General features: G+C 61.5%; 100 protein-coding genes and 1 riboswitch (2 of these 101 only partly in view). Of the genes, 31 read left to right on the plus strand and 69 right to left on the minus strand.

The window, feature by feature from the left end:
• From can to KY496_RS16160, 9 genes are all read right to left on the minus strand, one after another.
• Positions 1-218, minus strand: the start of a protein-coding gene (gene can / locus KY496_RS16120) for a carbonate dehydratase (RefSeq protein WP_184236592.1). Its footprint begins 481 nt before the window's first position; 218 of the gene's 699 nt are visible here — the first part of the coding sequence; it begins with the start codon at positions 216-218; its stop codon lies off the left edge, out of view.
• A 223-nt stretch (positions 219-441) separates the two neighbouring features.
• On the minus strand, positions 442-1,572 hold the full coding sequence (dnaJ, locus tag KY496_RS16125; RefSeq protein ID WP_005664920.1) for a molecular chaperone DnaJ: 1,131 nt from the start codon (positions 1,570-1,572) through the stop codon (positions 442-444).
• A gap of 115 nt (positions 1,573-1,687) precedes the next feature.
• Entirely contained in the window at positions 1,688-3,637 is a 1,950-nt protein-coding gene (dnaK, locus tag KY496_RS16130; RefSeq protein ID WP_005664918.1) for a molecular chaperone DnaK, read from the minus strand.
• A 121-nt stretch (positions 3,638-3,758) separates the two neighbouring features.
• Entirely contained in the window at positions 3,759-4,334 is a 576-nt protein-coding gene (grpE, locus tag KY496_RS16135; protein ID WP_005664916.1) for a nucleotide exchange factor GrpE, read from the minus strand.
• Between the two features lie 237 nt (positions 4,335-4,571).
• Positions 4,572-5,675: a ferrochelatase gene (gene hemH / locus KY496_RS16140; protein ID WP_219861512.1), complete on the minus strand. Its 1,104-nt coding sequence runs from the start codon at positions 5,673-5,675 to the stop codon at positions 4,572-4,574.
• Between the two features lie 136 nt (positions 5,676-5,811).
• Entirely contained in the window at positions 5,812-6,240 is a 429-nt protein-coding gene (locus KY496_RS16145; RefSeq protein ID WP_005664912.1) for an organic hydroperoxide resistance protein, read from the minus strand.
• Between the two features lie 489 nt (positions 6,241-6,729).
• On the minus strand, positions 6,730-8,394 hold the full coding sequence (gene recN, locus KY496_RS16150; protein ID WP_184236589.1) for a DNA repair protein RecN: 1,665 nt from the start codon (positions 8,392-8,394) through the stop codon (positions 6,730-6,732).
• 66 nt (positions 8,395-8,460) lie between these two features.
• Positions 8,461-9,363, minus strand: a complete 903-nt coding sequence (locus tag KY496_RS16155; protein ID WP_219861514.1) for an NAD kinase — start codon at positions 9,361-9,363, stop codon at positions 8,461-8,463.
• 131 nt (positions 9,364-9,494) lie between these two features.
• Positions 9,495-10,403, minus strand: a complete 909-nt coding sequence (locus KY496_RS16160) for a DUF3667 domain-containing protein (RefSeq protein ID WP_219861516.1) — start codon at positions 10,401-10,403, stop codon at positions 9,495-9,497.
• A gap of 145 nt (positions 10,404-10,548) precedes the next feature.
• Between KY496_RS16160 and KY496_RS16165 the strand changes: the two genes are divergently transcribed.
• From KY496_RS16165 to ribB, 8 genes are all read left to right on the plus strand, one after another.
• Positions 10,549-10,869, plus strand: a complete 321-nt coding sequence (locus tag KY496_RS16165; RefSeq protein WP_005664905.1) for a hypothetical protein — start codon at positions 10,549-10,551, stop codon at positions 10,867-10,869.
• 3 nt (positions 10,870-10,872) lie between these two features.
• Positions 10,873-11,304: an OsmC family protein gene (locus KY496_RS16170; protein ID WP_005664904.1), complete on the plus strand. Its 432-nt coding sequence runs from the start codon at positions 10,873-10,875 to the stop codon at positions 11,302-11,304.
• A 99-nt stretch (positions 11,305-11,403) separates the two neighbouring features.
• Entirely contained in the window at positions 11,404-11,817 is a 414-nt protein-coding gene (gene gloA, locus KY496_RS16175; RefSeq protein ID WP_005664902.1) for a lactoylglutathione lyase, read from the plus strand.
• Between the two features lie 207 nt (positions 11,818-12,024).
• Complete coding sequence (locus KY496_RS16180; RefSeq protein WP_219861518.1) at positions 12,025-14,850, plus strand: type VI secretion system Vgr family protein; 2,826 nt, start codon at positions 12,025-12,027, stop codon at positions 14,848-14,850.
• 38 nt (positions 14,851-14,888) lie between these two features.
• On the plus strand, positions 14,889-16,451 hold the full coding sequence (locus KY496_RS16185) for a hypothetical protein (RefSeq protein ID WP_219861520.1): 1,563 nt from the start codon (positions 14,889-14,891) through the stop codon (positions 16,449-16,451).
• 22 nt (positions 16,452-16,473) lie between these two features.
• Positions 16,474-17,583, plus strand: a complete 1,110-nt coding sequence (locus KY496_RS16190; RefSeq protein WP_219861522.1) for a hypothetical protein — start codon at positions 16,474-16,476, stop codon at positions 17,581-17,583.
• Between the two features lie 194 nt (positions 17,584-17,777).
• Positions 17,778-18,254 (plus strand): hypothetical protein, encoded by a 477-nt coding sequence (locus KY496_RS16195; RefSeq protein ID WP_219861524.1) that lies wholly within the window; start codon positions 17,778-17,780, stop codon positions 18,252-18,254.
• A 309-nt stretch (positions 18,255-18,563) separates the two neighbouring features.
• Positions 18,564-18,715, plus strand: a riboswitch (FMN riboswitch).
• 102 nt (positions 18,716-18,817) lie between these two features.
• Positions 18,818-19,465, plus strand: coding sequence for a 3,4-dihydroxy-2-butanone-4-phosphate synthase (gene ribB / locus KY496_RS16200; protein ID WP_071361223.1), 648 nt, complete (start codon positions 18,818-18,820; stop codon positions 19,463-19,465).
• 85 nt (positions 19,466-19,550) lie between these two features.
• Here ribB and KY496_RS16205 read toward each other — a convergent pair whose 3' ends face one another.
• From KY496_RS16205 to KY496_RS16220, 4 genes are all read right to left on the minus strand, one after another.
• Positions 19,551-20,909 (minus strand): TolC family outer membrane protein, encoded by a 1,359-nt coding sequence (locus tag KY496_RS16205; RefSeq protein ID WP_219861526.1) that lies wholly within the window; start codon positions 20,907-20,909, stop codon positions 19,551-19,553.
• Between the two features lie 37 nt (positions 20,910-20,946).
• On the minus strand, positions 20,947-21,270 hold the full coding sequence (locus tag KY496_RS16210; RefSeq protein ID WP_005664887.1) for a rhodanese-like domain-containing protein: 324 nt from the start codon (positions 21,268-21,270) through the stop codon (positions 20,947-20,949).
• Positions 21,271-21,279: 9 nt separating this feature from the next.
• Positions 21,280-21,933 carry a protein-L-isoaspartate O-methyltransferase gene (locus KY496_RS16215; RefSeq protein ID WP_184239904.1) on the minus strand — a complete coding sequence of 218 codons (654 nt, stop codon included), beginning with the start codon at positions 21,931-21,933 and terminating at the stop codon, positions 21,280-21,282.
• Between the two features lie 160 nt (positions 21,934-22,093).
• Complete coding sequence (locus KY496_RS16220; RefSeq protein WP_219861528.1) at positions 22,094-22,735, minus strand: TetR/AcrR family transcriptional regulator; 642 nt, start codon at positions 22,733-22,735, stop codon at positions 22,094-22,096.
• A gap of 198 nt (positions 22,736-22,933) precedes the next feature.
• On the opposite strand from KY496_RS16220, the gene KY496_RS16225 reads away from it, so the two are divergent.
• On the plus strand, positions 22,934-23,206 hold the full coding sequence (locus tag KY496_RS16225; RefSeq protein WP_219861529.1) for a YkgJ family cysteine cluster protein: 273 nt from the start codon (positions 22,934-22,936) through the stop codon (positions 23,204-23,206).
• A 22-nt stretch (positions 23,207-23,228) separates the two neighbouring features.
• Here KY496_RS16225 and KY496_RS16230 read toward each other — a convergent pair whose 3' ends face one another.
• Entirely contained in the window at positions 23,229-23,636 is a 408-nt protein-coding gene (locus KY496_RS16230; RefSeq protein ID WP_219861530.1) for a hypothetical protein, read from the minus strand.
• A 238-nt stretch (positions 23,637-23,874) separates the two neighbouring features.
• On the opposite strand from KY496_RS16230, the gene KY496_RS16235 reads away from it, so the two are divergent.
• Positions 23,875-24,708, plus strand: a complete 834-nt coding sequence (locus KY496_RS16235) for an undecaprenyl-diphosphate phosphatase (RefSeq protein WP_005664880.1) — start codon at positions 23,875-23,877, stop codon at positions 24,706-24,708.
• 42 nt (positions 24,709-24,750) lie between these two features.
• Positions 24,751-26,583, plus strand: a complete 1,833-nt coding sequence (gene recQ, locus KY496_RS16240) for a DNA helicase RecQ (RefSeq protein ID WP_219861531.1) — start codon at positions 24,751-24,753, stop codon at positions 26,581-26,583.
• Between the two features lie 5 nt (positions 26,584-26,588).
• Here the strand turns inward: recQ and KY496_RS16245 are convergent, their stop codons facing one another.
• The 3 genes from KY496_RS16245 to trmB form a co-directional block, all read right to left on the minus strand.
• Entirely contained in the window at positions 26,589-27,338 is a 750-nt protein-coding gene (locus KY496_RS16245; RefSeq protein ID WP_219861533.1) for a LytTR family DNA-binding domain-containing protein, read from the minus strand.
• On the minus strand, positions 27,335-28,549 hold the full coding sequence (locus KY496_RS16250) for a sensor histidine kinase (protein ID WP_219861535.1): 1,215 nt from the start codon (positions 28,547-28,549) through the stop codon (positions 27,335-27,337). The genes KY496_RS16245 and KY496_RS16250 overlap by 4 nt, the downstream gene beginning before the upstream one ends.
• Positions 28,550-28,680: 131 nt before the next feature.
• Positions 28,681-29,361, minus strand: coding sequence for a tRNA (guanosine(46)-N7)-methyltransferase TrmB (trmB, locus tag KY496_RS16255; protein ID WP_219861537.1), 681 nt, complete (start codon positions 29,359-29,361; stop codon positions 28,681-28,683).
• A gap of 172 nt (positions 29,362-29,533) precedes the next feature.
• On the opposite strand from trmB, the gene KY496_RS16260 reads away from it, so the two are divergent.
• A complete protein-coding gene (locus KY496_RS16260) occupies positions 29,534-30,649 on the plus strand; it encodes a succinylglutamate desuccinylase/aspartoacylase family protein (RefSeq protein ID WP_219861538.1) in 1,116 nt (371 codons plus the stop codon).
• 166 nt (positions 30,650-30,815) lie between these two features.
• A complete protein-coding gene (locus KY496_RS16265) occupies positions 30,816-31,346 on the plus strand; it encodes a DUF3828 domain-containing protein (protein ID WP_219861540.1) in 531 nt (176 codons plus the stop codon).
• A gap of 8 nt (positions 31,347-31,354) precedes the next feature.
• On the opposite strand, the gene KY496_RS16270 is transcribed toward KY496_RS16265, so the two are convergent.
• Positions 31,355-31,984, minus strand: coding sequence for a DUF6064 family protein (locus tag KY496_RS16270; protein ID WP_229520290.1), 630 nt, complete (start codon positions 31,982-31,984; stop codon positions 31,355-31,357).
• 35 nt (positions 31,985-32,019) lie between these two features.
• The gene (locus KY496_RS16275; RefSeq protein WP_229520291.1) at positions 32,020-32,907 is read right to left on the minus strand and encodes an aldo/keto reductase; all 888 of its coding nucleotides are present in this window, start codon (positions 32,905-32,907) and stop codon (positions 32,020-32,022) included.
• A 509-nt stretch (positions 32,908-33,416) separates the two neighbouring features.
• On the opposite strand from KY496_RS16275, the gene KY496_RS16280 reads away from it, so the two are divergent.
• The 3 genes from KY496_RS16280 (at position 33,417) to KY496_RS16290 (ending at position 37,037) form a co-directional block, all read left to right on the plus strand.
• On the plus strand, positions 33,417-34,667 hold the full coding sequence (locus KY496_RS16280) for an IS256 family transposase (protein WP_157225494.1): 1,251 nt from the start codon (positions 33,417-33,419) through the stop codon (positions 34,665-34,667).
• A 900-nt stretch (positions 34,668-35,567) separates the two neighbouring features.
• Positions 35,568-36,278 carry a methyltransferase domain-containing protein gene (locus KY496_RS16285; RefSeq protein ID WP_219861545.1) on the plus strand — a complete coding sequence of 237 codons (711 nt, stop codon included), beginning with the start codon at positions 35,568-35,570 and terminating at the stop codon, positions 36,276-36,278.
• Between the two features lie 39 nt (positions 36,279-36,317).
• The gene (locus KY496_RS16290; RefSeq protein WP_219861547.1) at positions 36,318-37,037 is read left to right on the plus strand and encodes an isoprenylcysteine carboxylmethyltransferase family protein; all 720 of its coding nucleotides are present in this window, start codon (positions 36,318-36,320) and stop codon (positions 37,035-37,037) included.
• A 64-nt stretch (positions 37,038-37,101) separates the two neighbouring features.
• On the opposite strand, the gene KY496_RS16295 is transcribed toward KY496_RS16290, so the two are convergent.
• From KY496_RS16295 to KY496_RS16320, 7 genes are all read right to left on the minus strand, one after another.
• Complete coding sequence (locus KY496_RS16295) at positions 37,102-38,367, minus strand: HAMP domain-containing sensor histidine kinase (RefSeq protein ID WP_219861549.1); 1,266 nt, start codon at positions 38,365-38,367, stop codon at positions 37,102-37,104.
• The gene (locus KY496_RS16300) at positions 38,360-39,043 is read right to left on the minus strand and encodes a response regulator transcription factor (RefSeq protein WP_219861550.1); all 684 of its coding nucleotides are present in this window, start codon (positions 39,041-39,043) and stop codon (positions 38,360-38,362) included. The genes KY496_RS16295 and KY496_RS16300 overlap by 8 nt, the downstream gene beginning before the upstream one ends.
• 63 nt (positions 39,044-39,106) lie before the next feature.
• Positions 39,107-39,691 (minus strand): SIS domain-containing protein, encoded by a 585-nt coding sequence (locus KY496_RS16305; protein WP_219861553.1) that lies wholly within the window; start codon positions 39,689-39,691, stop codon positions 39,107-39,109.
• Between the two features lie 60 nt (positions 39,692-39,751).
• Positions 39,752-40,339 (minus strand): hypothetical protein, encoded by a 588-nt coding sequence (locus tag KY496_RS16310; RefSeq protein WP_219861555.1) that lies wholly within the window; start codon positions 40,337-40,339, stop codon positions 39,752-39,754.
• A 310-nt stretch (positions 40,340-40,649) separates the two neighbouring features.
• Positions 40,650-41,018 carry a DUF2946 family protein gene (locus tag KY496_RS27460; protein WP_349680680.1) on the minus strand — a complete coding sequence of 123 codons (369 nt, stop codon included), beginning with the start codon at positions 41,016-41,018 and terminating at the stop codon, positions 40,650-40,652.
• 152 nt (positions 41,019-41,170) lie between these two features.
• The gene (locus KY496_RS16315; RefSeq protein WP_219861557.1) at positions 41,171-42,838 is read right to left on the minus strand and encodes a phosphoethanolamine transferase; all 1,668 of its coding nucleotides are present in this window, start codon (positions 42,836-42,838) and stop codon (positions 41,171-41,173) included.
• Between the two features lie 194 nt (positions 42,839-43,032).
• Positions 43,033-43,440, minus strand: coding sequence for a diacylglycerol kinase (locus KY496_RS16320; RefSeq protein ID WP_219861559.1), 408 nt, complete (start codon positions 43,438-43,440; stop codon positions 43,033-43,035).
• 200 nt (positions 43,441-43,640) lie between these two features.
• Here KY496_RS16320 and KY496_RS16325 point away from each other — a divergent pair, with 200 nt between their 5' ends.
• Positions 43,641-45,488, plus strand: coding sequence for a phosphoethanolamine transferase (locus KY496_RS16325; protein ID WP_219861561.1), 1,848 nt, complete (start codon positions 43,641-43,643; stop codon positions 45,486-45,488).
• A 119-nt stretch (positions 45,489-45,607) separates the two neighbouring features.
• Here KY496_RS16325 and KY496_RS16330 read toward each other — a convergent pair whose 3' ends face one another.
• The 5 genes from KY496_RS16330 to KY496_RS16350 all read right to left on the minus strand — a co-directional run bounded on the left by KY496_RS16330 (position 45,608) and on the right by KY496_RS16350 (position 54,191).
• Positions 45,608-48,820, minus strand: a complete 3,213-nt coding sequence (locus tag KY496_RS16330; protein WP_219861563.1) for a CusA/CzcA family heavy metal efflux RND transporter — start codon at positions 48,818-48,820, stop codon at positions 45,608-45,610.
• A gap of 13 nt (positions 48,821-48,833) precedes the next feature.
• The gene (locus tag KY496_RS16335; RefSeq protein ID WP_219861565.1) at positions 48,834-50,081 is read right to left on the minus strand and encodes an efflux RND transporter periplasmic adaptor subunit; all 1,248 of its coding nucleotides are present in this window, start codon (positions 50,079-50,081) and stop codon (positions 48,834-48,836) included.
• Positions 50,078-51,256, minus strand: coding sequence for a TolC family protein (locus KY496_RS16340; RefSeq protein ID WP_229520293.1), 1,179 nt, complete (start codon positions 51,254-51,256; stop codon positions 50,078-50,080). The genes KY496_RS16335 and KY496_RS16340 overlap by 4 nt, the downstream gene beginning before the upstream one ends.
• 272 nt (positions 51,257-51,528) lie before the next feature.
• Positions 51,529-51,903 carry a hypothetical protein gene (locus KY496_RS16345; RefSeq protein WP_219861569.1) on the minus strand — a complete coding sequence of 125 codons (375 nt, stop codon included), beginning with the start codon at positions 51,901-51,903 and terminating at the stop codon, positions 51,529-51,531.
• 26 nt (positions 51,904-51,929) lie between these two features.
• Positions 51,930-54,191 carry a heavy metal translocating P-type ATPase gene (locus tag KY496_RS16350; protein ID WP_219861570.1) on the minus strand — a complete coding sequence of 754 codons (2,262 nt, stop codon included), beginning with the start codon at positions 54,189-54,191 and terminating at the stop codon, positions 51,930-51,932.
• Between the two features lie 91 nt (positions 54,192-54,282).
• Here KY496_RS16350 and cadR point away from each other — a divergent pair, with 91 nt between their 5' ends.
• Positions 54,283-54,675, plus strand: coding sequence for a Cd(II)/Pb(II)-responsive transcriptional regulator (gene cadR, locus KY496_RS16355; RefSeq protein WP_219861572.1), 393 nt, complete (start codon positions 54,283-54,285; stop codon positions 54,673-54,675).
• 35 nt (positions 54,676-54,710) lie between these two features.
• Here cadR and KY496_RS16360 read toward each other — a convergent pair whose 3' ends face one another.
• The 3 genes from KY496_RS16360 to fliE form a co-directional block, all read right to left on the minus strand.
• Positions 54,711-55,343: a cation transporter gene (locus KY496_RS16360; RefSeq protein ID WP_219861574.1), complete on the minus strand. Its 633-nt coding sequence runs from the start codon at positions 55,341-55,343 to the stop codon at positions 54,711-54,713.
• Positions 55,340-57,865 carry a heavy metal translocating P-type ATPase gene (locus KY496_RS16365; RefSeq protein ID WP_219861576.1) on the minus strand — a complete coding sequence of 842 codons (2,526 nt, stop codon included), beginning with the start codon at positions 57,863-57,865 and terminating at the stop codon, positions 55,340-55,342. Before KY496_RS16365 ends, KY496_RS16360 begins: the two co-directional genes overlap by 4 nt.
• Before the next feature lie 977 nt (positions 57,866-58,842).
• Complete coding sequence (gene fliE, locus KY496_RS16370) at positions 58,843-59,199, minus strand: flagellar hook-basal body complex protein FliE (RefSeq protein ID WP_219861578.1); 357 nt, start codon at positions 59,197-59,199, stop codon at positions 58,843-58,845.
• Positions 59,200-60,143: 944 nt separating this feature from the next.
• On the opposite strand from fliE, the gene KY496_RS16375 reads away from it, so the two are divergent.
• Entirely contained in the window at positions 60,144-61,457 is a 1,314-nt protein-coding gene (locus KY496_RS16375) for a Fic family protein (RefSeq protein WP_229520294.1), read from the plus strand.
• Between the two features lie 44 nt (positions 61,458-61,501).
• On the plus strand, positions 61,502-62,440 hold the full coding sequence (locus tag KY496_RS16380; RefSeq protein WP_219861580.1) for an IS5 family transposase: 939 nt from the start codon (positions 61,502-61,504) through the stop codon (positions 62,438-62,440).
• Here KY496_RS16380 and KY496_RS16385 read toward each other — a convergent pair.
• The 17 genes from KY496_RS16385 to KY496_RS16465 all read right to left on the minus strand — a co-directional run bounded on the left by KY496_RS16385 (position 62,418) and on the right by KY496_RS16465 (position 84,841).
• Positions 62,418-63,683 (minus strand): tyrosine-type recombinase/integrase, encoded by a 1,266-nt coding sequence (locus tag KY496_RS16385; RefSeq protein WP_219861582.1) that lies wholly within the window; start codon positions 63,681-63,683, stop codon positions 62,418-62,420. The two genes, KY496_RS16380 and KY496_RS16385, sit on opposite strands and share 23 nt — an antisense overlap.
• Before the next feature lie 312 nt (positions 63,684-63,995).
• Positions 63,996-64,991 carry a TraB/GumN family protein gene (locus KY496_RS16390; protein ID WP_229520295.1) on the minus strand — a complete coding sequence of 332 codons (996 nt, stop codon included), beginning with the start codon at positions 64,989-64,991 and terminating at the stop codon, positions 63,996-63,998.
• Between the two features lie 145 nt (positions 64,992-65,136).
• Positions 65,137-66,699 (minus strand): UdgX family uracil-DNA binding protein, encoded by a 1,563-nt coding sequence (locus KY496_RS16395; RefSeq protein WP_219865128.1) that lies wholly within the window; start codon positions 66,697-66,699, stop codon positions 65,137-65,139.
• Positions 66,696-67,925, minus strand: a complete 1,230-nt coding sequence (locus KY496_RS16400) for a putative DNA modification/repair radical SAM protein (protein ID WP_005664860.1) — start codon at positions 67,923-67,925, stop codon at positions 66,696-66,698. The genes KY496_RS16395 and KY496_RS16400 overlap by 4 nt, the downstream gene beginning before the upstream one ends.
• Positions 67,926-68,029: 104 nt before the next feature.
• Complete coding sequence (locus KY496_RS16405; protein WP_184239887.1) at positions 68,030-69,613, minus strand: tetratricopeptide repeat protein; 1,584 nt, start codon at positions 69,611-69,613, stop codon at positions 68,030-68,032.
• A gap of 6 nt (positions 69,614-69,619) precedes the next feature.
• Positions 69,620-71,812, minus strand: coding sequence for an EAL domain-containing protein (locus KY496_RS16410; RefSeq protein ID WP_071363730.1), 2,193 nt, complete (start codon positions 71,810-71,812; stop codon positions 69,620-69,622).
• Positions 71,813-71,847: 35 nt separating this feature from the next.
• Positions 71,848-74,019, minus strand: a complete 2,172-nt coding sequence (locus tag KY496_RS16415; protein WP_219861586.1) for an HDOD domain-containing protein — start codon at positions 74,017-74,019, stop codon at positions 71,848-71,850.
• A 316-nt stretch (positions 74,020-74,335) separates the two neighbouring features.
• Positions 74,336-75,625 carry a multidrug effflux MFS transporter gene (locus KY496_RS16420; RefSeq protein WP_005664847.1) on the minus strand — a complete coding sequence of 430 codons (1,290 nt, stop codon included), beginning with the start codon at positions 75,623-75,625 and terminating at the stop codon, positions 74,336-74,338.
• A 12-nt stretch (positions 75,626-75,637) separates the two neighbouring features.
• Positions 75,638-76,855, minus strand: a complete 1,218-nt coding sequence (locus tag KY496_RS16425; RefSeq protein WP_005664845.1) for a class I SAM-dependent RNA methyltransferase — start codon at positions 76,853-76,855, stop codon at positions 75,638-75,640.
• A gap of 135 nt (positions 76,856-76,990) precedes the next feature.
• On the minus strand, positions 76,991-77,404 hold the full coding sequence (locus tag KY496_RS16430) for a CopD family protein (protein WP_071361206.1): 414 nt from the start codon (positions 77,402-77,404) through the stop codon (positions 76,991-76,993).
• Between the two features lie 21 nt (positions 77,405-77,425).
• On the minus strand, positions 77,426-78,691 hold the full coding sequence (locus KY496_RS16435) for a glutamate-5-semialdehyde dehydrogenase (RefSeq protein WP_005664842.1): 1,266 nt from the start codon (positions 78,689-78,691) through the stop codon (positions 77,426-77,428).
• 66 nt (positions 78,692-78,757) lie between these two features.
• On the minus strand, positions 78,758-79,771 hold the full coding sequence (holA, locus tag KY496_RS16440; protein ID WP_005664841.1) for a DNA polymerase III subunit delta: 1,014 nt from the start codon (positions 79,769-79,771) through the stop codon (positions 78,758-78,760).
• A gap of 14 nt (positions 79,772-79,785) precedes the next feature.
• Entirely contained in the window at positions 79,786-80,295 is a 510-nt protein-coding gene (gene lptE / locus KY496_RS16445; protein ID WP_071361203.1) for an LPS assembly lipoprotein LptE, read from the minus strand.
• A gap of 8 nt (positions 80,296-80,303) precedes the next feature.
• Positions 80,304-82,946, minus strand: a complete 2,643-nt coding sequence (leuS, locus tag KY496_RS16450) for a leucine--tRNA ligase (RefSeq protein ID WP_005664837.1) — start codon at positions 82,944-82,946, stop codon at positions 80,304-80,306.
• A gap of 130 nt (positions 82,947-83,076) precedes the next feature.
• Positions 83,077-83,403 carry a barstar family protein gene (locus KY496_RS16455; RefSeq protein ID WP_219861588.1) on the minus strand — a complete coding sequence of 109 codons (327 nt, stop codon included), beginning with the start codon at positions 83,401-83,403 and terminating at the stop codon, positions 83,077-83,079.
• The gene (gene dapB / locus KY496_RS16460) at positions 83,403-84,215 is read right to left on the minus strand and encodes a 4-hydroxy-tetrahydrodipicolinate reductase (protein WP_005664834.1); all 813 of its coding nucleotides are present in this window, start codon (positions 84,213-84,215) and stop codon (positions 83,403-83,405) included. The genes KY496_RS16455 and dapB overlap by 1 nt, the downstream gene beginning before the upstream one ends.
• Positions 84,215-84,841, minus strand: a complete 627-nt coding sequence (locus tag KY496_RS16465) for an outer membrane protein assembly factor BamE (RefSeq protein WP_005664831.1) — start codon at positions 84,839-84,841, stop codon at positions 84,215-84,217. The genes dapB and KY496_RS16465 overlap by 1 nt, the downstream gene beginning before the upstream one ends.
• A 79-nt stretch (positions 84,842-84,920) precedes the next feature.
• Between KY496_RS16465 and fur the strand changes: the two genes are divergently transcribed.
• A complete protein-coding gene (gene fur / locus KY496_RS16470; protein WP_005664829.1) occupies positions 84,921-85,352 on the plus strand; it encodes a ferric iron uptake transcriptional regulator in 432 nt (143 codons plus the stop codon).
• Positions 85,353-85,450: 98 nt separating this feature from the next.
• On the opposite strand, the gene KY496_RS16475 is transcribed toward fur, so the two are convergent.
• The 3 genes from KY496_RS16475 to KY496_RS16485 form a co-directional block, all read right to left on the minus strand.
• Entirely contained in the window at positions 85,451-87,652 is a 2,202-nt protein-coding gene (locus tag KY496_RS16475) for a FepA family TonB-dependent siderophore receptor (protein ID WP_219861590.1), read from the minus strand.
• Positions 87,653-87,802: 150 nt separating this feature from the next.
• Entirely contained in the window at positions 87,803-88,831 is a 1,029-nt protein-coding gene (gene hrcA / locus KY496_RS16480; protein WP_005664825.1) for a heat-inducible transcriptional repressor HrcA, read from the minus strand.
• A gap of 119 nt (positions 88,832-88,950) precedes the next feature.
• The gene (locus tag KY496_RS16485) at positions 88,951-89,652 is read right to left on the minus strand and encodes an HAD family hydrolase (protein WP_219861592.1); all 702 of its coding nucleotides are present in this window, start codon (positions 89,650-89,652) and stop codon (positions 88,951-88,953) included.
• Positions 89,653-89,892: 240 nt separating this feature from the next.
• Between KY496_RS16485 and KY496_RS16490 the strand changes: the two genes are divergently transcribed.
• Positions 89,893-90,477, plus strand: a complete 585-nt coding sequence (locus KY496_RS16490) for a hypothetical protein (protein ID WP_005664821.1) — start codon at positions 89,893-89,895, stop codon at positions 90,475-90,477.
• A gap of 20 nt (positions 90,478-90,497) precedes the next feature.
• Positions 90,498-91,133: a hypothetical protein gene (locus KY496_RS16495; RefSeq protein WP_005664819.1), complete on the plus strand. Its 636-nt coding sequence runs from the start codon at positions 90,498-90,500 to the stop codon at positions 91,131-91,133.
• A 183-nt stretch (positions 91,134-91,316) separates the two neighbouring features.
• Here KY496_RS16495 and KY496_RS16500 read toward each other — a convergent pair whose 3' ends face one another.
• The 5 genes from KY496_RS16500 to KY496_RS16520 form a co-directional block, all read right to left on the minus strand.
• Positions 91,317-91,484: a hypothetical protein gene (locus tag KY496_RS16500; protein WP_219861593.1), complete on the minus strand. Its 168-nt coding sequence runs from the start codon at positions 91,482-91,484 to the stop codon at positions 91,317-91,319.
• A gap of 250 nt (positions 91,485-91,734) precedes the next feature.
• Positions 91,735-92,508 carry a 16S rRNA (adenine(1518)-N(6)/adenine(1519)-N(6))-dimethyltransferase RsmA gene (gene rsmA, locus KY496_RS16505; RefSeq protein WP_005664813.1) on the minus strand — a complete coding sequence of 258 codons (774 nt, stop codon included), beginning with the start codon at positions 92,506-92,508 and terminating at the stop codon, positions 91,735-91,737.
• 14 nt (positions 92,509-92,522) lie between these two features.
• Positions 92,523-93,614, minus strand: coding sequence for a 4-hydroxythreonine-4-phosphate dehydrogenase PdxA (pdxA, locus tag KY496_RS16510; RefSeq protein ID WP_005664811.1), 1,092 nt, complete (start codon positions 93,612-93,614; stop codon positions 92,523-92,525).
• A gap of 4 nt (positions 93,615-93,618) precedes the next feature.
• Positions 93,619-94,980, minus strand: coding sequence for a peptidylprolyl isomerase (locus KY496_RS16515; RefSeq protein ID WP_229520296.1), 1,362 nt, complete (start codon positions 94,978-94,980; stop codon positions 93,619-93,621).
• A 102-nt stretch (positions 94,981-95,082) separates the two neighbouring features.
• The gene (locus KY496_RS16520) at positions 95,083-97,335 is read right to left on the minus strand and encodes an LPS-assembly protein LptD (protein ID WP_005664807.1); all 2,253 of its coding nucleotides are present in this window, start codon (positions 97,333-97,335) and stop codon (positions 95,083-95,085) included.
• A 114-nt stretch (positions 97,336-97,449) separates the two neighbouring features.
• On the opposite strand from KY496_RS16520, the gene KY496_RS16525 reads away from it, so the two are divergent.
• From KY496_RS16525 to KY496_RS16540, 4 genes are read left to right on the plus strand one after another with little or no spacing between them, the layout of a single operon-like run.
• Positions 97,450-98,520, plus strand: a complete 1,071-nt coding sequence (locus tag KY496_RS16525; RefSeq protein ID WP_219861597.1) for an aminoglycoside phosphotransferase family protein — start codon at positions 97,450-97,452, stop codon at positions 98,518-98,520.
• An 8-nt stretch (positions 98,521-98,528) separates the two neighbouring features.
• Complete coding sequence (gene murU, locus KY496_RS16530) at positions 98,529-99,251, plus strand: N-acetylmuramate alpha-1-phosphate uridylyltransferase MurU (RefSeq protein ID WP_219861599.1); 723 nt, start codon at positions 98,529-98,531, stop codon at positions 99,249-99,251.
• Positions 99,248-100,591: an aminopeptidase P N-terminal domain-containing protein gene (locus KY496_RS16535; RefSeq protein ID WP_219861601.1), complete on the plus strand. Its 1,344-nt coding sequence runs from the start codon at positions 99,248-99,250 to the stop codon at positions 100,589-100,591. Before murU ends, KY496_RS16535 begins: the two co-directional genes overlap by 4 nt.
• A gap of 13 nt (positions 100,592-100,604) precedes the next feature.
• Positions 100,605-101,753: an FAD-dependent monooxygenase gene (locus tag KY496_RS16540; RefSeq protein ID WP_219861603.1), complete on the plus strand. Its 1,149-nt coding sequence runs from the start codon at positions 100,605-100,607 to the stop codon at positions 101,751-101,753.
• Between the two features lie 30 nt (positions 101,754-101,783).
• On the opposite strand, the gene KY496_RS16545 is transcribed toward KY496_RS16540, so the two are convergent.
• The 6 genes from KY496_RS16545 to KY496_RS16570 form a co-directional block, all read right to left on the minus strand.
• The gene (locus KY496_RS16545) at positions 101,784-102,683 is read right to left on the minus strand and encodes an RES family NAD+ phosphorylase (RefSeq protein ID WP_229520297.1); all 900 of its coding nucleotides are present in this window, start codon (positions 102,681-102,683) and stop codon (positions 101,784-101,786) included.
• A gap of 118 nt (positions 102,684-102,801) precedes the next feature.
• On the minus strand, positions 102,802-103,737 hold the full coding sequence (locus KY496_RS16550; RefSeq protein WP_219861606.1) for a sce7725 family protein: 936 nt from the start codon (positions 103,735-103,737) through the stop codon (positions 102,802-102,804).
• A gap of 7 nt (positions 103,738-103,744) precedes the next feature.
• The gene (locus KY496_RS16555) at positions 103,745-104,635 is read right to left on the minus strand and encodes a sce7726 family protein (RefSeq protein WP_219861608.1); all 891 of its coding nucleotides are present in this window, start codon (positions 104,633-104,635) and stop codon (positions 103,745-103,747) included.
• Positions 104,636-104,771: 136 nt separating this feature from the next.
• Positions 104,772-106,229, minus strand: coding sequence for an NAD(P)(+) transhydrogenase (Re/Si-specific) subunit beta (locus KY496_RS16560; RefSeq protein ID WP_219861610.1), 1,458 nt, complete (start codon positions 106,227-106,229; stop codon positions 104,772-104,774).
• Positions 106,226-106,576 carry an NAD(P) transhydrogenase subunit alpha gene (locus KY496_RS16565; protein ID WP_005664787.1) on the minus strand — a complete coding sequence of 117 codons (351 nt, stop codon included), beginning with the start codon at positions 106,574-106,576 and terminating at the stop codon, positions 106,226-106,228. The genes KY496_RS16560 and KY496_RS16565 overlap by 4 nt, the downstream gene beginning before the upstream one ends.
• Positions 106,577-106,616: 40 nt before the next feature.
• Positions 106,617-107,729: a Re/Si-specific NAD(P)(+) transhydrogenase subunit alpha gene (locus tag KY496_RS16570; RefSeq protein ID WP_005664786.1), complete on the minus strand. Its 1,113-nt coding sequence runs from the start codon at positions 107,727-107,729 to the stop codon at positions 106,617-106,619.
• A gap of 246 nt (positions 107,730-107,975) precedes the next feature.
• Between KY496_RS16570 and KY496_RS16575 the strand changes: the two genes are divergently transcribed.
• Together KY496_RS16575 and mnmA are read left to right on the plus strand one after the other, a co-directional pair.
• Entirely contained in the window at positions 107,976-108,458 is a 483-nt protein-coding gene (locus tag KY496_RS16575; protein ID WP_005664785.1) for an NUDIX hydrolase, read from the plus strand.
• 18 nt (positions 108,459-108,476) lie between these two features.
• Positions 108,477-109,589 (plus strand): tRNA 2-thiouridine(34) synthase MnmA, encoded by a 1,113-nt coding sequence (gene mnmA, locus KY496_RS16580; protein WP_219861612.1) that lies wholly within the window; start codon positions 108,477-108,479, stop codon positions 109,587-109,589.
• A 3-nt stretch (positions 109,590-109,592) separates the two neighbouring features.
• Here mnmA and KY496_RS16585 read toward each other — a convergent pair whose 3' ends face one another.
• Positions 109,593-111,371 carry a bifunctional diguanylate cyclase/phosphodiesterase gene (locus KY496_RS16585; RefSeq protein ID WP_219861613.1) on the minus strand — a complete coding sequence of 593 codons (1,779 nt, stop codon included), beginning with the start codon at positions 111,369-111,371 and terminating at the stop codon, positions 109,593-109,595.
• Between the two features lie 170 nt (positions 111,372-111,541).
• Here KY496_RS16585 and KY496_RS16590 point away from each other — a divergent pair, with 170 nt between their 5' ends.
• Positions 111,542-112,273, plus strand: a complete 732-nt coding sequence (locus KY496_RS16590) for a GAF domain-containing protein (RefSeq protein ID WP_219861615.1) — start codon at positions 111,542-111,544, stop codon at positions 112,271-112,273.
• 6 nt (positions 112,274-112,279) lie between these two features.
• On the opposite strand, the gene KY496_RS16595 is transcribed toward KY496_RS16590, so the two are convergent.
• The 3 genes from KY496_RS16595 to KY496_RS16605 are packed head-to-tail and all read right to left on the minus strand — an operon-like array spanning position 112,280 to position 114,157.
• A complete protein-coding gene (locus KY496_RS16595; RefSeq protein ID WP_219861617.1) occupies positions 112,280-112,678 on the minus strand; it encodes a response regulator in 399 nt (132 codons plus the stop codon).
• A gap of 15 nt (positions 112,679-112,693) precedes the next feature.
• Positions 112,694-113,470 (minus strand): 5'-3' exonuclease H3TH domain-containing protein, encoded by a 777-nt coding sequence (locus tag KY496_RS16600; RefSeq protein ID WP_005664780.1) that lies wholly within the window; start codon positions 113,468-113,470, stop codon positions 112,694-112,696.
• Positions 113,471-113,482: 12 nt separating this feature from the next.
• Positions 113,483-114,157: a glutathione S-transferase gene (locus KY496_RS16605; RefSeq protein ID WP_005664779.1), complete on the minus strand. Its 675-nt coding sequence runs from the start codon at positions 114,155-114,157 to the stop codon at positions 113,483-113,485.
• Between the two features lie 143 nt (positions 114,158-114,300).
• Here KY496_RS16605 and KY496_RS16610 point away from each other — a divergent pair, with 143 nt between their 5' ends.
• A protein-coding gene (locus tag KY496_RS16610) for a DUF72 domain-containing protein (protein ID WP_219861619.1) crosses the window boundary here: on the plus strand, positions 114,301-114,819 show its 5' portion. The gene runs 354 nt beyond the window's last position; the window shows 519 of its 873 coding nt (coding positions 1-519); its start codon is at positions 114,301-114,303; the stop codon falls past the right edge of the window.

The raw sequence follows: 114,819 nt of genomic DNA on the forward strand, positions 1-114,819 counted from the left end.
ATGTTGCGGTGGACGAACAGTTCGCCCGGCGCCATGCCCAGCAGTTCGTTGGCGGGCACGCGGCTGTCCGAGCAGCCGATCCACAGGTATTCGGGCGCCTGCTGGTCTTGCAGCGCCTTGAAGAAGTTCGGGTCTTCGGCCACCATCGAGGCGGCCCAGGTACGGTTCCGTTCGAACAGCTCCGCCGCGGTCAGTCCCTTGGTCTTGTACTTGTCCATTGTGATTCCTTATGCTGTGTGTTGCCGTCCCGCGCGGGACGTTGCCAGGCCCGTTCTGCGCAGGCGCTTGGCGAGGCACTCCTCAAAATACACGAAGTGTAACAGTGTTGATGGGCGCGGTCTCGGCACGCGGTCCGCGGCCCCGGCGCGACCGGTTGGCATATTGCCAAGCCGGCAGGCAAAAAAAACCGCCGATGCTTGCGCTGTCGGCGGTAAGGGATGCTTATTCGAAGAAGTCCTTGACCTTGTCCATCCAGCCCTTGCTTTGCGGGCTGTGCTTGGAACCGCCTTCGCTGGTGAGGCGGTCGAACTCGCGCAGCAGTTCCTTCTGCTTGTCGGTCAGCTTGACCGGGGTCTCTACCGCCACGTGGCAGAACAGGTCGCCGGTATAACCCGAGCGCACGTTCTTGATGCCCTTGCCCTTCAGGCGGAAGGTCTTGCCGGTCTGGGTGCCTTCGGGCACCGTGAACGACACCTTGCCGGTGAGCGTCGGCACCTCGATCTCGCCGCCCAGGGCCGCCTTGGAAAACGAGATCGGCATTTCGCAATGCAGATCGTCGCCTTCGCGCTGGAACACCGCGTGCTGCTTGATGTGGATCTCCACATACAGGTCGCCCGGCGGCCCGCCGTTGGTGCCCGGCTCGCCATTGCCCGACGAGCGGATGCGCATGCCGTTGTCGATACCGGCCGGGATCTTCACTTCCAGCGTCTTGTTGCGCTTGATGCGTCCGGCGCCGCCGCAGGCCGCGCACGGCTCGGGGATGATCTTGCCGCTGCCATGGCATTTCGGGCAGGTCTGCTGGATGCTGAAGAAGCCCTGCTGCATGCGCACCTGGCCGTGGCCGGCGCAGGTGGTGCAGGTCACGGGCTGGGTGCCCGGCTTGGCGCCGCTGCCGTGGCAGGTGTCGCACTTGTCCCAGCTCGGCACGCGGATGGTGGTGTCGAAGCCGTGGGCCGCCTGTTCCAGCGTGATCTCGAGGTTGTAGCGCAGGTCGGCGCCGCGGTACACCTGCGGACCGCCGCCGCGGCCGCCACGGCCGCCGCCGAAGATGTCGCCGAAGATGTCGCCGAAGGCATCGCCGAAACCGCCGGCGCCGCCGCCGAAGCCGCCGCCCATGCCGCTGTTCGGGTCGACGCCGGCGTGACCGTAGCGGTCATACGCTTCGCGCTTCTCCGGATTGGTCAGCATCTCGTAGGCCTCTTTGACCTCCTTGAACTTCTCTTCCGCTTCCTTGTTGTCCGGGTTGCGGTCAGGGTGGTACTTCATCGCAAGCTTGCGATACGACTTCTTGATCTCGTCTTCCGACGCACCCTTTGCGACCCCGAGGATCTCGTAAAAATCACGCTTCGCCATGGTCGGCACCTAAAGTTATCTGCTGTATCTCTGACAAAAAAACCGAGCCGATGACCAGTGAAGGTGTCGGCTCGGCCTGTGCGCGGGAAGCTGTTCGTTCCCGCGCCAAAGACGCTTACTTGGCGTCCTTCACTTCCTTGAAGTCGGCGTCGACCACGTCGTCGTCCTGCTTGGCCGACTGTTCGCCACCGGCCGCGCCGGCGCCCGCGCCCGCGGCGCCCGCGCCGCCAGCTTGCTGCGCCTGCATGTCGGCGTACATCTTCTCGCCCAGCGATTGCGCTGCGCTCGACAGGGCCGCGGTCTTGGCGTCGATGTCCGCCTTGTCGCCGCTCTTGATCGCGCCTTCCAGGTCGGTGATCGCCGCTTCGATCTTCTCTTTCTCGGCCGCGTCCAGCTTGTCGCCGTATTCGGTCAGCGACTTGCGGGTCGAGTGGACCAGCGCGTCGCCCTGGTTACGGGCTTCGGCCAGTTCCTTGACCTTCTTGTCTTCTTCGGCGTTCAGCTCGGCGTCCTTCACCATCTTCTGGATTTCTTCTTCCGACAGGCCCGAGTTGGCCTTGATGGTGATCTTGTTTTCCTTGCCGGTGGCCTTGTCTTTCGCGCCGACGTGCAGGATGCCGTTGGCGTCGATGTCGAAGGTCACTTCGATCTGCGGGGTGCCGCGTGCTGCCGGCGGGATGCCTTCCAGGTTGAACTCGCCCAGGCTCTTGTTGCCTTGCGCGATTTCGCGCTCGCCCTGATAAACCTTGATGGTCACGGCCGGCTGGTTGTCGTCGGCGGTCGAGAACACCTGCGAGAACTTGGTCGGGATCGTGGTGTTCTTGTGGATCATCTTGGTCATCACGCCGCCCAGGGTCTCGATGCCCAGCGACAGCGGGGTCACGTCCAGCAGCAGCAGGTCCTTGCGCTCGCCCGACAGGACCGAGCCCTGGATGGCGGCGCCGACGGCGACGGCTTCGTCCGGGTTCACGTCCTTGCGTGCATCCTTGCCGAAGAACTCCTTCACTTTCTCTTGCACCTTCGGCATGCGGGTCATGCCGCCGACCAGGATGATGTCGTCGATGTCCGAGACCTTGACGCCGGCATCCTTGATCGCGATGCGGCATGGCTCGATGGTCTTGGCGATCAGTTCCTCGACCAGCGATTCCAGCTTGGCGCGGGTGATCTTCAGGTTCAGGTGGACCGGCGCGCCGTTCGCCATGGCGATGTACGGCTCGTTGATCTCGGTCTGCTGCGACGACGACAGTTCGATCTTGGCGCGCTCGGCCGACGCCTTGATGCGCTGCAGGGCGATCGGGTCTTTCGACAGGTCGAGGCCGTTGATCTTCTTGAATTCGTCGATGATGTAGTCGATCACGCGCTGGTCGAAGTCTTCGCCGCCCAGGAAGGTGTCGCCGTTGGTCGACAGCACTTCGAACTGCTTCTCGCCGTCCACGTCGGCGATCTCGATGATCGAGACGTCGAAGGTGCCGCCGCCCAGGTCATACACGGCGATCTTGCGGTCGCCCTTGTCGGTCTTGTCCAGGCCGAATGCCAGTGCGGCCGCGGTCGGCTCGTTGATGATGCGCTTGACGTCCAGGCCGGCGATGCGGCCGGCGTCCTTGGTCGCCTGGCGCTGCGAGTCGTTGAAGTAGGCCGGCACGGTGATGACGGCTTCGGTGACTTCTTCGCCCAGGTAGTCCTCGGCGGTCTTCTTCATCTTGCGCAGGACTTCAGCCGAGATCTGCTGGGCTGCCAGTTTCTTGTCGCGCACGCCGACCCAGGCGTCGCCGTTGTCGGCCTTGACGATCTGGTATGGCATCAGCGAGATGTCTTTCTGCACTTCCTTCTCGTCGAACTTGCGGCCGATGAGGCGCTTGACGGCGAACAGGGTGTTCTTCGGGTTGGTGACGGCCTGGCGCTTGGCCGGCGCGCCGACGAGGATCTCGCCGTCTTCCTGGTAGGCGATGATCGACGGCGTGGTACGCGCGCCTTCGGCGTTCTCGATCACCTTCGGGGTACCGTTTTCCATGATGGCGACGCAGGAGTTGGTGGTGCCCAGGTCGATACCGATGATTTTGCCCATGATGTGTTCCTTTAGTATTTGTGAATTTCTGATGGATTCAATATTGGGAAGGGGCAGCGTGCTTTCAAGTGGCTCAGTTGACAGCGTCAGTTAGAACACACACAGATGCCGCTGCGGCTCCTTATTTCGGCGCTGCGGCGGTCACGATGGCCGGACGCAGCAGGCGGTCGGCGATCATATAGCCCTTCTGCAGCACGGTGACCACGGTATTGGCTTCCTGTTCCGACGGCACGACGGCCACGGCCTGGTGCTTGTTCGGGTCCAGCTTGTCGCCCGCCTGCGGCATCACTTCGACCAGGCGGTTCTTCTCGAACGCGGCGGTGAGCTGCTTGAGGGTCATTTCGACGCCTTCCTTGATCGACTCGACCGTCGGGGCTTCGACCTTGACGGCCATTTCCAGGCTGTCGCGCACCGGCACCATGGCCTCGGCGAAGCTTTCGATAGCGAATTTGTGGGCCTTGCTCACGTCTTCCTGGGCGCGGCGGCGGATATTGTCCGCTTCGGCCTTGGCGCGCATGAAGGCGTCATGCATCTCGGCCAGCTTGGCTTCGGTCGCGCTCAGTTGTTCTTCGAGGCCCGGTTCGGCCGATGGCGCGGCCGGAGCGGCGGTTTGTGCGGTCGCACCCTCAGTGGCGTCAGCGGCAGGCGCTTCGCCAGCTTGCTGGTCGAGCACCTCTTTGTTTTCTTGGTCTTGCATCGGAAAAACTCCTAGAATCAAGGACTTGGCTGAGTTAGAAACGTATCCGGATCGATACACAGCGCCCCAGATGGGGCGATCTCCTACAATTTCAAGGGGAATTGCAGAGATGGCATCTGAAAAACGGATAAATACGGCACCCAGCACCAACAACCTGGCATTTTAGCAGGTTGTCAATAAGCAAGCGCTTGCGGACGTCCGTAAAAACATGCCGGCGTGGCGCCGGCATGTGGAGGGTCAGGCGCCCAGGCGGGCCGCGTTCTGCGCGCCGCGCTCGGCGTCGAGGCGGCGTGCCTCGCGCTGGGCCGGGGTCTGGATCGTGGACCAGCCGATCAGGTGCTGCTCGGCGATCTCGGCCATGCCGTGGATCCAGGACGGCGAGGCGTTCAGGCAGGGGATGTAGTGGAATTGCTTGCCGCCATTGGCTTCGAAATCGTGCCGCACTTCCATCGAGATCTCTTCCAGCGTCTCGAGGCAGTCGCTGGTGAAGCCCGGGCACAGCACGTCGATGCGCTCGACGCCGTCACGCGCCAGCTGCTGCACGGTCGGCGCGGTGTACGGCTGCAGCCATTCGGCCTTGCCGAAGCGCGACTGGAAGGTGACCAGGTAGTCGTCCGGCCCGAGCCCGAGCGCGTCGGCCAGCAGGCGCCCGGTCTTCTGGCATTCGCAGAAGTACGGGTCGCCCAGCTCCAGGGTGCGCTTGGGCGTGCCGTGGAAGCTCATCACCAGCTTCTGGCCGCGGCCGTGGGCGTCCCAGTGGGCCTGGACGCTGTCGCGCAGCGCGTTGATATAGCCTTCATGGTCGTGGTAGTGCTTCACCAGGCGCAGCTCGGGCACATTGCGCACCTGGCCGTAATGCTTGAACACCGCGTCCCAGATCGAGGCGGTGGTGGTGCCGGAATATTGCGGGTAGGCGGGCAGCACGACGATGCGGTCGCACCCATCGGCCTTCAGTTGATCGAGCACGTCGGGCAGCGACGGCGTGCCGTAGCGCATGGCCATCGCCACCTTGACGTCTTCGTGGCCGCGTTCGGCCAGCAACGCCTGCAGTTTTGCGGCCTGCTGGGCGGTGTGGATGCGCAGGGGCGAGCCTTCGCGGGTCCAGATGGTGCGGTATTTGGCGGCCGACTGGCCGGAGCGGAACGGCAGGATGAACAGGTTCAGGATGAACCACCAGATGCGGCTGGGGATCTCGACCACGCGCGGATCGGACAGGAACTGCTTCAGGTAGCGGCGCACGCTGGAACGGGTGGGCTCGTCCGGCGTGCCGAGGTTGACCAGGACGATCGCGCTGCGCGACACGCTGCCGTGGATGTGAGGCGGTTCTTTACGGAATGGCATACATGAGGGATGTTGACAGGACCTGCCTATTATAAGTGCAGCCTGCCGACCCGGCAGGCGGCGCCCTCTTTTTGCGAGGGCGCCGCCACCGCCTTGCGTGGCGCTTGCGCCACGGACACGTCTTATGCCGCCAGAATCAAGTGTTCACGTGCAGGCGCACGTCGATATTGCCGCGGGTGGCGTTCGAGTACGGGCACACGATATGGGCCTTGTCGACCAGCTCTTGCAGCTGGGCCTGGTCCATGCCCGGGGCCTTGATGGTGAGGTCGACTTCGATGCCGAAGCCGGTCGGGATCTGGCCGATGCCGACGTCGCCGGTGATGGTCAGGTCTTGCGGCAGCGCGACCTTGGCCTGGCCGGCCACGAATTTGAGGGCACCCAGGAAGCAGGCCGAATAGCCGGCCGCGAACAGCTGCTCCGGATTCGTGCCCGGGCCGCCGCCACCGCCGAGTTCCTTCGGCGTGCTCAGTTTCAGGTCAAGAACGCCATCGGAACTTTTCGAGGTGCCTTCACGGCCGCCTTGCGAGGTGGCTTGGGCGCGGTACAGGACTTTTTCGATGCTCATGCGAATTCCTTCCATGGTTGGGGGTGGCGGACGATGCTGCGGCGCGAAGGCCGCAGGTCGAACGTCACTCTGCCACAGAATGAAGAAAGCGGCATGACATCGGAATGAAGAGCTGCTATCAAAGACGTGAGCAAATGTACTCAGCGTCCTCTTCCTGCCCCGAACCGTCCTGTTGACCGTGTTCGTATCTGACAGGCGTGACTTTCCCGCCTCCCGCCGATTAAATATCGGCAGCAGTGTCTGACGTCACCGCCAGACTCGCCACGGGTAGCGCCGTTCTCGCTGCAACAGCGATGGTGGCGGACCGTGCTTCATATGCCACAACTCGCTACTGACCGCACGCCATGCACATCCAACGTATTCAATCTCTATCGCTTGGTTTTCGCGACAAAGATGCGTCATGCGATGATGTGCTTCCTTGCCAGTATACGTAGCATCAGACACCGGTGATGGAGCTAGAGTTCTACTCCGTAGCCGAACCGCAGTGGTTCAGGAAGCGAGCAACTCCCGCGCATGCTTGCGCGTGGTTTCGGTGATCTCGATCCCGCCCAGCATGCGCGCCACCTCTTCCACCCGCGCGCGGCTGTCGAGCACGTCGATGCGCGACACGGTGCGGCCCTCGCCCGTCGTGCCCTTGGCCACCTGGAAATGCTGGTTGGCCTGGCTTGCCACCTGCGGCAAGTGGGTCACGCACAGCACTTGCCGCTGCTGGCCCAGGCGCTTCAGCAGGCGCCCCACCACTTCGGCCACGCCGCCGCCGATGCCGGTGTCGACCTCGTCGAAGATCAGGGTCGGCACCGTGGTCGCGTTCGAGGTGATCACCGAGATCGCCAGCGAGATGCGCGCCAGTTCGCCGCCCGAGGCCACCTTGGCCAGCGGACGCGGCGCCACGCCGGCGTGGCCGGCGACCAGGAATTCCACCTGTTCGAGGCCATGCGCGCCCGGCTCGCCGCTGTTCAGGCCGATGGCGAAGCTGCCGCCGCTCATGCTGAGCTCCTGCATCGCGGCCGTCACTTGCGCGCCCAGTTCGGCGGCGGCCTTGACGCGGCGCGCCGACAGGCGCCCGGCCACGTCCATGTAGACGGCCCTGGCCTTGTCTTCCTGCTTGCGCAAGCCCTCGATATCGGTGGCGTCGGCCAGCTGGCGCAGCTTGGCGCCGAGCGCCGCGTGTTCCTCGGGCAGTTCTTCGGGCGTCACGCGGTACTTGCGCGCGGCGCTGTGCAGGGCGTCCATGCGGGCATCGACGTCGCGCAGGCGCTCAGGGTCGAGCTCGACCTTGTCGATATAGTTGTTCAGCTCCGATACGGCCTCTTGCAGCTGGATGCGGGCCGGCTCCATGCAGTCGAGCACCGCCTGCAGCTGGGCGTCGACGTCGACCAGCTTGCCGAGCTTGGCATTGAGCGAGGACAGCTGCGACAGGATCGGATGCTCCGATTCCGAGATCGCGGCCAAGGCTTCCTGGGCGCCTTCGAGCAGGCTGGCGGCGTGCGACAGGCGGCTGTGCTCATTGCTGATCTCGACCCATTCGCCGGCCTTCGGCGCCAGCTTGTCGAGCTCGCTGACCTGCCACTCGAGGCGCTCGCGCTCGATCAGCACGTTCTTGGCATTGGCCTCGTATTCTTCGCGCTGGCGCACCAGCGCGCGCCAGGCGCGCCAGGCTTGCGACACCTCTTGCGCCTCGATGCGCGCCTGCGGATCGCGCACCGCGATCTGGTTGTCGAGCAGCGCGCGCTGGGCGTCCGGCTTGAGCAGCGATTGGTGGGCATGCTGGCCGTGGATGTCGACCAGCAGCTCGCCCAGGTCGCGCAGCTGGGCCGCGGTTGCCGCCACGCCATTGATATAGGCCTTGGAGCGGCCGGCGTTGTCGATCACGCGGCGCAGCAGCGCCCCGCCCTCCTCGACGCTGAATTCATGCTGCTCGAGCCAGCGCGACGCCGCCGCGGTCGGCGAAAAATCGGCCGTGATGTCGGCCTTGGCGGCGCCTTCGCGCACCATGCTGGCGTCGCCGCGTCCGCCCAGCGCCAGCTGCAGCGCATCGATCAGGATCGACTTGCCGGCGCCGGTCTCGCCGGTGAACACCGAAAAGCCGTTCGAGAACTCCAGTTCGATCGCGTCGACGATGACGAAGTCGCGGATGGTCAGTGTGCGCAGCATGAAAAATCGGGTCTCCGGTGATTGGCGATTCTGTGGCGAACAAGTCGGGCGGACAATTCCGGCGTCTTACTTGAGCCTGCCGTCGTTGGTGGGGTATTCGTTCCAGTGCAGCTTCTGGCGCAGCGTGTGGTAATAGCTCCAGTCGAGCGGATGCAGGAAGGTGATCGTGTGCGGTGAGCGCGAAATGACGATGCAGTCACCCAGTTGCAGGCTGGTGAAGGTCTGCATGTCGAAGTTCACGCTGATGTCGCGTCCGCTGACCAGTTCGACCACGATCTCGCTGGTATCCGGCACCACGATCGGCCGGTTCGACAGCGCATGCGGCGCGATCGGCACCAGCACCGTGCCGCCAAGGCTCGGATGCAGCAGCGGCCCGCCCGCCGACAGCGCGTAGGCCGTGGAGCCGGTGGGCGTGGACACGATCAGGCCATCCGAACGCTGGTTGTACATGAATTGACCGTCGACGGTCAGCTTGAGTTCGACCATGCCGGCGCCGGTGCCGCGCGCCACGACCACGTCGTTGACGGCCACGCTGCAGAAGATCTGCTCGCCGCCGCGCATGACGCGCGCCTCGAGCAGGGTGCGTTTCTCGGCGCGCGAGCGGCCTTGCAGGATCGCGCCGAGCGCCGGCAGCATGTCGTCGAGCGGAATGTCGGTGATGAAGCCGAGCCGGCCCAGGTTGATGCCGACCAGGGGAATGTCGTACTCGGCCAGCTGGCGCGCGATGCCGAGCATGGTGCCGTCGCCGCCGACCACGATCCCGATCTTCGCCTGCGCGCCGATCTCGGCCACGGTCATCGAATCGATGTTATCCAGTTGCAGGTGCGCCGCGGTATCGGCCTCGAACACCACGCGGTAGCCCGCCTCTTGCAGGAAATCGCGGATGCGGCCGACCGGCTCTTCGACGCCCGCCGTATTGTGCCGCACCACGAGCGCGATGATCTGTTGCGGTTGGGGCGAAGCGGGCATGACGGTCTCTGTGGTTAAGGTACGCTGGAGATTAACCGATAATCCCTGCGGCTGCCATACGGCGCTCGGCAATGACTGTATAGATGAACAGTATAGCTGGCGCCGCCCCTGCCCGGCAAGAGCATCCGGATTCAGCCCATCATTGCCATGACCATGACGGTCAATACGGCCGAGACCAGGGTCACGATGTGGGCGAAGATCAGTACGATCCAGCGCAGTATGGTGCCCACCCAGCCGCTCTCGTAGACGCGACGCATCGCCGCCGGAAGGTAGAACACCAGCCACAGTAGCAGCGCGAAGGTAATGAATTTCCAGGTTTCCGGCACCAGGATCATGACCGACAGCATCAGGAAGGCAAAAGCATTCACGTGGAGGGCGAACAGGAAATGCTCGCCGTAGCGGCGCCCGCTGCCAAGGTACAGGATCTTCAGATAGAGCGCGAACAGCGGCATCATGGCGAAGATCGCATAAGGCGTGTAGCTGAAAAACGCCTGTTTGATCACCGTCTTCTGCCCGGCCGGCGTCATCGCCAGAAAGCGCGCGATGCGATCGCGCAGCACGGGATGCAGGCCGCTGGCCCGCTTATTGAGCTGGCCCAGGACTCTTTCATATTCGGCGGCGTCTATCCCCACGACCGGGCCCAGCACAGTCTCCTTGGCACGTCCCTCCGCCACTGCGGCGGACAGGGCCGGCGGGGGTTCGTCGATGTTCGCCACCTCGACGCCACTGAACTTGAACACCGTAAAGAAAATGATGCTGAAGGTGAGGTAGAGGCGCAGCGGCTCCAGGTAGCGCACGCGGCGGCCCTCGATGTATTCGCAGGTCAGCAAACCCGGCTTGGCGATCAGCAGGGCCAGCGACTTCCACAGCTTGCCCTCCAGCGCCAGGTAGTGGGCGATGAACTCGTGCAGGAATTCGCGCGCGCTCGGCACGTGCAGGTGGGTGGCTTGCCCGCACTGCTGGCAGTAATTGCCTTGCGTAGTCGTACCGCAGTTCTTGCAGGCGATGCCGGCGTCGTGGATCAGGGTGTCGGTGCTCAAGGCGCGCCTTCCGTCAGTACGTTCACCTTCCCATCTTAGCCGTGTAATTGCAAAAAAGCATCATCAAATTACGAGGTTCAATTGCGCGACTCATTCACCGACAGGCAGTTACGATGATGATGACGAAAATGCAAAGGAGAGCACCATGGTGACCGAAACCAAGGACCGGTTCGTCAATACCAAGGAACCGATGAGCAACGATGGCGTCAAACGCCAGCCGCATGAACGCGACGAGACGCCGGACGGGCAAGACCAGGAACCGCGCGGCGTCATGAAGCAGGCGGCCAAGGACCTCGAGCAGGGCCTGGTCGATACCGATTCGCGCAACACGCCCGGCATTTCGGAGGCGGTCGATCCGGCCCCCGGCGCGACCGGCCAGGCCGCGCCGCAGCCCGACCGCCACCGCGACATGCGCGACCATGACGCCGAACCGGCGCCCGAAGACAACGACACGGAAAGGAAATAACAGATGACGATCAAACGCGATGGCAGCGCCGTCTGGAGCGGCGGCCTCAAGGACGGCAAGGGCCAGGTCTCGACCGGCAGCGGCGCGCTCAAGGACCAGCCCTACGGCTTCAATACCCGCTTCGAAGACGCGCCGGGCACCAATCCCGAAGAGCTGATCGGCGCGGCGCACGCGGGCTGCTTCACGATGGCGCTGTCGGGCCAGCTGGGCCAGGCCGGCTTGACCGCCGACGAGCTGCGCACCAAGGCGACGGTGTCGATGGAAAAGGTCGAGGGCGGCTTCTCGATCACGGCCGTGCACCTCGACCTGGTGGCCAAGATCCCGGGAGCCAGCCAGGAAGCCTTCGACAAGGCGGCCACCACGGCCAAGGAAAACTGCCCGGTGTCGAAGCTGCTGAATGCCAAGATCACGCTCGACGCCAGGCTCGAGAACTGATCCGGCGCGCCGCGGGCCGTCCTGCCTGCGGCGCCTCCGGCAAGGATGCCGTCGAACGCATAGAATGGCGGTTCTTCGAAACACATAGGGCAAGCCAAAATGCGCATCCTGCATACCATGTTGAGGGTCGGCGACCTGCAACGCTCCATCGACTTCTACACCAAGGTGCTGGGCATGAAACTGCTGCGCACCAGCGACAATCCTGAATACAAGTACAGCCTGGCCTTCCTCGGCTACGGCAGCAACCCGGACCACGCCGAGCTCGAACTGACCTATAACTGGGGCACCGACAGCTACGACATGGGCACGGCCTACGGCCACATCGCGATCTCGGCCGAAGACATCTACGCCACCTGCGACCAGGTGCGCGCAGCCGGCGGCAACATCACCCGCGAACCGGGCCCGGTCAAGGGCGGCACCACCGTGATCGCCTTCATCACCGATCCGGACGGCTACAAGGTCGAGCTGATCGAGCGCGCCGACAATGCCGGCGGTGGTGGGCTGAGCAACTAAGCGCTGACTGGATTTTCAGCAAGGATGGCGCGGCGCTTCCAGGCACCGCGCCATTTTTTTATCCCGATCTACCCGCTGCGCATATCCCACTTGCGGCTTGACGACCGTCATGCCTGCAGGCATCACCTGAAAGACCCGCTCTCTTAAGATCGACATTGCCGCCAATATGACGGAGTGCACAATGTCCATCCAGGCCTGCCCGCGCCAATGAGAGCCTTTCCTCCCCCCGCTTCGCTCGGCCTGTACGGCACGGGCCTGAGCCAGCACGCGCGGCTCCTCACCCTGGCCAGCAGCCAGCAAAGCGGCTTGCCGCAATCGCTGGTAGCGGAGCGCTTCGCGGGACGCGAGGCCACCAACGAACTGTTCCGCTTCGAAGTCGATGCGCTCAGCACCTCGACCGACCTCGACCTGTCTTCCTTCATCGGCGAAGAACTGAGCGTCGGCCTGCTGCAGCCGGACGGCGGCCGGCGCGCCTGGCATGGCCTGTGCACGCAAGCGTCCTGGCTGGGCGCCGATGGCGGCGTCGCCCGCTACCGCCTGGTGCTCGAACCGGCGCTGGCGCTGCTGACGCTGCGGCGCGATTGCTACCTGTTCCAGAACAAGACGGTGCGCGACATCGTCTGTGAATTACTGGCCGATTATCCACAGGTGGACGTCGCATTCGACGTGACGCAGGAACTGGCGCCACGGCCCGTTTGCACCCAGTACCGCGAAAGCGATTACGCATTCTTCGCGCGGCTGCTCGCATCCGAAGGTTTGAGCTGGCGCTTCGATCATTCCCCATTCGAGACAGTGGCCGGCGCCGACCACGGCCAGGCGCGGCACCGGCTGGTGATCTTCGACCGGCGGGCGCGGATTCCCCCAACGCCCGGCGGCGCGACGTTGCGCTTTCATGGCGTGCGTGCGACCGAGCGCGACGACGCGATCGACACCTTCCACGCGCGGCGCCGGGTAGCAGCCAACGGCGTCAGCATCAGCAGTTGGAACCCGGCCATCTTGCTGGCGCCGGCGGCAGAACTGAATTCGCACCTCGATGCCGGCGCCCTGCCCGCGCTCTCCATCCATGACGGCAGCGGCGAACGCATCGGCGGCGACACCGGCGCCGCGATGCGTGGCCACAGCGAGTTGATGCTGCTGGCGCTCGAGCTGGACAACAAGGTCTTCGAAGGCGCGGGCGCCGTGCGCCGGCTGGCGGCCGGACATGGCTTTAGCTTGACCCAGCACGACCGCTATCCGGCCGGCGCCAACGCCTTCACCGTGCTGTGGGTGCAACACGAGGCGCGCAACAACTTCGACACCGGCATCGCGGGCGCGGCGAAGCAGGTCGAGAGCGGCACCTACCGCAATACCTTCGCCTGCGTGCGCGACGTAGTGGCGCTGGTGCCGGCCGCGATCGCCGCGCCGCATCCCTGCACGAGCCTGGGTCCGCAGACCGCGCTGGTGGTCGGCTTGCCGAATGCGGTCGCCACCAGCACGCGCGACCATCAGGTAAAAGTCCAGTTCGCGTGGCAGCGTGGCGTCAACCCGAATCCCGGCGGCGTGGCGCACAACCTGGATGAACGGGGCAGCGCGCCGGGCAACGATGCTTCCGGCAGCTGGATACGGGTGGCCGAGGCGCTGGCCGGGCCGAACTGGGGCACTGTGTTCACGCCGCGCATCGGCACCGAGGTGCTGGTGGATTTTATTGAAGGAGACATCGACCGGCCGGTCATCGTGGCGCAGTTGCATAACGGGGTCGACCTGCCGCCCTTTCCGGCTGGCGTGGATTCGGGCGCAGATCACGCCGGCGTGCTGTCCGGGATTCATAGCCGGAACTTCGATGGCGGTGGGTTCAATCAGTGGCAGGTGGACGATACGCCCGGCCAGCTGCGCACGCGGCTGGCAAGCAGCAGCGCCGGCAGCGAACTCAATCTCGGCTATCTGATCGAGCAGCCACCCGGCACGTCACAACGTGGCCGTTATCGCGGCAGCGGCTTCGAGCTGCGCACCGATGCCTGGGCGGTCGTGCGCGGCGGTGAAGGCGTGCTGCTGTCGACCAGTGCGCGGCCGCAGCTCGGCAGCGGGATCACGTCGACGCAGATGGATGTGGCCGAGGCGGTGGCGCAGTTCAAGGCGGCGCAGTCGCTGGGCGACGCGCTGCAGGATGCGGCGGGCCAGTCGCAGGCGCTGTTTAGTAGCGAGGTGGCCAAGGCGCAGGAGGAATTCATCGCGCTGATCGATCCTCAGGCCAGGGGCAAGTACGACGGTGCGGTTGGGGGACAGACGGCGCTCAAGGCCAAGGCGGGGTCGCGCGAGCTCGATGGCGGGCAGCCAGTTGAAAAATTCGGGGCGGCGGTCGTGCTGATGGACTCGGCGGCCAGCATCAATTGGGCGACGCCGGCATCGACCGTGATCTATGCCGGCGGGCAGATGCAGTGGACGACGCAGTCGGATTTCCATATCGCTGCGGCGCATACGGTGTCGACCGTGGCCGGTGGCGCGGCCAGCCTGTTTTCGCATGCGGGTGGCATTCAGGCCATTGCGGCGAATGGACCGGTGTCGTTGCAGGCGCATACGGATCAGCTGGAGATTTTGGCGGACAAGGAAGTCACTGTGATGTCGGTGAATGACCGGATCGAGATCAAGGCGAAGGAAAAGATCGTGCTGCAGGCCGGGGAATCGGCGATCACGCTGGAAGGTGGGGATATTACCTTTGCCTGCCCTGGGAAGTTTTCGGTCAAGGGTGGCAAGCACCTCTTCGACAAGGGCGGTCGCAACACCGCCAATCTGCGCAATCTACCGGGGGAACTCAGCCCCGAGATGCAGCATTGGATTGCCTTGCACTACCTCGATCCCGAGATCGCCGAGGGCATTCCCGACGTCGACTACGAAATCCATTTTCAGGATGGACCAGTCGTCACAGGAACGCTCGACAAGGATGGCAAAGCCTTGCACGAAAACGTTGAGAACAAGGCGGTCAAGAAGGTCATTTACAAGCCGCGGAAACCTGACGATGAGGATCCTCACGATCCGTTGGAAGCATTGACTCGCTGAATTCTGCCCCATAACGCAGTGCCTGCCGGAGCGTAGCAATGGCCGAGATAAATCCTACCCAGTTGCGTAGTGCAGTTGCATGGAGTACCGGCACACCACAAGCAGAAGCGGAGGGTGACAAAAGTGCCTGGGAGTGGTTTTGGGAGGCGATTCAGGGAGACTTCAACGAGAACCGGTCCACCGGACAGATCGTGGCCGACGCCGCGATCTCGATGATTCCCCTGGTCGATCAGGTCTGCGATGTGCGGGACTTGGTCGCGAACTGCAAGAAGCTGCGCCAGGAGCCGGACGATACGTGGGCATGGGTTGCGCTGGCGCTGACGCTCATTGGGCTGTTTCCAGTTCTTGGGTCCCTGGTCAAGGGCGTGTTGAAGGTGTTCTTCTCGTATATACGACGGGGAGCAAGCAAGGGATTCTCGCTTGCCGTAGATGCCTCGATGACGTGCGTGGTGGCGCTGCTACGCCGCGAAACATGCCAGCACTATCTCCGTCGCCTCAAGGTCGACGACGTTTTCACGTGGCTCGCGAAGGAGATCAAGCAGGTCAAGGCCAAAACAAATCCGGACGCGCTATTGCGCGCGTTCGACAAAGGAGTGAACACGACACAAGCCCTTGTCGCCAAGGTCGAGCATATTCCTCGCGTGGGCGCGAAGGCAAAAGTGGCGCTCGATACGATCGTTTGGGTTCGTGCAAAAGCTGACGAAGGGTTGAGAAAAGCATGTGGACCAATTCAGGAGATACTCGATGCGATCATCATGCGACTGGGAAGAGAATCGCTAAGACGTCTTCATGGGATTGTGGATGTCAAGAATGTCCACTATCGAGGAGCAATTCCCGAAGCAGCAGCGGTGACCATGATGCGAACATCAAACCCAAAGCCGTCATGGTTGAGCGCAGGTCAGACTCTAAAGTTCCCTTCGCAACAAGCCGACTTAGAACGTTACCGCGTCGATAAAAAGGCAAAAGATGGTTGGCCTCCACTGACAGATGACAACATAGAATCCTTTCACAAGATGGCCAGCGTGTCCATTAAAGGGCCAGCACGGCTATTTCGGATTATATCTCCTAATAGTCGGGCAATGAGCGACTGTTGGATAAGCGAAAAAACCTTTAACGAGATTCAGAACTCGCCAGATCCAAAAGCTGCCTGGAGAAAGTTTCTGGCTGTATGGCCAGATTGGAACGGAAATGGTCAATTCGTAATCTACGACATCAAACCTGGCGAAACATTAAAAGCATGGCAAGGCCCAGCGGCTGGTCAGAAAAAGAAATCGCTACCAGACCAACATCTTGAGGGCGGAGGAGAGCAGATAGTCTTCAAAATCGACAGGACTGACCCAAGAAACGATACGACGAAATTCTACAAGAGAACAGGTAAAAATGGAGACGCTTTGAGCGAACCAATTGACCGATCAGCATTCGAAAAGATAGAAAAATCAGAAAAGGATAAATACGTGGAAATAAGGGAAGCCATCAATCACCCCAACATAAGCGGCCCATTTGATACAGGGTGGGATTATACTGATTTTGGAGGGAACGGCTTCGATCAAAGGATAGGCCTCCCCTCCTTACCTGGGCAAGTTACCAGAATCCAGCACTAAATCATCTTGATTAAGGACTGTTATGAGCCACGACCTTCCACTCACTGCATGGCAGAAAAAGCAAGCTGCGCTCCTATATTACTTCTCGTCGTTGAAATACTTGGAGGGACTTCGTGATCGCGTGAACCAGATAAAATCATTCGCCGAAGGAAAAATTAATCAAAGTCGTCTAGAAGGACGCGATCGTTTCTTACACAGCAAACAATGGGGTGACCGAGACACGACTGAGAATTGGTCAAATAATGCCTGGCAGTTTTTAGCTGATTTTCAACAGTCTATTGCTGAGGACATATCGGATCATTCATCAAACTCTTTCCATGTTACAGGCACTCATCAGTGCGCTCGAGGATTAAGTGAATATTCTATGCAATGGGCCACTATTGAAGAAGAAAAGCAATTTGACGCTATGTTTGCAGAGCTTTCAAATTATGCGCGCAACATAGATACGACAATGCAAAAAAGCTATCAGGTAAGTTGGTGGAGTGACTTCGGCCTTACAATGGCATGGGCGGAACATGCTTCGGAACTACAGATGATTCCAAAGTTCCAGGCGAGGCCAGAAATTATTTCAGACACGGACCAAATTCCACCACGAACTGGTGTATATATCGCTATCGATGATCCGAATGCATCGCTGCAATTTGCCTGGAATGGATCACGAGGTGGCAAAATTATTCCTAGCTCAACATTTAACGATTTAGGACTCGCAGCTTTGGCGGCTGTAGGGCGATCCAAGCTATGGGTCGATCAGGCAGCGATGCGTGATTTTGTTTGGGCAAATTTATCAAACCCAGACCTGGCGAGCGACGAATTCGCGAACAGTACATTGGATCTCGCATTAGCGCCGAGCGTGGTTGCACGGTATGCATTCATGGCGCGTCCAACCCGCTGGTGCTTTGTAGAAATTGTAGAGGGAGAATTTGAACGCGTAGAAGAAATCGAATCGTCCACACTCAATTCTAAAATGACGACCCAACGATTCTTCGCAGGTGAGAAGTGCCAGAACGCGGGTTACTACTTTACGCCAGCATACCTGGACTCGCGCCGTTGGTTCGCACATGGAGAGACATTTCCCGATACTCAGTCCTCTTACGGCAAATCAATCTGGCAATGGGATACGCGGCAAGATTGACAGACGGAGCAGCAGCCAGGATTCGACCGCCTCCAGCAAATTCCGCACACCGCTGCTACAATCCTTCCGCCTGCTGTTGAGCAGTGCATCACAATGTAATAGCGATCCAAGTAACAAGGCCAATTTTCCAAGATAGAACCATGACGAACTGCAGATCCTTACATTTTAGAGTTGGACGTTGCATTGCAGTTATTATGATGTTTCTTACTCATACTTCATCGATAGCATTGTCACGAGTAGGAACTGTTGGAATTACGGACCTGAACGGAATCCCCTGCTTTTCGATTCCAAATAATTCTGAAACCAGAAATGGCCTTCCACTTTATGGACTATTCATCAATGAACTACCAAGTGGCGAAGATCATGATAGTTTGCCGCACTCCATTTGGAGTTTTAGAGCAACTGACTACAATGCACTTCCAAAAATATTTCCTAAACATTGCATTCCTTTTGGGGAAAGTCCAAATGGGACAACGCAACGCACACTCGAATCGCTTCAGTTATTAAAGGTTTACTCTGTCTATTTACAAGCAAAACGTGAAGGATCAAGCAGGGATGGATACTCAGGAGAATTCTGTATAAAACCTGCTGGCTCGGGAAAGACTTTCGTGCAAGTGATCGATGTAGAATATAGCTTGGGAGATGCCCGGTTTGGAGATTGCAAAAAATAAACGTAACTCAAATTTATTCGACCCCATAGCGCTCTTCACTGACAACATAACTCTTACAATTCGAATCCAAGAGCGATTGCTCTGACTCTCACTTACGGCAACGAACAATGCGTTTTGTCCTGATTCTCCGCAGCTTACGATCAGATATTCGACGGTTCCCAACGCTAGAAATCGCGGAAGTTAGATCACGCATGCAGAACACGACCGCACTTTCTCTCGCATTCTTAATTTTGAGCGCTCTTCAGCAGAGTTAGTTCTTCACTGCTACAATCACCTCCGCCTGCCACTGAGCAGTGCACCACAATGTAATTACGTCTTCGGGGCGGGGTGCGATTCCCCACCGGCGGTATGACCTTCACGGGTCGAGCCCGCGAGCGCCTGCTCAACTCCCATTGAGCAGGGTCAGCAGACCTGGTGAGAAGCCAGGGCCGACGGTATAGTCCGGATGAAAGAAGATGTGCGCTGTCATGCGCCTGGTCACCCGCGCCTTCGCGGCTGAACAGGTGCGCGGTTTCGCTTTGCCCTGATGCGTTTTTCGCCAACCACTGCGAGGAGCGTTTCACATGTTAGTCCCTACCTACACCCTTCAAAGCAATGACCTCGAAGGTCGTATCGCCGCCGCCCTGGCCGCCATGCGCGCCGGCATCCCGGTCATCCTGCTCGACGACTTCGACCGCGAGAACGAGGCCGACCTGATCGTCGCCGCCGAAAAACTGAGCGTAGAAACCATGGCGCTGATGATCCGTGAATGCAGCGGCATCGTCTGCCTGTGCCTGTCCGACGAGAAGGTGCGCGCACTCGAACTGCCGCCGATGGCGCCGGAGAACGGCAGCCGCTACGGCACCCCGTTCACGGTCTCGATCGAAGCCCGCCATGGCGTGACCACCGGCGTCTCGGCCGCGGACCGCGTCTCCACCATCCAGGCCGCGATCGCGCGCAATGCGCAGCCGGACGACCTGGTGCGTCCCGGCCACGTGTTCCCGCTGCGCGCGACGCCGGGCGGCGTCCTGGCGCGCGCCGGCCATACCGAGGGCTCGGTCGACCTGGCCAGGCTGGCCGGCCTGCAGCCGGCCGCCGTGCTGTGCGAGCTGATGAACCCGGACGGCACCATGATGCGCGGCGAGCAGATCGAGCAGTTCGCCGAAGAGCGCGCCTTCCCGATCCTCACCATCGCCGAACTGATCCAGTGGCGCCGCGCACGGGCGCTGTAATTTAAAAAATGAAAAAACCCGGGTTGCCAGCACGCTGGCCACCCGGGCTGTTCAAACCTGCGCCCCCAAGGCGCAGGCTCGAAGATCACTCTCCCAACAAGCTGTTCACCGGCACCAGGTCCGCCTCGCGCAGCGATCCGGCCGCCGCCTTCAGGCGCAGGCCGTTGATGATCACGTCATAGCGCGCGCGCGACAGGTCGGTGCGGGTCTGGTACAGCTGGCGCTGGGCGTTCAGCACATCGATATTGATGCGCACGCCGACCTGGTAACCCAGCTTGTTCGACTCCAGCGCCGACTGGCTGGACACTTCCGCCGCTTCCAGCGCCTTGACCTGGGCCAGGCCGCTGTTCACGCCCAGGAAGGACTGGCGCGCCTGCAGCGCCGCGTTGCGGCGGGTCGCTTCCAGGTCGTTGCGGGCACGGTCTTCCAGGGCGATCGATTCGCGCACGCGGCTGGTGACGGCGAAGCCGCTGAAGATCGGCACGCTCCACTGCACGCCGATCGCATTGTTCTTGGTGTCGCCCGAGCTGCCGGTGCGGCCGTTGACGTCGCGGCGGGTCGAGCTCGCTACCAGGTCGACGGTCGGCAAGTGGCCGGCGCGGTTACGCGAGATGTCGCGCATGGCGATCTCGACCTGCAGCTGGCCGACGGTCACACCGTAGTTCTGGTTCTCGGCCGACGACACCCAGGGATCGACCGAGGACGGCTGCGGCACCGCCAGCGTCACGCCCGGCTTGAGCGGGGCCAGGTTGCCCGGCACGGCGCCGATGATCGTCTGCAGCGTGTTGCGCCTGTTGTCCAGCTCGTTGACGGCGGCGAATTCCTGCGCCAGCACCAGGTCGTACGCGGCCTGCGCTTCGTGGGTGTCGGTAATGGTCTGGGTGCCGACCTCGAAATTGCGCTTGGCCGACGCCAGCTGTTCGGTGGTCGCTTCCTTCTGGGCGCGGGTCGACTCGAGCGCATCCTGCGCCGCCAGCACGTCGAAATAGGCCGTGGCCACGCGTGTGATCAGGTCTTGCTGGGCCTGGGCGAACTGCGCCTCGGCGATCGCCTGCTGCAGCTTGCTCTGCTGGTAAGTCTGCCAGCGATCCCAACGGTACAACGGCTGCTGCAGCGACAGCGTGTATTCGTTGGTGCGCAGGTTCGAGCCGCTCGAATCGATGATGCCCGGCTGGCCGTTCGGCAAGGTGCCTACCTGGCCGATATTCCATGGATCGAACTCGTTGTCGTTCTTGCTGATTCCACCACTGAGACCCACGGTCGGCAGCAAGCCCGCACGCCCCTGGGTGATCCGCTCGCGGCCGGCGGCCAGCGAGGCGCGCGCGCTCGCATACGTCGCATCGTTGGCCAGCGCCTGCTGGTACACCTGGATCAGGTCGGCAGCATGGGCGTTAAGCGAGAAGCACGCGCTGGCAAGCAGCACGGCAAGTAGGGGTTTCTGCATTGCTATCTCCACAGGAGTCATCTAGTTGAGGATCAGGTCAATACTTCGGCATCGACGGATCGACCTGTACGGCCCAGGCGTGTACCCCGCCCGTTAAATTCGTTACGTTACTGAATCCATTGCGCTCGAGGAAAGCGGCCACGTTCATGCTGCGCGCGCCGTGGTGGCAAATGCACACCACTTCCCTGTCGTCGTCGATCTCGCTCACGCGGACCGGAATCAGGTGCATCGGGATCTGGGTCGAGCCTGCGATCCTGCAGGTCTCGAATTCCCAGTCCTCGCGCACGTCGAGCAGCAGCGGCTGCTCGCGCGCCGGGTCGGCCAGCCAGGCGGCCAACTCGGGTGCGGTAATCTGTCGCATCGCTCGCCCTCAGAAGGTGAAGCGCGACGGCGCTTCGGCGCCGGTCAGCGGCTTGGCCACGGTCTCGAACACCTTGACCGCATCGTGCGCCGTTTCCGAGGTGCGGGTGATCAGCTGGCAGCTCATCGCCGGCGCCTCGCCCAGGATGGCGATCATGCGGCCGCCCACCTTCAGCTGCTTGACCAGCGCTTCCGGCAGCACCGGCAGGCCGCCCGAGACCACGATCACGTCGAATTCGGCGCCCGCCGACCAGCCCTGGGCGCCGTTGCCTTCTTCCACGCTGACGTTGCCGACGCCGGCCTTGGCCAGGTTTTCCCTGGCCAGGGTGACGCTCTCCGGCTGGATCTCGACCGTGGTCACGTGGCGCGCCTTGTGCGCCAGCAGCGCGGCCATGTAGCCGGAACCGGTGCCGATCTCGAGCACGTTCTCATGTTTTTTCACCGCGATCTCTTGCACGATGCGCGCTTCGACCTTCGGATTGAACATCGTCTCGCCGCCCGGCAACGGGATCTCGACATCCGCGAACGCCAGGTTCTCGTAGGCCTTCGGCACGAATTGTTCGCGCTTGACCACGTGCAGCAGCGCCAGCACATCTTCATCCAGGACGTTCCACGGACGGATTTGCTGTTCGATCATGTTGAAGCGGGCTTGTTCGATATTCATTTCAATTCTCGGTGGAAAATAAATAATCCGATATTCTAATCGCTCAATGGCCTCTGGACGCACATCTTAACGATGCACGGCCGAGCCAGCGGAAAATTGCGACAGTCTGCAGTTTGAAGGGGATGAACGCCAGAAATCCGTCCCTGGCGTGATAGGCAAGTTACCTGGATGCGGGAAGCAGGCCGTGCAGGGTGATGTCGAGGAATGCTTCCAGGAAGGCCTCAGGCTGCAGGTCACAGCGATCGCAGGGGGCGATCGTATGCTTCCAGGTCGAGAGCATCAGCAGCGGTGCGATCAGTACCTGCGCCGTCTGCGACACGTCGATCGCGCGGAATTCGCCGCGGCGGATGCCGCGTTCGAGCATGTTCGAAATCATGCGCATGCCGCGCGCCATGACCTCTTCCTGGTAGAAGCGCGCCATTTCGGGAAAATTATCGGCTTCGGCAAGGATCAGCTTGCTGATGCCGGACGCCTTGGTCGCGCCGATGCGCACCCACCAGGACAGGATCACTTGACGCAGCAATTCGGCGCTATGGCCGTCGAACTCCGCCACCGAGGTCTCGGCATCGTCGATCATCGGCAGGATGGTCTGGCGGACGACGGCCTTGAACAGGTCTTCCTTGTTGGCGTAATACAGGTAGAGCGTTCCCTTCGACACGCCCGCGCGGCGGGCCACGTCTTCCAGGCGGGTAGAGGCGAAACCACGTTCGACGAACAGCTCGATCGCGGAAGCCAGGAGCTCTTTGGGACGCGCTTCCTTGCGACGTTCCCAGCGCGGCTTGCTGTCAACTTGGCAGTCCATATTCCCGCCCAGAAATTATCTAAGGAACAATCAATATAGAACGCGCTTGTTCGTACAGTCAAGCAACCGTTGTATATGCGAAACTATATTAGTCGAAATGTGGTAGTAACCGTAGATTCAACTGTTTTTATGAAGAGGTCGCCGTCCGCTTGCAGACGACCGGGGTATACTGGCGGGCTCCGTTCCAAGCACTTCCCGATGTCCATGTCCGCCTCTTTCCAGTGCCGGCCGCAATGTGGCGCCTGCTGCACCGCGCCTTCGATCACCAGTCCGATTCCGGGTATGCCGAACGGCAAGCCGGCCGGAGTGCGTTGCGTGCAATTGGGAGACGATGAGCGCTGCCGACTCTTTGGACAAGCCGAACGGCCGGCCTTCTGCGGCGGCCTGCAGCCGTCGCATGAAATGTGCGGCGATAATCGCCCGCAGGCGATCCGCTGGCTGAGCGAGCTGGAAGAAGCGACAGCGCCGTAGGAGCAGCGGCGAGCCGCCGACCCTACATCGCCGATTTGCCGCGCGCCTGTTGCACGCGCTGGAACAGCCCGCCCAGGGTCAAGCCGTCATGCCAGACCTCGTCCAGGCGCAGGCCATAGCGCTCGCGCAGGGCGCGCGCCAGCGGCTCGATGTCGGATGCGTCGGGCATCCAGCGTGCGGACCGGGCCGCGCGCACCACGCCCAGCACCTGGTCGTCGGGACGCAGGTGCAGCTTGTCGCTGTCGCCGAACGAGAAGGCGGCGCCGAACACCGACAGGAATTCGCGGATGTCTTTACGGGATGCGGATGGGAAGGAACTGCGCCAGACCCGGCCCTGGAAGGGTCGGTAGCGTAATGCGTTGGGCAACTGCCAGTCATGAAATGCCAGCCAGGACAGCGCGGCAAGGATGATGACTAATAATAGACTCATTGGGTGAGTGCAGGATTACTCATGGATTTAGTTTAGCACGCGATTTCACATTCGGTGCAAGCGCTTTTTTCATTCGCGCGCCTGTCCAGACGCCGGGCGGCTGCACATTGCCGTCCGTAAAATCGTCTGTACGGTTCAGTTAGCCCAACGGTGGCGGCCCGGCTCATGGTAAGCTTCGAGCCCGAGCCGGCCTGCCTGTGCGGCCCGTCCCCAGATCACTTCCACACCAATACAATTCATGGATATTGCGCTCGCCATCAAGGCGATCATCATGGGCCTGGTCGAGGGCTTCACCGAATTTCTTCCGATTTCTTCCACCGGTCACCTGATTCTTGCGGGCGAGTTGCTCAATTTCACAGGCGTCAGAGAAACGGTATTCAAGATCGTGATCCAGCTGGGCGCCGTGCTGGCCGTCGTCTGGGAGTACCGCGAGCGCGTCATGCGCCTGTTTTCCGGGCTGGGCTCGGATCCGCTCCAGCAGCGCTTCGCACGCAACGTCGCGATCGCCTTCCTGCCGGCCGCCGTCGCCGGCGTGCTGTTCAGCGCCACCATTACCGAACTCCTGTTCCACCCGGTGCCGGTGGCGATCGCCCTGGTCGTGGGCGGCGTCATCATCCTGTGGGTGGAACGGCGTCAGCGCCTGCGCAACGCGCCGGCGCGGGTCGAGAGCGTCGACGACATGACGGCGCTCGACGCCCTGAAGGTCGGCTTCGCCCAGTCCTTCGCCCTGATTCCCGGCACCAGCCGTTCGGGCTCGACCATCATCGGCGGCATGCTGTTCGGCCTGTCGCGCAAGGCGGCCACCGAGTTTTCGTTCTTCCTTGCCATGCCGACGATGCTCGGCGCTACGGTGTATTCTGTGGTCAAGGAACGCGAAGCACTGTCGATGGCCGACTTCCCGCTGTTCGGCCTCGGCTTCGTCTCGGCCTTCATCGCGGCCTTCCTGTGCGTGCGCTGGCTGCTGCGCTACATCAGCACGCACGACTTCACGATCTTCGCCTGGTACCGTATCGTATTCGGTATCCTGGTGCTGGTGACCGCTCACTTTGGCTTGGTCAACTGGTCGGAGTAAACTACCAGCCTTACCCTAGTCCAAAACACTGAAACAGACAGTATGAATCCCGATATCGGCGCCGACCTCGGCGCGCGCGCTCTCCATGTGCTGGAGACGGTCTTCGGCTATCCCGCCTTCCGCGGGCAGCAGGGAGAGATCGTCGAGCACGTGGCCAGCGGCGGCGACGCGCTGGTCCTGATGCCGACCGGCGGCGGCAAGTCGCTGTGCTACCAGATCCCCGCCCTGCTGCGCGACGGCGTCGGCGTCGTCGTCTCCCCGCTCATCGCCCTGATGCAAGACCAGGTCGATGCGCTCGAAGAAGTCGGGGTGCGCGCCGCCTTCCTCAACTCGACCCAAACGTTCGAAGAAACCCTGCGCATCGAGCGCCTGGTGCGCAGCGGCGAGATCGACCTCGTCTACGTGGCGCCCGAGCGCCTGATGACGCCGCGCTGCCTCGAGCTGTTCGAGGCCTCGCGCATCTCGCTGTTCGCCATCGACGAGGCGCACTGCGTCTCGCAATGGGGCCATGACTTCCGCCCCGAATACATCCGCCTGTCGATCCTGCACGAGCGCTTCCCGAACGTGCCGCGCATCGCGCTCACCGCGACCGCCGACCAGCAGACCCGGGCCGAGATCGCGCACCGCCTGCAGCTGGAAGACGCGCGCCAGTTCGTGTCGTCGTTCGACCGCCCCAATATCCGCTATTCGATCGTCGAGAAGACCACCGGCCGCAAGCAGCTGATCGATTTCATCACGAGCGAGCACCCGCAGGATTCCGGCATCGTCTATTGCCTGTCGCGCAAGAAGGTCGAGGAGACCGCGGACTTCCTGAACGAGCACGGCATCCGCGCCATGGCCTACCACGCCGGCATGGAGCACACGGTGCGCGCCGCCAACCAGGCTAGATTCCTGCGCGAAGAAAACATCGTCATGGTCGCCACCATCGCCTTCGGTATGGGCATCGACAAGCCCGACGTGCGTTTTGTTTGCCACCTCGACCTGCCCAAGAGCATCGAGGGCTATTACCAGGAAACGGGCCGCGCCGGCCGCGACGGCCAGCCGGCCAGCGCCTGGATGGCCTATGGCCTGCAGGACGTCGTCCTGCAGCGCCGCATGATCGACGAATCCGAGGCCGACGAAACCTTCAAGCGCGTGCTGTCGATGAAGCTCGACGCCATGCTCGGGCTGTGCGAAACGCTCAGCTGCCGGCGCATGCGCCTGCTCGACTACTTCGGCGAGCGCTCCGGCCCCTGCGGCAACTGCGACACCTGCCTGGTGCCGCCGGTCAGCTTCGACGGCACGGTGCCGGTGCAGAAGCTGCTGTCGGCCATCTACCGGGTCGATCAGCGCTTCGCCGGCGGCCACGTGATCGACGTGCTGCGCGGCGCGCAGACCGAACGCATCAGCCAGTGGCACCACGACAAGCTCACCGTGTATGGCGTCGGCGCCGACCGCAGCGAACAGGAGTGGCGCGCCATCCTGCGGCAGGCGATCGCCCTCGGCCTCGTCACGGTCGACCACGACGCCTTCAGTTCGCTCAAGCTCACCGACGCCGCGCGCCCGGTGCTCAAGGGCGAGCAGAAGGTGCAGCTGCGCCAGTACCAGAAGCCGGTCAAGGCCAAGCGCCCGTCCACCTCGCGCTCGAGCTACGAAGAAACCGAACTGTCGCGCGACGAACAGGCGATCTTCGACCGCCTGCGCTCGTGGCGCATGGGCACCGCGCGCGAGCACGGCGTGCCGGCCTATGTCGTGTTCCAGGATGCGACCCTGCGCGAGATCGCCAAGGTCAAGCCGTCCTCGATCGACCAGCTGCGCGGCGTGTCGGGCGTCGGCGAGAAGAAACTCGTCTCTTATGGCGACGAGATCGTCGCGATCATCAACGAGATGAGCTGACCGGATTACTCCCGGAACAGGTGGGTGAAACTGCGGCTGACCGGGAGCACCTCGCTGCTGCCGCGCAGCAGCACCTGCATGCGTTCGGCGTCGACCCGCTCGGCCACCTTGATCGCATTCACGTTCACCAGCGTGCCGCGGTGGATCTGCCAGAACAGGCCTGGATCGAGCCCGCCCACCAGGTCTTTTAGCGGGATGCGCACCAGCGCCTCCGAATCGGCCAGCACCACCCGCGTGTATTTGGTGTCGGCCTGGAAGAACAGCACCTCCTCGACGTCGATCAGGCGGATCTGCTTGCCGACGCTGGCCTTGAGCCATTTGAGCTTTTCGCGCTTCGCTTGCGGCGACGCCGCCTTCACCTGCTGCACCACCTCGCTGACGTCGTCCGGTCGTGCATCCAGCTTCTCGCGCAGGCGCGCCAGGGCCTTGTCGAGCCGCCCCGGCTGGATGGGTTTCAGCAGGTAATCGACCGCACCGGTATCGAAGGCATCGACCGCATACTGGTCGTAGGCGGTGACGAACACCACGTGCGAACGGCGGCCGATCCGCTCCGCGACTTCGAGGCCCGACATGCCCGGCATGCGGATGTCGAGAAAGACCACTTGCGGTTCGTGCTCGAGCCAGGCGTCCCAGGCATCGATGCCGTTCTCGGGCGCCGCGACCACCTGCGCTTCGGGCCAGGCCGTGGCCAGCATGCCGAGCAGGCGCTCGCGCATCAGGGGTTCGTCTTCGGCGACCAGCACTGTGACATTCATTTCGGCTCCTTGCAGGGAATGGCGATTTCGGCCAGCAGGCCAGGTTCGGCTTCACTCAGCAACAGGCAGGCGCCGTCACCGTAGGCCAGGCGCAGGCGGTGGCGCACGTTTTCCAGGCCGGTGCCGGCGCCCGGCGTATCGCTCATGCCGACGCCGCTGTCGCGCATCCGGATGCGGATCGTTCCCTCGTCGTCATGGGCCGTGACCGCGATCTCGCCGCCGTGCAGGGAGGGCTCGATGCCATGCTTGATCGCGTTCTCGGCCAGGGTCAGCACCAGCATGCTGGGCACCTGGGTGCTCGCCAGCGCGTCGGGCAGGTCGACCGTGTAGCGCAAGCGCTCACCCATGCGGATCTGCATCACCCGCAGGTAGGAGTCGACCAGGCCGAATTCGGTCGCCAGCGCCACCTGCTCGCAGCGCATATCGCTCATGCTGGCGCGCAGGAAGTCGATCAGGTGGGATGTGAGTTCGGCGGCGCGCGGCGCACCCTGCTCGGCCAGCTGCTGCACCGCGCCCAGGGTATTGAACAGGAAGTGCGGCTCGATCTGGGCGCGCAGCAGGCGCAGCTGGGTTTCGCTCAGCTCGCGCGCCAGGCGCTCCTGTTCGGCGTCGCGCCTCAGCTGCTCGGCCTGGATCTGGTAATGGCGATTGCGCAGCACGGCAACCACGATGACCGGTATTGCCACCAGCGTGGTCACGACGAGTGTCACGGTCACGACGATCCTGGGCAGTTTGTCGACCAGGATGGACCAGTGGCTGCCCGTCTCGAACATGGCGGTCAATCCGCCGAACAGCCCCCCCACCAGGCCGAGGCCGACGATCGTGACCAACGCCTTGCCCTTGGCGCGCACGACCTTCCCGTAGTTGAACCAGACGCCGATCAGCGACATGGCCACCGCGATGCCGATCGCATTGGCGGCGACGACCGTTTGCCACCATGGTGTCGACGGCAGGAAGGCAAGATTGATCAGGAAACCGAGCACCGACAGCACGACGCTCAGCTTGAGCACCGCCAGCAGGGCGGCCGAGGTGCTGACGGTACTGGAAAACCGGTACAGGGATTCGCGCTCGGCGGGCGACATTTCCGCCAGCTTGCGGGCGAAAAAGCGGCGGCAGCCGGCCGGCACCTGCTCCACCAGCGTAGGGTCGCGCAGCACCGCGAGCTGCTCCGCTTCCACCTCACGGTTCCATTGTTCGATGCGTTTCCACATGCCGTTCTCCTCTGTGCTCGTTAATGTATATCAACGAGTCCAGTCTAGGAACTTCCGGTGGCCCGGGACAGCAGGTGGCGACGAACGACGAAGACGGGGGAACGAATGACGATCCGCCCCCGGATTGACACTTACTTGCGCGTGAAGACCAGGTCCCACACCCCGTGGCCCAGCTTGATGCCGCGGTTTTCGAACTTGGTCAGCGGACGGTATGCCGGCTGCGGCGCATAGCCCTCGGCGGTATTGACCAGTTCCGGCTCGGCGCTCAAGACCTCGAGCATCTGCACCGCATAGTCTTCCCAGTCGGTCGCCAGGTGCAGGTAGCCGCCCGGTGCGATCTTCTGGCACAGCAGCTTCACAAAAGCCGGCTGGATCAGGCGGCGCTTGTTGTGGCGCGCCTTGTGCCATGGATCGGGGAAGAACACGTGCACGCCGTGCAGCGCGCCGTCAGCGATCATGTGGTTCAGCACCTCGAATACGTCGTGCTGGACCAGGCGCAGGTTGGCGATGTTCTGCTCGCCGATCTGCTTGAGCAGGCTGCCCACGCCCGGCGTGTGCACCTCGACGCCCAGGAAGTCCGTCTCGGGCATCAGCTTCGCGATATGGGCCGTGGTGTCGCCCATGCCGAAGCCGATTTCGAGGACGACCGGCGCCTTGCGACCGAAGGCCTGCTCGAGGTCGAGCGATTCCTTCTTGTACTCGATCAGGAACTTGGGGCCATGCTCCTCGAAAGCCCGCGCCTGCGCGGTCGACAACCGCCCTGCGCGCGTGACGAAACTGCGGATGCGGTGTTCGGTGGGATCGTACAGCATGGACCGTGCCGGACCACTGGTAGGCTTTTCAGAAGACATGGGGAGTGTGGAATATGCGGAAAAAAACGGCTGTCATTATAGCGCAGCCTCCCCCGCCATCGACCGTGCGTGGCGGCAAGGCGGAATCGAGCATAATCATTGTCTTCCCCCAGCAACGCCGGAGCCTCTTGCCATGCACTCGACGAAACATCCGATCGCCATCGAAGACAGTGTCGCCACCCTGAACCTGACGTCGTTCCACTACGGCGCCCCAGGCAGCGGCAAGAAGGTGTACATCCAGGCCGCGATCCACGCCGACGAAGTGCCGGCGATGCTGGTCGCGCACCTGCTGCGCGGGCAGCTGGACAAGCTCGATGCCGAGGGCCGGATCAAGGGCGAGGTCATCCTGGTTCCGGCCGCCAACCCGCTCGGCCTGTCGCAGGTGCTGCATGGCGCGCCGTTCGGCCGCTACGACCTGTCCACCGGCCTGAACTTCAATCGCTCCTACCGCCACGTCGCGGCCGCCCTCAAGGATGCGCTCGAGGGCCGGCTGGGCGCGGACGCCGCGGCCAATGTCGCGCTGATCCGCGAGCTGGCGCGCGACGAGGTGGCGGCCTGGGAACCGGCGGACAATGCCGCCACGCTCAAGAAAATGTTGCTGACGATGGCGATCGACGCCGACATCGTGCTCGACCTGCACTGCGATAACGAGGCGGTGCTGCACATGTACACCGGCACGCCGCTGGTCGACGTAGTGCAGCCGCTGGCCGACCTGATGGGCGCGCGCGTGCTGCTGGTGGCGAAGGAATCGGGCGGCGAAGCCTTCGACGAAGCCTGCAGCCGGGTGTGGTGGGACCTGGCCGATCATTTTCCGCAAGCCGCGATCCCGCCCGCCTGCGCCGCGGTCACCGTCGAACTGCGCGGCGAGAACGACGTGAACTACGACTATGCGCAGCGGGATGCCGACGCCATCCTGCAATACCTGGCGCATGCGGGCGTGATCGACATCCCGACCGTCGCCCTGCCGGCGGCGCAATGCGGCCCGACGCCGCTGGACGCGGTCGAGCCGCTGGCGGCGCCGCATGCGGGGGTGCTGGTGTTTCGCAAGAAGCTGGGCGACCAGGTGGCGGCGGGCGAGCCGATCGCGGACATCGTCAATCCGGTCAGCGGGAAGGTTACGCCGGTGGCGGCCAGCCGTCCGGGACTGCTGTTCGCCAGCACGGCGCACCGGCACCTGCTGCGCGGGATGCACGTGTGCAAAGTGGCGGGGGTGGATTCGTTCAGGTCGGGCAATCTGTTGTCGAGCTAAGGTCCTTTTTGCCGAGGTATCCCGCCTCCTCACGCGTACCAAGGTCGCTTAGCGTTGGCAGATGGTTGCGAGTACGCAATGAGCTCACCTGCCGAACGACAATAATCCGATTTCGCCCAAAGAGACTTCCTAGCAGGTCCAACCTACCGCAGGGAAAGGCCCGAGTATGCTGTCTATCGTCCTTAATCGTGTGCTTGGCGCGATATCGCTGGCTTTCTTGCTCGTGACGCAGACCAGCGCGGCGTCATGCATACCTGACGAGAAGGTCGCTATTGTCCGTAGCCTGTACAAGGCCTTTGCATGGCAGGTACTTTCAAGCTCAAACGAGGTCTTTGGGAAGCCGCTGACGCAGCAAGAGGATCCGGTTCTTCGTCGCTATTTCGACCAGGAGCTGACGTCGCTGCTGATCAAGGACCGTCATTGCGCCGCCAAGGCCGGCGAGATTTGCAACCTCGACTTCGACCCGATCTTCGCCTCACAGGACCCTGCCGCAGTCGACTTGTCGATCCATTCCATGCCGAACGATATCGTGGCTGTCGAATTTACCTACCCTGCTAATGGCGAAAGGATAAAACTGGAATATCGCCTGGCCAAAAAACAGGGTGCATGGCGAATCGGTGACATTCGTTATCCCGGCATGTCGGATGCATCTCTCAAACAGCTGCTCGCGCGTAAGGTGCCTGGCAGCGGCAGATAGCCGCCAGCTCAATGCGCTGGTGAATGCCTTGCGTGCCTGAAGAGCAATCCGGCCGCGACCGCAAGGATGGCGAACGTCGGCAGCAGCCAGGCGTAACCGACGCCCAGTTCCATCAAGGTCGCGCCACTCACCGCGCACCACGCCAGCGGGATCAGCCAGGCAACCGGGTGCGCACGGCAGGCCAGCAGCATGCCCAGCGTCGCGATCGCGGTCGGATCGGGCGCGACGCCGAACACCTCGGCCTGGTTCCAGCCACGGCCGCTGCCCGGCGCCAGCAGCGGGTAGGCGATCACCGCCAGGCCGGTCAGCCCCAGCGCCACCTGCTTCTGCATGCCGGCCGGCGTCGCCGCGCGCGGCCGCAGCGCCATGAAACACAGCATCACGGACTGCACGCCGAAGGCGAGCGCGAACCAGGGGCCGGCGGTGTTGATGTCCGCATGGCGTTCCAGGTGGTACGCCCAACCCACCCAGCCCCAGGCCACGGCCAGCACCAGCAGCGCGATGCTGCGGGTGTGCACGCCAGGGCGCGCAATGCAGCCGATGGCGATCAGGCCGGCCGCCAGCGCCAGCAGGTGCGCGGGCCAGACCGCCTCGTTGTACAGGGCGATGAGCCGGTAGTAGCTGCGTTGCGAGAACATCAAAAAATCCGACAGCGTATAAGTCCACCACTCGCTCATGCCAGCCTTTCGGCATCCTGGGCGATGCGCTTGCGCAGGGCCTCGTCGGGCATGCGGCCGGCGCCGGCCAGCAGGTTCTCGCGCACGTGGGCCACGCTCGAGGTGGCGGGGATTGCGCAGGTGACGGCGGGATGGGACACGATGAACTTCAGCAGCGCCTGCGCCCAGGTGCTGCAGCCGATGTCCGCAGCCCAGCCGGGCAGCGGCTTGCCGGCCAGCGCCTGCGTCAAATCTCCCTGGCGGAACGGCCGGTTGACGATCACGCCGATGCGGCGCTCGCGCGCCAGCGGCAGGATGCGCTGCTCTACCTCACGATCGAGGGCGTTGTACGAGATTTGCACGAAGTCGATCGGCTGTGAGGCCATGATCTTCTCGATCTCGCCGTGGCGCCGGCCTTCGGACGTCGTGATGCCGGCGTAGCGCAGCCGCCCTTCCTTCTTCATCGCCAGCAGGGTCTTCAGGTGCTCTTCCCACGACAGCAGGTTATGCACCTGCAGCAGGTCGAAGCGCGGCACGCGCCATAGTTTTCGGGAGGTCTCGATCTGCTGCACGCCCCGGGCCCCGCCACTGATCCAGACCTTATCGGCCGAGAACAAGGCCGGCGGCTTGATGGCTTGTATCGCTTCGCCGATCACGTCCTGGGCCGAGCCGTACATCGGGGACGAGTCGATCATTCGGCCGCCGCCAGCGAGGAACTGGCGCATCACCTCCCGGCATTCCTTGCGCGCCTGCGGATCGCGGCCGACGTTGAAGGTGATCCAGCTGCCGAGGCCAATGACGGGGATCTGTTCGCCGGACGAGGGGATCGGGCGGGTGAGCAGCGGCGCCGGGGCCGGCGCTGCGTGCAGCGCTGGCAGGGCCAAACTGCCGGATGCGGCGAGCATTGCTTGCAGCAGGCGGCGGCGTGAAGGTGAGTCCAGTATCATCCTTGTTCCTCGCATGGCTGAGTGCAGGAATCGACAGGATACTGCGTCTGAAGATGAGATGGCGCTGCTGTCAGCGCTGTTCCGGCCCGGATGGCGGCTTGTCGCCCGGCTGGCGTCGCAGACGCCGATTGTCGAGCCAGAGCGTCACCATCGCAATGGTCGTCAGCACGGTAAATCCGTTTTCACCGAGATAGCGCCAGAAGGCCCATGCTGCCCCTGCTGCGACGAGGCCCGTCAACAGCAGCAGAGAGCGATCTTTGAATGATGTCTTGGAGATCATTTCATGAGCATCGGCGGATACGACATGATCGCGTGGAGCGGGTGAAGGGAATCGAACCCTCGTATGAAGCTTGGGAAGCTGCCGTTCTACCATTGAGTTATTTACTATGATAATTGAGCCTGTCAGAATTTCTGTGTGGAACGGGGTCATGAAATAATCCCGAAAGGACTGTTCCATGACCGAAGTGATGACCACCAAGAAGCCCAAAAAACAGAAAGCAGCGTACCCGTTTCCCGTTGAGCTGATCGACCAGTTGCTGGCCCAGGTTGAGAACAAGGACGCCGAGTCGATCCTTGGCGAATCGGGCCTCGCCGGGCAGCTCAAAAAAATGCTGGCCGAGCGTATGTTGTCGGCCGAGTTGAACCACCACCTGGCCAACGAGGAAGACGGCAGCAGAAACCACCGCAACGGTAGCAGCCCGAAGAAGGTCTTGACGCCAGGCGGGGAGCTCCACCTGGACATTCCGCGCGATCGTCTGTCGAGCTTCGAGCCCAAACTGGTGGCCAAACATCAGCGCCGGATGTCGGGCTTCGACGATCACGTTATCAGCATGTACGCTCGTGGTATGAGCGTGCGCGAGATTCAGGCGCATTTGCTGGAGTTGTACGGCACCGAGGTGTCGCCAGACCTGATTTCGACCATCACCGACGAAGTGCTCGAGGAGGTCGCGCAGTGGCAGCAGCGGCCGCTCGAGGCGATGTATCCGATCGTGTATTTCGACGCGTTGCGCCTGAAGATCCGGGACGAAGGCACGGTCAAGAACAAGGCCGTATATCTGGCCTTGGGCATTCGTGCCGACGGCCGCAAGGAAGTACTGGGTCTGTGGATCGAACAGACCGAAGGCGCCAAATTCTGGCTGAAGGTTTTCAACGAACTCAAGAACCGCGGACTGGACGATATCCTGATCGCCGTCGTCGATGGCCTGCGCGGCTTCCCGGAGGCCATCGAGGCCGTTTATCCGCAAGCGCAGATCCAGACGTGCATCGTGCACCTGATCCGCAATTCGACGACGCTTGCGGCCTGGAAGGACCGGAAGGAACTGGCAGCGGCGCTCAAGCCGATCTACCACGCTGCCAACGCCGAGCTGGCCGAAGCGGCGCTGGATGCCTTTGCAGAAGGCCCATGGGGCACCAAGTTTCCGACCGTGGCCGCGATGTGGCGGCGCCAGTGGCAGCAGGTGATTCCGTTCTTTGCCTACCCACCTGAAGTGCGCACGATCATCTACACGACCAACGCTATTGAAAGCCTGCATATGCGTCTGCGGAAGATCGTCAAGAACCGTGGTCACTTCCCCAGCGACGAAGCCGCGACCAAGTTATTGTTCCTGGCCTTGCGCAATATCGAGAAAGATTGGAAGATGCCACAGCGTACCTGGAAGCAGGCTGCCAACCAGTTCGCCATCATGTTCGGCGAGCGCTTCACGAACGCGATTATCTAACTACGAATTCTGGCCCCGCACACAGAATTTCTGACAGGTCCTGATAATTGTTCACTACGTTGTACCCTGTCCGAAACTCTAGGTTGTAGCGTATGGCTCGCAGTTGAAGACTATCCTGGAAAGCGTGAGTCGTTCCTGTCGCGAATGGCAAGCGTGCGCTCCCCTACTCGTCGTTGCATGGCTTGCCATGAGTCCTCCTCAAGCGTCGCTTACATCCGTCATGCCTCTACGTGAACTTCCTCCCAACTACTAGGGTGGGTTCTCAGTACTTGTCTCTACTCTCGAACACCGACGGCTTCGTTCAACACGTCGTCTCCAGTGAGCCGATCTGTGGGTGTAACGCGATGCTGCAACGCGCATTTCGTACTGCAATCCTTCTCAAAGCGAGACAAGCCTAATGCGGCAGGTGAACAACTAAAAATACAGGGCTGATCGGCACGTAGCTTACCTAGACATCCTCGTGTGCGATCTGGCGCTCGGCTATCTTGGACGCTTTACAAAAGCCGCGGCTGGCTGCTTGCCTACGATTTGTCACTTACAACGCCGGCACACTGAATTAGCAAAGCTATCCTGCCCGGACACACGGGCAATCACTCGTCGCTGTTAATAGAACTTATCCCCGTTCCCGTAGCGGCCAACGATGCCGACATGGACTACATCAAGGAGAGGAGCAGTGATCGATTTGTGACGATCAAACCGCGCTCTAGCCCAGAGCGTCCCAACTCGTTCGCGCGGAAAAGTGAGGAATGACGGAACCCGTTTCGACCAAAATCGACACGAATTGATGACAAAAAGAAAGCATTGTCGGTATCTTTAACGGCGACATAACGTGAATTTAATGCCCCCACGATCTTCCGACACGGACAATACTTTAACTATTTATCCTTAGAGATTAGCAATATGGTCAACGTTGACAAAAATATCAACCAGCACAATGCTGGATGGTCGTTCGAAAACATTAGTGAGGACTTCGACGAACACATTAGAAAATCGATTCCACTTTACAATCAGGGACATGAGCTGATTTGTCATTACAGCGATTTTTTTCTGAAGCCGGACAGTGTGATTTATGATATCGGCTGCTCTACTGGAAAGTTTCTCGAAAAACTCGCTCGTCACCATGAACACAAACGCAATTTGGAGATGATCGGAATCGATACAGTCCAAGATATGATCGACTTCGCATCACGCCGCTTCGTTGATGATGACCGTCTCTCGTTTGTGGTGGGAAATGCGCTTGACTTAGATATGAAGAAATCTGATATGGTAGTCGCCAATTATACAATCCAATTTTTACCTCCACGCGTGAGGCAGACACTCCTCGACGCAATCTATCAGTCATTGAACTGGGGCGGAGCATTCTTCATGTTTGAGAAAGTTCGAGCGACAGACAGTCGCTTTCAAGACTACGCGAATCAGGTCTACACGGAATTCAAATTAAAGAACGGCTTTAGTGAGGCCGAGATCATCAACAAAACGCGCAGCATAAAAGGGGTAATGGAACCATTCTCTACTGAGGGGAACATCGATATGCTGAGACGATCCGGGTTTTCCGACATCATTAGCATTCAGAAATATGTCTGCTTCGAGGGCTTCCTAGCCATAAAATGATCAGTAGAAAATCAATTGCTTAATCCTCCAAGGCACCATATGTTTCACAAACTCGGGACATACTTCTTTCGTTATCGCAATATAATCGGCCCCATCGTATTTTTAGCGGCGATATATTTCGGCACCTCGTCTTATCCCATGAATCTTCCTTCCTTGAATCTTGCATTCGACATCGCTGGAATCAGCATTGCGCTGCTCGGACAAGGGCTCAGAATTATCACGATTGGCTACGAGTACATTGAGCGTGGCGGAAGAAATCGCCAAGTATATGCCAGCAAGCTTATAACTGGTGGCGTATTCAGCCATTGCAGGAACCCTCTTTACGTTGGCAATATCCTTCTCGCCGTCGGTCTGGCACTCGTCGTGCACTCTAGTCTCTTTTACTTAACCGTTCTTCCATTTGTGCTAATTGCCTACATATCTATCGTGTCGGCCGAGGAAACGTACCTGCAAGAGAAATTTGGGGATGATTATAGTAGATACTGTAAAAACGTAAATCGGTGGCTTCCTAACTTCCGGGGATGGAAGCGCACCATATCTCTCATGACATTCAATTGGAAACGAGTAGTCGTCAAAGAGTACAACACAATGTTTGTCGTTGTTCTCGCGCTGGCTCTGGCAAAGTACTGGTCCGGTTATCAAGTGCAGGGGATTGCTGTCGTTCCTGATGCCGGCACGGTAATGATCGCTTTCGCTGTATGGTTGAGCTCATACGTCTTCGTGCGCAATCTGAAGAAGTCTGGAAAACTTACTGCTTGAATACTTATATTAGGACCTGCTGGCCAAACTTCACTAGCCGTCATGAAAAGGCGATGTAAAAAGCCTATGCTGCCTCACTAGAATGATTCTCTTGAGAAATTAAATCATCCTGAAAACGGATAGTGAAACGGCTTCCACCTCCTTGTCTGGCCTCGTACGCGAACGAAGCGTTCAAGTAATCGCAGATTCGTTTCACCAGTGACAAACCAAGTCCTGTACCCACAGATCCGCTTGATGGTGCCATACGATCCCGCTGCCCGAGCGTACGCTGTACTGATTCTGGTAGTCCAGGCCCAGTGTCTTCGACGATCAAGCAGGTACCATTGAGAACAACGGTCACTACTCCCTGTTCAGTGTACTGGCACGCATTGCGAATAAGATTAGAAACTGCCGATTTGCATAGCTCCGCAGGTGCGCGCACGATAATCGGGGAGCTACCAATACAGAGTAGCTGTACTGGTTTGTCGATAACGAGGGATTGATAGCGTTCGGTTTCCTTGCGTGCAACTTCCCCAATCGAAACCGGCTCGAAATCGCCTAACTCTGGTTCCCGCGCAAGCAGGAGCATGACGTTAATACACTCTGCGGCTTCTTGAGCGGCCTTATAAACACGTACGGCCGCTGCTCGCCTGTGGTCATCGACCTCGCCCTCCAGCAGAATTTCGGTAGAGCCAGTAATGACCATAAGCGGCGTACGAAGTTCATGGCTGACATCGCCGGTGAAAAAACGTTCTCGGTCGAGAACTCTGCGCAATTGTTCGGTGTGTGCCTCAAGCGCTCTCGCGAGGAACCCCAGCTCATCATTGCGGTCAGTGAGAGGCAGGACAGGAGCCCCCTGAGCTACTGCTGTAGCTAATTCACTGATGGGAGACACTATACGACGTCCGAAGAAACCGCCCAATGCCGCCGCAGACAAAACGCAACAAGCAAAGAACGCGGCAAAAGTTGAGTAAACTACTAGCTCTACATCCTCATAGTCACTCCCATGATCGACTACGACATATGGTCCTAATTGGTCAGCTCCAGCAAGCACGTGCAGGTTCTCATGTCCAACCGTCGAGTCGGAGATCCCTGGACGCAAACCCCGTAACGATTTGGGGATGTCTTCTCCTCGGTGAAATCGAAGCCCTGCGGGCAAGTCCACTTCAATACCTGCAGCGTCACGTGGCAACGCCCACTTTTCCACCTCCGCCAGCCGATTATCTACGAGATGAACTTCAATTCCCTCAACGGCAACGGCAACCAGTGCGGAAAAGCAAGCGGCCAAGACGAAACCGAAGAGCGTGAACGCTGAAAATATGCGCCGGCTCAAAAGAAAATTGTTATGCATCTGGAATCACCAGTCGATAGCCAACGCCGGGAATAGTTACGAGCATAGGACGCTCGAAAGGCTTGTCGATTCCTTGACGTAAAAAGTGGATATGGGTTCGAAGTGCATCGCTCTCAGGTCGATCTTCGCCCCACACCGCGTGCTCAAGTGTTTCTCGAGTCACGATACGGGGCGCCGCCAGCATCAAGCTACGAAGCATCACATAGCCGATGCGGGTTAGTAAGACTTTGACTCCGTCACGCGTTACTTCTTGGAGTTCCGGGTCGAAGACGAGTGTCCCGAACCGCAGCGCTCGGTCTACTCCGTGAGTCCCCATAGCGCGACGCATCATTGCCCTCAATCGCATGTCCAACTCAGCCACGGAGAACGGTTTAACGAGGTAATCGTCGGCGCCGCTCTCGAACCCTAAAGCCTTGTCAGCTAGACTATCGCGCGCGGTCAACATCAGCACTGGAGTATTCAGCTGAAACTCATAACGCACTTTTTGGCACAACTCAATCCCACTAATCCCCGGCAACATCAGGTCGAGAACTATTGCGTCGTACTCGTTCTCGGAAATGAGCGCAAGGCCACCATAACCGTTCCTGGCGGAATCAAGGATATAACCCTTAGGCTCGAGAAAGCCATACAGGGTTGCAAGAATGTCTGGATTGTCTTCTACAATTAATACTCGCATTAATTCACTCAAGATAAGGTTATTTTCAATTCTCGCTGCCTAAAAATGGCGGTCGAAGTCAGGTTACTGCGATATAAAAAAATGGTTTTCGACCAATTCGATGAGAATATGAATCACTTTGATGTGAAGCTCCTGTGAACGATCGGCAAAGCGACCGCCCGGAGTACATATGCACACGTCGGCGTACTGCTCGAGCTCGGATCCCGGCCGGCCGGTTAGTGCAATAACCACTAACCCCATATTGCGTGCGGCGCAGGCGGCAGCAATTACCGAAGGACTCGAGCCACTGGTACTTATCGCCACCAATACGTCTCCTGTTTGTGCATGGCCTTGGACATACCTGGCGAACACTTGGTCGTACCCGAAGTCGTTTGCGACACAGCTGATATAGCTCGGATCTGAAATTGCATCTGCAGCGAATGGAATTCGGTCCCCTCTGAAACGGCCAGACAGCTCCTCAGCTAGGTGCATGGCGTCGCACATGGATCCGCCATTACCGCAACTGATTACCCGGCGGCCCTGCTCAAGAGCATTTGCGAGTGCAGCTCCAGCCTCATGAATGCGTGCTATCTGCGTTTCATTGTTCATTAGCCGTTCTAATGCAGCATGTGCTTCAAGCAATGCTGCTTTCACGATATCTGATTCCATTTGTAAATTCTCCGTAATGTAATGATTACCGCTGCCAGTATTGACGCCAACTCGGCGCCGTCAGTTCAGCATTTGTCCGAACTGCGCCACATAGCGCCCCAACACCCCAAATAGCAACACCAGCATGAGTAGAAGGCAAAGTGCTGGGTCTGCCTCTACAAATCCGAGCGCGAGACAGGCCGACGCCAACGCTGGAGCAGCAAACGGGAGCGCCATAATCAATGCCGGAAGTGCTAGCTTAGATCGCTTGTACCTAACCGATCGAAACCGCAGAAACATACGCACCATCCCATACATCAGGGCTGGGCTTGCGGCGAGCAGCATCATCGTCGGATCGAGCGGCTGCACGTGGTTAAGCCGATGCACGCCGGCACCGATGAGGAAAGGGCTCGGCGCTAACAAAATCGCGAGTAGCCAGATTCTCGATGACAGACGCGGACGCGCATCGACCGACGGCCCTTTCCTTCCGTTTGTAGATGATGTGTAAAGGACAAGTAGTGCCACCATATACAAGGCTGTGGCATGCAATGAAATGCTATCGAGGACGATTGCACTGATTGCTGTCCAAGTGGCGATGAAAGTACGGCAGAAGAAGTCGATGCGCGACCAAATTGATCTTGGCCACCGTGACTGTGTTTCTGGCGTCATGGATATTCCTTTCAGCCGGGACATCTTGGGTCAATCGCCCGGCCTACTTGGGCACGCAGGGTGCCCGTGATGACATTCATACTCTGCTCGGTGCCCGAACGACCGATCGGATGTCGGCAATCGTGGCCAAAGCGGCTGCTTCGCAGTCAGCTTTTGGCGCGTGCCGAATACCCACCGCGAAACCGATGAGCGCGCTAGCGCCATCCATCGGACTACCAAGCGTCGAGTAACTTTATGATTTGATTGTAGCGACGCGACAGGCGCGTTGATTACGCAGGAAAGCGTTGGCCCGGCCGAAACGTCGCAATGATTACGCTGCTATGCGCCACTGTGGGCGTTCAGGCGGTGACAGGATGAGGGAAGTGAACGCGGCGTCACTGGCGACCGTGTGGGAATCGATCGCCACAACATATAACGTCGTTTGCTCGAGAATGGCCGGTGTGGACGCTGCGTGACTGCAAGATGGGCAGTGGGAGTGCAGACTTCCAACTTTTTTTGAGCCTGCTGCGCCGGTAGGCTCGATCGACGCAATTTGCTCAGTCGCATCCGCTTTATGCTGATGGTGACCGAGATGCTGCGCAGCAAGCCCCGACTCATGCGTGCAGTAAGCACTGATTGCACTCCAGCTGAACTGCAGCGCAATCATGAGTAGTAAAACATGGACGAACCGGCGTGTCATGACGCGAAGTATAGCATCGCCGGTGCAAAAATGCCGCTTAGAAGCCTTCCCGGTGGATGGCAGCCACTAATCCGCAGATGCGAGTGTGAGTCGTTCGCGCCTTACAGGTCGAAACCTCAGCTGAGCTTGCCTTGCTAGTGCCCCGCCGTCACCTAGTTGACGGCGCTCGGCACACTCAGCTTGGCTGTTCGAACACACGGATTAAAGATGTCCAGTGCTGGATTCAGGATGACACTGTTGATATCCAACATGCCCAATACCGAGTGGAAGAAATTATCGTGCGAAAATTGCTGTTGCCGCCGTGCTGCGAGACACTGCCGATCAATGCGGAAGCGTTCGCTAAATGGATTTGACATCCACACCATCATTGGGATGTGCGTCTGCTCGACAGGTGCAATCAAATAGGGCGCTCCGTGTAGATACATGTTTCGTTCTCCCAGCGATTCTCCGTGATCAGATACGTAGAGCATTGCTGTGTCCGCTGTGCCCGCAATCGCCGCCCTCTCCAGCATGGCGATGGTTTGACTAAGGATGTAGTCCGTGTAAAGGATCGTGTTGTCATAGGCGGCGACGATTTCTTCGCGTTTACATTGCTGGAAATCGGTCGTCGCACACGCTGGGCCGAATTTTGCGAACGGCGCAGGATATCTCCGGGAGTAGGCCGGCCCATGACTGCCCTTCTGGTGCAGAACAAGGACAATATCCTTGTTGGTTTTTTCAATGAGTTCCGGAAGATCCGCCAACATACGCTCGTCAAAACATTCTGCGTCTGAGCAATGTAGCGCATCTGGCTGGGGCACTGACAGATCCTGGAATTCGACCCGATCACAGACACCTTTACAGCCTGAGTTATTACTACGCCAGACTACTTTCAAGCCAGCGTGGGACAGGACGTCGAGCAGTCCCTCCTGGCTGCGAGCTTTGGCCGCATCGTAATCATTGCGCCCCAATGTCGAGAACATACATGGGAGAGATACCGCAGTGGCAGTGCCACAGGCCTGAACGTTGGTGAAGTTGATCAGTCCGGCTTGGCGCGACAACAGAGGGTTAGTGTTGTTCGCATAGCCGTTCATTGAGAAGCTCGATGCGCGGGCGGTTTCGCCTACTACAATCACCAAGAATGCTGGCTTGCGCCCATCCGTCCAAGTCCGGCCTTTGATGGCGTCGCGCCCCAACGCTTTGACCACAATTGGGGTGCGAAACCGACTACCCACATAGGCTTGGGTCGCTTGAACAAGATTCATTGGCGTCAACCGATAACGCAACTCGTGGTACTGACGAAATGTTGGCGCCAGACTTTTGAACGTCAACAGGAGTAGCAAGACAGCGACTACGATCACCCCTCCGAATATTGCCAGTCGACTCAGAATTCCACGAAATCCTTGGAGATACTCGATGTCCAGGCCTGCAATCCACAGAGACGGCACGATTCCAAAAACGGTGAGCGAGACAAGCATTTTCCAGTTGAAAAGCTCAGCAGCTTCCCTGAAATCGGTCTCGAATACGTTTTGGATCATTGTTTTGTCTATAACGATGCCATACTGGTGCATGAAATATCCAACAAACGCCGAAATCATGAAAGCAGTAATGATAAACGGCTTAAATACTGGGCGAAAACTAAATATCGTTAAAATGCCGATGAAAAATAATATTAGGATCGCAAGCATCCCCACGAGCAATGGAACGCGAGCGAAATTTACACCATCTACATAGTCAAGATAACTACTCCAGAAGCCTGAATTGGCGACCGTCGACAAATATAACGCGGAAATTATTGCGACAACGAAGGAACTTAGGCGCCGTCCAAAGATTTGCTTCACTTGATTTACCCCAGAAAAACCAGCGCCGCAAGAGGCAGCTGAATTTGTCTAGAATAATGATCGCAGCGTGACGCCAACGTAGGCTTGGCGTTAAATATGCGATAAATCGATCATCAAGACAGAGGGCAAAAATTTCGACCAACGCGCAAAGTATTCTTCTATCAGATTTTCCCTAACCTCACCCTATCGCTTATTCAAAAAAATCTTGAAAAAAGCGCGGGGACGAAGAGCATCCCCCATGTCAGTGCGGCCAATAAGATCGTCATGAACACTGCCGCGCTACCAAGATCCTTAGCTCGACCTGACAATGGATGGTAGTCAAGCGATATCCTATCGACTACTGCCTCGACAGAAGAATTCAACAGCTCGACCACCAATACAAGCAGTAATACAGCAGCTAGCGCAACCTTTTCAATATTGGAAACTGGCGCGCACATAGCGACGATTACCCCAGGACATACCAGTAGTAGCTCCTGCCGGAAGGCATGCTCTGACACCCAAGCGGTGCGCAGCCCCTTAAGTGAATATCCGAGGGCATCTTTCACTCGCTTAGCTCCGCCCACGCTTTTGTATTGGCTCAAATACTGTTCTTCGATACTCATGGAATACTCGATATAAATTCCGAAAAGAGATTCATGTGGCCGGCAGAGGGAGTATCACGGGAGGATTTTCCAGAACTGTCGCCCAACCGATTCAAATCCCTCATCCTCTACTCTGAATCGTGAAAATGGCGTTAAAAATCGTGAAAAATCTCGTTAAATCGAAACGATATGCATTACATTCTTTGACATCTTGACAGCCATTGAATGTCGACGTAGTGTCCCGGCTACTTGGACAGACGATTTTCTTTCCAATCGGCACCGCAATCAATATTTCTCCTCTTCCTCGCAGTGCTGTTAAAAATCACATTCGCCACATGCGCATACGTAATGCGGCCTTCTCCAAAATTGCTACTGAAATTTTTAGCATGAATATGCTTCTCTCTGCCATCCGAAAATTATCATTCGCAAAACCAAACCCGTTCGCACCATTCTTTCCCGTTGTAGCGATAGTTGTTATTGTCCTAGCCTTTCTGCTTCAGGCACACTCATTCTCACGAGCACTGCAGCTAACGATTCTATTCCTGCCAGGCGCCTTATTGTTACTTGCGACAACCACCCAATTATTAAGCCATCGGCTGCGCACTATAGCTGTCGGAATCTGGACATTGATTTTCATTATTGATGCAGCGATTCGCGCCTACATTATAAACACGTATCAAGCAGCCCCCAATAGCACCTTCATTGTTGGAGCATTGGCAAACACCGGCTTACGGGAAAGCTTGGAATATGCGCGCACGCTCGACACGGCAGTTGGCATTCACCTTATCTTGGGGCCTTTACTACTGCTCCTGGCTCTTTGTCTTGCCTCTTGCGGACGGCGGCGGGGCACGCTTGCGCCAATGACGCTGTCTGTGCTGATCGTTTTACTTGGTTTGTCTGCGGTTGCCTATATCGTCAAACCATGGCGCAAGTTGCACCCAATCGCGTTTTGGACGAATTTGAGCAGTTCGATCACAGAAACCAGAGCGAATTGGCATAGGTACGATCAGGCCAGGTTTGAGACACAAAAACTTGCTAGCGCGCTCGGCGCGAAAACGACTGACGACCACCCATCGACAGTTGTGCTCGTCATCAGTGACAGCGTCAACCGCGACAACATGTCTCTATACGGCTACGATCGTGCGACGACACCGGCGATGTCTAGGCTCCAGCAGACGCTGAACGGGAACATGATCGTCTTCGACAACGCATGGTCCGTCGAAGCCAGCACCCTACCCTCTTTACACCGGATCTTCGAACTCGACAACGACAACCACGTCGGGGAGGATCCCCATATACTCTCTGTGGCGCGCAGTGCAGGATATCGAACTTGGTGGATCAGTAATCACGATGACATGGGCATCGAGCAAGAACATGCCAGATTAGCGCGGGATGTTGTGCTTGCCAATCGCAGTCCAGGCCGTTCAGGGGGCGGCCTGGACGAACAATTGCTGCCTCATCTGAGCTCAGCCTTTAGCGATCCTGCCCCGCGCAAGTTTATTGTTCTGCATCTGATGGGGGCCCACCCGCACTATCAGCTGCGCTATCCGAAGCATGCTGAGGCATTCGAGCGCCACGACGAAATCGATCAGAGACTACGTGCGGCCGGACGTTCGTGGCGGATCGGCCAGCTACGCAAAAGGTATGACTCTGCAATCCTATACAACGACGCAGTCGTCGCGAAATCCCTCGACATGTTGCGCGAGCTGCCATCGCTGACGACGCATGAACATCGCGCTTGGATGTATTTATCTGATCACGGACAGGAGGTCGGTCACACCAGAAACTTCGCAGGACACAGCAGGAAGACTAGCGCGGGCTATCGCATTCCGGCGATTGTATGGCGCAACCAGTCATGGCCGTCAGCGGACCAACTCGCAGAAAATCCGTTTCGCTCTGATTGGACCAGCTGGATCCTTGCCGATCTGCTGAGGCTGGATTGGAAGGGCAAGGATTCGCGCTACAGCGCTCTTGACAGCGACTACCGCTGGCGCGCACCGATTACGCCAGGGAATGTCGTCGCCAACGATCAAGATGTTCCAACTCGAGCGGGCAATTCTAATCAGTGAGGTGTATCACGCGAGGAACCGAGGCTGCCGAATGCTTCCGCATCCGGCGCCATAAGAACGCCTATCATGGCGATCCGCGATGGACTGGAATTCGTATTCCTGTCCATCGCTTTTCCCGGTCAGTAAGTGACCGCGACTGACTCTTCCGACCGAGGCGTTTGCACCTGGGCCTCTTTTCGGTGTGCCATACGGTACAAAAGCGGCAGGACCAGCAGCGTCAGGACGGTTGACGACAGGATACCGCCAATCACAACTGTCGCCAGTGGCCGCTGAACTTCAGCGCCGGTCCCCGTTGCAATTGCCATAGGCACGAAACCCAGCGATGCGACCAAGGCAGTCATCAGCACCGGGCGCAAGCGCGTCAACGCACCTTGTGTAATCGCCTCGTCAAGCGACATCCCACCTTCTCGCAGAGACCGGATGAACGAGATCATCACCAAGCCGTTCAGCACTGCGACACCGGATAGCGCGATAAATCCAACTGCCGCAGTGATCGACAATGGGATCCCTCTTGCCGCGAGGGCGACAATACCACCGGTCAGTGCAAACGGAATGCCTGTGAAGACCAACAAACCATCCTTCACATTACGGAACATCATGAACAGCAACGTGAACACCAGGAACAGAGCCAAGGGTACAACGATCTGCAGACGTTGCGTGGCTGACTGCAGCTGCTCGTAGGTGCCACCCCAGTTCATCCAGTATCCCGCCGGGATCTTTACGCTGCTTGCGATCGCTGCTTCGGCCTCTGGCACGAAGCTGCCGATGTCACGCCCTCGCACGTTAGCGCTGATAACGATGCGACGTTTGCCATCTTCTCGGCTGATCTGGTTCGGGCCAGGCGCCAGCTCCAGGGTCGCCAGTTCGCCCAGCGGAATGAAGGCTGAACCAGATGAAGGGGCACCGCCCAGACCAATACCTGCCCCCCTCTCAGTACCGAGCTGGGCCGGCAATGGGATCGGAAGGCGTCGCAGGGCATCGAGGTCGGAGCGTTGTACTTCCGGTAGACGCACAACAATCGAGAAGCGGCGATCACCCTCGAACATGGTACCTGCCTCGCGCCCACCGGTTGCAGCAGCGATCGTCTCCTGGACGTCAGCCATGTTCAAGCCGTAGCGTGCAGTCTTGTCGCGGTCGATGTTCACCGTGAGCATTGGTAGGCCAGTCGTTTGCTCCACTTTGACTTCCGCCGCTCCAGAAACCCGCTGCAATACAGCGGCTATGCGTGCGCCTGTCTGAGTCAGCACATCCATGTCGTCGCCGTACAGCTTGACCGCGACATCGCTGCGCACGCCTGAGATCAGTTCGTTGAAACGGAGCTGAATCGGCTGCGAAAACTCATACGCATTGCCCGTGTACTTCGCCGCCTCTTCCTGAATTGCTTCCACAAGTTCAGAATGGCTACGCTTCGGCTTCGGCCATTCGGCCTCGGGCTTGAGCATGATGTAACCGTCCGAAATATTCTGCGGCATCGGATCAGAGGCAATCTCGGCCGTACCCGTACGAGCGAAGATGCGCTCGATCTCTGGAAACTTCGCTTTCAGGCCAACCTCAAGTTTTTTCTGCATCTCAACCGATTGGGAGAGGCTGGTCGCAGGGATCCGCAACGCCTGAATAGCCAGATCGCCTTCGTTCAAATTTGGAATGAACTCACTGCCCAACCGGGTTGCGAGCAAACCAGAAAGGACAACCGCGACGATTGCGCCCGTCAGTACCACTGGGCCGTTGCGCAGCACCATCCGCAGCGCCGGCGCATAGAGGTGGCTGGCTTTCGCCATCAGACGATTTTCCTTTTCAGCGACGCGGTTACCGATGAACAGTGCAACTGCAGCAGGGACAAAAGTAATCGACAGGATCATCGCTCCGAGCAGCGCGATCACGACAGCGAAGGCCATCGGATGGAACATTTTCCCTTCCACTCCGCTGAGAGCAAAAATTGGAAGGTAGACCACCATGATGATCAACTGGCCGAACAGCAGTGGGCGGCGCGCTTCCTGAGCCGCAGCAAAAACTTCTTGGAAACGCTCTTTAAGCGTCAGGTTGCGTTTGAGGTGTTCCTGCGCATGCGCCAGGCGACGAACGCAGTTCTCGACAATGACGACTGCACCATCGATGATGATGCCGAAGTCAAGCGCTCCCAAACTCATTAGGTTGGCACTGACTTTATAAGTCACCATGCCCGTAAAGGTGAACAGCATCGACAGCGGAATGACCATCGCTGTGATAATCGCGGCGCGGATATTGCCGAGGAACAGGAACAAGATCACGATCACCAGAACCGCCCCTTCTAGCAGGTTCTTTTTCACGGTAGAGATCGCCTTGTCGACCAGCACGGTGCGGTCGTACACCGGCACGGCTTTTACGCCCGCAGGCAAAGTCTTGTTGATCACTTCCATTTTCTCGGCCACTGCCTGCGACACTTGCCGGCTGTTCTCGCCGATCAGCATAAAAACGGTGCCAAGCACGACTTCTTTTCCGTTCTCGGTCGCGGCGCCAGTACGCAGCTCCTTGCCCAGTGCCACGTCTGCAACATCACGGATGCGCACCGGCACACCGTCCACGTTCTTGAGGACTGTATTCCGGATATCGTCGATCGTGCGTACCTGGCCTGGTGCGCGGATCAAGAATTGCTCGCCCGAGCGCTCGATATAACCTGCTCCCGTGTTCTCATTGTTACGTTCGACTGCAAGGGCGATATCGCCAAGACCGAGGCCATAAGAGCTGAGACGATTGGGATCAGGCGTGATGTGATACTCCTTGGAGAACCCACCAATAGAATTGATCTCGGTTACACCTGGAACCTGACGTAGCTGTGGCTTGATAATCCAGTCCTGTACCTCGCGCAGATCAGTCGGCGTGTACTCGCTGCCGTCTGCTTTCTTAGCGCCCTCTTCGGTCTCCACTGTCCATAGATAAATCTCGCCCAAGCCAGTCGAAATCGGCCCCATCACCGGCGTTGCCCCTTCGGGCAAGCCTTCACGGGCTTCCTGCAACCGCTGGTTAACTAGCTGGCGGGCGAAATAGATATCCGTGCCATCTTTGAAGATGACAGTTACCTGCGACAGGCCGTAGCGCGACAGCGAGCGTGTTTGCTGCAAGCCTGGAAGTCCAGCCATTACAGTCTCGACCGGGTAGGTAATGCGCTGTTCGACCTCCAGAGGTGAATAGCCTGGCGCCGAAGTGTTGATTTGGACCTGGACGTTGGTGATATCAGGCACAGCGTCGATCGGCAGACGCCCGTAGTTGTAAACGCCGATTGCCGCCATCGCGAGAACCAGCCCCATGATGAGCCATCGACTGTCGATGGCAAAACGTATGATTCGTTCAAACATGAATTCTTTCTCCTCAATGTCCGTGCTCGGCGCTGCCCTTGCCGAGCTCAGCTTTGAGCACGAAGCTGCCGTTATTCACGTAGCGCGCGCCAGCAGCGAGCCCTTCAAGGATTTCTATCGACTGACCGTCGACAGTGCCGGTTTTTACCGGTTGGGCGCGGAAGCCCTCTGCCGTAACGACGAACACCGCTGGCTTATCCTCAATCGTCTGAATGGCGGCAACCGGTACGGTGACGGGGGCAGTGCGAGTGCCTTGAGCAAGCATCACGTCAACAAACAGACCCGGGCGCCATGCGCCTTCTGGATTGGCGATCACCACACGAGCAATCGCGCTGCGAGTTTGTGCGCCCACCAACGAGCCGACATAGCTGACCTTGCCGTTGGCGCGCAAACCGGCAGTCGGTGCCGTGACCGTGGCATCGACGCCACTGCGTACGGTTCCCAGATCTTTGGGAGTGACGGCGAGATCGACCCAGACCCGTGACAGATCACTCAGTACGAACACATTAGCGTTTTCCTGTACTGCTTCGCCCAACGTGATGTGCTTTTCGACAACCATGCCATCGAATGGTGCCCGCAATTCATAACGGTTCAATGCACCGCCACCGGTCTTCACGTCAAGCGCAGTAAGCTTCGATCGGGCAGTCTGAACTGCCAGTTCGGCCTCGCGATAGGCCTGCTGGGCCTGGAGATAGTCCTGCTCGGCCGAGATGCGGTCTTGCCACAGCTTTTTCTCGCGTTCGTACAGCGTTTTGGCCAGCGTCAGCCGGGTCTGGGCAGAATCCAGTGCGCTGCGCAGATCCGCCAACGCAGGGCTGGAGATCACGGCCAGCACCTGACCCTTTTTTACCATCTGTCCCAGCTCAGCCGGTGCAGACTCGGCCACGCCAGGCAGGCGCGGCACCACGTGCGCGGTCAGATCTTCATTCACACGCACCTCGCCCGGAAGCCGGATGGTGTTAGTGATTGTGGCTGGACCGGCGATTGCAGTGCTGATACCAGCGGTCTTGATTTGCTCGGCATTGATCTTGATAACGCCTTCATCGGCGTGATCTTCCTCACCGCCTTCTTTTCCTTCCGCGTCGGCCTTGGCTGTCGGTTTGGCTTTCTCGACTTGCTCAGTTTCACCGTGCCCGTGACCGTCATCACCACCTGCGTCGCGGTTCCAGAGCAGAATGACCATCGCTAATATGGCACCAACCGCGACGATCGCGGCGATCAACGGCAGGGATTTTTTGTTTTGCTTGCTTGGGGTTGTCATTGCATGCTTTCTTTGAAGATGGCTGTGCTACCGGCATCGGAGGCCGGCACGAGACGTTCGAGATCGGTCGCGGCCATGTAGCGCTCGGACAGCGCGCGCAGGTATTGCGTACGCGCCAGAATCAAGGCGCGTTGGGTATCGAGAACGTCGAGGAAACCGAACTTACCAAGCTCGAAGCCAGTCACTGCTGCGTCATAGGCTTGCTGGGCAGCCGGCACCATATCTCGCGTCAGGCTATCAAGCTGGATCTGCGCTACCTCGGCTCGTTGGCGCGCATCGGCCAACGCCTGGTGCAGTCGCAGCCGCTCAGCGTCGAGTTCATCACGAGCCTGGTCTGCACGCTGCAGGGCCGAAGAGAGGTTGCCCTGGTTACGGTTAAATAGAGGCAGTGGTACCGACAGCCCTAACAGGGTTTGCGTTGCGCCTCCACGTTGGCGGTCACGCTGGCTACCTACGCTGATGCGGATGTCCGGTATGCGCAAGGACCGCTCAAGTCCAACCTGAGCGTCCTGCCGCGATACCTGAACCTGGGCCTGCCGCAGGCGGGGCGCCGAGGCAAGACGTTGTTCCAGCTCTGCCATGACTGGAATGGCGGCAAACTCGAGCTCCGGCGTCACCAGCGGCTGCTCGATGGTGGCGGTGCTGCCCATGAGCGCGGCAAGCCTGCGTCGCGCGATTGCCAGCTCGGCCGTCGCCTGGGTCAGCTCGATGCGCACTGCCGACTCAGCGACACTGGATCGTGTCTGTTCGACCGGGGAAATCTTCCCCGCTGCAACCCGGCGCGTAGCTGCATTGGTGGCTCGACTGGCGATCTCGATGGACGATTGCGCTAGCACGACTCGCTCTTGCACGGTCAGCGCCTCAAGATAAGCAGCCATGACGTCAGCACGCAGCTCGGCGCGCCGGCCACGCACAGCCTCAAATGCCAGTTGCCGTTCTTGTTCGGCCGCGGCGATGCGTGCGCCACGCTTTCCTCCGAGCTCGATAGTTTGGCTGATCTCAACCGTTTCGACCCGACTACGGCGATCCGTACCTTCCGTAGAAAGGGAAAGTTCAGGGTTGGGGATGACACCAGCCTGCCGGCGCACACCGTCGGCGATGCCGATGGCGTGGCTCGCTGCTCTCAAGTCCGGATTGCGTGCGTAAGCGGCCTGCAGCGCCTGCTGAAGAGTCAACGGTAACGGCTCTGCTGTGGAGACTGGCACAGCTGATGTTGTGGTTGCCGCTCCGTGAAGCATGTGGGCCGGCGCACTGGATTGTGCGTAAAGGGGGGCTGACTGCGCGAGCAGCATGACCGCCCCCATGATCAAATGTCTGGGATGCATAGATAACTCCGAAATGAATGAATCGAAAGCTATCCGGCGACAATAGTGCCGTTAGACGCGCGCATCAGCACGCGACCACGAACATTATGGGCTTAGATAAAAGCGGGGAATTGACGCCGGATTTAAACGGCGCTGCGCCACTGAGGGCGCTCAGGCGGGATCTGAATGATGGAATTGAATTTGACGTCGCTACCGACGGGCGCAACGCTCGCGAGTCGCAAGTAATGCGCTGGTGCGACGGCTGCCGGAGCTAGGACGGCATGGACGCAGGATGAGCAATGCGAGTGCGCAGTCTTCTTGGTCGAAGGCTGCTTGCCATCGTCCGCAGCCGCCAGTTTCTCATACGCAGGCTGATCACCTGACTCCGGCTTGTGCTGGTGATGACCGAGATGCTGGGCGGCTACCCCCGACTCGTGCATGCAATAAGCACTGATCGCACTCCAGGTGAACTGGAACGCGAGCATCAGCAGCAGGCAGGAGAGGATGCGGCGGGTCATAGGGTCAAGTATACCATCGGCATGCGTTAATTGCTGCGCTGGTGCAATTTCACACGCAATAAACGCAGGCCGTTAAAAATAACCAACAGGCTCGCTCCCACGTCCGCAAAAACCGCCATCCACAGTGTGGCCCATCCGCCAATTGCCAACACCAGGAACACCAGTTTGATTCCCAATGCGGCCGCGATGTTCTGGCGCAGGATCGCACCGGCCCTGCGGCTCAGGACGATGAACTCAGGCAGCTTGCGCAGATCATCTTCAAGCAGTGCGACGTCGGCAGTTTCGATAGCGGCGTCGGTGCCTGCCGCACCCATCGCAAAGCCGATGCTCGCGCGTGCCAGAGCTGGCGCGTCGTTAATTCCATCGCCGACCATGCCAACGGTACCATAGCGCTCGACCTCGGCAGTGATCACCGCCAGTTTTTCATCGGGTAGCAAAGCGCCACGTGCATCGTCGATGCCGACCTCGCGCGCGATGGCGCCTGTGGCAACCGCGTTATCGCCGCTGAGCATGAGCGTGCGCACGCCAAGCTGATGCAGCCGCGCGATTGCTTCCACGCTAGTTGCGCGGACAGTATCGGCCACCCCAATCACCGCCAGTACACGCACGCCTTGGCACAATGCTACTGCGGTCTTGCCTTCGGCTTCTAGGCCAGCCATCACATGGGCGGCGCCCGCATCGGCACTACCGAGTTCGGCCAGCATTCGGCCATTACCTAGATAGTATTCGATGCCGTCAATTTGGCCCCGTATGCCACGCCCCGGCAGTGCCGAGAAATTGTGCACCTCGGACAACGGCTCACTCGTGGGCGCGCCCTGCCAATGGCGGCTGACCGCACCAGATACTGGATGGTCGGAACGCGCCGCCAGCGTCGCCGCCAGCCGTAGCGCTGATGGCGCATCGCCATTCACCGGCAGTACATCGGACAGCGCGGGCTGGCCTTTGGTAATGGTGCCAGTTTTGTCCAGTGCCACGCTGCGCAGGGCCGCGCCCTGCTCCAGGTATACGCCGCCCTTGACCAGGATGCCGGCGCGCGCTGCGCGCGCCAGTCCACTGACGACTGTGACAGGCGTCGAGATCACCAGTGCGCACGGGCACGCGATGACCAGCAACACCAAGGCCTTGTAGATCCAGTCTTCCCAAGCGCCGCCCATTAGGAGTGGCGGCAGCACGGCCACCAGCAGGGCCACTACGAACACGGTTGGCGTATAGACTGCCGCGAAACGATCAGCGAAACGCTGTGTCGGTGCGCGCTTGCCCTGTGCTTCCTGCACCGTGCGCACAATGCGCGCCAGCGTCGAATTGTCGTGCGGCGCCGTGACGCGGTACTCGAATGAGCCGCTTTCGTTAATGGTGCCGGCGAATACTTTGTCTCCGACAGTTTTTGACACTGGCATACTTTCACCTGTGATCGGTGCCTGGTTAACGGCCGACTCCCCAGCCGTTACTTCACCGTCCAGTGCCACTCGCTCGCCTGGCGCAACCCGCGCCAACGCTCCCACAGTGACGCCATACGCGTCAACCTCGGCCCATTCACCGCCTTCCTTACGCACGGTGACGCGATCTGGACTCAATGCCATTAGGCTCTGGATGGCATTGCGTGCACGGTCGAGTGCACGCGCTTCGATCAACTCAGCCAGTGCGAACAACACCATCACCATCGCTGCCTCCGGCCAGTGGCCGATCAGGACAGCACCGGTGACGGCGATCGACATCAGCGCGTTGATGTTCAGGTCGCGGTGTCGCAACGCGACCCAACCCTTACGGTAGACTTCCGGGCCAGTGAGCGCGATTGCTCCGAGCGCCATTAGAATCACCGGCCACGAGTGTCCATCACCGCTAGTCCAAGCCAGCACTTCGGCGCCGATGGCGGCAACCAGGCCCACCAGCAACTTGATGAAAGGCGCTCCTGACCGAGCCGGTGAAATAGCCACAGAAGCAGGCGTCGGGTTTACGCTTGATGCGCGCTCCGTCGATTCCGCTCGCACGCCTTGCGGCTGGGCGACGACTGGCACCATTGCGAGCGAGCGAATCATATCGAGAATCGGCGCAGGGTCGGTCAGCGTATGCGTGATGCGCAATTCGCGCTGAAGTAGATTGAATCCGAGTTCATCCACACCGTCGAGCTTGGTGAGTGCCTGGCGCAGCACCCGCTCTTCCGTCGGACAGCACATCTGTGCAATGTTGACCGTCAGTTGACGCTGCTCGGCATCGGCAAAGCGGATGGTCGGCGAAGCCTGTAGCTGCGGCCTGGCGGCGCAGCAGCCCTTGGATTGGCATTCCGACATATCGACTCCCTGAAAACTGTGTATAGTTCCCATTTAAAGGCCTGTACCTGGTACAGGGTCAAGGATTATTTGCAAAAATGAGGTGCGCAAGATGAAAATCGGCGAATTAGCGGAACGTTCTGGCTGTTTGGTGGAGACAATTCGCTACTATGAACGTGTCGGGCTTCTCTTGCCGCCTGAGCGCAGCGCGAACAACTACCGCAGTTATGAGCAGGCCCATGCAGACAGATTGAGCTTTATTCGCCACTGCCGTGCACTTGACATGACGCTTGACGAGATCCGTACGTTGCTGGACTTGCGCGACAATCCAGATCAGAGCTGTATCGAGGTCAACGACCTGCTCGACAGGCATATCGCCGAGGTCAATCAAAGAATTACCGCCCTGTCATCGCTGGAATCGCAGCTGCGCCAATTGCGTAGCCAGTGCTGCGAAACCGATGCAACGCGCTCGTGCGCGATCCTAAATGCCCTGGGATCGTCCTGACTGGGAGATTGATATCCCGGTACTGGGCAGCGGGATCAGCTTTTCACAGCTGATCCTTTCCAAGAGTGGTAGGCGTCGCGCAGCGTCGTAACGCCGCCGTACACTGCGACGAGCGCAATCGCGGCGCCAACTAGCAGATCAGGCCAATTGCTACCGAAGAAAAACACCAACCCGCCCGCGACGAAAATCCCAAGGTTCGATGCGAAATCGTTAACGCTCATAGTCCAGGCTGCGCGCAGATTGACGTCCTGCTTCTGAAACGATCGCAATATCCTGATACACCAGTAATTCAAACCAACGGCAAGGAACGCCATCACGACCATTGTCGGCCCGACCGGTTCCGAGCCGGTGCGATAGCGATCCCACGCGTCGATAAGCACGCCTGCTGCAAGCATCAATAGCATGACGCCCGTTATGGCTGCAGCCGCCGCCTTCCACTTCACCGCCCGGCTTACGGCGAAGTAGCTGATAGCGTAAGTCGTCGCGTCCGACAGATTGTCGAGTGCATTAGCTACCAGGGCGCTGGAATCCGATGCCCGCCCGGCCACGAACAGGCCAGCAGCCAGTGCCGCGTTGATGAACATGACCTTTAGCAATGCCGACTTCTGCTCGCGTGCGCCAGCCTCATCTTGTTTAGCACCAGTGGCGATCGAATGATCGCCGCTCATGCTTGACCCGCCGCTTCCTTGTCGTCAGCGCCGCGATACGCCAGCAGGCGCAGGGCATTGAATACAACCAGCAACGTCGAGCCTTCATGCACTGCAACTGCTGGGCCAATGCCTAAGCCCAGGATCGTAGCGGGAATAAGAATCGCCACGACACCAAGGCTGACAAAAACATTCTGGCGGATGATTCGTCTTGTATGCCGGCTCAGCCCGACAGCAAACGGCAGGTGCCGCAGGTCATCGGCCATCAGCGCTACATCAGCCGTCTCGAGCGCTACGTCGGAGCCGGCAGCGCCCATCGCTATGCCCACCGTGGCATTGGCCATTGCGGGCGCATCATTGACGCCATCCCCGACCATGGCCACTCTGGTCTGCTCGCGCAGCTTTCGGATTGCTTCCACTTTATCTTCGGGCATTAAGTCGCCCCAAGCTTCGTCAAGGCCGACATCGTTGGCGATTGCATCGGCAACTTTGCGGTGGTCGCCCGAAATCATGATCATTCGTTCGATGCCAAGTTCACGCAGCCGCTGCAGCGCTTCTCGTGCACCGGGACGCGGCGTGTCGAGCAAGCCGATGGTGCCAAGGTCACGCCCTCCCCGGTGGACGACCATGGTAGTTCGCCCAGCCTCACGTAGGCGTTCGGCAGCGGCGCGCGAGGACATGCCAAGCGCGGGCACGCCATCGACGCCGAACATCTCCACCTTGCCTATCCAAACCGGAACGCCCGCCACAATGGCGCTGACGCCACGTCCAATCAGGTTGCGCAGATCACCGGCCTCAAGCACCGAGTGTCCGCCGAGGCGCTCTCGCCCATCGCGTGCGATCGCCGCGGCCAGCGGATGGTCACTGAGCGACTCGACTGCGACCGCCACTTCCAGCAACTCCTCCTCACTCGTGCCGTCGACTGGTACAACGTCGGTGATGCGTGGACGCCCCTCGGTTAATGTGCCAGTCTTGTCGAAAGCCATGGCATTCAAAGCACCCAACTCTTCTAGTGGTGCACCGCCCTTGATCAGTACGCCACCACGCGCGGCACGCGCAATACCAGACAATACCGCGCTCGGAGTGGCGATCGCCAGCGCACATGGACTGGCTGCCACGAGTACAGACATCGCTCGGTAAAAGCTGTCGCGGAATGGCTCATCGACGACCACCCAGGCGAATAGCAGTACCACCACCAGGCATAGCACCGCTGGAACGAAGATGCGTTCAAACTTGTCGGTCAAGCGTTGCGTCGGCGATTTGCGCGTCTCGGCCTCGCTGACCATCTTGACCACGCGGGCAAGCGCCGATTCGCCAGAGCGTCGTGTTACCTCGACCTCAAGCGAGCCAGCTCCATTGATAGTTCCCGCGAACACTCGGGAATTGGCATCCACACTGTCTGGACGTGCGCGCGCTTGGGCCGCATCCATCACCGCGCGCTTGTCGACGGGGATGCTTTCGCCGGTTACGGGTGCCTGATCGATCGCCGAGTCGCCGGCAGTGATGAAACCGTCAGCAGGCAAGCGCTCGTTAGGTTTAACAAGTACGATGTCGCCGACGACCAACTCCTCAACCTGCACAGTCGCTGTAGCCCCGTCCCTCCGCACCGTAGCTGTTTCAGGAGCAAGTTCCGCCAACGCCTCGATCGCACGTTTGGCACGGCCCATTGCATAGTGTTCCAGCGCATGTCCAAGGCTGAACAGGAACAGCAGCAACGCTCCCTCTGCCCAGGATCCAAGCGCCGCGGCGCCGGCGGCAGCTACCAGCATTAGGGTATCAATCTCGAAACGCCGTAGCTTCAGGTTATCGACTGCCTCGCGCAGCGTGTAGAATCCGCCAAAAAAATAGGCGGCAAGATAGCAGGCTAATTCCAGCCACGACGGCGCAGCGTCGATCCATCTGCCGACGACAAACCCTGCGCCAAGCATTGCGCCACTGCCAAGCGCGAAGATCAGCTCAGTATTGGCACCGAATAGCCCTCCGTGTTCGTGTTTATGTTCATGCTCTTGCCCATCCCCGTGCTTGTGCTCGTGGCCGGGCTCTTCCGACTTTCGGTGTGTATGCTCATGCACCTCCGAATTGCTTAGTTGCTGACGTCTAACACCTAACGCCAGTAAGGCTGTAAGCAATGCATCTTCCCCGATGACATCGCGGTCGAAGTCGATATGCACCACGCCACTCGCACTGGCCTCTGCGCTTAACACGCCAGGTAATGCGCACAACCGTTCGCTCACGGTACGAGCTCGACGAGTATGTCCGATACCATCCGTATCCCAAAGGAGATGGCCGAAACGTTCACTGACGCGTACGCCACTTGCTTCAACTAGCTCTCGTAAGCGCGCGAGCGGAATAAGAGTCGGGTCGTAGTGAATGCAAAGCTGCGCTGGCGCAGTGTCTGAATGCGGTTTCACGTGAGCTTTAACCACTCCAATCCTGCCGCTTAGCTCGCCAAGCAGCTGACCGACAATAGCATCATCTCCTTGGGTAACCTGAGGAATTAGGATCGGTATGTCCAGTCGAAGAGTGCTTGTCGAGTCAGCCATCAAATTCCTTTACAACAATTTAAGCCATACTCAAAGTGCCCCCTGTCGCTACTAGGCACACGTTGATAGACGGGATTTTTCTTTCAATACAACACTGTGTTCAGTTATTAATTGAACGAAACTTCGATCCCCAGCAATTAGGCAGATCCATGAGCCCCGCCCCCCCTACGAGAGGACCTACTGTCGTTTACAAGGCGAACACAGTGTGAACTTATCATAAACTCAAGGCGTTAAATGCACGTTAAAAAATCTCTGAAAACATCCTTAGCGATTGAGAGCGAAGAATGCTTTCAACGGAGCAGCTTGAATTTAGAGAGGAATCACGAAGACTACGGTGGTACGCTACCGAAAAATATGTCAAACTTCAATTCCGATAGAATTCTGCTACGCCACTCTGTGGTAGTGTCTCTTTTAAAAAACTACTTCCAATGAAAACGCCAGCTCCAGATGCCTTCCGGCAACATGATGCACTCATGGAAGCTGTCTTGATTGGTGGGATATTTTTTTTATTGGCAATGTTCGGATTTCTGCTGTGGCTGAAAATTTCAGATCGGCATCGCAGGAAGAATGGCGACAATGGTCGACTCGTTAAACGCCCGAAAGAATCGAAAAAAATCCGACTCAAGTAAAACAGATGAAGGTGGAGTTGGGTCTTCTACTTGAGTAGCCCGTGATTTATGTTTAGGAAGGTCGTCGAAGGGATTGATCATAAGACCCGATGGCGCACACTTCCCGCCTAAAAATCAGTGTTTTATAATCTCGAATTTTGCGTTTCGTATAATCGTTAATCAGTCACTGATAAGTCACCGCATGCGATAGCAACCGAAACTCTGGCGACATACCCAGCAGCCTAATTGCAGCTTTTGCTTTTTTTGGCGAGTCATTGACACAGCGATGTGCGCCAAAATAGTGCCATTTGGATATCCTCATCTTTTCTCTCAGTGCGGCAAAGCGAGGGATGCATTTACTATGCTCACTCATACCTGCATATTCATGATGTCAGTGTAAGCGGCAACTACCTTATTACGTACTTGAACAGTTGCTTGAAAAGCGATGCTTGATTTCTGCATTGCTACCATTGTGTCCGCAAGACTGACCGAGTTGTCACCTGCAGTAAAACGCTGACTCATTGCCCGGGCTTCCGCCGAACGATCGCTTACCGCCTGGAGCGTGTTGTGCAGCGTTTGCGCAAAATCGACCTTGACTGCTGGCTTGCTGTCGACGGCAGATGGTGTGGACACCGGGTTAACGGTGAGTGAAGGCTTACTCGAAGCGGCCTTCAATTGCTCCATCATGGCTTGGATGCGACTACTATCGATACCACCGATATTCATAGGTCTCCCTGAACATTGTCACCCGTTAGCAATCAGGAGGCGTATTGACACTCGCCTCTTTGCCCCATTCAAGATCATAGTAAATGGACTGTTAAGGGGGTGTTAAACGCTTCCAAAGTAGCGCGCGTTGCCAAAGCCCGCCCCTCTAGCTGTGTTCGCGGAACGTCAAAGCACTATCAACGGCTCTCGTGCTGGCGCGGCACCACTTTCCGTTCGCTATCGCGCCGCGCTTACGGTTCAATCCTCTGTCCGTAGCGTCCCCTTCTCCCCAGCAAGCAGGTCGACGGCATGAGGCGGCGAAAAGTAGTCGACCTAAAAGTGAAATCGCCGCTCAGTAGCCAATCGGCGTATGGCTTGCCGGCAACGCGAGGCATCTCGGCTTCGGCTGGCTTACGCAATCGCACAGTGCTATCCACAACGCTAAATCACGGCAGGCGTGAGCAAAGCTACCGGCGCTGCACTTAGAGCACTCATTACCTGCGTTCCTGACAATGCGAGTATGGTTGACGCCGAGCGCACTGACAAACTAGCAACGCTTGGTGCATGACCTGCTGGTGTCATTAGCTTGGTAGAGAATCGTTGCCGAGCGTAGTTGCGGGTTGCCGGTCTTGCTTGGCTTCCAAGAGTTTCCGCGCGGGGCTGCGGGCTGCTCTTGCTCGACGTTGTACTGCAGCGCTTGCAGACGCGTCTTCGATGTCCTGAAGCCGCGCGACGTGGCAATTAGGATCAGCGTGACTAGTGTAGATTGATGCCTCTTGTGTCTTGAACTAGTAGTATTTCCTCACCGTCGCGCAGAGCAAGGTAGCGTGGGGGCTTCGCCAAGCCTTCTGACACCAGTGCAACACGCATCTAGCCGAGAAATAAATTCATTGAGTGCAATTTTCTATTCGTTTTTTTTGTGCGACACTACTTTTTATTCAAAAAATCGGTGATTTATACGAAAGATGACAGATTACGTAGGATTTAAGTGGGTAGCACAGCACCTCAACATCGAGCCGGTCCAGCCGTTTTCGGTAGAGAGCAAGATCGGCACATCGCGCCGAACAGTGGTGAACCCAACTAGGGAGGAGACCTATAGCGCTTCGGCCAGGCCCGATGCGACGATTGCTGCTCATCTCACTTTCGGCTTAAAGCACGAGCTAGTCAACCTCGAGTTCCTGGCGCGCCTTTTCAATGTCATGGACCAGCAGGTTCTAGAAGACTGGATTCGCAGCGAGCCGACCGGCGCCTACGCACGCCGCGCGGGCTTCCTGTTTGAATGGCTGACCGCGCGCCAGCTTGGTGTACCAGACGCACCTTCCGGAAACTACATTGACGCGCTGGACGCCGAGGAATTTGTCGTGGCGCCCCGATCTGTCAACGTGCAACGCTGGCGCGTTCGGGACAATCTGCCTGGCACCCGAGAATTCTGCCCTACCATCCGCCGCACCGAGGCCGTGCGGGCGGTCGAACGCTACGACTGTGCAGTGGCGCTAGACTTTCTGGAAGTTGAGTTTGGCACCGACATCCTGATGCGCAGCGCCGTCTGGCTCTCAATTAAGGAAAGCCGAGCGTCGTTTGCAATCGAACATGAGGAGAAGCAGGTCGACCGCGTGAAGCGCTTCGCTGCGGTGATGGAGCGCCGATGCGGGCAGACCGATGACCCACTCCTCCTGGAGACGCTTACCGAGCTGCAGACGGAGATCCTGGGCGCAGCCACGCGCTACGGCGTCCGTCAGTCTCCCGTCATCGTCGGACACACGCACGGCTTCGACGATATCGTCGACTATATTGGGCCGCCTTGGGAACGCGCCGGCGAGCTGCTCGATGGCTTGAGACGCAGCATGTCCAAGACGATTGGCGTATCCTCCATCTTACGTGCCTCGCTAGCGTCCTTCGGATTCGTCTACATTCACCCGATGATCGACGGTAATGGCCGGATCTCCCGCTTCCTGGTGAATGACGTGCTGCGCCGCGACGGTGCGGTGCCTGATCCCTTCATACTGCCGATCTCGGCCACCATTACGAACAAGACGAAAGAGCGTGCCGGATATGATCGCGCGCTCGAAACGCTATCGCGCCCTCTTCTGGCCAAGTACCGGGACAACTACCACTTCGGCGCCGAGTACATTTGCGCGGACGGCGTTCGATCGAATTTCCATTTCAACGCCTATGACGATGCGATGCCGACCTGGCGCTACCCTGACCTGACACACCAGACGGAATATATTGGCGAGGTCATTCGGCTCACCATTGAGGTGGCTTTGTTGCACAAATAGGCCCCGTTCAGCGGTCTAGCGTGGGTGCGGGGTAAACTGACGACATGACTGCCCCAGCAAAACCAAAGTACCGAACGACCAACTGGAAAGACTACAACACGGCGCTGAAGGCGCGCGGCTCGCTGCTCATCTGGCTGGACAAGGACATGCGCTGGCACGGCAGTGCCAGCGGCAAGCGGGGCCGGCGACCGAAGTACAGCGAGGCGGCAATCCAGTTCTGCCTGACCATCAAGGGCTTGTTCAATCTGGCCCTGCGCCAGGCGATGGGCATGGCGCAAAGCCTGCTCAAGCTCGCTGGCCTGGACTGGCAGGTGCCTGACTTCAGCACCGTTAGCCGGCGCCAGAAATATCTACCGGTAACGATCGGAGCGCAGCCGACTGTAACCGGATTGCACCTCCTAGTCGACAGCACGGGCATTAAGATGCTGGGCGAAGGCGAGTGGAAGACCAAAAAACATGGGGCCGACTATCGTCGTCAGTGGCGTAAGGTCCACCTTGGCATTGATGCGGCCACGCTGGAAATCCGGGCCATTGAAGTGACCGACAACGCCACAGGCGATGCGCAGATGCTGCCATACCTGCTCGACCAAATTCCCGCCAGCGAGACCGTCGCAAGCGTCAGCGGTGATGGTGCCTACGACACCAAAGACTGTCATGAAGCGATCGCGCAACGTGGGGCACAAGCGGTTATTCCAACTCGTAAGAACGCCAAGCCATGGAAGGATCGGCGTCCAGGCGCCACAGCCCGCAACGCCATCCTGGCGGCCACGCGTCTACTGGGCAGGAAAATCTGGAAGAAGTGGAGCGGCTATCACCGGCGCAGCCTTGTCGAGACCAAGATGCGTTGTTTCAAGCTGCTCAGTGAACGCGTTATGGCACGTGATTTCGACCGTCAGGTCGCGGAACTACAGGTCCGTGCCGCCATTCTCAATCGGTTCACCCGGTTGGGCACGCCTACGACTATGGCGGTGAGCATGCCGTAATTCCGCCTGGGGTTTGGGGAATTACGAACTCTGCTGATTTATGCAACAAAGCCCTGTTTTTTGCGTCAGTATATTTCCAAACTGCGAAGGTGTGTCGTAGATCATGGAACGAATGAGCTGAAACCGTTTCGCTATATAACTCCATGGTTTCTGGATCGGTTCTTGTGATTCTGGTAAGTAATCCGCATGCTCGACATGCGACGCTAAAGGCATGGGATAGTGATGATGGCCTAATCAAATTGCCAGCATTGAAGCCGGCATTTGCATTATTTACGAACAATGATCTCGGCTCTCTAAAAATTTTTTTTCTTTTATTTGCAATAGCCTTACCGGCATCAACTGCGATTCGACGTTCATTTTCACAATACAGCATTATTTCTGGGACTAGGTATCCAGGTACCAGAACCGTGCGTGGCTTCAAACCTTTAGTCTTCGTTAGGTAAAGATCGACGTAGGATTCTAGGCGGTCTTCTTCAGAAAGGCGCCGCCATTTTGCGTCTAGATCAAGTACTTGATTTATCGAGATCTGAGCAACTTCATCGACACGTAAACCGGTGCCACAGCTTAGCTCAGCAGCTAGGCGATCACGCGATCTGCTTCCAATCTCGCTGGCCTCAGACGGCAATGGACCTAAGCTTCGTGAAACTAAATTCCACTCCTCTGCAGTCAATGCATGAACTTCATTGTGGGGACCAGTTTCTTCTCGGTAAGCAGGGGTTCCCACGTTGCGCCTGCCACTTCTCGTGTGAAGTAACGCATCTGACTCAGCTGGGCGTGAACGCCCTTTTTTAATTTTATTTTCTAGGAATTCGCCTTGATAGAGGCCCCGGCCAATCGCAAAAGCGTAGAAGCTTTCGACAGTGATTTGCATACGCCTGATCGTGTTGTCCGCAAGAGGCCGATGGGTGATATTGCTTATCAGGTCATGTAGCTGTTCTCGATACTCGACATAGTCGTTTTCGTTGGCTAGGTCCCATGGCTTACCTGAGGCGCCATAATCAACGTCTAGGTGCTGTAAAAAATCGAACCAGCTACGCAAATCGTATGCTTCGGCCTTGGCAGACCCAAGATTCCATCGTGCGCGACCTCGCTTGCGTAGATGTTTTGCTATGAGATAGTGCAGCGCTGGCTCTATGACTTGCTGTAACTCATCGTCAAGAAGAATCGGAAATCCCTTCGGCAACGCCCAAGGTAAGAGATCATTGCTTTCTGGCAACTCAACAGCTAGCGTAACAGTGATCATTAAGGCCTAAATAAAGGTTTTTTAATGAACATATTCTACAACGGCACCCTTACCCAATCAATGCAGCAGCGGGTTCGTGAACAAAAAATCATCGACAGCACCACGGAGGCGTGACTAGGGATTTAGCATTGCTCGCTGCTGGAGCATAGGAGCGTTTCTGGAGGGGACGTTAGGTAAACAAGAGGGAAATTGACGCTACGGGTTGTGAACAGCTTTCATCTAATATAAATTGAACTACACCCGCGTTGCCAGCATTCTACGCGCGTTTGGGACGGTTTGACAATTTTCCGCCCCTCCCGCGCCTGCCCCGGATCAATCCGGCTGCTCGACCGCATACCCCTTCGCCGCCAGCGCCGCGATCACCCCTTTCGGGTCGAAGATATCCTCGATCTTCAGGACGGCGAAGGTCGAGGCATTGGCCGCAAGCGCCTTCTCGGCAGAAGCAATCCACATCGCCTCCGCCCGTACCTTCATGTTCTTGAATTCGGGCTCGGCATCGAATGCTGCGCTGTTCATCAGGGCGCCGAAGCAGGCTTCTTCGCGCGTGGCGAAGTCCAGCTTGCGCATTTCATCCATATCGCCCTTGGCCCAGGCATTGGCGCGCTGGCTGGCGGCCTCGATGTCCTGCTCCAGCGTGGCCATCGTGCGCGCCAGGCAGGCGGCGTCGCCCAGGGTCGATTTCTTGAAGTTCTTCAGCACCGTGCGCGCATTGTCCATCGGCAGCTGGAAGGTCGACGCGGTCTCCTTCAACTTCGCCTTCTTGACCAGGTCCAGCAGCGGCTTGCGCACCGCGTGGCTGTCGACCAGGCCCGCCTGCTTGCGCGCGGCGTTCGACAACACCTCCGCCGCGAAGATCGGGCGCTCGCGCTCGACGCCGTCGTTGTCCGGCAAATACTTGGCCTTGAGCGCGGTCCAGCGCGCATACTCTTCCGCCGGCATCACGTCACGCAAGCTTGCGCCATCCGGATTCTTGCGCATGCCGATGAAGCTTGGCAGCAGCGTGATCCCCCTGAAGAAACCCGGGTTGGCCGAGACGCTTGGCGCCGACAGGTATTCCTGCGAATTCCGGATGACATTTTCGACCTGCTGCGAGCGCCACTGCATGTCCTTCGGCACCGGCCCGTACATGCCGAACACCCACAATACGTGCTCGCCCTTCGACACCTTCCACATGCCCGGTCCGGGACGCTGGGCCACGACGTGGATCTGCTCCGGCGCCGGTTCGGCGGCGCTGTCGGCGACATCGACGGCAGCCTGCGCCTGGACAGCCACATCTTCCGATTGCGCCCAGGCGGGAGCGGTCAGCATGCATATGCAGAAAGCAGGTACGGCGAGTTTGCTCATGAAATGATCCGGTGATGGGAATCGCCAGATCTTACGCCAATGGCAGCGTCGGCGAAGCCGCTGTAACACGGCTGTTTCAATTACATGAACGGCGCATATCATGCATACGTCAGCCTTCCGGCGGCTCCGGCACATCTGGCCGGTCCAATAATTCCTGCGCCAGCTTCAAGCCCTTGACCATCACCGAAAACGCCTCGTGCTTGGACGCCTCGTCCGGCACGCGCAGCACGTACGACGGGTGGTAGATCGTCACCACCCAGCTGTCGCCATGGCGTATGGGCCGTCCCAGCTTGTCCTTGAGCGTCGCACTGCCCGCCTGCAGCACCGACTTGAGCGCGGTCGCGCCCATCGCCACGATGACCTTGGGCTTGCGGGTGGCGATCTCCTTCTCGAGCCAGTAGTGGCAGGCCTCGATCTCCTTCTGCGCCGGCGTCTTGTGCAGGCGCCGCTTGCCGCGCGGCTCCCACTTGAAATGCTTGACGGCGTTGGTGATGTAGACGCCCTTGCGCTCCACGCCGGCCTGCTCGAACACGCGGTCGAGCAGCTTGCCGGCCGGGCCGACGAAGGGCTGGCCGGCCAGGTCTTCCTGGTCGCCCGGCTGCTCGCCGACGAGCATGATCTGCGCGTGCTTCGGCCCCTCGCCGCCGACCGCCTGGGTCGCGTGTTCCCACAGGTCGCAGCGCCGGCACTCGTCCAGCTTCGACGGCTGCTGGCGCTCGGGCTGCGCCTGTTCGGCTTCGATCGGGATCGTGCGACCGCTGCGCCGCCCTACCGCCTCGACCTGGCCGATGCGGCGCGCGCCGAGGCCGGCCTGGCTCACCAGCGACGGCACCAGCGCGCCTTCCGGCAGGTTCTTCCAGAAGCGCGACGGGATGTGGCTGTTCATGACCTGCGTGTTCAGGCGCGCCGGGTTGAAGATGCTGCGGTAATAGGTCAGCCACAGGGCCTCGCCCGCATCGTCGAGGTCGGCCGCGCTCGACATCAGCGGGCCGGTATGGTGCAAGGTGGCGCCGTCCCACAGCACGCTGGCGTCGGGCGTGGCGATCATCCAGCTCACCTTGCCCATGCGCGCCACAAAATGTTCGGCCACCTGGGGCAGGACGTCGTGGGCGGGTTCAAACCAGGCCACGAAATGGGGCGCGCCGGCCTCGATCGGCCGTTCACGGAATCGGATGTAGGCGTGCATATCGTGTACCTCGCGCCGCACCGCCTTGACCATCACGTGCAGCCGCTGCCCGTCCGGATCGGCGGGCGATTGCACGTCGTGCTCGCCCTGTTGCCAGCGCCAGATCACCCGATACAGGAAGGCCCAGCGGTCGTGATCGCGGTAGCAGGCGGCGGTCTGCAGCATCTCCATCAGGGAGCGAGGGACATGCGGCCTTGGCGCCGTTGCATTGGAAGGCTCCTGCTCAACCGCTTGAGTCGCCAGGAGGTCGCCCCCATTATGCGCAGCAGCTTGGGAAGCCGGCGCACCCGAGAACAGGTCGGCGCCCGGCGCGCCCCAGGTCACCGCCTCGGGCGGCACGCCGGCGCGCAGCAATTCGCGCGCCACCGCGCGCCATGCGGTGAAACCGTCCACCAGCAGCGGCTGGCCCGCGCGCACGCTCGCCACCGCGGTCGCGGCGAGGGCGGCGGCGCTGGCATTGGCATCCGCGCCGGCGCTGGCGCTCATGCCGCCTGCAATTCGGGCCACAGGTTCATCTGCTGCGGCGCATCGGCCATGTGCTTGCGCAGCAGCTCGGAACTGGTCGCGCCCTGCGCCGGCTTGTAGTCGGCGGTGACGACGAAGGGCGCCAGCTTCTTGAGGCTGCAACGCAGGCGAGATAAATCTTCCCAGCGGATGCGGCGCAGGCGGCGCAGCTCGACGATGCGCTTGGCGTTGCGCAGGCCAATGCCGGGAATGCGCGGGATCAGCGACGCATCCACCCGGTTCAGGTCCATCGGGAAGTGCTCGCGATTGGCCAGGGCCCAGGCCAGCTTGGGGTCGACGTCCAGTGCCAGGTTGCCCGTTTGCGGCATCAGTTCACCAGCCGTGAAGCCGTAGCCGCGCAATAAAAAGTCTGCCTGGTACAGGCGGTGCTCGCGCAGCAGCGGCGGCGGCGCCAGCGGCACGCTGCCGGGGCTGTGCGGGATCGGGCTGAAGGCCGAGTAATACACGCGCTTGAGCTTGTAGCTGCCGTACAGCGTCTCGGCCGTGTTCAGGATGGTGTGGTCGTCGCTGGCGTCGGCGCCGACGATCATCTGCGTGCTCTGGCCAGCCGGCGCGAAGGCCGGCGCCTTCGGCTCTTCGGCTTTTTCGTCCAGTTTGCGCCGGATCGAGCCCATCGCCAGCTTGATCGTGTGGACGCTTTTTTCGGGCGCGAGGCGGGTCACGCTGTCGTGGGTCGGCAGCTCGATGTTCACCGACAGGCGGTCGGCCCAGCGGCCGGCCTCCTGGATCAGGAGCGGATCGGCGTCGGGAATGGTCTTGAGGTGGATGTAGCCGCGGAACTGGTGCACCTCGCGCAGCTGGCGCGCCACTGCCACCAGCTGCTCCATCGTGTAGTCGGCCGACTGGATGATGCCCGAGCTGAGGAACAGGCCGTCGATGTAGTTGCGCAGGTAAAAATCCTGGGTCAGCTTCACGACTTCATCGACCGCGAAGCGCGCCCGCGGCACGTTCGAGGTGCGCCGGTTGATGCAGTACTGGCAGTCGTAGATGCAGAAATTGGTGAGCAGGATCTTGAGCAGCGAGACGCAGCGGCCGTCCGGCGTATAGCTGTGGCAGATGCCCATGCCGGTGGTGGCGCCCAGGCCGTCCTTGCCTTCGGAGCCGCGCTTGGGCGCACCGCTGCTGGCGCAGGATGCGTCGTACTTGGCCGCGTCGGCCAGGATTTCGAGCTTGTCGTTGAGTTCCATCGCGCGCGCGTGACTGTATGGACATACAGTATAACGCGGCGTGCAGTCGCGCACGGTGCGCTGGCGCAGGCATGTGTGCCCGCCGACGGTTCAAATACGGGACATCAAACCGAAATCAAGCGCTCGGCCTGGGACAACTGTTGCGCTTCCATCCGGCCCGCGAGCTTCGCCAGGTAGGCGCTGGCCGCCGCCACGCCGGCGCCGCCGGCCCGGTGCAGCCAGGCATAGGCCTCGACCAGGTCGCGCTGGGCGCCCTGCCCGGTGGCATACATCACGCCGAGGTTGAACTGGGCCCGCGCATGGCCCTGGCGCGCGGCGCACAGGTACCAGAAATGGGCCGCCTCGTAGTCGCGCTCCACGCCCTTGCCGCAGTCGTAGCGCAGCCCCAGCTCGAACTGCGCCAGCGCGTGCTTCTGGTCGGCCGCCTTGTGGAACCAGTCGGTCGCCTCGGCCGGGTCGCCGGTTTCGATCCGGTCGAGCAGCGCGCCGACCATGTACTGGGCCGGCGCGTAATCCTGGCCGGCCGCACGCCGGTACCAGGCCAGCGCCTGCGCGCTGTCCTGCTCGACGCCGTTGCCGGCCTCGAAACGCAGGCCCAGGTCGAACTGGGCCCGCAGGTGGCCCTGCTCGGCCGCCTTGCGATACCACTGTGTCGCCTGGGCCGGATCCTGCTCGGCCCCGTTGCCGGCATCGAGCAACTGTCCCAGGTGGTACTGGGCCGCCGGCAGCCCCTGCTCGGCCGCGCGCCGGTACCAGGCGGCCGCCTGCGCCGCGTCGACCGCCACACCCTGTCCGTGTTCATGGCGCATGCCGAGGCTGTTCTGGGCGCCGGCATGGCCCTGGTTTGCGGCGCGCCGGTACCACGCCAGGGCCAGCGCTTCGTCGCGCGGGACGCCGTGGCCGGTGTCGTAAATGAGCGCGAGATTGAACTGCGAGCTGGCATGCCCCTGCTCGCCGGCGCGGCCGTACCACAGGATCGCCTGCCGGCTGTCCTGCTCGACGTCCTGGCCCTTGTCGTAGCGCAGGCCGAGGTTGAACTGGGCCGGCGCATGGCCCTGCTCCGCCGCCTTGCGCATCCAGGCCAGCGCTTCGCGGGCGTCGCGCGCCACGCCCTGGCCGGCCTCGTAGCGCAGCCCCAGGTTGTACTGCGAGCGCACATAGCCCTGCTCGGCGGCGCGCCGGTACCAGTGCAGCGCCGCTTCCTGGTCCTGGGCCACGCCCTTGCCGGTCTCGAACATCATGCCCAGGTTGTGCTGCGCGCCCGGCTCGCCCTGGTCCGCCGCCTGGCTGAACCAGTGCAGCGCCCGGCCCACGTCGCTGGCCACGCCATGGCCTTTCGCGTACAGCCAGCCCAGGTTGTACTGGGCCGGCGCGTAACCCTGGTCGGCCGCGCGCCCGTACCAGTGGGCCGCCTGGCCGAAGTCCTGCTCGACGCCCTGGCCCTTCTGGAACATCACGCCGAGGTTGTACTGGGCCTGCGCCAGGCCCGCCGCCGCCGCCATCCGGTACCAGGCCACCGCCAGCTCGTCGTTCTTCAGCACGCCCTGGCCGCTCACGTACATGAAGCCCAGGCTGTGCTGGGCCTGGGCCACGCCGCGCTCGGCCTGCGCTTTCACACGGAGGAATTCGGCGGAATGCGCAGCGCTGTAAGTGGGCGTGGCGCTCGATTGCAGCGGGGCGTCGAGCATGTTCGGTCAGGCCTGCACCGCGCGCAGGCTGGCGCCCGACTGGGTGCGCAGCGCGGCCATGAAGTCCTGCAGCGAAATCGGACGGTAGTACAGGTAGCCCTGCATCGTCAGGCAGCCGTTGGCGCGCAGGTAGCGCGCCTGCTCCTCGGTCTCGACGCCTTCGGCGATCAGGTTCAGGCCCAGGCCGCGCGCGATCGAGATGATCGCCAGGATCACCGGATAATGGCCGTCTTCCTGGTGGATCTCCTTGACGAAGGACTGGTCGATCTTGACGGTGTGGATCGGGAAGCGGTGCAGGTACGACAAGGACGAGTAGCCGGTGCCGAAATCGTCGATCGCGATCGACACGCCCAACTGGCACAGCTTGTTGAGCTGCTCGATCGCATACTGCGGATTGCGGATGCAGATGTTCTCGGTGATCTCGACCTCGATCTGCTGCGGCGAGATGCCGTAGCGCGCCAGCGCGCCACGCATCTTCTCGAAAAAGTCGCCGCGGTCCAGGTATTGCGGCGACAGGTTCAGCGACAGGCGGATCTCGCTGCCGCCGATCGCATTCCACTGCAGCATGTCGCGGCACAGGGCGCCGATCATCCAGTCCGAGATCGGCAGCATCAGGCCGTTCTCTTCGGCGAACGGCAGGAACTCGCCCGCCGACAGGCGGCCGCGGGTCGGGTGGTTCCAGCGCATCAGCGCTTCGGCGCCGGTGATGCGGCCGGTCATGGCGTCGATCTGCGGCTGGTAGAACATCTCCAGCTCGTCGTGCTCGAGCGCGCGGCGCAGCGCCTGCTCCAGCGCGATCTTCTGGTGCGACACTTCGAGCATCGAGTCGTGGTAGAAGCTGTGGCCGTTCTTGCCCAGCGCCTTGACCTGGTACATCGCGATGTCGGCGTGGCGCAGCAGCTCGTCGATCGATTCGCCATCCTTCGGATAGATCGCGATGCCGATCGAGGCCGAGATGTGCACCTCGTGGCCGTCCAGGTCGAACGGGTCCTGCAGCACTTCCAGGAATTTATCCGCCACCATGCGCGCGTCGTCGCGATCGCGCAGCTCGGGCAGCACGATGGTGAACTCGTCGCCGCCCTGGCGCGCCAGGGTGTCGCCCTTGCGCAGGCATTCCTTCAGGCGGCTGGCCGCCTGCTGCAGCAATTCGTCGCCCTTCACGTGGCCCAGCGTGTCGTTCACCAGCTTGAAGCGGTCCAGGTCGATGAACATCACCGCGAGCTCGGTCTGCTTGCGCTTGGCCTGGATCACGGCCAGGCCCAGGCGGTCCTTGAACAGGATGCGGTTCGGCAGGTCGGTCAGGATGTCGTGGTAGGCCTGGTAGGAGATGACCTCTTCGGCGCGCTTTCGGTCGGTGATGTCGCGCGCCACGCCATAGGTGCCGAAGAATTCGAGCTTCTTCACTTCCTGGTCCGGCACGTGCATGCCGATCGCGTTGAGCGAGATCGTCATCAGCGTGGTGTTGAAGGTGCGGTCGTGGCCATTGCCGCCGCGGCACTTCAGGCGCAGCTCGACGTTGCGCGAGGCGCGCTCGTCGACGCGGCGCTCGTTGAACACGTAGCGCGCGCGCTCCAGGTCTTCCTCGTGCACCAGGATCGAGTAGTGCTGGCCGATCAGCTCTTCGCGGGTGTAGCCGAGCAGCTGGTAGGCGCGGTCGTTGACGAAGGTGAAGCGGCCCTCGTGGTTCAGCGTATAGATGATGTCCGGCGACGAGTCCACCAGGTAGCGGTACATCTTCTCGGAGTTCTCGAGCTGGTTCGCGATGCGCGCGTTATCCAGCGTCAGGCGCCGCCGCTGCAGCGCGTTGCTCACGGTGGAGAGCAGCTCCTCGCGGCTGTAGGGCTTGCGCAGGTAGCTGTAGGCGCCGCGCTTGAGCGCGCCGATCGCGGCGTCGATGCCGATCTCGCCGCTCATCACGATGACGTCGGCGTCGATGCCCCTCTCGTTGATGAAGTCCATGATCTCGTGGCCGCCGATGTCGGGCAGGCGCAGGTCGAGCAGGACGAGGTCGAAGTGCTGACGGGACAGTTGGGCCAGGGCTTCGGTCCCCGACGGCGCGGTGACCAGGCGGTAGCCGCGTCCCTGCAGCAGTTCGTACAGCGAGGACAGCAGGCGTGGCTCGTCGTCGACCAGCAGCAGGCGTGGCTGGCTGTCGGTCTCGAGGGTCTGGGAGAAGGGAGCGGGTTCGCCGGGAAGCATGGTGGCGGTGACTGGATGCGCGTGCATGGTGAGGGTCAAGCGGAACCGAGGGCGCGCGCCGGGAGCGCAGGGGCCGCGCCGGCGCCGGACCACGCCGGCAGGAGGATTTCAAAGGAAGTGCCGGTGCTGCCGCTGCGGCAGGCGATGTGGCCGTCCAGCTGCTTGACCAGGCCATGGACGATCGACAGGCCAAGGCCGCGGTTGGCGCCGGCCTCGAGGCCGTCCTTGGCGCTCCTGACCGGAGAGAACAGGTTGGCCAGCACCTCGCGCGACAGGCCCGGGCCATTGTCGCTGACGACGAGTTCCAGGTAGACCCGGCGCTCGCGGTTCACGTGGCCGCGGTTGACGATCTCGATGCGCCCCGCCGGGCGCGAGCCCAGGGCTTCGACCGCGTTCTTGACCAGGTTGACCAGGATCTGCTTGAGCAGGTCGGGATCGCCCTCGATCGCGCCATCGCCTTCCATGCGCGCCACGACCTGGGTCGTGGCCGGCACGTAGCCGCTGCCGCGGAACAGGCGCAGCACGTCGTCCACCACCTTGGCCGCGTCGAGCGGACGCGGAGCAGCGTCCGGCGTGCGCTGGTCGGCCAGGCTGCCGATCAGCTGGCCGACGCGGTCGATCTCTTCGCTCAGGATCGACAGCTCGCCGCCCACCGGCTCCTGGCGCGCCAGCTTGCCGTCCAGGACGCTGAGGTAGTTCTTGATGATCGCCAGTGGATTGTTCACTTCGTGGATCACGCGGCGCGAGGCGTCGCGGAATTCCTCGGCCACGCTGGCCAGCTGGCGCCGCGCGTGGCCGCGCTCGAGCAGCAGGTTCTCCAGCGCCGCGGCGGCCTGCGCGCCGAAGGCCTGCATGAAACGCTCGCGGCGCTGGCAATGCGGCAGCTGCCAGCCCGGCACGCCGCCGATCAGCACGCCCAGGCAACGCGGGCCGGCGACCAGCGGCACCACCACCAGGCTGTCGGTGCCCAGCATGCGCAGCAGCTGCTCCTCGGCCAGGCCCAGCTGGTCGTGGTGGCGCGCGCGCTGCACGAAAGCCGGACGGCGTTCCAGCGCGCTGCGCGCGACCGGACCGCCTTTCGCCAGCGGCAGCGTGAACTCGGCGATGCGCTGCGCGCCGAAGGTCGGCGCGCCGGCAAGCAGCTGGCCGGTCGGGTTCTCGAGCAGCACCACGGCGCTGTCGAAATCGAACAGGATGCGCGCGGTGCGCGTCATCGCGTCCAGCAGGCTGGACTCGCCCTGCTGGCGCGCCAGGCTCTGGCCGACTTCGGACACCAGCACCATATTGCGCACTTCCTCGTTCAGGCGCTGTTGCACCGGATCGACGGGCGCTGGCGGCGCGTAGGCCGGCGGGCTCGGGATGTCGTCGGCGCCCGCCAGGTCGATGCCCAGGTGGGCGGCGGCCTGCTCGACCTGGCGCGCGGCCTTCTCCACCAGCTGGGCCGCGTCTCCGGCGTCGAGGCCGCACAGCGCGCTGGCTTCCAACACCATCGTCGCATCGTCCGCATGATGGGACAGCACGTGCGCCAGGCGCACGATGCGGATCAGGGGATGGCTGGACTCGAGCCGTTCGCTCGGTTCGTGGTGGTACAGCACCGCGTCGGCCAGGAAGGAATCGAGCTGCCAGCGCTCGATCAGCCAGGCGCCGGCCTCGGTGTGGGTGATCTGCAGGGTGCGCTGCTCGACCGCGCACAGATCGTCGTCATCGCGCGCGGTGAAGTTGAAGCCGTATTCCTTGGGCGCCGCGGCCAGCAGCGCCAGCCGGCCCACGTTGTGCAGCAGGCCGGCCAGGTAGGCTTCTTCGGGATGCGCGTAACCCAGCGCGCGCGCCACGTCGCGCGCCAGCACCGCCGCGCTGAGCGAATGCTTCCAGAACGCGCGCAGGTCGGTGCTGTTCGAATGGGGGAAGCTGTTGAAGGTCTGGAACACCGAATCGCTGATGACCAGGGTCTTGATCATGTCGGTGCCGAGCGCCACCAGCGATTGTTCGAGGTCGGCGCTGCGCGAGTGGCGGTGGTAGGCGGAGCTGTTGGCGACCGCCAGCAGCTTGCCGGTCATGCCGGCATCCTTCGCGATCAGGGCGGCAAGCTCCGGCATGCCGAGGTCGTCGGCCTGCAGATGCTCGATCAGCTTGACCAGGATCTGCGGCATGGCCGGCAGACGCGCAATCAGCAAGCGATTGCGGATGTCCTGGTCGGATTGGTGCATGTTTTCTAGCACGGCGCCACTTGTCGAAGGTTGGTTGGTGGCGTTGCCCTTGGGGGAGGCCTGCCACAACATCTAGCACTTCAGTCAATGGAACAGGCGAGTAACTTGCCCTCTGCTCCAGATGTAAAAACGCGTATCGTAGCATATATACATTTCCGATCAGGAACAATAGTTACAGTAATAACTCTTGCCGAGGGCAGGCTCTAACTGTATGGCAGAGTGAAATGAGACATATGCTTGTTGCATCGATACGACTGTTGCATAAAAAATCGTAAAATTCAGGCACAAAAAAACCCGGCGTTCGCCGGGTTCACGCTCAGGGAACGTGTTGCCCCCGCGCCCGCAATTTTCGCCGGTGGCGCCGCGCCGTGTCCCAGAACGCCAGCGAGACCAGCACGAAGAACATCTGGCCGACGGCCAGCGCCAGCACCGAGTGCGACAGCGCCGGGGCGACCGCGCCGGCCACCACCGCGCCGAGCAGGGTCGAGACGAAGGACTGGCACGAGGCCACGGTGCCGCGGATGTGCGGGAACAGGTCGAGCGCCAGCAGGGTCGCGCCGGGCGCGATCAGCGAACTGCCGAAGGTGAAGAAGAACATCGGCGCCACCGTCCACGGCAGCGCCGGCGGCAGGAAGGCGTGGTAGGTCACGTTGAAGGTCACCGCTCCCAGCATGAAGAAGTAGCCGATGCGGATCTGGCGCGCGAAGTCCATCCTGCCGGCCAGGCGGTTGGCCATCAGCGAGCCGAGGAAGATCCCGCTCACGGTCGGCACGAACAGCCAGGCGAACTGCGACGGTCCCAGGCCCAGGCTTTCGGGCAGCATGACCGGCGCCGCCGCGATGTACAGGAACAGGCCGCCGAAGTTCAGGGCGGTCACGCCGGCCTTCATGTGGAACAGGAAGGAGCTGAAGATCGCGCCATAGCTCTTGGCCAGGAAGCGCGGGTTGAACGGCTGGCGCTGTGTGCTGGGGATGGTCTCGGGCAGGTGCTTCCAGCAGAACCAGCCGAGCAGCACGGTGTAGATGCACAGCGCCAGGAAGATCGCGCGCCAGTCGAACCACAGCACGATCCAGCCGCCCACCACCGGCGCGATGGCCGGCGCGATCGAGAAGATCATGGTCACCATCGACAGCAGGCGCGCCGCCGCGGTGTCGGAATACAGGTCGCGGATGATGGCGCGTCCCACCACCACGCCGGCCCCCGCCGACACGCCCTGCATGATGCGGAACACCCACAGGTAATGCACCGAGGAGGCCGAGGCGCAGCCGAAGGTGCCGATCGCGAACACCACCAGCGCCACCAGGATCACGTTGCGGCGCCCGAAGGCGTCCGACAGCGCCCCATGCCACAGCACCATGCCGGCGAAGGCCAGCATGTACGCGGTCAGGGTCTGCTGCACCTCGAGCGGGGTGGCGCGCAGCTCGGCCTGGATCTGCGGGAAGGCCGGCAGATAGGCGTCGATCGAGAACGGCCCCAGCATCGACAGGGCCGCCAGCAGGGTCGCCAGGCCGCCGGCCGACAGCATCGCGATCTTGTGGGGAGTGGGAAGTGGAACCGGGGTGACGGGGTCCTTGGGAAGATCGGGCGGGTCGGTTGGCGGCAGCATCGTTAATCCAGTTTAGTTCTGTCCTGTTTCGGTTTTGCTCGGTGTTGCTCCCTCGCGGCGGTTGAAACCGGCCACCATGTCGAAGCGGAACAGGCGGCATTCGAGCGCGCCGTTGAAGAACGGCGTCTTGCGCGATTCCTTCAGGCGCAGCATCTTGGGCAAGCCAAGATCGGCGGTGAACAGATAAGCGGTCCAGCCGGCGAAGCGCTGCTTGAGCGTGGTGGAAAAGGCCGAGTAGAAGCCCAGCGCCATCTCGTCCTGCGGCACGGTGCTGTCGCCGCGCACGCCGATCCGCTCGCCGTACGGCGGGTTGGTGAGCAGGATGCCCGGCTGCGCGGTCGGCGCCGACACGTGCTGGGCCTCGATCTGCTTGAGCGGCACGTCGAACAGGATGCCGGCCACCTTCAGGTTATGGCGCGTCATGGCGACCATGTCGCCCGAGATGTCGGAACCGAAGATGGTCGGCTCGCTCGGCAGCGGATTGGGCTTGATCGCGGCCTTCATCGCGGCCCAGGCCTGGCGGTCGTGGTCGGCGAACTGTTCGAAGGCGAAGCGGCGGCGCGCGCCGGGCGGGATGCCCTGCACCATCTGGGCCGCCTCGACCAGGATCGTGCCCGAGCCGCACATCGGGTCGAACAGCGGCACGCCCGGCTTCCAGCCCGAGACGCGCAGCAGGCCCGCGGCCAGGTTTTCGCGCAGCGGCGCGTCGCCCGTCTCTTCGCGCCAGCCGCGCTTGAACAGCGCTTCGCCCGAGGTGTCGAGGTAGATGATGAAGTTGCGCTGGTCGAGGAAGCCGACGATGCGCATGTCCGGCTCGCGCGTGTTGACCGAGGGACGCTTGTTGTACTGGTCGCGGAAGCGGTCGCAGATCGCGTCCTTGATCTTGAGCGTGGTGAATTCGAGGCTCTTGAGCGGCGACTTGACGGCGGTGACGTCCACGCGGATCGTGTGGTCGGGGCCGAACCAGTCTTCCCAGGGCTGCTCGAGCACCAGGTCGTAGATGTCGTTTTCGTTGCTGTAGCTGCGTTGACCCATGCGCATCAGCACGCGCGAGGCGATGCGCGAATGCAGGTTGACCAGCCAGGCGTCCTGCATCGTGCCCGAGCAGTGCACGCCGCCCGGCACCTGGTTGTGCACCTTGAAGGTGGTGGAAAGCTGGGCGATCTCGCCCAGTTCTTCGGCCAGCGCCGCTTCCATGCCGCGTGGGCATGGGCAAAAATAGGAAGCCATGAGGGGAACCCTTTGTCCGTTGATGAAACTGTTCAGGAATAACGCGCCACGGCCCTTGGCCGATGACGCAAAACGCGCAACGCCCTGACGGGTCGCTGCGCGGGACTGTCTGGATACTGCTTGAAAACTGCGTCGTCAGAACGGCTTGACCGTCGCCAGGATCACGATCACCAGCAGCAGGACCACCGGCACTTCATTGAACCAGCGGAACCACGTATGGCTGCGCGTGTTGACGCCGCGCTCGAATTTCTTGAGGATCGAGCCGCAGGCATGATGGTAGCCGATCGCCAGGATCACCAGCACCAGCTTGGCGTGCAGCCAGCCGTGCTTCATGCCGATCATCATCGCCAGCCACAGGCCGAGCAGCAGCGCCGGCACCATCAGGATCGTGGTGAAGCGGTACAGGCGGCGCGCCATGCCCTGCAGGCGCTCGAGCGCGGCCGGGTTGGTTTCCTGGGCCAGGTTCACGAAGATGCGCGGCAGGTAGAACAGGCCGGCGAACCACGAGGCGATGAAGACGATGTGCAGGGCTTTGATCCAGAGGTACATGCGATTCCTTGTTGTTGTTGATTACTGACGAACTTCGCCGTGCCCGAACACGACGTACTTGAGCGACGTGAGTCCTTCCAGCCCGACGGGGCCGCGCGCGTGCAGCTTGTCGTTCGAGATGCCGATCTCGGCGCCCAGGCCGTATTCGAAGCCGTCGGCGAAGCGGGTCGAGGCGTTCACCATCACCGAGGCCGAGTCTACTTCGCGCAGGAAGCGCATGGCGCTCGTGTAGTCCTCGGTGACGATGGCCTCGGTGTGCTTCGACGAATAGGCAGTGATGTGGTCGATCGCTTCATCCATATCGGCCACCACCTTGACCGCCAGGATCGGCGCCAGGTATTCGGTGCTCCAGTCCTCTTCGCTCGCGTTGGCCAGGTGCGGATAGCCGGCCAGGATCGCACGCGACTCGGCATCGGCGCGCAGCTCGACCTCTTTGGTCGCATACAGCGCGGCCAGGCGCGGCAGCACGGTGGGGGCGATCCCGCGCGCGACCAGCAGGGTTTCCATCGTGTTGCAGGTGCCGTAGCGGTGGCATTTGGCGTTGAACGCCACCGCCAGCGCCTTCTCGACGTCGGCCTTGTCGTCGATGTAGACGTGGCAGATGCCGTCCAGGTGCTTGATCATCGGCACCGTGCTTTCCTTCATCAGGCGCGCGATCAGGCCCTTGCCGCCGCGCGGGACGATCACGTCCACGTATTCCGGCATCGTGATCAGGGCGCCGACGGCGGCGCGGTCGGTCGTGTCGACCACCTGCACGGCATCTTGCGGCAGGCCGGCGCCCGCCAGGCCCTCGGCCACGAGCTTGGCCAGCGCGCGGTTGCAGTGGATCGCTTCCGAACCGCCGCGCAGGATGGCGGCGTTGCCGCTCTTGATGCACAGGCCCGCCGCGTCGACCGTCACGTTCGGGCGCGCTTCATAGATGATGCCGATCACGCCCAGCGGCACGCGCATCTGGCCGACCTGGATGCCGCTCGGACGCACCTTCATGTTCGAGATCTCGCCGACCGGGTCGGGCAAGGTGGCGATCTGGCGCAGGCCGGCGACCATGGTGGCGATGGCGCCATCCGACAGCGCCAGGCGGTCCATCAGGGCCGGGGCCAGGCCGGCGGCCTGCGCGGCGTCCAGGTCTTTTTGATTGGCCGCGCGCAGCAACCCGGCGTCGCGCTCGATGGCGGTCGCGATCAGCTCCAGTGCGCGGTTGCGGGTGGCCGTGTCGGCGCGCGCCATGGCGCGCGAGGCGATCCTGGCCTGGCGGCCAAGTTGGTGCATGTGTGCGGTGATGTCCATCGTATTCCCGTTGCGTTATCGATCAGGCGCGCCGAGCGATGCACATCCGTATCGAAAGCGGCTGTCTTAGCGCGCCACCTTCAACGCCAGCTGCAGCATCGCATCCCACGCATCGCCCGCGAACCCCTTCGCGCGCAAGCCCTTGACCATGCGGTCGACCTGCGCCGCGTCCTGCAGCGCCGCCTCGAGCGTGCCCAGCGACACGCGGCGCAGCGCCGGCTCCATCATCCGCTCGCGCGGCCCCCAGATCCGGTATTCCTTCAGCAGCGCGCCCAGCGGGCGTCCCTGCGACATGCCGGTCTTTAATTTTAGCAGCGTGCGGATCTCTTCGGACACCGCCCACAGCACCAGCGGCAGCGCCTCGCCCTCGCCCTTCAATCCTTCGAGCATGCGCGCCAGGCGCGCCGGGTCGCCGCCCAGCATCGCCTCGGACAGCTTGAACACGTCGTAGCGCGCCACGTTCAGCACCGCGTCGTGCACCTGCTCGAAACTGAGCTTGCCCGGTTCGTACAGCAGCCCCAGCTTCTGGATTTCCTGGTGCGCCGCCAGCAGGTTGCCCTCGACCCGGTCGGCGATGAAGTCCAGGCTCTGGCGTTCGGCGCTCTGGCCCTGGCTCGACAGCCGCTGGCCAATCCAGCCCGGCAGGTGGGCGCGTTCGACGTTCGGGATCTCGATATAGACCGCCGACTGCTGCAGCGCCGTCACCCATGACGACTTGGCGGTCTGCCAGTCCAGCTTCGGCAGCGTGATCAGGGTGAGGTTGTCGGGGCTGAGGTCTTTCGCGTAGCTCTGCAGCGCGGCGCTGCCGTCCTTGCCGGGCTTGCCGGTCGGGATGCGCAGCTCGATCAGCTTCTTGTCGCCGAACAGCGACAGCGCCTGGTTGGCGGCCAGCAGCTCGCCCCACTTGAAGCTGCGCTCGACCGTGAGCACGTCGCGCTCGGTATACCCTTGCGCGCGCGCCGTCTTGCGGATCCGGTCGGCCGCTTCCAGCGCGAGCAGATGCTCGTCGCTGGTGATCACGTACAAGGGCGCCAAGCCCTTGCTCAGATGGCCGTCGAGCGCCTCGAGCCGCAACTGCATCGGTACTGGTTTCCTTATGCCGGCTTGATCGCCGCCAGGCGGCGCAGGATCTGCTGCACCAGGTCGGACTGCATGTCGCGGTACAGCAGCGCTTCTTCGGATTCCTTGGCCAGCACCTGCGATTCGTCGAAGGCGATGTTGCGGCGCAGGGTGATCTCGGTCGGCGCCAGCAATTGGCGATTGTTGGCGTCGCGCACCTGGAACACCAGGGTGTAGCTGAGCGAGTACTCGCGCACCCGGCCCAGGCTGTTGAGCGACAGGATCGATTTGCCGCGCGTTTCGCTGATCACGTCGAACAGGGCCTGGGCCTTCGAGGCGTCGGTCTCGATGCGCACGGTGTCGCCCGCGCGCAGGTTGCGCTTGAGCTCCGTGCCCAGCGGCGAAGACTCGTTGAACGACAGCCAGATGCTCTGGAACGGCAGGTTGTACTGGCCGTCGCTGCCGCGCAGCTGGAAGCCGCAGCCTGCCAGCACGCCTGCCATCAAGAGCGCCGCCAGCGCACGCACCAGGGTCTTGTTCGACATATTGATCCTTACACCACGATGTTGACGAGTTTGCCCGGCACCACGATGACCTTCTTCGGCGTGCCTTCGATGAACTTCTGCACCGCTTCGGAAGCCAGCGCGGCGGCTTCGATGGCGGCCTTGTCGGCCTCCTTCGGCACCTTGACCGAGCCGCGCAGCTTGCCGTTCACCTGGATCATCATCTCGATCTCGGACTGCTCCAGCGCGGCCGGATCGACCTGCGGCCAGGCGGCGTTCAGGATGTCGCCATGGGCGGCGGCGAAGCCCAGCTCCTGCCACAGCGCGTGCGTGATGTGCGGCGCGACCGGGTTCAGGAGGCGCAGGAAGATCGAGAAGCCTTCGGCGACGATCGCGTTCGAGGCGGCCGAGTCGTCCAGCTTCGCCGACTCGAGGGTGTTGAGCATCTTCATGCAGGCCGAGACCACGGTGTTGTACTGGATGCGTTTCAGGTCGTAGTCGGCCTGCTGCAGCACCTTGTGCACTTCGCGGCGCAGCGTCTTCTGGTCGTCGTTCAGCGTACCCTGCGCTTCACCGTTGAACGATGCCGCGATGCGTTCGCGCTGGGCGTAGCCGAAGGCCCACACGCGGCGCAGGAAACGGCTGGCGCCTTCGACGCCGCTGTTCGACCATTCCAGGGTCTGCTCCGGCGGCGAGGCGAACATTGTGAACAGGCGCGCGGTGTCGGCGCCGTACTGTTCGATCTGGGCCTGCGGGTCGATGCCGTTGTTCTTCGACTTCGACATCTTCTCGGTGCCGCCGATTTCCACCGGCTGGCCATCCGCCTTCAGGACCGCGTTCTGCGGACGGCCCTTGTCGTCGAAAGTCAGCTCGACCTCAAGCGGGTTGAACCAGGTCTTCTTGCCGGCGGCGTCCTCGCGGTAATAGGTCTCGTTGAGCACCATGCCCTGGGTGAGCAGGTTCACGAACGGCTCGTCGAATTTCACCAGGCCGAAGTCGCGCATCACCTTGGTCCAGAAGCGCGCGTACAGCAGGTGCATGACGGCGTGCTCGATGCCGCCGATGTACTGGTCCATCGGCATCCAGTAATCGTTGCGGGCGTCGACCATCGCCTCGTTCGAGCCCGGCGAGGTATAGCGCATGTAGTACCACGACGAATCGATGAAGGTGTCCATCGTGTCGGTCTCGCGGCGCGCCGGCTTGCCGCATTGCGGGCAGTCGCACTTGAGGAAGGCTTCGTCCTTGTTCAGCGGATTGCCGGTGCCGTCCGGGACCAGGTGCTCCGGCAGCACGACCGGCAGGTCGGCCTCGGGGACCGGCACCGAGCCGCACTCGCCGCAATGGATCATCGGGATCGGGGTGCCCCAGTAGCGCTGGCGCGAGATGCCCCAGTCGCGCAGGCGGAAGGTGGTCTTCTTTTCGCCCAGGCCCTGTTCTGCCAGTTCGCCCGCGACCGCGTTCACGGCCGAGATGTAATCGAGGCCGTCGTACTTGCCCGAGTTGATGGTGCGGCCGTTTTCCTTGTCGCCGTACCACTCCTGCCAGGCTTCCAGCGAGAATTCCTGGCCCTCGACCGCCACTACCTGCTTGATCGGCAGGTTGTATTTTTTCGCGAAGCCGAAGTCGCGCTCGTCGTGCGCCGGCACGCCCATCACGGCGCCGTCGCCGTAGGTGATCAGGACGTAGTTGCCGACCCAGACCGGGATCTGTTCTTGCGTGACCGGATGGGTGACGAACAGGCCGGTCGGCATGCCCTTCTTCTCCATGGTCGCCATGTCGGCCTCGATCACGGAACCCATCTTGCACTCGGCGATGAATTCCTGCAGGGCCGGGTTGTTGCGGGCCGCGTGCTGGGCCAGCGCGTGTTCCGGCGCCACGGCGCAGAAGGTCACGCCCATGACGGTGTCGGCGCGGGTGGTGAACACGTACAGCTTGCCATCATTGATCAGCTCACCATTGTCGCCCGCAATCGTGTGCGGGAAGGCGAAGCGCACGCCGGTCGACTTGCCGATCCAGTTGGCCTGCATGGTGCGCACGCGCTCCGGCCAGCCCGGCAGCTTGTTGTCGACGTGGTCGAGCAGCTCGTCGGCGTAGTCGGTGATGCGCACGTAGTACATCGGGATCTCGCGCTTCTCGATCAGCGCGCCCGAGCGCCAGCCGCGGCCGTCCACGACCTGCTCGTTGGCCAGCACGGTCTGGTCGATCGGGTCCCAGTTCACGGTGCCGGTCTTCTGGTAGATGATGCCCTTCTCGAGCATCTTGAGGAACATCCACTGGTTCCACTTGTAGTAGTCCGGCTTGCAGGCGGTCATCTCCCGCGACCAGTCGATCGCCAGGCCCATCGATTCCATCTGGCCGCGCATGTGGGCGATGTTCGAATACGTCCATTCGGCCGGCGGGACGTTGTTGGCCATCGCCGCGTTTTCGGCCGGCATGCCGAATGCGTCCCAGCCCATCGGCATCAGGACGTTATAGCCGTTCATCCGCAGGTAGCGGTACATCACGTCGTTGATCGTATAGTTGCGCACGTGACCCATGTGCAGCTTGCCCGATGGGTAAGGCAGCATCGAGCAGGCGTAATACTTGCCTTTGGGGAAACGCGGGTCGTTTTCGACGGCCTTGTAGGCGTCGATCGACTTCCAGTAGGCCTGGGCGGCCTGTTCTACTTCGGCTGGACTATATTTTTCTTGCATGATTCTGCAGACGTAATGTGGAAGGTGGAACCGGTCATTATAACCCGTTCATTTTGCACTGCGGCGACGGCGCGGTGCGCGAGGGAAAATGCAAAAAAGGCAGCGTCGCGTTGAACGCTGCCTTCGAGGATCAGCGCAGGACCAGTTCCAGCGCCGGCTTTTCGCCGTAGTCCTCATAGCGCTCGTTGATGCCGCCGACGCAATAGCTCAGCTCTTCGAGCAGGTCGGGCGCCGCCGCCTTCATCTTGTCGGCCTCGAGGATGACGATTTCGAGCATCTCGTCCGGCTTGAGCTTGAATTTGGTCATGTTCTCGTCGTCGCGCAGATAGCTCATGCAGTCGACCCAGGCGTCGATGCTGTCCGCATACGAGGCCGGGAAACCGAAGGCCTCGCGGCTCTGCTGGTGGAACGACGCTTCGTCCGTGATGACGGCGCCGTTCAGTTCTGCCACGGCCATTATTTGTCCTTCAGGCCCAGCACGTCCTGCATGTCGAACAGGCCGTTGGCCTTGTCCGCCAGGAAGCGCGCCGCGCGCAGCGAGCCGTGGGCATAGGTCACGCGGCTGCTCGACTTGTGGCTGATCTCGATGCGCTCGCCGGTGCCGAGGAACATCACGGTATGGTCGCCCACCACGTCGCCGCCGCGCACGGTGGCGAAACCGATGGTCGACGGATCGCGTTCGCCGGTGACGCCTTCGCGGCCATAGACGGCGCATTCCTTCAGGTCGCGGCCAATGGCGTCGGCAATCACTTCGCCCATCCTGAGGGCGGTGCCGGACGGCGCGTCGACCTTGTGGCGGTGGTGCGCCTCGACGATCTCGATGTCATAGCCTTCCGAAAAACTCTTGGCGGCCATTTCGAGCAGCTTGAGCGTCACGTTCACGCCCACGCTCATGTTGGGGGCGAACACGATGCCGATTTTTTCGCCGGCGGCGCGGATCGCGGCCTTGCCGGCCTCGTCGAAGCCGGTGGTGCCGATCACCATCTGCTTGCCGTTGGCGGCGCAGTATTCCAGGTGCTGCAGGGTGCCTTCGGGGCGGGTGAAGTCGATCAGCAGGTCGGCATTGTGCAGGCCGTGCTTGATGCTGTCTTCGATGACCACGCCGGTCAGGATGCCGGCGAAGGCGCCCGCGTCCTGGCCGATGAAGGGCGAACCCGGGACGTCGAGGGCGCCGGCCAGGCGCATGTCGGGCGCTTCCTGGATGGCTTCGATCAGCATGCGGCCCATGCGGCCGCTGGCGCCGGCAACGGCGATATTCAACATGGTCATTATGGCGTTCCTGGGCGACGTTCGGTGTTGCCCGCATTAATTTGTACAGCCGGCGCATCGGCCGGTTTCGGAGGCAGTTGCTCCGACTTCTTCTTGGCTGGACCGGCGATGCGGTCGATGTACTCGCGCTCGCTCGGCAGGTTGCCGCCCTCGAAACGCTCGACCACGTCGTTCTTGAAGAACACGGTCACGCGGCTGGTGGTCAGCTCGCCATTGCCGCGCGCCAGGTAGAACGGGTAATCCCAGCGGTCGGCGTGGAAGGCATCCATCAGCAGCGGCGAACCGAGCAGGAAGCGCACCTGGTCGCGGGTCTGGCCGGCCTTGAGCTGGTCCAGCATCTCTTGCGAGACGAAGTTGCCCTGCTGAATGTCTGGACGATAAGGCGAGAAGATCCACAGGAAGCGCTGCAGGCGCGTCGCCTGGACGGTCTGGGCGCCGGCATTGGCGATGGCGGCCGACTTTTCCGCGTCGGACGCACTGGCGGCCGCATCCGTCGCCACCGGCGGCGCCGGACGCGTCTGGTTGCGCCAGGAGGCGCAGCCGGACAGCGTCAAGGTGCAGGCGAGGCCCGCCGCCAGCGCCGCCTTGGCGGAGAATCGATGGAATACGGCTTGTTTGACAGGCATAGTTAACCTCAATACGTTCGAGCGGGAGCTTTCAAAACGCTATATCATAAAGCACTCCGCCAATATTCGAGTGACAAACATGAGTAACAACCCGACCGACCTGAAGGCGAGCGGCCTCAAGGCCACGCTGCCACGACTGAAAATCCTGGAAATCTTCCAGAACAGCTCCGTACGGCATCTGACGGCGGAAGACGTCTACAAGATCCTTCTTGCTGACAATATGGACGTGGGCCTCGCGACCGTCTACCGCGTATTGACCCAGTTCGAGCAGGCCGGCCTGCTCAACCGCAACCATTTCGAGACCGGCAAGGCCATCTATGAGCTCAACGCCGGTTCCCACCATGACCACCTGGTGTGCGTCACCTGCGGCCGCGTCGAAGAGTTCTACGACGACGAGATCGAGAAGCGCCAGCAGATGATTGCAGAGCAACACGGCTTCACGATCGTCGAGCATGCGCTGGCGATCTATGGCAGCTGCCCGGAGTGCCGGGGCATCGCCAAGCCGGAGTAATCCTGCGGCCGGCACGGCCGGTGTAAAAGTAACAGTGTAAAAGTAAGTAAAGGGCGCATGGGAGTCATCCCATGCGCCCTTTCTCTATCCAGGCGTCGTCAGAACGACGCCGTCAGGTTCACGAACAGCGAGCGGCCCGGTTCATTGTACGACTCGGCGCCCGTGCTGCCGTTGGTGCTGCGCCGGAACAGGCGTTCGTCGAACAGGTTGTTGATGCCGGTGCGCAGGTACAGCTTCGGCGTGAAGGCGTAGCCGACGTTGGCGCCCACCACGGCATACGGCGCCAGCGTGTTGAGCGCCTCGCCGCTGGCCTGACCGCCGGTGCCGGTCAGGCGCCGCGGTTCCTGCTTGCCGTAATAGGACACCGTCAACAGCGTCGTCAGTCTGGCATTGACCTTCCAGTCCAGGGTCGAGTTCAGCGTGTATTCGGGAATCACCGACAGCGGCTCGCCATTGCTCTTGCTCTCGTTCTCGATCATGTAGGTCAGGTTGTTGGTCAGCTTCAGGCGCGGACCGAACGGGATCGTCAGGTTGCCCTCGACGCCCTGCACCACCGCCTCCGGCGAGTTCTCCCACTGGAACAACCGGCCATTGGCCGAGGTGTTGCCGAGCAGGCGATCCATGCCGCCGGTGATCTTGTTCTTGTAGTCGTTGTGGAAGTAGGCCAGGCTAGCCTCATGGCCGCGGTCCTTCCAGCCGATGCCGATCTCCTTGTTGAGCGAGGTCTCCGGCGCCAGGTTCTCGTTGCCGCGCACATAGCAGCCGCCGCCCAGGTTCGGGTTATTGATCGGGCAGCCGTTGCCGCGCGTGTAGTACAGGTAGTTCGGGTTCGACTGGTACAGGTTCGGCGCCTTGAACGCGCGCGCCACGCCGCCGCGCAGGGTCAGGGTTGGACTCAAGGCATACGAGGCGTTCAGGCTCGGGCTCCAGTTGGTGCCGAACTGGCTGTGCTTGTCGAAGCGCAGGCCCGGGGTCACGGTGAATGCGGTGTTCACGCCGATATTGTCTTCGACGTAGACAGCATAGGTTTCGGCGCTCGAACGGCCATCGCGGTTGCCTTCCTGCATGCCGGGAATCGCGGTGGCGGCCTGCGTCATCGAATACGGGTCGTTGAGCTTTTCCTTGCGCGCCTCGAAGCCGGCGGTAAGCATCTGCGCCACCCCGCCAAAGTTGAGCGGCGTGCTGATCTCGCCGTTGGCGCCATAGGTTTCGAGTTCCGACGTCGATTTCTTGGTCGGGTCGCTGATGCTGCCTTCCGGCCCACCCGCCAGGCCTTCGTTCATGCGGGTGTTGTCGGTGCCTTCATAGGTCAGCCACAGGCGCGATGTGGTGGCGCCCCACTTGCCGCGGTGGGTCAGCGCGGCGGTGCGGCGCAGCATGACGTTGGTTTCGGCGGCCGCATTGGCCAGCTCGCCCAGGATCGGGAAGCCGGCCGCATTCACGGCCCGGTCGCCGGCGTAGATATTGCCCTGGCGGCTGAAGTTGGATTCGAATTCCAGCACCTGGTCGGGCATGAAGTCCCAGCGCAGCAGGCCGCCGATGTCGCGGTTGCGCACGCCCTCGCGGCCGGCCGGCGGGATCGCGCCGTTGGCGGTATTGTCCGGCGTGGCGTTCAGCGCCAGCTCGTCGGCATCGGTCTTGTTGACGTTGCCGAATACGCGGAACGAGAGCTTGCCGGCCAGCGGACCGGATAGGTTGAAACCGAGCCGCTTGCTGTTGCCCTCCTCGCCGTGCTCCGGCGCTAGCGCATAGGCGGTGACCGAACCGGTCAGATAGTCGCCCGGCGCCTTGGTGATGATGTTGATCACGCCGCCGGCGGCGCCGGACCCGTAGCGCGCCGCCGCCGGGCCGCGCAGCACCTCGATGCGCTCGACCGCTTCGGCCGGCACCCAGTTGGTGTCGCCGCGCGTGTTGCGCTCGCCGCTGCGGCCCATGCGCACCGAATTGCGCGAGCTGACCGGCTTGCCGTCGACCAGGATCAGGGTGTTTTCCGGGCCCATGCCGCGCAGGTCGATCTGGCGGTGGTTGCCGTATTGGCCGCTGGCGCTGTTGCCGGTCAGGTTCACGCCCGGCATGGTGCGGATCAGCTCGGCCAGGTCATTCGCCGGCGGACGCGCTTCGATGTCTTCCGAGGTGATGACCGAGACGCCGATCGCCTGCTTGAGTTCTTCCTCGGCGGTGCCGACGATGTGCACCTGGTGCATCGGCTGGTTGGATTGCTGGGCCATGGCCGGCAAGCCAAGGAGCGCCAGTCCGACGGCGGCGGCGAGCGGCGTCATGCGGTTTGCTGTCAGTTTCATCCCTCTTGTTCCTGTTATTTGATTGTTCTGGACAAGCCGGAGCGCTCCGGCTCAATGCAATTGAGAATCATACTCATTTGCATTTCCAAAACTTTGTCAAATTGTGGCAAGAAGGTTGCCAGCCTTGCACTGGCTTAAGTTTTTAGCGATTCAGGAGTGGCTGAGGGCGTTCGACAGCAGCTTGGCCGTGATGTCGACGATCGGAATCACTCGTTCATAGGCCATCCGCGTCGGGCCGATCACGCCCAGGGTGCCGACAATGCGGCCGTCGACCGCATACGGCGCGGTCACCACGCTCATCTCGTCCATCGGCACCAGCTTCGACTCGCCGCCGATGAAGATCTGCACGCCGCCAGCCTTGCTCGAAACGTCGAGCAATTGCATCAAGCCGGTTTTTTGCTCGAACATCTCGAACATCTGGCGCAGCGAGCTCATATTGGATGACAGGTCGGACACCGACAGCAGGTTGCGCTCGCCGGCGATGACCATGTCGTCGCCCTCGGCCATCGCTTCGCTGCCAGCCTCGACCGCCGCCTGCATCAGGCGGCCCATATCGTCGCGCAATTGCTGCAGCTCTCCGCTCAAGCGCTTGCGCACCTCGTCGAAGGACAGCCCGGCGAAGTTCTGGTTCAGGTAATTGGCCGACTGGGTCAGTTGCGCCGGGGAATAATCCTTATCGAGCAGCAGCAGCCGGTTCTGGACGTCGCCGCGCGGATCGACGATCACCAGCAGGATGCGCTTTTCGCCCAGGCGCAGGAATTCGATCTGCTGGAAGACCGATTCGCGGCGTGGGCTCTGCACCACGCCGGCGAATTGCGACAGCGAGGACAGCATCTGCGCCGCGTTGGCGATCAGTTTTTGCGGTTGCAGGTTGGACAAGGGCTGCGGCAAACGCATGCGCTCGGCATCGACCGCCTTGTCGTCGATCGGCCCCACCGTCAGCAGGGTGTCGACGAACACTCGGTAGCCGCGCGGCGTCGGAATGCGGCCGGCCGAGGTGTGCGGACTGGCGACGAAGCCCATCTCCTCGAGGTCGGCCATGACGTTGCGGATCGTGGCTGGCGACAATTCCAGGCCCGACAGCTTGGACAGCGCGCGCGAGCCTACCGGCTGGCCGTCGGCGATATAACGCTCGACGAGGGCTTTGAGCAGGGTGTGGGCACGTTGGTCGAGTTGCATGATTCCGGGAAACGTTTAATGGCGCGCGTATTTAACGTGTGCATTATAGGCAGGTTGGGGCATGGCACGGGCAGCGCAAGGCTTGCTGTGACGCATGTCCAACGCTCGTGCTCGCGCTTCTACAAGGATTCAAGCCAGTCGAGCAGCGCGTCGAGACTGGCCACTTCGACGTCGGGCTGGACTTCATGGGCGAATTCGTTGACCTTGCCGGTCCGGTTCATCCAGGCCGCGCGCAGGCCGGCGCGCTGGGCGCCCTGCACGTCCAGCAACAGGTCGTCGCCCACGTACAGGGTCTCGCCAGGCAGGACGCCGAGCGCGGCGCAGCCGGCGAGGAAGATGCCGGGATCGGGCTTGGCGCGGCCATACTGCCGCGCCGCCACCGAAGCCTGGAAGTGGTGGGCCAGGCCGATGGTCTGCAGGTCGGCCACGCCATTGGTGACCGAGCCGACCAGGGCACGTCGCTTCAGGCGCTCGAGTCCGGGCACGACATCCTCGTAGGGCGTCACGGCATTGCGGGCGGCAAAGAAAACGGTCATCGCCAGCTCGACCTTGCCGGGATCCTCGCCCACCTGTTCGAAGGCGGCGACCAGGCCGGCATGGCGCAGCGCGCCCAGGTCGATCCCGAATTCGGGGCGCGCGGCCAGCAATTCCAGGCGCGCAGCGCGCAGGCTGTCGATCGTGAAGCGTTCGGCCACCCGCGGCGCGTGCTCGCCGAGCCAGGCATACAACAGTTTTTCGGCTTCCAGGATCACGGGCGCGATCGGCCACAGGGTATCGTCGAGGTCGAACAGGACGGCTTTCGGCCAGGGTTGGCGGGTCATCGGCTTCCAGACTAAGGGAGAAAAGGTGCGCCCCAAGCATAGCGACGCGCTACGCCGAACGCAATGCGCACGCCGTTAGCACCCTGGAATGTTGCCTTTGTTGAATTATGGTTACACCAAGATACAAAACCATATACGCCCGAAATGGACCAGCTGCTTGCCAAATGGACTAAAATGTTGAGCGATTTTTCTATTCTCACCGCGCAGCTGCGCTTTCCCGCTAGATTTTTTGGAGATGTTATGAAGAGTTCCTACCTGCGTGCCGGCGCGGCGCTGGCCTGCGCGGTCGCACTGTCTGCCTGCGGCGGCAGCGATGGCCAGCTGGTGCTGGGCGGTAGTTTTTCCGGTGTGACCAAAACCGGTCTGGTACTGACCAACGACGGCCAGGAAAAGGCGATCACGCCGCCGGCCGATGGCACCGGTGCGGCGACCTGGGCATTCGACAACCTGATCTCGACCGACGACCGCTATTCCGTCGAAATCAAATCCACGCCATCGAACGTCGAGCGCTGCGATATCCAGAATGCGAGTGGCCGCGCGGGCTATCACGTCTACACCGTCTACATCACGTGTACGCTCAAGCGCCACGCTCTCTCTGGCAGCGTCAGCAACCTGAAAGGTGAGCTGGTGCTGGTCAACGGTTCCGACCGTGTGGCACTCCAGGCCGGCGCCACCTCGTTCAAGATGGCCGATGTCGCCGAAGATTCGCCTTACGGTGTCACCATCCTGCAACAGCCTGCCAATCAGACTTGCACTGTCAACAACGGCAGCGGCACCGTGGGACCTGCCGACGTCACCAACGTGGCCGTCACCTGCACCCCTTAATTTTTCCTGGAGCGTTACGCATGAAGTCTTCCCTGATCCGTCCGGCCCTCGCGCTGGCGCTGGCCGCGGGCCTGGCCGGCTGTGGCGGCAGCGACAAAGCCGAGTTCGCCGTGAAAGGCACGATCTCCGGCATCGTCTATCCGGGCGCCGTCCTGACCACCAATGGCATGGACCTGCCGATCGACCCGCCTGCCAAGCCGGGCGACCCGGTCAACTTCGAGTTCCCAAACAAGCTCGAGTATGGTGACGTGTACAACGTCGTCTTCAAGTCGACGCCGCAATTCCAGCGCCAATGCGTTACGCCGGACAATACGATCCCGAACTTCAACGATACGGCGGGCCGGCTGGCGGAGATCAACGTCACCTACGTCTGCATCGTGAACAACTATCCGCTGAGCGGCAAGGTCAATGGCCTGACCGCCGACGGCCTGGTGCTGGCCAACGGCAGCACCGGCGGCGCGGGTACGGTAACGAAGCCGGCCGCCGGTGTCACGACGCCGATCGACTTCCAGCTGCCGAATGTCAGCTATGGCACGACCTATGGCGTGGTGGTGATTGCCAACCCGACTGGCCAGGTCTGCACCGTGGTCAACGGCACTGGCGTCATGCCTGATGCAGAAGTGACCAATATCCAGGTCAACTGCGTCGCGGCGTAAGCCTGACCAGATATACACAATTCTTATGTCGAGTATTTGAAAGGAAAATTGGATTTATATGCTGTCGCGCAGCATAATAACTCCTGTCTCCTCCAACTCTCCTCAGAAAAGAATTGGATTTCAGCCCGCTCCTTGAGCGGGCTTTTTTTTGCCCGCCGCATCGGTACGGTGTGCCGGCGCTGCTCAGCGGGCGGCGCTGACCTTCACCACGGCGATCTTTTCCATGCCCACCGACACCTGCGACTGGTAAGCCTCGCTCGATCGCGCATTGGCGGCGACGGCGTAGCTGCTGAAGCCGGCGAGGATGGCGGCGGCGATGAAGATGGCTTCCACGTGCTTGAGGACGTTCATTTCTTGCTCCTGTGGGTCGGTTGAGGCGCCGGATCGGCTGTCCATGTGAGCACTATAGAAAATGGGGCCGCAGCTCTCCAGCGGCATGCGACAGACTGCGCAAATGGGCGACCGAGCGCCCGGAAATACGTGATAACCCGTATGCTGCGGCGCAGCAGGACGTGTTTCGACGCAAAAAAAGCGCCGACGGGCGGCGCTGATTGGGGCAGATGATGCTGAACGCGTGGTCGGCGTAGCCGACCACCCTGGGTCAGGATACGGGGAGGTTGGCCAGCGCCACGTATTGTTCCAGGCTGACCGCTTCCGGACGCACGCCCGGATCGATGCCCGCCTCGACCAGCTGCGCTTCGGTGAACATGCCGGCCACGCAGTTGCGAATGACCTTGCGCCGCTGCGAGAAGGCCTTGGCCACCACCGCCTCCAGGCGCTTGCCGTCGCACGGCAACTGGCGCCGGGTCGGCACCATGCGCACGATGGCCGAGTCGACCTGCGGCGGCGGATCGAAGGCGGTCGGCGGCACGATGAACAGCATGGCCATGTCGTAGCGCCATTGCAGCATCACCGACAGGCGGCTGTAGGCCTTGGTGCCCGGCTCGGCCACCATGCGCTCGACCACTTCCTTTTGGAGCATGAAGTGCTGGTCCTCGACCAGATGGGCGAACTCGGCCAGGTGGAACAGCAGCGGGCTGGAAATGTTGTACGGGAGGTTGCCGACCACGCGCAGTTTTTGTCCCTCCAGCACCGGGATCGAACCGAAATCGAATTTGAGCGCGTCGCCCGAATGCACGCTGAGGCGCTCGCGCGGGTAGGCTTTTTCCAGGCGCGCCACCAGGTCGCGGTCGAGCTCGACGACGTGCATATGGTCGAGCGACTTGAGCAGCAGCGCCGTCATCGCCGCCAGGCCCGGGCCGATCTCGACCATCGTTTCACCGCGCCGCGGCGCAATGGCGTCGATGATATTGTTCAGGACATGGTCATCGGTCAGGAAGTTCTGGCCGAAGCGCTTGCGTGCGACGTGTTTCATGCTTGCTTTCTTGGTTATTCGGAAGTGGCCTGGCGGCGCGCGGCCACCATGTGCATGGCGGCGCGGATCGCCTCTTCCATGCTGCCGCAGTCGGCCAGGCCGAGGCCCTCGGCCGCCAGGTCGAGGGCGGTGCCGTGGTCGACCGAGGTGCGGATCAGGGGCAGGCCCAGGGTGACGTTGATGCCGCGCCCGAAGGTCGCGTGCTTCAGCACCGGCAAGCCCTGGTCGTGGTACATCGCCAGCACGCAATCCGCATCCTTCAGGTACTTGGGCTGGAACAGGGTGTCGGCCGGATACGGGCCGCGCGCATCGATGCCGCGGCTGCGGGCGGCCTCGAGCACCGGCGTGATGACGTCGATCTCTTCGCGGCCGAGATAGCCGTTTTCTCCGGCGTGCGGATTCAGGCCGGTGACCAGGATCACGGGCGCCGCGATGCCGAATTTGTCGCGCAGGTCGGCGTGCAGGATGTCCAGCACCTGGGTCAGGTTGTCGCGCGTGAGCGCGCCCGGCACATCCTTCAGCGGCAAGTGGGTGGTGGCCAGGGCGACGCGCAGGTAGGGCTGGTCATGTGCCGGCGCGCCGGCCAGCATCATGACCACCTTGGGCGTGCCGGTCTTCTCGGCCAGGTATTCGGTGTGTCCCGAAAACGCGATGCCGGCGTCGTTGATCGTGCTTTTTTGCAGCGGCGCGGTGACGATGGCGTCGAACCACCCACAGCCACAGCCTTCGATGGCCAGGTCCAGCGTGGCCAGCACGGCAAGACCATTCTCGGGATCGAGCCGGCCCGGCACCACGTGCGCCGCCAGCGGCACGTCGACCACCGCCAGGCGGTCGGCGCCGAAGTGCGGCAGGCCGCCGTTGCGCAAGGCCTGGGTCGACAGCGCCGACAGGCGGATAGCTGGATCGATATAGCTGGCCGTCATCGCCAGGAAGGCGGCGTCGCCGAGCAGCACGCAGTTGGCCTGCTCGCGCAGGGCCCAGGCGGCGCGGATCGCGATCTCGGGACCGATGCCGGCGGGCTCGCCGACTGTAATAGCGAGCACGGGCCTTGGGGATGCGGCCCCCCAATGCGCCAACGGGCGCCCGGGCGCCTGTGGCGCAACCATCTTGTTACTGCTCCTCGCGGAACTCGACGTAGGCGCGGTCGCGCACCTGGCGCATCCAGTCTTCCATCGCTTCCTGCATCTTGCGGTCGCGCAGCACCTGGCGCGCCACGTTACGCTCCTTCTGCTGGGTGACGTCTTCGCTCTTGCGTCCGATGACCTGGATCAGGTGGAAGCCGAACGGCGACTGGATGACGTCCGACACCTCGCCCGGCTTCAGGCCGTTCATCGCGGTCTCGAATTCCGGCACCGTGTCGCCCGGGTACAACCAGCCCAGGTCGCCGCCCTTCGAGGCCGAGCCGTCCTGCGAGTGCAGGCGCGCCAGGTCTTCGAAGGTGCCGGCATTGTTGTCCATTTTCTCTTTCAGTTCGAGCAGCTTGCGCTTGACCTCGCCCTCGGTCATGGTCGGGGTGACCTTGATCAGGATGTGGCGCGCGTGCGTCTGCTCGACTACCGACTTCTCGGTCTCGCCGCCGAGCGAGCGCTTGCCCGCCAGCTTGAGGATGTGGAAACCGACGTTGGTCTTGAGGATCGGCGTGACCTGGCCCGCTTCGAGCTTGCGCAGCTCGGTCGAGAACATCGGCGGCAGGCGGTCGGCGTCGCGCCAGCCGATCTCGCCGCCCTTGAGCGCGTCGGGCGCGTCGGAATAGGTCGAGGCCATGCGCGCGAAGTCGGCGCCGGTGCGCAGCTGGCGCATCACTTCCTCGGCGCGCGCGGCGCGCGCGGCGATCTGCTCGGGCGAGGCGTTCTCTGGCACGCGCACCAGGATCTGGGAGATGTCGACCTCGATGCGGTCGGCCTCGGCAGCCTTGGCGGCCGCCATATAGGTGTCGATCTCGGCCTCGGACACCTGGATCTTGCTGTCGACCTCGTGCTCGCGCAGGCGCTGCATCATGATCTCGTTGCGGATGTCTTCGCGGAACTGGGCAAACGGCATGCCCTCTTTTTCCATCTGGTTGCGCATGTCCTGCACCGACATCTTTTGATTTTCGGCGATGCGGCCGATGGTGGCGTCCAGGGTGCGGTCGTCGACCTTGACGCCCATCTCTTTGGCCAGCTGCAGCTGGGCGCGTTCGACGATCATCGCCTCGAGCACCTGGCGCTCCATGGTGGCCGGGTCGGGCATCTGGGCGTTACGTGCCTTCATGTTCTGGCTGACCTGGGCCACGCGGCCGGCCACTTCATTGCGGGTGATCACTTCGTCATTGACGACGACCTGGATCGAATCGATCACCTTGGCATTGGCCGATGCCGGCGGCAGGAAGCCGCCGCCGGTGGACGCCGGCGTTTCCGCCTTGGCGGCTGGCGTGGTGGCGGCCTGGGCCAGCGCCTGGCCGGCGGACAGCGCGCACAGCAGTGCTGCCGCCATCTGGAGGGACTGCAAACGGGTAGTACGCATCATCTGGAAAGCACTCATTTCAGGATAGTTCACATCAAGGACGAATTATGGACTGCTAGTCTGAACGCTTGCTTATGGACGTCCAATTCCGGTATTCAGTCGCGTATAGCCCGGGATGCTCTTGTTGAACGACTCGAGCGGATTACCCAGGCCCAGGCGCGACAAGCCATTGAGCTCGAGCTGGAAGAAGATCGGCGTCGACGTCTCTTGCGCCGCGGTCACGAAACGCTGCGCGCCCATCCGGAACACCCAGCAATCGGCCTTGTATTCGAGACCGATCAGGCTCTCGATCAGCTTGCCGCCGGTGGCCGGATTGACCTCTTGCCCCACCCCATACGAACGCAGCGCGTAGCTGACCCGGCCCACGCCATACCAGCGGCGGCCGATCGGCCACTGCGCCGACAGGTCGATATTGCGGAAGCTGTCACGCTGATAACGGTATTCGGCGTTCAACACCTTCATCGGCCCCGGACGCCACTGTACACCCACATTCGAGCTGTACAAACTGCTTCCGTTCGCATCGTATTGTACGCCGCTATCGAAGGTCCAGGACTCGGAAATGGTGCCGGCGGCGGCCAGCAGCAGGTCGGAACGGCTCTTGTGTTGTTCTTCGCCAGGGATGCGCACGCGCGGCTCTTCGAGATACAGGCGCTGACCGAAGGCCAGGCGCAGGCGCTCGGCGCCGTCTTCCTGGATGAAGCGCGACACCAGGGCGGCCGTGACCTGGTTGGCGTCGGACACGCGGTCCAGGCCCACGTAGCGGTTCTCGGAGAACAGCTGGGCGTAGTTGAAGCCGGCGCGGCCGGTGTCGAACAGCGGCACGTCGTCCTGGTTCTCGTACGGCGTGTAGACATAGAACAGGCGCGGCTCGAGGGTCTGGGTGGCGGCGCCGCCGAACAGCGTGGTCTGGCGCTCGAACACCATGCCGCTGTCGAACGAGAAGGTCGGGATCGTGCGCGTCAGCTTGGTGTCCAGGCCGGCCCGGTCGATATGGTCCTGGATGTCGTACTTGGCCGCGTTGTACATCAGCTTGGGCGTGACGAACCAGCCCGGACGCACGATCGGATAGCTCACCTGGCCCTGCACCACGGCGCGGTTGCCGGTGACCAGGGTCGGGTGATCGAAGCGGGTCGCCTCGGCGTCGATCGACCAGTCGAAACCGGCCACGTCGTAGCGCGCGGCGCGGAAGTTAATCTGCGGCAGGCGGTCGTAGGGACGCGGCACCGTCAGGCTCGGATTGGTCGCGGCGGCCGGGTCCTGCAGCACCTGGTAGTTCTGGGCGCGCGCGGTCAGGCTCCAGAACTGGCCATAGTAATCGGTGCGCACCTCGCGCAGCAGCTGGCGCTCGGCGCTGGCGGCGACGGTGCGCGAGAAGTCGGACGGGTATTCGTCGTCCGAGGCGCCGTGCAGGTTCCAGCCGTACGACCAGTTCGGCTTGATCGACTGGCTGTGCAGCGAGTCGACGCGCCAGCGCGTGGTATTGGTCTCGCGGTCGTCCGGCAAGACCTCGACGTGGGTCTCGCCCTGGTAGGTGCTGCCCAGGTAGCGGCCGGTGGCGCCCATCTGGAAGCCGCGGTCGAACATCATGCGTGGATACAGCGTCAGGTCGCGGTTCGGGGCGATGTTGACGTAGTACGGCACCATCACCTCGGCCTTGCCCTGGGAGCCGAAGCCCACCGTGGGCGGCAGCCAGCCGGAGCGGCGCTGGCCCGACAGCGAGAACGACATCGCCGGGGTGCCGATGATCGGCACGTCCTTGAAATAGATGATGGTCTTGCCGGCGGTGCCGACGTCGCGGCCGTTGTCCAGGCGCAGGGTGCTCGACTTGAGATACCAGTCGGGATCGGGGCCTTCGCAGGTGCTGTACGTGCCGTTGCGCACCAGGGCCTGCTGCTCGCCCAGGAAGTCGATGCGGTCGGCCTGTCCCTGGCCATTGCTGTCGGCCAGGAAATAGGTCGGATTGAGCAGGTAGCCCTTGCCGGTCTCGAGGTTCAGTTGCAGCTCGTCGCCCTTGTAGCGGTCGCCGAAGCGCCACATGTTCACGTTGCCGGTGGCCGTGACTTCGTCCTCGACCCGCAGGTAGCAGGCGGTATCGGCGGTGATGCCGCTCTGGCCGCGCGTGATCTCGACGTTGCGGTTGAGGTCCAGCCGGCGGTCGGGACGGCCGCCGATCTCCTCGGCCTGGATAACGACGGGAAGTTCGTCTTCAGCTTGTGGCGCAGGGGGAACACTCTGGGCGAATGCCGGAACCGCGGTTGCGGAAACCAATGCATAGAGCGCGAGGACCTGCCGCGGTGGGAAAGGTTGGCTTGACGACCAGCTCATGGAAAATCGCAGCTCATGGAAAATCGGACGTGCACCATAAAGGGCGGTTTTTTTAGAATGAATCCCTTATTATATGGGAATTAGCTCAACCAACCGGATTCGTCAGGCCGCTTCATGTCATCTTTGTATCAAAATTCTTCCACTTCTGTCAGCGCCGCGCTTGATACCGATCCGCGCCTGGCACAGCTGAACGACTGGCTGGCCTCGACCGGCCTGGTGGAAGTCGGAACCGGCCGCCCTGCCTCCGTCGATGCGAGCTTTCGCCGCTACTTCCGCTACGACGTCGTGCCCGCCATGCAGGACAAGCTGGGCGCGACCCTGGTCGCCATGGACGCGCCGCCGGAACGCGAGAACGTGCCGGCCTTCATCCACGTGCAGGGCCTGCTGTTCGACGCCGGCGTGACCGTGCCGGCGATCGCCGCGCGCAACGTCGAGCAGGGCTTCCTGCTGCTGGGCGACCTGGGCACCACCACCTACCTGGCGCGCCTGTCCAGCGACAACGCCGCCTTCATGTATTCGGATGCGGTCGACGCCCTGCTCAAGTTCCAGATGGCCAGCCAGCCTGGCGTGCTGCCCGAGTTCGACCGCGCCTTCATCCTGCGCGAGCTGAACATCTTCCCCGAGTGGTACCTGAACCGCCACCTGGGCGTCACGCTCGACGACAAGCAGCAGGCCCAACTCGACAAGGTATTCGAGGCAATCGCCTCGAACGTGCTGGCGCAGCAGCAGGTGTTCATGCACCGCGATTTCCATTCGCGTAACCTGATGTTCCTCGACCAGGGCAACCCCGGCGTGCTCGATTTCCAGGACGCCGTGTACGGCCCGGTGACCTACGACCTGGCTTCGCTGCTGCGCGACGCCTACATCCAGTGGGACGAAGAGATCGTGCTGGACTGGGTGGTGCGCTACTGGCAGAGCGCCAAGCAGGCCGGCCTGCCGGTCAACCCGGACATCGACGCCTTCTACCGCGACTTCGAGTTCATGGCCATGCAGCGCCACCTGAAGATCCTCGGCATCTTCTGCCGCCTGAACTACCGCGACAACAAGTCGCACTACATGGGCGACCTGCCGACGGTGATCGACTACGTGCGCAAGACCGCGAACCGCTACACCGAACTCAAGCCGCTGCTGCGCCTGCTCGACGCCCTCGAAGACAAGGCGCCGCAAGTCGGCTACACCTTCTGAGGTCCAGCATGAAAGCGATGATTTTCGCCGCCGGCCGCGGCGAGCGCATGCGGCCCCTGACCGACAGCTGCCCCAAGCCTTTATTGAAGGTGCGCGGGCGGCCCCTGATCACCTGGCACGTGCTCAACCTGGTGCGCGCCGGGATCACCGAGATTGTCATCAACCACTCCCACCTCGGCCACATGATCGAGGAAGAACTGGGCGACGGCAGCCGCTACGGCGCGCGCATCGTGTACTCGCACGAGCCGACGCCGCTCGAGACCGCGGGCGGCATCGCCAATGCGCTGCACCTGCTGGGCGACGAACCGTTCCTGGCGGTGTCGGGCGACATCTATGCGCCCTACTTCGATTTTTCGCTGGCGCTGGACGCGCTGAAAGATGAAGACGCGGTGGGTGTTCCCTACCCGGTCGACCAGCGCGACATCGCCTGGCTGTGGCTGACGCCGAACCCGTGGCACAACCCGGAAGGCGACTTCGCGCTCGACATGTACACACTCAAGAACGACGGCGCCACCAAGTGGAACTTCGCCGGCATCGGCGTGTATCGCGCCGAGATGTTCGACGGGATCAAGGCCGGAGAATTCCTCAAGTTCGGGCCCCTGATGCGCAAGTTCATCGAACAGGGCCGCGTCGGCGGCGAGATCTACCAGGGCCAGTGGGTCAACGTCGGCACCGTGGGGCAGCTGGAAGAACTGAACGCGCCGCTGCGGGCGGCCAAGACGGCGTCATGATGCCGCATTGCGCTGCGCATGCCGCCCGGCGCGCGCAGCTGCTGGGGCGGATGCAGCCGGGCGCGGTCGCCGTGCTCGGCACCGCATCGGAAGTGCCGCGCAACGGCGACAGCGACTATCCCTACCGCCACGACAGCCATTTCTATTACCTGAGCGGGTTCGCCGAACCGGAAAGCTTCGTGGCGCTGGTCGCGGCCCGGGGAGAACGGCCGGCGCGCACGATCCTGTTCTGCCGCGAGAAGAATGTCGAGCGCGAGATCTGGGAGGGTTTTCGCTTCGGTCCCGCAGCGGCGCGCGATGCGTTCGGCTTCGACGAGGCCTGGCCGATCGATGAACTCGATGCGCGCATGGCCGACATCCTGGCCGATGCGCCGGCGCTGTATTACGCGCTGGGCCACGGCGCCGAACTCGACGCCCGGGTGGCCGGCTGGCTCAAGGCGGTGCGCGCACGCGGGCGCACGGGCGTGACGGCGCCGCAGACGACCCATCACCTGCTGGCCATGCTGGACGAAATGCGGCTCTTGAAGGACGAGCATGAGATTGCGCTGATGGCGCGCGCCGGCGTGATCTCGGCCCAGGCCCATGCGCGCGCGATGCGCGCCACCCGGCCCGGCATGTTCGAGTACGAGATCGAGGCCGAGCTGCTGCACGAGTTCCGCCGCAACGGGGCACAATTCCCGGCCTATCCCTCGATCGTCGCCTCCGGCCCGCAAGCCTGCGTGCTGCACTACAACGCCAACGATCGGCGTATCACCGATGGCGACCTGGTGCTGATCGACGCCGGCTGCGAGTTGGACGGCTACGCCAGCGACATCACGCGCACGTATCCGGCCAATGGCCGCTTCAGCGACGCCCAGCGCACCCTGTACGAACTGGTGCTGCGCGCCCAGACCGCGGCGCTCGCGGCCATCCATCCAGGCCGGCCGTACAGCGCGATCCACGATGCGGCGGTGCGGGTGCTCACCGAAGGCATGCTCGACCTCGGCCTGCTCGACCGGAACAAGGTGGGCACGCTCGACGAGGCGATCGCCACGCGCGCCTACACGCAGTTCTATATGCACGGCACCGGCCACTGGCTGGGCATGGACGTGCACGACGTCGGCGCCTACCGCGACGTCACCTTGCCCGACAAGCCGTCGCGTCCCCTGCTGCCGGGAATGGCGCTGACGGTGGAGCCGGGCATCTATGTGCGGCCCGGCGAGGGCGTGCCGGAACGATTCTGGAACATCGGCATCCGGATCGAGGACGACGTGGTCGTGACCGACGCCGGCTGCCACATCCTGAGCGCCGACGCGCCGAAGGAAGTGGCGGATATTGAAGCTTTGATGCGGAAGCACTGATGCGGGAAACACGATGACGGAACAAACTCTGGATTTCGACGTGGCGATCTGCGGCGCCGGCCCGGTGGGCCTGGCGCTGGCCGCCTTCCTGGCGCGGCGCGGGGTGCCGGGTGCGCGCATCGCCCTGGTCGACGGCAAGTCGCTGGGCCAGGCGATCTCGGACCCGCGTTCGATCGCGCTGTCCTGGGGCAGCGTGCAACTGCTGGACGAGCTCAAAGCCTGGCCGCTGCCGGCCACGGCGATCCACCAGATCCACGTCTCGCGCCGCGGCCAGCTGGGCCGCAGCCTGATGGACCGGCGCGACCACGACGTCGAGGCGCTGGGCTACGTCACGCGCTACGGCGCCGTGGTCGACGCCCTGGCGCGGCGCGGCGAGGCGGCCGGCGTCGTCATGCTGCGTCCGGCGCGCGTGCAGGCGCTGGACGAAACCGCCGACGGTGCGCTGCTGGCGCTGGACGACGGCCGCACGGTGCGCGCCCAGGTGGCGGTCCAGGCCGAAGGCGGCATCTTCGGCCAGCAAGACGGTCGCGCCAGGAGCCGCGACTACGAACAGAGCGCCGTGATCGCGCGCGTGACCAGCGACGCGCCGATCGCGCACCGCGCTTTCGAGCGTTTCACCGACGAAGGCCCGCTGGCGCTGCTGCCGGAAGACGGTCCCGATGGCCACCAGTATGCGCTGGTGTGGTGCGTGCGTCCCGAGCGCGCCGGCACGATTCTCGACCTGGACGACACCCGATTCCTGCAACAACTTGGCGACGCCTTCGGCACGCGCCTTGGCACGTTCACGAAAGTCTCCTCGCGCGTCGCCTTCCCCCTCGGCCTGAACGCCGAAGCGCGCGCCACGGCGCGCACGGTCGCCATCGGCAATGCCGCGCAAACCCTGCACCCGGTCGCCGGGCAGGGCCTGAACCTGGGCCTGCGCGACGCCGCCGTCCTGGCGCGCCAGCTGGCGCGCGACGCCAGCCCGGCCGCGATCGAACGCTTCCAGGAAGAGCGCGCGCAAGACCGCAAGCTGACGATCGGCCTGACCGACACCATGGCCCGCGCCTTTACCGGCAGCAAGCCGCTGCAGCCACTGCTGGGCCTGGGCCTCGCCGCCCTCGACCTGGCGCGCCCGGCGCGCACGCTCCTCGCCGACCTGATGATGTTCGGCCGCCGCTAGTTTGACTGAAGAAGACCTAAAACCTGCCAACTAAATCTCAACAACTACTCGTGTAATATTGCGGGAAGAAACATCAATTACTTTGGCACGTTCTGCGTCAAAAAGTGCTAGGTTACTACCTCCCTCTGCTGCACTACGGTACATGACACCATCGAATCCACATCGCTTTGCATATTCGCAAAGGTACTGACTTGGTATGTAATCGAACGCTGCTGAACGCTGCAATACCGGACGCGTAAGCTCCTCGCCTAGTTTTTCGAGAAATTCAATATCAGCTCGCAACGCGCTGAGTTCGATTTCATCAGACAAAATAAATGGTGAGACGGTGCGGCGAGGGTTTTGAAGATCTATTATCTTTAGCTCAGGAATAGAAAATCTAGCGACGCTCACAACCTCTCCCGGCTGCGGCCGCACTTCAGATATTGCCGTAATTTCTTCCGAAGCCAAATATAAATAAGGAATTCCTGCTGGATTAGCTCGCCCATGGGATGCTAAATGCTTAGGAGGGCACCCCATCTCGTCCGGGGTGAACGTAGTGTTGGTCTGCTGAATTCTCGCACGATGCCAGATTTGAGGAATTTCAGCAGTATCGATCAAAAGATAAGGTAAAAGCCTTGCCAATCGATCTAAATCGATTGTTATAGCAGGAAAGAAACGATTTCGGTGCATCAATTCCGTTCGCAACTGATCCCATTGTTGAATGGCTTGCGTACCGACAGGCTCCCGTGGGTTAAATTTCCTGCGAACGATCTCGCCATCGTCTAAAATCTCACCTAAAAGATCTTTAGAATGCGCAACGTCCATCTTCTCATGACTGAACATTGCCCAGTCTTTTTTTAACCATTCAACTAAAGTCAGGCCATTTTCGTCACGCGTATACAGACTAATTAATAGTTCAAACTGCTCTCGCAAATCAATTGGGCTTAACAAGGGCTGAGCATTTGATCCGCAATATGAGCATTGTCCTCGATTAATTGACAACGCCGGGAATAATTGCAGCTTAAGATGACGATCTCCGAAACATTCAGGGCAGCAAAAACTTGACATTTTATCTAAAATAAGCAGCCATCGTTTGAACGTGATGATTCATCGACAGTTTTTTGATGTAACCCAAACCCGGGAAGTGGCCTTGAGCATGCAAGGAAAAAAACTCTTCAACTGCTGGCGTACGTAGAATTTTTGTGCCAGGAGTATTGACCTCATCAACCAGTTTTTGCAAAGCCTCTGCGAACTTGCCAGCAGGATCAGTTGGGGTTTCAAATCTAATTGATTTGAAGTGATGTACCAACATTACGTCGTCGTTATCATCATCAATGCATGTTAAGTGAATAGCCACCGCATACGCGGGACCCCCTGTTAAAGAAAATTCATCACCCACAATTAGAAAGTCGCCAAATCCTTGCATGCCAAGATCACCAAAAGTAACATGCAAATCTGAAAATATCTCAACTGGAGGATGCTCACGGTTCGCTCGTCGCTCGAACCCATCACGTATAAGTATTCGATGCGCATCTCTAAAGTGTTTCATATAGAGAGAGCTACAGCGGCCATCAATAAAAACCTGGCGAATATTTTTAACTGACTCACCCAGATACTCAACCAGAGATTTCGCATTAGCGAATCCGCTGTGGATGAACGTCAACTCTCTCCCATCATACTCAGTTAAGAAATCAGAAATCTCAGCGACACTAGTTTCAGAACTTAACACAAAAGCTGGAGAAATATTTACATGCTTACCCAGCGGAGTTCTCATAAAGTCATGAATCGGACCACAGTCTTTCACATGATGCCCGTTTGATGGATTAACTATGAGTATGAGTCTTCCACCTGCCGAAGTGAGTGCTTCTACACTACGTATCAGCCCAGTCAATGCTTCTTTGACTGGCTCTAAGATCGGAATGAATCCTGCATCCGCTATAACCTGGGCACAGTCACGAAGCGTAATAAGGTCGTACTGCTTTCCGCGAAAATATGGATAATACATTTCTCTCTCAAGCCCAGGCTAACGCCACTGAAAGTGGTGTACTTAGCGCCTTAATTAAGTTTTTATACTCAGAAGGACGCAATGTGGTGGAAAAAGCTGCCATATATAAGGATTTTGGCAATGCCTTTAAGCTCTCAGCCAAAGCATGTCGAGAGCGCGTCTCCTTTATAACCTCAATCATGCATTTGTGCAAGCTGCTTGGATCGATAGATGAAAAAATTCCAGTCATTTCGCGATGAAACTGAGTGTTTGGAACCTTTGGGTGAGCCACCCCCATTTTATCCAAAATTAGCAGAGCCTCATTTTTGTGTATGGAGTCAAACACAGCTCGAGGATCGATAAATTTTTTCCGATCCAATGCTTCACGTATAGTCGTTATTTTATGGCGATCATTTAGCACCAAAATCCCGACAGACGAGTCTACGCATTGCTCTACAGCATCAATATGATTTTCAGCACAAATGACATTTATCTTTGCAAATACCTTGCGGTAGTCAGAGATTTGACCTGGCAATCTATCTAAATTATCTCGCTCGGTTTTTATTTCGTAGACGGTCGAGGTACCATTAAGTATCACCATGTCAGCCTTGGACATCCCTACTCTAAATTCGGAAAGCATCGACGCTGTTTTCAGCGAATGCACTCCGAGCAAGACCTTATGAGCAATAGCGCTCTTATATATGTACTCATAACGATTGGACTTCTTGCGCAGCGCAAGAAATGCCGCATCGAAAAAATCCCTTACATCAATATATTCCGCCTTATCCAATAGACCAGACTCATTTGCTAATCTGCAAAAAGAAGGAGATTGGCCGTACTGCCCCATCTCTTGTAGAATTACAGGAGAAAACAGCTTCGCAGCATAGGCGAGCTGGTTTGAATTGATCGTACTGCCCATAAGTTGCCAATGAAAAATGATCGTACTGGAGATCAAAAAAGCTGCGAGAACCAAGTGTACACATAACACTTAGCGCCAAGCAAACCCTTCAGTATACTCCAGTAACGCCATTGAGTCTTAAGTGCAAAGCCGTATACTATTCGACGGCCTTGACCATCGACTCGATCACCTTCTTGGCGTCGCCGAACACCATCATCGTGTTGGGCTGGTAGAACAGGTCGTTGTCCAGGCCGGCGTAGCCGGAGGCCATCGAGCGCTTGTTGACGATGATGCTCTTGGCGCGGTAGGCCTCCAGGATCGGCATCCCGGCGATCGGCGATTTCGGGTCCTTCGCGGCCGGGTTCACCACGTCGTTGGCGCCCAGCACCAGCACCACGTCGGTCTGGCCGAACTCGCCGTTGATGTCTTCCATCTCGGCCACCTGGTCGTAGGGGACTTCGGCTTCGGCCAGCAACACGTTCATGTGGCCCGGCATGCGGCCGGCCACCGGGTGGATCGCATAGCGCACCGTCACGCCGTGTTCGGTCAGCTTGTCGACCAGCTCCTTCACCGTGTGCTGGGCGCGCGCCACCGCCAGGCCGTAGCCGGGGACGATGATCACCGACTCGGCGTTCTGCAGGATGAAGGCGGCGTCCTCGGCCGAACCCGATTTCACCGGACGCTGCTCTTTCGCACCGCCGTCGTCCGCGGCGGCTTCGCCGCCGAAGCCGCCCAGGATCACATTGAAGAAGGAACGGTTCATCGCCTTGCACATGATGTACGAGAGGATCGCGCCGCTCGAGCCAACCAGCGAGCCGGCGATGATCAGCATCGAGTTGTTCAGCGAGAAGCCGATGCCGGCCGCCGCCCAGCCGGAATACGAGTTCAGCATCGACACCACCACCGGCATGTCGGCCCCGCCGATCGGGATGATGATCAACACGCCCAGCACGAAGGCCAGCGCCGCCATCACGATGAACGGCGTCCAGCTTGGCGCCACGCCGTCGGCGAAGCAGAACAGCAATCCCAGCACGATGATCGCGATCGCCAGCGCCAGGTTCAGGATGTGCTGTCCGGCGAAGCGCACCGGCGCCCCCTGGAACAGGCGAAACTTGTATTTTCCCGACAGCTTGCCGAAGGCGATCACCGAACCCGAAAAGGTCACCGCGCCGACGAAGGTGCCGATGAACAGCTCCAGCCGGTTGCCGAACGGGAGCGGCGTCTCACGGGTGGCGATATTGAAGGCCCAGGGTTCGGACACGGCGGCGATCGCGATGCACACCGCCGCCAGGCCGATCAGCGAGTGCATGGCCGCCACCAGCTCGGGCATCTTGGTCATCTCGACCTTCTTCGCGGCGTACGCCCCGATCGCGCCGCCGACCACGACGCCCAGCAGCACCAGACCGAAGCCCGAGCCGCCGCCCTGCCCCAGGCTGTCCTGCAGCTTGAGCATCAGCGCCACCGTGGTGACCACGGCGATCGCCATGCCGGCCATGCCGAAGGCGTTGCCGATGCGCGCGGTCGAGGGCGAGGACAGGCCCTTGAGCGCCTGGATGAAGCATACCGAGGCGACCAGGTAGAACAGGGTGACGACGTTCATGCTGATGGCGTTCATGCCTGCTTCTCCTCGATCTTCTCCTCGACCTTGCCCTCGACCGGCGCCTTCGCGGCCTTCGGCTCCTTCTTCTTGAACATCTCCAGCATGCGCTGGGTGACCAGGAAGCCGCCGAACACGTTCACCGCCGCCAGCGCCACCGCGACCGTGCCGGCCACGCGCCCGGTCAGGCCCTCGGTCAGGCCCGCGGCCAGCATGGCGCCGACGATCACGATCGCCGAAATCGCATTGGTGACCGCCATCAGCGGCGTGTGCAGCGCGGGGGTGACGGTCCAGACCACGTGGTAGCCGACGTAGATCGCCAGCACGAAGATGATCAGGTTGATGATGGTGTGGCTGATGTCCATGCCTAGTCTCCTGTCCTGTTCTGTTCTGGCCCGACTGAATCTACTTGCGCAACACGTCCCCGCCCGCGCACACCAGCGTCGCGGTCACGATCTCGTCCTCGCGGTCGATGAAGAAGCGGTCGTCCTTGTCGATCACGAGCTTGAGGAAGTCCAGCACGTTGCGCGCATACAGGGCCGACGCATCGGCCGGCACCAGCGCCGCCAGGTTCGGCTCGCCGATGATGTGCACCCCGTGCCTGATGACTGTCTTGCCCAGCTCCGTCAGCGGGCAGTTGCCGCCCTGGGCGATGGCCATGTCGACGATCACGGAGCCCGGCTTCATGGCGCGCACCGTCTCCTCGCCGATCAGGGTGGGCGCCTTGCGGCCCGGGATCAGGGCGGTGGTGACGACGATGTCGGCCAGTTTCGCGCGCTCGTGCACCAGCTCGGCCTGGCGCCGCATCCAGTCGGCCGGCATCGGCCGCGCATAGCCGCCGCTGCCCTGGGCGATCTCGCGTTCTTCACTGGTGAGATACGGCACGTCGATGAATTTGGCGCCGAGCGACTCCACCTGCTCCTTGACCGGAGGCCTCACGTCGGACGCCTCGATCACGGCGCCCAGGCGCTTGGCGGTGGCGATCGCCTGCAGCCCGGCCACGCCCACGCCCATGATCAGCACGCGCGCCGCCTTGACCGTGCCGGCCGCCGTCATCAGCATCGGCATGAAGCGTCCGTAGGTGTTGGCGGCCAGCAGGATGGCCTTGTAGCCGGCGATATTCGCCTGCGAAGAGAGCACGTCGAGCGACTGCGCGCGCGTGATGCGCGGCGCCGCTTCCAGCGCGAAGGCGGTGAGGCCGCTCGCGGCCAGCGCGGCGAGATTGTCGGCGTCGAAGGGATCGAGCATCCCGACCAGCACCGCGTCGCGCCGCATCAGGCCGCGTTCGGCGGCATCGGGGCTGCGCACCTTCAGGACGATGTCCGCGCCGAAGGCGGCGGCGCCGTCGACGATGCTGGCCCCGGCCGCTTCATAGGCGCTGTCGGGCGCCGCGGCATGCAGGCCGGCGCCGGACTGCACCAGGACCTGGTGTTTCGCGGCCAGCTTCTTGACGGTTTCAGGTGTTGCTGCAACACGTGTCTCGCCCGGCCTTGTCTCGGCCGGTATGCCTATCCTCATGGATTCCTCCGTACGTGGATGCGCCGGCTCCCAATCTATCACGTCTTTACAACAATTGCCCAAATATAAATTTCTTTTGGTGATAATGCTGTTGTGCTGAGCAAACACAAGGTAAGCAGTGTATTTGCGCGCATTTTTGCGACAGATCAAGCCCAATTAACGACAGGCAAGCACCGCAGGCGGGGCAAGGCTGAGCAGAGCAGGCCCGGCCCGAGGTAGAATACCGGCTCATTTTCAAGGACAGGCATGAGCGACATCTTCAAACCATCGGTTACCGTGGCTGCGATCATCGAGCACGAGGGCCGTTTCCTGCTGATCGAGGAAGAGACGAGCGAGGGCGTCAAGCTGAACCAGCCCGCCGGCCATCTCGACCCGCACGAATCGCTGGAGCAGGCGGTCGTGCGCGAAGCGCTCGAGGAAACCGCCCACGAGTTCATCCCGCGCACGCTGGTGGGCATGTACATGTCGCGCTACCACTCGAAGTCGCGCAATGCCGACGTCACCTACCTGCGCTTCACCTTCGCCGGCACAGTCGGCCGCAAGTTCGACCAGCCGCTCGACGAAGGCATCCTGCGCACCCTGTGGATGACGCGCGACGAGATCGCCGCCACCGCCGACCGCCACCGCAGCCCGATCGTGCTCCAGTGCGTGGACGACTATCTGGCCGGACGAAGCACGCCGCTGTCCCTGCTATACACCCATTCCTCGGTGTTCGAGGGCGGGATCTGAATTCAATACGGACGTAACATGAGCAAGAAAAAAGTCGTGATCGGGATGTCGGGCGGAGTCGACTCCTCGGTCGCGGCGTGGATGCTGAAAGAACAAGGCTACGACGTGGTCGGCCTGTTCATGAAGAACTGGGAAGACGACGACGACTCCGAATACTGCTCGACGCGCCAGGACTGGATCGACGCGGCCAGCGTGGCCGACGTGGTCGGGGTCGACATCGAGGCGGTCAACTTCGCCTCCGAATACAAGGACCGCGTGTTCGCGGAGTTCCTGCGCGAATACCAGGCCGGCCGCACGCCCAACCCGGACGTGCTGTGCAACGCCGAAATCAAGTTCAAGGCCTTCCTCGACCATGCGATGAAGCTGGGCGCCGACCTGATCGCGACCGGCCACTACGCGCGCGTGCGCCAGAACACGGGCAGCGGCAAGTTCGAGCTGCTGAAGGCGTTCGACGCCACCAAGGACCAGAGCTACTTCTTGCATCGCCTGAACCAGGCGCAGCTCTCGAAGTCGCTGTTCCCGCTGGGCGAGATCCCCAAGACCGAAGTGCGCAAGATCGCCGAAAAGCTCAAGCTCCCGAACGCCGCCAAGAAGGATTCGACCGGCATCTGCTTCATCGGCGAGCGCCCGTTCCGCGACTTCCTGAACCGCTACCTGTCGTACAAGCCGGGCCCGATCAGGCTCGACGACGGCACCAAGGTCGGCGAGCACGTCGGCCTGTCGTTCTACACGCTGGGCCAGCGCAAGGGCATCGGCATCGGCGGCCTGAAATCGCGCAAGAACGCGGACGGCACCAGCGAGCCATGGTTCGTGGCGCGCAAGGACATCGAGGCCAACACCCTGTACATCGTGCAGGGCCATGACCACCCATGGCTGCTGTCGAACCGCCTGGAAGCGGGCCAGGCCAGCTGGATCGCGGGCGCAGCCCCGGCGCCGCGCGAGCTGTCGGCCAAGACCCGTTATCGCCAGGCCGACGTGGCCTGCAAGGTGCTGGCCGAAGGCGACAGTAGATTCGCCCTCGATTTCAGCGATCCGCAATGGGCAGTCACGCCCGGCCAGTCGGCCGTGCTGTACGACGGCGACGTCTGCCTGGGCGGCGGCATCATCGACGCCCGCTCGGGCGTCGCGTAATCCTCAGCGCGCGCGCCCGGCCAGCCATTCGGCCAGCGCGCCAGGCGCCAGCGGGCGCGCATGCAGGTAACCCTGCACCTCGTCGCAGCCCGCCGCGCGCAGGAAGTCTTCCACCTCCACCGTCTCCACGCCTTCGGCCACCACCTTGTGGCCCAGGTCGTGCGACAGCTTGATCATCGTCCCCACCAGCGCGCGCCGGCGTTCGTCGTGGGCCAGATTGCGCATGAAGCTCTGGTCGATCTTGACCACGTTCGCCGGCAGGCTTTGCAGGTAGGCCAGGCTGCTGTAGCCGGTGCCGAAGTCGTCGATCGCCAGCTGCACGCCGGCGCGCGCCAGGCGTTCCAGCGTGACCTGCGCCACTTTGGGATTACGCATCAGCGCGCTTTCGGTGAGTTCGAGCGCCAGGCTGGACGCCGGCACGCGGTGGCGCGTCAGGAGCTTCGGTACGCGGTCGCAGAAATCCGGTTCTTCCAGGTTCACCGCCGACACGTTGACCGCCACCTGCAGGGCGACGCCGTCGTGGCGCCATGCGGCCATCTGGCGCATCGCGGCGGCCAGCACCCATTCGGTGGTGGCGCGCGCCAGCGAGGTGCCTTCGATCACCGGGATGAATTCGCCCGGCGAGATGGCGCCTTTCTCGGGATGAGTCCAGCGCAGCAGCGCCTCGACGCCGGCGCAGGCGCCGTCCTTCAGGGCGACCTTGGGCTGGTACACCAGGTGCAGCTGGCTGCGGCTCTCGAGCGCGGCGCGGAAGGCGTTCACCACCCAGAAGCGGCGCTGCAGGATGGCGTCGTGCTCGGACGAGAACACGCGCACGCAGCGCTCGGCGGCCAGGCCGTCGTGGGCGGCGCTGTGCATATTGCGCAGCAGGTCCAGGCCCTCGGTCTGGCCGACCGTGAACGGGGCGATGCCGACCGTGGTCGTGGTGATGAAGCGCGCCTGTCCATGACCGGAACGGGCGTCGAGCCAGGACTGCAGCTGGGCGCGGAAGGTCTCGAGCGAGACGCCGGGTGGCGCGAAGAAGGCGAACTGGGTGCTGGCGACATGGTAGATCTTGCCGGCGCCGCCCAGGCGCAGCAGCGGCACCGCGTCGCGCACCATCTCGTCGAGATAGCCGGACCCCATCACGCGCTGGGCGTCGCTCAGTTCCTGCGGGCTGGCCAGGCTGACCAGGGCCGCCAGCCGCATGTCGCCGGCCGGCCCGGCCAGCTCGAGGTCGGTGAAATCGCTGATGAACTGGTTGCGGTTGGGCAGGCCGCTGATCGGGTCGATCCGGCCCAGCGCGTGCTGCAGCTCGATCTGCGCCATCACCATCGTCGCCAGGTCTTGCAGCGCCTGGCTCTCGGCCGCCGTCACCTGGCGCGGCTCGGTGCCCAGCACGCACATCGCGCCCAGCGCAAAACCGTCGCTGGTCACGAGCGGTGCGCCGGCATAAAAGCGGATGCCGTCGGCGGCCAGCTTGCTGTCACGGAAATAGGCGTTTTCAAGCAGGTCGGGCACGACCAGCAGGTGGGCGGTATCGGCCACCTCCGCGCACGGCGCGCGCAGGCGCGGGATCGAATCATGCTCGACGCCGACCTTCGACTTGAACCACTGGCGGTCGCTGTCGGTCAGCGACACCGCCGCGATCGGCAGGTTGAACAGCTGGGCGGCCATGCGCGTGATGCGGTCGAAGGCCTCGCTGGGCGGCGTGTCCAACAGTTCCAGGCGGTGCAGGGCCTCGAGACGCGCCGCTTCTTGAGCAGAACAAGCAAATAGTGCCGGTTCGATAGGTGAGTTCATGGGGGCCCTGACTGTTGCGCACACGCGCAAAAAAGTGATGAAATTGACGAAGTTGAAGCTATTGTTGCGAAAAAAATTCCGTGAGTCAACAAATATCGGCAATTGATCGTCATATTCGTTATTTTATGTTGCTTCGTGTAAAATTGAGCGATCAGAGCAATACAGCCTCCATGACGATGAAAACCGAGAACGACGATCCGATCCTGACCACACGCGACGCGGCGCGCCTGCTCGGCGTGGCGGTGAGCACTGCCCAGGTGTGGATGGAAGGCGGCGCGCTGCCGACCTGGAAAACGCCGGGCGGCCATCGCCGCGTGCGTCTGAGCGAGGTGCATCGTTTGCTGCGCCAGCGCGAAGCGGACGCCGCCGCGGTGGACGCGTCCCCGCCGACCGGAGAATTCCTCCCCGCGCCCGCTCCCGCCTATCCGGCGCCGCGCAACGAAGCGCAGCGCCTGGCGGCGCTCGCCGCGACGAGGCTGATGGACTCGCCCCAGGAAGAAGTATTCGACCGCCTGACCTGGCTGGCCAGCCATGTGACCGATTGTCCGATGGCCCTGCTCACGCTTCTCTCTGGCCGGCGCCAGTGGTTCAAGTCGCGCATCGGCCTGGCGCAAAGCGAGACGCCGCGCGAGGTCGCTTTCTGCAGCCATACGATCATGCAGGACGCCGCCTTCGTGGTGGAAGATGCGCTCGCCGATCCGCGCTTCGCCGCCAATCCGCTGGTGACGGGCGAACCGCACATCCGCTTCTATGCCGGCTATCCGGTGCTGGACGCGCGCGGCATGGCGCTCGGCTCGCTGTGCGTGCTGGACCGCGAGCCGCGCCGCCTGCGCGAGCGCGAATTGCGCGCGCTGCGCGAACTGGCCGCGATCGCGTCCGACGAAATCGGGCGCCGCGGCTAGGAACCGTCAATCGGGCTTGGCGGCGGAAGCCTGCTGCTTCTTGACGAAGGCGATCACGGTATTGCGGATGGTCTTGAGCACGGTGTCGGCCTTGAACGGCTTGACGATGAAGCCGTGCACGCCGCGCGCCGCCGCCGACTGCACGGCCTGCGCGTCGAGCGTGCCCGAGACCAGGAAGATCAGGGTCTTGGGCAGCTCGGCGCGCAGCTGCTCGACCACGTTGTTGCCGTCCTCGACCTGCTCGCGCGCGATGCAGATCACGTGCGGACGGTGCTTGATCGCCAGGCCGTAGCCGAGCGCGCTGGTGTGGGTCGCGCCCACCACCTCGTAGCTGCCGTCGGCCAGCACGGTGCCCAGCATCGAACGCGACACCGCGTTTCCATCCACGATTACCGTCTTGAGCATCGCGTCGTTTTCCTTCTAATTCGATTCATAGGCCAGCATGTTCCAGGTCACGCCCAGGCGCACATCGAGCTTGAGCGACACCAGGCAACGCGAGATCTCGAGTATCTCACGCTCGGCGCGCAGCCTTTCTCCCAGCGGCGTCTTGAGGATGCCGGCGCCGGCAATGACGGCGTCGAGGCTGCCATAGGCATTGAGCAGGCGCGCGGCGGTCTTCATGCCGATCTTGGACACGCCCGGCACGCCGTCGGTCGGATCGCCCATCAGCGCCAGCAGGTCGTGCAGCAGCTCGGGCGCGACGCCGAAGCGCTGGCGCACCCAGGCGTCGTCGTGCCATTCGTTCTTGAAATGGTCCCACACCAGCGCGCCATGCGCGATCAGGGGGTGCAGGTCCTTGTCGGTGGTGGCGACGATGGCTTCGCCGCGTCCTTCCGACAGCCAGCGCATCACGCCGGTGGCGATCACGTCATCGGCCTCGACCTCGGGAATCGACACCACGTGCAGGCCCGCGGCGCGCAGGCGCTCGTGGAATTCGGGCAGCGCCGCGCGCAATTCATGGGGCATCGCCGCCCTGCCCTCGCGGTAGCGCGGATACAGCGCGTGGCGCCAGTTCTCGCCGCCATGGTCGAAGGCCGCCAGCACGTGGGTCGGCGCATGCGTCTCGAGCACGTTGCGAAACGACGAGAAGGCGTGGCGCAGCGCGATACTGGCCTTCAGGCTTGAATCGGGCTCGGGACTGGCCTCGTACACCCGGCGCACGATGTTCAGGCCGTCGATGGCGAGCAGCTTGGCCATGCTGGGACTCCGTCAGGCCTTTCCAATCTCGTACTTGCCGCCGCGCTCGAGCGCGCGCTGGTAGGCCGGCCGCGCGTGGATGCGCTCGAGGAAATCGCTCAGGTTCGGGTACTTGCCATCGAGTCCGCCGCGCGAGGCCGCCGCCTCCAGCGGGAAGCTGAGCTGGATGTCGGCCGCCGTGAACTCCTCGCCGGTGAACCAGGGATGCTTGCCCAGTTCCGCTTCCAGGTAGCCCAGGTGCAGCGCGATCTGCGGCAGCACGAAGCTGCCCTTGACCTTTTGCGCGATGCCGCGCGCGATCGGCTTGACGAAGAACGGCATCGGACTGTTCTCGACCTTGTCGAACACCAGCTTGAGCAGCAGCGGCGGCATCGCCGACCCCTCGGCATAGTGCAGGAAGTGGGTGTAGCGCAGGCGCGCCGGGGTGCCGGCCGCGGGCCGCAGTCGGCCCTCGCCATGGCGCTCGACCAGGTACTCGGCGATGGCGCCCGACTCGGCCACGACCAGGTCGCCGTCGGTAATCACCGGCGACTTGCCCAGCGGGTGCACCGCCTTCAGCTCGGGCGGGGCCAGCATGGTCCTGGGGTCGCGCTGGTAGCGCTTGATCTCGTACTCCAGGCCCAGCTCTTCCAGCAGCCACAGGATGCGCTGCGAGCGCGAATTGTTCAGGTGATGGACGACGATCATGGCGGCTCTGGGAGTGACGATGGGCGCTAGCTTAGCACTGTTGCGCCTTTGCCAAAAGGGCGTCGCCGCTCCGGCGGCATGGGCCCCGGCTGGGTGCGCCAGCGCACGACCGCGCGCCGCCGCGCCGTGTATCGTGGCAAGGCATGAGCGGATCGACCTACATCGGCATCTCGGGCTGGCGCTACGTGCCGTGGCGCGGCAAGTTCTATCCGCCGGGGCTGGCCCAGCACCGCGAGCTCGAATACGCCGCGACCCAGCTGCCCAGCATCGAGATCAACGGCGCGTTCTACTCGCTGCAGCGGCCCGCGAGCTATGCCGCCTGGTACGCTGCCACGCCGCCCGGCTTCGTGTTCGCGGTCAAGGGCAACCGCTTCATCACCCATATGCTGCGCCTGCGCGACGTCGCCAAGCCGCTGGCCAATGTGCTGGCCTCGGGCATGTTCGAGCTGCGCGAGAAGCTCGGCCCCATGCTGTGGCAGTTCCCGCCCAACTTCGCCTTCGAGCCGGAACGCTTCGAGACGTTTCTCTCCTTGCTGCCGCATGATACCCATGCCGCGGCCGAACTGGCCAGGGGTCATGAGGCGCGCATGGAAGGCAGGGTCACGCTCGATCCCGGACCAAGGAGAGCGATGCGGCACGCGGTCGAGATCCGCCACGAGAGC

This window comes from Massilia sp. NP310 (genome assembly GCF_019443485.1).
GTDB lineage: Bacteria > Pseudomonadota > Gammaproteobacteria > Burkholderiales > Burkholderiaceae_D > Telluria > Telluria timonae.

What these genes read in the sequence shown, in the direction of transcription:
- KY496_RS16210 (WP_005664887.1), bottom strand. Translation starts at nt 21,270, where the DNA reads ATGCGACAGATTACCGCACCCGAGTTGGCCGCCTGGCTGGCCGACCCG.
- KY496_RS16395 (WP_219865128.1), bottom strand. Translation starts at nt 66,699, where the DNA reads ATGAGCGCCAGCGCCGGCGCGGATGCCAATGCCAGCGCCGCCGCCCTC.
- KY496_RS16435 (WP_005664842.1), bottom strand. Translation starts at nt 78,691, where the DNA reads ATGGACATCACCGCACACATGCACCAACTTGGCCGCCAGGCCAGGATC.
- pdxA (WP_005664811.1), bottom strand. Translation starts at nt 93,614, where the DNA reads ATGGTTGCGCCACAGGCGCCCGGGCGCCCGTTGGCGCATTGGGGGGCC.
- dnaK (WP_005664918.1), bottom strand. Translation starts at nt 3,637, where the DNA reads ATGGGCAAAATCATCGGTATCGACCTGGGCACCACCAACTCCTGCGTC.
- KY496_RS16285 (WP_219861545.1), top strand. Translation starts at nt 35,568, where the DNA reads ATGGTCAACGTTGACAAAAATATCAACCAGCACAATGCTGGATGGTCG.
- fur (WP_005664829.1), top strand. Translation starts at nt 84,921, where the DNA reads ATGAGTAACAACCCGACCGACCTGAAGGCGAGCGGCCTCAAGGCCACG.
- KY496_RS16235 (WP_005664880.1), top strand. Translation starts at nt 23,875, where the DNA reads ATGGATATTGCGCTCGCCATCAAGGCGATCATCATGGGCCTGGTCGAG.
- KY496_RS16250 (WP_219861535.1), bottom strand. Translation starts at nt 28,549, where the DNA reads ATGTGGAAACGCATCGAACAATGGAACCGTGAGGTGGAAGCGGAGCAG.
- KY496_RS16260 (WP_219861538.1), top strand. Translation starts at nt 29,534, where the DNA reads ATGCACTCGACGAAACATCCGATCGCCATCGAAGACAGTGTCGCCACC.
- KY496_RS16310 (WP_219861555.1), bottom strand. Translation starts at nt 40,339, where the DNA reads ATGACGCCAGAAACACAGTCACGGTGGCCAAGATCAATTTGGTCGCGC.
- KY496_RS16365 (WP_219861576.1), bottom strand. Translation starts at nt 57,865, where the DNA reads ATGGCTGACTCGACAAGCACTCTTCGACTGGACATACCGATCCTAATT.
- mnmA (WP_219861612.1), top strand. Translation starts at nt 108,477, where the DNA reads ATGAGCAAGAAAAAAGTCGTGATCGGGATGTCGGGCGGAGTCGACTCC.
- KY496_RS16415 (WP_219861586.1), bottom strand. Translation starts at nt 74,019, where the DNA reads ATGCACCAATCCGACCAGGACATCCGCAATCGCTTGCTGATTGCGCGT.
- KY496_RS16555 (WP_219861608.1), bottom strand. Translation starts at nt 104,635, where the DNA reads ATGGGCAGTACGATCAATTCAAACCAGCTCGCCTATGCTGCGAAGCTG.
- KY496_RS16595 (WP_219861617.1), bottom strand. Translation starts at nt 112,678, where the DNA reads ATGCTCAAGACGGTAATCGTGGATGGAAACGCGGTGTCGCGTTCGATG.
- hrcA (WP_005664825.1), bottom strand. Translation starts at nt 88,831, where the DNA reads ATGCAACTCGACCAACGTGCCCACACCCTGCTCAAAGCCCTCGTCGAG.
- KY496_RS16465 (WP_005664831.1), bottom strand. Translation starts at nt 84,841, where the DNA reads ATGCCTGTCAAACAAGCCGTATTCCATCGATTCTCCGCCAAGGCGGCG.
- KY496_RS16385 (WP_219861582.1), bottom strand. Translation starts at nt 63,683, where the DNA reads ATGATCACTGTTACGCTAGCTGTTGAGTTGCCAGAAAGCAATGATCTC.
- KY496_RS16550 (WP_219861606.1), bottom strand. Translation starts at nt 103,737, where the DNA reads ATGTATTATCCATATTTTCGCGGAAAGCAGTACGACCTTATTACGCTT.
- KY496_RS16265 (WP_219861540.1), top strand. Translation starts at nt 30,816, where the DNA reads ATGCTGTCTATCGTCCTTAATCGTGTGCTTGGCGCGATATCGCTGGCT.
- hemH (WP_219861512.1), bottom strand. Translation starts at nt 5,675, where the DNA reads ATGCCATTCCGTAAAGAACCGCCTCACATCCACGGCAGCGTGTCGCGC.
- KY496_RS16535 (WP_219861601.1), top strand. Translation starts at nt 99,248, where the DNA reads ATGATGCCGCATTGCGCTGCGCATGCCGCCCGGCGCGCGCAGCTGCTG.
- rsmA (WP_005664813.1), bottom strand. Translation starts at nt 92,508, where the DNA reads ATGAAACACGTCGCACGCAAGCGCTTCGGCCAGAACTTCCTGACCGAT.
- KY496_RS16425 (WP_005664845.1), bottom strand. Translation starts at nt 76,855, where the DNA reads ATGGCTTCCTATTTTTGCCCATGCCCACGCGGCATGGAAGCGGCGCTG.
- KY496_RS16280 (WP_157225494.1), top strand. Translation starts at nt 33,417, where the DNA reads ATGACCACCAAGAAGCCCAAAAAACAGAAAGCAGCGTACCCGTTTCCC.
- KY496_RS16455 (WP_219861588.1), bottom strand. Translation starts at nt 83,403, where the DNA reads ATGGCCGTGGCAGAACTGAACGGCGCCGTCATCACGGACGAAGCGTCG.
- ribB (WP_071361223.1), top strand. Translation starts at nt 18,818, where the DNA reads ATGTTAGTCCCTACCTACACCCTTCAAAGCAATGACCTCGAAGGTCGT.
- KY496_RS16345 (WP_219861569.1), bottom strand. Translation starts at nt 51,903, where the DNA reads ATGACCCGCCGCATCCTCTCCTGCCTGCTGCTGATGCTCGCGTTCCAG.
- KY496_RS16330 (WP_219861563.1), bottom strand. Translation starts at nt 48,820, where the DNA reads ATGTTTGAACGAATCATACGTTTTGCCATCGACAGTCGATGGCTCATC.
- KY496_RS16275 (WP_229520291.1), bottom strand. Translation starts at nt 32,907, where the DNA reads ATGCTCGCCGCATCCGGCAGTTTGGCCCTGCCAGCGCTGCACGCAGCG.
- KY496_RS16500 (WP_219861593.1), bottom strand. Translation starts at nt 91,484, where the DNA reads ATGAACGTCCTCAAGCACGTGGAAGCCATCTTCATCGCCGCCGCCATC.
- recQ (WP_219861531.1), top strand. Translation starts at nt 24,751, where the DNA reads ATGAATCCCGATATCGGCGCCGACCTCGGCGCGCGCGCTCTCCATGTG.
- dapB (WP_005664834.1), bottom strand. Translation starts at nt 84,215, where the DNA reads ATGACCATGTTGAATATCGCCGTTGCCGGCGCCAGCGGCCGCATGGGC.
- KY496_RS16180 (WP_219861518.1), top strand. Translation starts at nt 12,025, where the DNA reads ATGAGAGCCTTTCCTCCCCCCGCTTCGCTCGGCCTGTACGGCACGGGC.
- KY496_RS16560 (WP_219861610.1), bottom strand. Translation starts at nt 106,229, where the DNA reads ATGAACGCCATCAGCATGAACGTCGTCACCCTGTTCTACCTGGTCGCC.
- KY496_RS16475 (WP_219861590.1), bottom strand. Translation starts at nt 87,652, where the DNA reads ATGAAACTGACAGCAAACCGCATGACGCCGCTCGCCGCCGCCGTCGGA.
- holA (WP_005664841.1), bottom strand. Translation starts at nt 79,771, where the DNA reads ATGCAGTTGCGGCTCGAGGCGCTCGACGGCCATCTGAGCAAGGGCTTG.
- KY496_RS16485 (WP_219861592.1), bottom strand. Translation starts at nt 89,652, where the DNA reads ATGACCCGCCAACCCTGGCCGAAAGCCGTCCTGTTCGACCTCGACGAT.
- KY496_RS16375 (WP_229520294.1), top strand. Translation starts at nt 60,144, where the DNA reads ATGACAGATTACGTAGGATTTAAGTGGGTAGCACAGCACCTCAACATC.
- KY496_RS16590 (WP_219861615.1), top strand. Translation starts at nt 111,542, where the DNA reads ATGACGATGAAAACCGAGAACGACGATCCGATCCTGACCACACGCGAC.
- KY496_RS16495 (WP_005664819.1), top strand. Translation starts at nt 90,498, where the DNA reads ATGAAGTCTTCCCTGATCCGTCCGGCCCTCGCGCTGGCGCTGGCCGCG.
- lptE (WP_071361203.1), bottom strand. Translation starts at nt 80,295, where the DNA reads ATGTCGAACAAGACCCTGGTGCGTGCGCTGGCGGCGCTCTTGATGGCA.
- KY496_RS16220 (WP_219861528.1), bottom strand. Translation starts at nt 22,735, where the DNA reads ATGGACTGCCAAGTTGACAGCAAGCCGCGCTGGGAACGTCGCAAGGAA.
- KY496_RS16525 (WP_219861597.1), top strand. Translation starts at nt 97,450, where the DNA reads ATGTCATCTTTGTATCAAAATTCTTCCACTTCTGTCAGCGCCGCGCTT.
- KY496_RS16300 (WP_219861550.1), bottom strand. Translation starts at nt 39,043, where the DNA reads ATGCGAGTATTAATTGTAGAAGACAATCCAGACATTCTTGCAACCCTG.
- KY496_RS16195 (WP_219861524.1), top strand. Translation starts at nt 17,778, where the DNA reads ATGATGTTTCTTACTCATACTTCATCGATAGCATTGTCACGAGTAGGA.
- KY496_RS16230 (WP_219861530.1), bottom strand. Translation starts at nt 23,636, where the DNA reads ATGAGTCTATTATTAGTCATCATCCTTGCCGCGCTGTCCTGGCTGGCA.
- KY496_RS16585 (WP_219861613.1), bottom strand. Translation starts at nt 111,371, where the DNA reads ATGAACTCACCTATCGAACCGGCACTATTTGCTTGTTCTGCTCAAGAA.
- KY496_RS16490 (WP_005664821.1), top strand. Translation starts at nt 89,893, where the DNA reads ATGAAGAGTTCCTACCTGCGTGCCGGCGCGGCGCTGGCCTGCGCGGTC.
- dnaJ (WP_005664920.1), bottom strand. Translation starts at nt 1,572, where the DNA reads ATGGCGAAGCGTGATTTTTACGAGATCCTCGGGGTCGCAAAGGGTGCG.
- KY496_RS16290 (WP_219861547.1), top strand. Translation starts at nt 36,318, where the DNA reads ATGTTTCACAAACTCGGGACATACTTCTTTCGTTATCGCAATATAATC.
- KY496_RS16350 (WP_219861570.1), bottom strand. Translation starts at nt 54,191, where the DNA reads ATGTCGGAATGCCAATCCAAGGGCTGCTGCGCCGCCAGGCCGCAGCTA.
- KY496_RS16215 (WP_184239904.1), bottom strand. Translation starts at nt 21,933, where the DNA reads ATGAATATCGAACAAGCCCGCTTCAACATGATCGAACAGCAAATCCGT.
- KY496_RS16420 (WP_005664847.1), bottom strand. Translation starts at nt 75,625, where the DNA reads ATGCTGCCGCCAACCGACCCGCCCGATCTTCCCAAGGACCCCGTCACC.
- KY496_RS16225 (WP_219861529.1), top strand. Translation starts at nt 22,934, where the DNA reads ATGTCCATGTCCGCCTCTTTCCAGTGCCGGCCGCAATGTGGCGCCTGC.
- KY496_RS16270 (WP_229520290.1), bottom strand. Translation starts at nt 31,984, where the DNA reads ATGTTCTCGCAACGCAGCTACTACCGGCTCATCGCCCTGTACAACGAG.
- grpE (WP_005664916.1), bottom strand. Translation starts at nt 4,334, where the DNA reads ATGCAAGACCAAGAAAACAAAGAGGTGCTCGACCAGCAAGCTGGCGAA.
- KY496_RS16360 (WP_219861574.1), bottom strand. Translation starts at nt 55,343, where the DNA reads ATGAGCGGCGATCATTCGATCGCCACTGGTGCTAAACAAGATGAGGCT.
- KY496_RS16405 (WP_184239887.1), bottom strand. Translation starts at nt 69,613, where the DNA reads ATGCTCGACGCCCCGCTGCAATCGAGCGCCACGCCCACTTACAGCGCT.
- leuS (WP_005664837.1), bottom strand. Translation starts at nt 82,946, where the DNA reads ATGCAAGAAAAATATAGTCCAGCCGAAGTAGAACAGGCCGCCCAGGCC.
- KY496_RS16295 (WP_219861549.1), bottom strand. Translation starts at nt 38,367, where the DNA reads ATGCATAACAATTTTCTTTTGAGCCGGCGCATATTTTCAGCGTTCACG.
- recN (WP_184236589.1), bottom strand. Translation starts at nt 8,394, where the DNA reads ATGCTGCGCACACTGACCATCCGCGACTTCGTCATCGTCGACGCGATC.
- trmB (WP_219861537.1), bottom strand. Translation starts at nt 29,361, where the DNA reads ATGCTGTACGATCCCACCGAACACCGCATCCGCAGTTTCGTCACGCGC.
- KY496_RS16430 (WP_071361206.1), bottom strand. Translation starts at nt 77,404, where the DNA reads ATGTACCTCTGGATCAAAGCCCTGCACATCGTCTTCATCGCCTCGTGG.
- gloA (WP_005664902.1), top strand. Translation starts at nt 11,404, where the DNA reads ATGCGCATCCTGCATACCATGTTGAGGGTCGGCGACCTGCAACGCTCC.
- KY496_RS16335 (WP_219861565.1), bottom strand. Translation starts at nt 50,081, where the DNA reads ATGACAACCCCAAGCAAGCAAAACAAAAAATCCCTGCCGTTGATCGCC.
- KY496_RS27460 (WP_349680680.1), bottom strand. Translation starts at nt 41,018, where the DNA reads ATGACACGCCGGTTCGTCCATGTTTTACTACTCATGATTGCGCTGCAG.
- KY496_RS16600 (WP_005664780.1), bottom strand. Translation starts at nt 113,470, where the DNA reads ATGGCCAAGCTGCTCGCCATCGACGGCCTGAACATCGTGCGCCGGGTG.
- KY496_RS16400 (WP_005664860.1), bottom strand. Translation starts at nt 67,925, where the DNA reads ATGGAACTCAACGACAAGCTCGAAATCCTGGCCGACGCGGCCAAGTAC.
- KY496_RS16205 (WP_219861526.1), bottom strand. Translation starts at nt 20,909, where the DNA reads ATGCAGAAACCCCTACTTGCCGTGCTGCTTGCCAGCGCGTGCTTCTCG.
- KY496_RS16605 (WP_005664779.1), bottom strand. Translation starts at nt 114,157, where the DNA reads ATGATCGTCGTCCATCACCTGAACAATTCGCGCTCGCAGCGCATCCTG.
- KY496_RS16520 (WP_005664807.1), bottom strand. Translation starts at nt 97,335, where the DNA reads ATGAGCTGGTCGTCAAGCCAACCTTTCCCACCGCGGCAGGTCCTCGCG.
- KY496_RS16410 (WP_071363730.1), bottom strand. Translation starts at nt 71,812, where the DNA reads ATGCTTCCCGGCGAACCCGCTCCCTTCTCCCAGACCCTCGAGACCGAC.
- KY496_RS16540 (WP_219861603.1), top strand. Translation starts at nt 100,605, where the DNA reads ATGACGGAACAAACTCTGGATTTCGACGTGGCGATCTGCGGCGCCGGC.
- cadR (WP_219861572.1), top strand. Translation starts at nt 54,283, where the DNA reads ATGAAAATCGGCGAATTAGCGGAACGTTCTGGCTGTTTGGTGGAGACA.
- KY496_RS16565 (WP_005664787.1), bottom strand. Translation starts at nt 106,576, where the DNA reads ATGGACATCAGCCACACCATCATCAACCTGATCATCTTCGTGCTGGCG.
- murU (WP_219861599.1), top strand. Translation starts at nt 98,529, where the DNA reads ATGAAAGCGATGATTTTCGCCGCCGGCCGCGGCGAGCGCATGCGGCCC.
- KY496_RS16170 (WP_005664904.1), top strand. Translation starts at nt 10,873, where the DNA reads ATGACGATCAAACGCGATGGCAGCGCCGTCTGGAGCGGCGGCCTCAAG.
- KY496_RS16305 (WP_219861553.1), bottom strand. Translation starts at nt 39,691, where the DNA reads ATGGAATCAGATATCGTGAAAGCAGCATTGCTTGAAGCACATGCTGCA.
- KY496_RS16165 (WP_005664905.1), top strand. Translation starts at nt 10,549, where the DNA reads ATGGTGACCGAAACCAAGGACCGGTTCGTCAATACCAAGGAACCGATG.
- KY496_RS16575 (WP_005664785.1), top strand. Translation starts at nt 107,976, where the DNA reads ATGAGCGACATCTTCAAACCATCGGTTACCGTGGCTGCGATCATCGAG.
- fliE (WP_219861578.1), bottom strand. Translation starts at nt 59,199, where the DNA reads ATGAATATCGGTGGTATCGATAGTAGTCGCATCCAAGCCATGATGGAG.
- KY496_RS16320 (WP_219861559.1), bottom strand. Translation starts at nt 43,440, where the DNA reads ATGAGTATCGAAGAACAGTATTTGAGCCAATACAAAAGCGTGGGCGGA.
- KY496_RS16570 (WP_005664786.1), bottom strand. Translation starts at nt 107,729, where the DNA reads ATGAGGATAGGCATACCGGCCGAGACAAGGCCGGGCGAGACACGTGTT.
- KY496_RS16185 (WP_219861520.1), top strand. Translation starts at nt 14,889, where the DNA reads ATGGCCGAGATAAATCCTACCCAGTTGCGTAGTGCAGTTGCATGGAGT.
- KY496_RS16515 (WP_229520296.1), bottom strand. Translation starts at nt 94,980, where the DNA reads ATGGCGGCAGCACTGCTGTGCGCGCTGTCCGCCGGCCAGGCGCTGGCC.
- KY496_RS16145 (WP_005664912.1), bottom strand. Translation starts at nt 6,240, where the DNA reads ATGAGCATCGAAAAAGTCCTGTACCGCGCCCAAGCCACCTCGCAAGGC.
- KY496_RS16190 (WP_219861522.1), top strand. Translation starts at nt 16,474, where the DNA reads ATGAGCCACGACCTTCCACTCACTGCATGGCAGAAAAAGCAAGCTGCG.
- KY496_RS16155 (WP_219861514.1), bottom strand. Translation starts at nt 9,363, where the DNA reads ATGCCCGCTTCGCCCCAACCGCAACAGATCATCGCGCTCGTGGTGCGG.
- KY496_RS16390 (WP_229520295.1), bottom strand. Translation starts at nt 64,991, where the DNA reads ATGCTGACCGCTCCCGCCTGGGCGCAATCGGAAGATGTGGCTGTCCAG.
- KY496_RS16245 (WP_219861533.1), bottom strand. Translation starts at nt 27,338, where the DNA reads ATGAATGTCACAGTGCTGGTCGCCGAAGACGAACCCCTGATGCGCGAG.
- KY496_RS16380 (WP_219861580.1), top strand. Translation starts at nt 61,502, where the DNA reads ATGACTGCCCCAGCAAAACCAAAGTACCGAACGACCAACTGGAAAGAC.